The sequence below is a fragment of the Streptomyces sp. NPDC001709 genome, from assembly GCF_053596375.1.
On sequence record NZ_JBSFGB010000002.1, the window covers coordinates 1 to 115,343 of the forward strand.

Genomic DNA, 115,343 nt, shown 5'->3' on the forward strand with positions numbered 1-115,343 from the left:
CGGTTACATTCCGAACCCGGAAGCTAAGCCTCACAGCGCCGATGGTACTGCAGGGGGGACCCTGTGGGAGAGTAGGACGCCGCCGAACAATTCTTCAAAAAGGTCGGATCCTGAACTTCGGTTCGGGGTCCGGCCTTTTTACGTTCTTCTTAACGTGTCGTTCACGTTGCGCGCCGAGCATCCAGCACATGGGTACTGCTGCAATGCTCAGGGCCGCCGGCGTCGGAGTCGGTGACGAGGTCGTCGTACCAGCCTTCGGGAACGTCGAAGTCGCCGAGGCCGTGACCCTGGCCGGTGCGTTCCCGGTGTTCGCCGACATAGACCCGGTGACCTACTGCCTCGACCCCGGCGTTGTCGAGGCAGCCCTAACTCCACGCACGGCCGCGATCGTTGTCGTACACCGCTTTGGACGGTGGGCCGACCTCGGGCGGTTGCACGCGCTCGGGCAGCGGCATGAGCTGCTGGTGCTGGAGCAGGGCGAGTCCGAGGCGCCGTACGACGAGATAGCGCAGCGCAGGGAGCGAGCCGCTTACCTCGACGCCAAGCTCAAGGGCGTACGGACGCCGGACGGCGGTGACGGGCACACCTTTCAGCAGTACGTCGTGCGGGTGCCGGGGAATGGCCGGCCGGACCGGGATGCCTTTGCGATGGCCTTGCGGTCCAAGGGAGTTGACTGCAGGGTGCCGGTGAAGACGCCCGTGCACCGGCTGCCGGAGTTCCGCCGGTGTGTGTCCCTGCCGGAGACCGAGCTGGCCGCCGACGAGACGTTGACGCTGCCCGTGGACGCCTCGCTCACCAAGCGGGAGATGCAGCGGATCGTGTCCGCGTGCAACGCGCTCGGGGGACTGCTGCAGCCCGCCTACTGAGCGGGTTCCGAACGAATTTGGGAACTCGGGCCAGCTCGGGGTACAGTTTCTTTGTCGCCGGGAGGGAAACCTCGAAAGCGACAGGCCCCTATAGCTCAGTCGGCAGAGCGTCTCCATGGTAAGGAGAAGGTCAACGGTTCGATTCCGTTTGGGGGCTCCAGCAAAAAAGGCCTCACCCTTCCGGGTGGGGCCTTTTTCGTGCCTGACGCCGCCTCAGGCCTCCTTGTGGATTCCCGGGACGCGCATCGCGAGAATCGCCATGTCGTCCGAGGGGGCGTCCGAAGCGAAGCGTTCCACCGCGCGCATGATGCGTGCTGCGACCGCACCCGCCGTCAGGCCCGTGCAGGTGGTGAGGACGTCGGCGAGGCCGTCGTCGCCCAGCATGCGCGTGCCCTCACGGCGCTCGGTGACGCCGTCCGTGACGCACAGCAGCACATCGCCCGGGTCGAGGGTGACCGTCTCCTCGTGCAGCTCCAGGTCCTCGATCACGCCCAGCAGCGGCTGCGGTTCGGCGGCCGCCGTGACCGTGCCGTCCTGGCGCAGGCGCAGCGGGAGCGGATGGCCGGCGCAGACCACCTTCAGCTCGGCGCTGCCGTCCTCCTGCGGGCGCATCTCGCCGTACAGGAGGGTCAGGAAGCGGCTGCGGTCGCCCTCGTCGAGGATCGCGGAGTTCAGGCGCTGCAGGACCGCAGGTCCGGAGAGGCCCTCGCGGGCCAGCAGGCGCAGGGCGTGCCGGGCGAGGCCGGTGACCGCCGCCGCGTTCGGGCCCGTACCGCAGACGTCGCCGATGGCGAAGCCGTAGGCGCCGTTGCCGATGGGGAAGACGTCGTAGAAGTCGCCGCCGACCTCATTGCCCTCGCCGGCCGCGCGGTAGATGACCTCGACCTCGACGCCGTCGATGTGCGGCAGGCCGGGTGGGAGGAGGCTGCGCTGGAGGGACTGGCTGATGGCCGTGCGTTCCGAGTACAGGCGGGCGTTGTCCAGGGCGAGTGCGGCCCGGCGGGACAGGTCCTCGGCCAGTTCCAGGATTTCCTGGCGGAAGTGTTCGTCGGTGGGCTTGCCGAGGGTCAGCATGCCGATGACGCGGTTGCGGGCGACGAGCGGCAGGACGACGGTCTCGCCGCCGACCGCGGAGGCCGTGGCGAGGGTCGGGCCGATGCTCGCGGAGATCTGGCGCGTGGGCCCGCCGGACAGGCCGAGGCTGCGCATCGAGCTGCGCAGGGCCGCCTGGTGCGCGACCTCGGCCGGGGCGGTCCAGATGCGGGCGCCGGGGGTCGGGACCGGGTCCGGCGCCGGGACCTTCGACAGCAAGGACTTGATGCCGTCGATCAGTTCCTCGTCCTCGTGCAGCACGTACGACAGATACGGTTCGGAGGCCTGGTCGGCGATGGTGTAGACGGCGCACCAGGTGGCCAGGGTGGGGACCGTCATCTGGGCCATCAGAGCCAGCGTCTGGTCCCGGTCGAGGGTGCCGGCCAGCAGGTCGGAGGCCTCGACGAGGAAGCTCAGGGAGCCGCGGCGCAGCCGCTCCAGCTCGCCCAGGCGGGCCGATTCGACGGCCAGGGCGATGCGGTCGGCGGCGAACTGCAGGCGCAGTGCCTCCTCGTTGGAGTAGCGGCCCGGTGCCTCGGCTGCGACGCCGAGGGAGCCGGTGAGGCGGCCCTCGACCTTCAGCGGGACCGTGACGACCGAGCGCATGCCGGTGCCGGCGAGCAGCGGTACGGCTCCGGGTACGGCGGTGAGGTCGTCGTGGACGGCCGGCATGCGGGCGGAGCCGTAGCGGCCGGGACCGGCCTCGACGGGCACGCGTGCGAAGCGCTGGCGCGCGGAGGGCAGGCCGGTGGAGGCGCGGACCTCCAGCTCGGTCTCGTCGTCGGTGGCCAGCAGCAGGAAGGCGGAGTCGCCGTCGAGCATGTCGCGGGCGCGCTCCACCGTGCGCTGCAGCAGGCCGTCGAGGTCGTCCGGGGCGGGGGAGCCGATGAACACCTCGAAGGGGTCGGTGCTCTGGCCGTCGGAGGACGGGCTCTGGTCGCCGGCCGGCACGCGCGGCGGGGTCTGGAGTACGGCGCGCTCGTGGTCGCGGACCAGGAGGCAGACGGTGGAGGGCTCGCCGCCGGTGTCGCGGACCCGCAGGTGGGAGGCGTAGACCGAGGCGACCCGGCCGTCGGCGCCGCGGATGCCGTAGCTGCCCTCCCAGCGGGAGAGCTGGAGGGCCTCGGCCACGCCGGTGCCGGTGCCGGGGGTGTGCGGCCAGGCCGCCAGTTCGGTGAGTGGTCTGCCGACGACCTCGGCGGTCGCATAGCCGAACAGTTCTTCGGCGTCCTCGTTCCAGGAGGTGATGGCGCCCTTGCGGTCGACCTGGATGACCGCGACGCGGACCCGGCCGTCGGCCAGCGGGAGCAGGTCGGCGGGCAGGGACGGGCCGGCGGTGCGGGTGCCGACCGGACGTTCGGGGAGGGTGAGCTGGAACCAGACGTTCTTGTGGGTGGGCGTGTAGTCGACGCCCCAGCGGGTGGCCAGGGCCGCGCACAGCTGGAGGCCGCGGCCGCCCTCGCGGTCGGGGCTGCCCATCGTGGCGGCGGCGTTCTGGAGGGGGACCTCGCGCTCCGGGTAGCGGTCGGCGACCTCGATGCGCACGCCGTCCTCGGTGCGCAGGCACAGGACGTCCGCGTGGGTGCCCGCGTGGACCACCGCGTTGGTCACCAGTTCGCTGGTGAGGACGACGGCGTCGTCGACGATGTCGGCGAAGCCCCAGCCCTGGAGGGTGTCGCGAACGAAGGACCGGGCGGTCGCGACCGACCGCCCGACGGGCTCGAAGGTGGCGGCCGCGCGCGCGGTGATCACAGAACTCCTCGGCCGGTTGTCGACGTGCAGGGCTGGGTGGCCGGCCGGCGCGCGCCGCTGCTGCGGCATGAGTTCGCCCGTCGGCTGTGGCTCCGGGGGCTGTCCCCCGGGGATCACTCCGGTGGTCATGGTCTGCGGCCGCCCCTCCGATGCCCGCTCGTTCTGGTGCCACCGCCCAGGCCGGTCGCACCGGTGCGGCTGGACAGCCGCATGCAAGGTTACTTACCTTCGCCGTCCGAGCGGATGCCGGTCGCCGGTGTTTACCCCCAGGGTGTGCGGACGGTGTGCGAAGCTGCCGAACTGTTATGGCCTGGTTCGGGCAGGGTGAAACACTGGGCAAGCTTCTGGTGAAGGTCGGGTCGAGCTGCGTGTGTTCCGTGTACGGCGGGCAGCAGCCTCTGGTGTGGCCGGATTTCGTCTGGCAGAAATACGCAGCAGTAACCGGTACGCAGAAGTATCCGGTATGCCGATGACCGGCACGCCGGGTCGAAGTGGTCGAGCACAGCAGTAACGGTCTACCCCTCCGGGAGGGACACAGTGGAGTCTGGCGCGGGGACGCGTGGCACGAAGACGCGCGCGAAAGGCAGTCCGTCCCTGGGCAGGAGCGGCGGCACCACCGCCGTGGACACGGCTGCCCTGAACCGGCTGCTGGCGGCTCTCGTCGCCATGCGGGACGGGAATTTCCGCAAGCGGCTCACGGTCTCCGGCGACGGCGTGATGTCGGAGATCGCGGCGGTCTTCAACGAGGTGGCCGACCGGAATCTGCATCTCACCGGTGAGCTGTCCCGGGTGCGGCGCATGGTGGGACGTGAGGGAAAACTCACGGAACGGCTGGAGACGGGGGCCTGCGAGGGCTCGTGGGCGACCGCCATCGACGCCTCCAACGCGCTCGTCGACGACCTCGTGTGGCCGGTGTCGGAGGTCGGCCGGGTGCTCACGGCGGTCGCCGAGGGCGATCTGTCGCCGCGGATGGAGCTGCGGACGCAGGCACCGGACGACGGCACCGGGCACCCGCTGCGGGGCGAGTTCCTGAAGGTCGGCCGTACCGTCAACAATCTGGTCGACCAGCTGTCGACGTTCACGGACGAGGTCACGCGTGTGGCCAGCGAGGTCGGCACCGAGGGCAAGCTCGGCGGGCAGGCCCGGGTGCGCGGTATGTCGGGTTCGTGGAAGGACCTGACCGAGTCCGTCAACACCATGGCGAACCGGCTCACGGCGCAGGTGCGCGACATCGCGCTGGTGACGACGGCGGTCGCGCGCGGTGACCTGTCACGCAAGGTCACCGTCCATGTGGCCGGCGAGATGCTGGAGCTGAAGAACACCGTCAACACGATGGTGGAGCAGCTGTCGTCGTTCTCCGTCGAGGTGACCCGGGTCGCCCGTGAGGTGGGCACCGAGGGCATCCTGGGCGGTCAGGCGCAGGTGCCGGGTGTGGCCGGGGTGTGGAAGGAGCTGACCGACTCCGTCAACACGATGGCGGGCAACCTGACCGCACAGGTGCGGGGGATCTCGCAGGTCACGACCGCTGTCGCCAACGGTGACCTGTCGCAGAAGGTGACGGTTCCGGCGCGCGGCGAGGTGGCGCAGCTCGCCGAGACGATCAACCAGATGACCGAGACGCTGAGGATCTTCGCGGACGAGGTCACGCGCGTGGCGAACGAGGTCGGCGCGGAGGGCCGGCTCGGCGGGCAGGCGAATGTGCCGGGCGCCGCCGGTACGTGGAAGGACCTGACGGACTCCGTCAACACGGTCTTCCGGAACCTGACCACGCAGGTGCGTGACATCGCCACGGTGACGACCGCCGTGGCCAGCGGTGATCTGTCGCAGAAGGTCACCGTCGACGTGGCCGGCGAGATGCTGGAGCTGAAGAACACCGTCAACGGGATGGTGGACCAGCTGTCGGCGTTCGGTGCCGAGGTGACCCGGGTCGCGCGGGAGATCGGCGTCGAGGGTGAGCTGGGCGGCCAGGCGCAGGTGCCGGGAGCGGCCGGTGCATGGAAAGACTTGACCGACTCCGTCAACACTGCATTCCGCAACCTCACCGGCCAGGTGCGCAACATCGCCCAGGTGACGACGGCGGTGGCCAACGGCGACCTCTCGCAGAAGGTCACCGTGGACGTCTCCGGCGAGATGCTCCAGCTGAAGAACACCGTGAACACGATGGTGGACCAGCTGTCGAGCTTCGCCGACCAGGTCACGCGGATGGCCAGGGACGTGGGTACGGAGGGCCGGCTGGGCGGTCAGGCCCGGGTGGACGGCGTGTCCGGTACGTGGAAGGAGCTGACGGACTCCGTCAACTTCATGGCCGGCAACCTGACCTCCCAGGTGCGGCAGATCGCGCAGGTGACGACGGCCGTGGCGCGCGGTGACCTGTCGCAGAAGATCGATGTTGACGCGCGCGGCGAGATCCTCGAGCTGAAGAACACGATCAACACCATGGTTGATCAGCTGTCCGCCTTCGCCGACCAGGTGACCCGGGTGGCCAGGGACGTGGGTACGGAGGGCCGGCTCGGTGGTCAGGCGCAGGTGCCCGGTGTCGCCGGTGTGTGGCGGGACCTGACCGACTCCGTGAACGGCATGGCCGGCAACCTGACGGCCCAGGTGCGCAACATCGCGCAGGTCGCCACCGCGGTGGCCCGCGGTGACCTCTCCCAGAAGATCACCGTGGACGCGCGCGGGGAGATCCTGGAGCTGAAGAACACGCTGAACACGATGGTGGACCAGCTGTCGTCGTTCGCCCAGGAGGTCACGCGGGTGGCCCGTGAGGTGGGTACGGAGGGCATCCTCGGCGGTCAGGCCGAGGTGCAGGGTGTCTCCGGCACCTGGAAGGACCTCACGCAGTCCGTGAACTTCATGGCGAACAACCTGACCATCCAGGTGCGCAACATCGCCGAGGTCACGACCGCGGTCGCCAAGGGCGACCTGTCGAAGAAGATCACTGTTGACGCCAAGGGCGAGATCCTTGAACTCGTCACGACGGTCAACACCATGGTTGATCAACTGTCCAGCTTCGCCGAGCAGGTGACCCGGGTGGCCCGTGAGGTGGGTACCGAGGGCATCCTGGGCGGTCAGGCGCACGTGCCGGGCGTCACCGGTATCTGGAAGGACCTCAGCAACAACGTCAACCTGATGGCCAACAACCTGACCATGCAGGTGCGGAACATCTCCCAGGTCGCGTCGGCCGTCGCCAACGGTGACCTGACGCGGCAGGTGACGATCGAGGCGCGCGGTGAGGTCGCTCAGCTCGCCGACACCATCAACATCATGGTCAAGACGCTGAGTTCGTTCGCGGACCAGGTCACCAAGGTGGCCCGTGAGGTGGGTACGGACGGCATCCTGGGCGGCCAGGCGCACGTACCGGGTGTGGCCGGCACCTGGAAGGACCTGACCGAGTCCGTGAACCAGATGGCGTCCAACCTGACCGGCCAGGTGCGGAACATCGCCATGGTCACCACGGCCATCGCCAAGGGTGACCTGACGAAGAAGATCGACATTGACGCGCGCGGCGAGATCCTCGAGCTGAAGACGACGATCAACACGATGGTTGATCAGCTGTCCAGTTTCGCCGAGGAGGTCACGCGCGTGGCCCGCGAGGTGGGCACGGAGGGGCAGCTCGGCGGTCAGGCACGCGTGCGTGACGTCGACGGCACCTGGCGGGATCTGACCGAGTCGGTGAACGAGATGGCCGGGAACCTGACCCGGCAGGTGCGTGCCATCGCGCGCGTGGCGACCGCGGTGACCCGTGGCGACCTGAACCTGAAGATCGACGTCGACGCGTCCGGCGAGATCCAGGAACTGCAGGACTACATCAACAAGATGATCGCCAACCTGCGTGACACCACGATCGCCAACAAGGAGCAGGACTGGCTGAAGGGCAACCTGGCCCGTATCTCCGCCCTCATGCAGGGCCGGCGCGACCTGGAGGACGTGGCCTCGCTGATCATGAGCGAGCTGACGCCGGTGGTGTCGGCGCAGCACGGCGCGTTCTTCCTGACGATGCCGCTCATGGAGGGCAAGGACGCCGTCGCCGGCGAGGAGAGCTACGAGCTGCGGATGCTCGGTTCGTACGGCTACTCGATGGGCTCCATGCCGACGTCGTTCCGGCCCGGTGAGGCGCTGGTCGGTACGGCTGCCCAGGAGGGGCGCACGATTCTGGTGGAGAACGCGCCGAGCGGCTACCTGAAGATCTCCTCCGGCCTCGGCGAGGCTCCGCCGGCGCAGGTGATCGTGCTGCCGGTGCTCTTCGAGGGCAATGTGCTCGGTGTGATCGAGCTGGCCTCCTTCACACCGTTCACGCAGATCCAGAAGGACTTCCTCAACCAGATCGCCGAGATGATCGCGACGAGCGTCAACACCATCTCGGTCAACACCAAGACCGAACTGCTGCTGAAGCAGTCGCAGGAGCTGACCGAGCAATTGCGGGAGCGTTCGGCCGAGTTGGAGAACCGGCAGAAGGCGCTGCAGGCCTCCAACGCAGAACTGGAGGAGAAGGCCGAGCTGCTGGCCCGGCAGAACCGCGACATCGAGGTGAAGAACACCGAGATCGAGGAGGCGCGGCAGGTCCTGGAGGAGCGCGCCGAGCAGCTCGCGGTGTCGATGCGCTACAAGAGCGAGTTCCTCGCCAACATGTCGCACGAGCTGCGTACGCCGCTCAACTCGCTGCTGATTCTGGCCAAGTTGCTCGCCGACAACGCCGAGGGCAACCTCTCGCCGAAGCAGGTGGAGTTCGCCGAGACCATCCATGGGGCGGGCTCCGATCTGCTCCAGCTGATCAACGACATCCTCGACCTGTCGAAGGTGGAGGCGGGCAAGATGGACGTGTCGCCGACGCGTATCGCGCTCGTACAGCTCGTGGACTACGTGGAGGCCACCTTCCGGCCGCTGACCGCGGAGAAGGGCCTGGATCTGTCCGTGCGGGTCTCCCCGGAGCTGCCCGCGACCCTGCACACCGACGAGCAGCGGCTGCTGCAGGTGCTGCGCAACCTGCTGTCGAACGCGGTGAAGTTCACCGACTCCGGGTCGGTGGAGCTGGTGATCAGGCCGGCCGGCATGGACGTGCCGATGGGCATCCGGGAGCAGCTGCTGGAGGCCGGCTCGCTGACCGATCCGGAGGGACCGCTGATCGCGTTCTCGGTGACGGACACCGGCATCGGCATCGCGGCCAGCAAGATGCGGGTGATCTTCGAGGCGTTCAAGCAGGCGGACGGCACGACCAGCCGCAAGTACGGCGGCACCGGCCTCGGCCTGTCGATCTCCCGGGAGATCGCGCAGCTGCTCGGCGGTGAGATCCACGCGCAGAGCGAACCGGGCCGTGGCTCGACGTTCACGCTGTACCTGCCGCTGCACCCGAGTGAACTGCCGCCGCAGGGCTACCAGCAGTCCGTGCCCCCGCTGGAGGCCGGCGAACTGCTCGCCTCCGAGGCCGAGCAGTCCTCGGAGCTGTCCGCCGTGGAGATCGAGACTCCGGCCGAGGTGAAGTCGTACCGGGAGACGCAGAACGGTCCGGCGGCGCTCTTCCGGCGCCGGCGCCGGGGTCTGCCGCCGGGCGAGCAGCGGTCCGAGCACTGGGCGGCGCTGCCCGAGCAGGACGACGCGCCGCACCCCGCGCGCGGGGTGCGGTTCGGCGGCCAGAAGGTGCTGATCGTCGACGACGACATCCGCAACGTCTTCGCGCTGACCAGTGTCCTGGAGCAGCACGGCCTTTCGGTGCTGTACGCCGAGAACGGCCGCGAGGGCATCGAGGTGCTGGAGCAGCACGACGACGTGGCGGTCGTCCTCATGGACATCATGATGCCGGAGATGGACGGGTACGCGACGACCACGGCGATCCGCAGGATGCCGCAGTTCGCCGGGCTGCCGATCATCGCGCTGACCGCCAAGGCGATGAAGGGTGACCGGGAGAAGGCGATCGAGTCCGGTGCCTCCGACTACGTGACGAAGCCGGTCGACCCGGATCATCTGCTGGCCGTGATGCAGCAGTGGATGGGCGGGAAGTGACGAGATCCGTACGGCGGGATGTGAACAGCAGGGGAACCCTTGGCGTGGGTCGGGAGTTGCCTACTTGAGGTGACGGCGATCGTGCGGCTTAAGGTGGCTGCACACGTATGGGAATGCCGGATTCCGGGAACCATCCCGGCCTCTGCCGCGTTTCCGCTACGTGCACAGTGACATCGCGGTGACAGGGTGTGGCGACAGGCGGGGTGCGGCTACGATGACCGGCACAAGGACGGGCGGCGAAAGGGAGTCGTCCCCTGGGGCGGCGCCCGGTGTACCGCCGGGGCGAGGAGGGCGGGCCATGGTGCAGAAGGCCAAGATCCTCCTGGTCGATGACCGGCCGGAGAATCTGCTGGCGCTGGAGGCGATCCTCTCTGCGCTCGATCAGACGCTGGTGCGGGCATCGTCCGGGGAGGAAGCGCTCAAAGCACTGCTCACGGACGATTTCGCGGTCATTCTGCTGGACGTCCAGATGCCGGGCATGGACGGTTTCGAGACCGCCGCGCACATCAAGCGGCGCGAGCGGACCAGGGACATCCCGATCATCTTCCTCACGGCGATCAACCACGGCCCGCACCACACCTTCCGGGGCTATGCGGCGGGCGCGGTCGACTACATCTCCAAGCCCTTCGACCCGTGGGTGCTGCGTGCGAAGGTCTCGGTGTTCGTCGAGCTGTACATGAAGAACTGCCAGCTGCGTGAGCAGGCGGCACTGCTGCGGCTGCAGTTGGAGGGCGGCGGCAAGGGCGCGGTCGGCGGCAAGGAGTCCGCCGGGCTGCTCGCCGAGCTGTCCGCGCGGCTCGCGGCGGTCGAGGAGCAGGCCGAGGCGCTGTCCAAGCAGCTGGACGACGACTCGGCGGATGCGGCCGCGGTGGCCACGGCGGCCCATCTGGAGCGCAAACTCACCGGCTTGCGGCGCGCGCTCGACGCCCTGGAGCCGGGGGCCGGCCCGGGCAGCTCGTCGGTGCCGGCGCAGAACTGACGCAGGGCGAGACGGCGGTTGTCCATGAGTGTGCGTCAGCTCCGGTGTCCCGTAAGGGCGACACGAACGGGTGAAGCTGTGGGCACACGTGTCCGCTGTCGTCTCCCCCGGTAACCTCACACCTATGGCCTCACGTCCCTCCGCAGCCAAGAAGCAGCCCGCGAAGAAGGCCGCTCCCGCGAAGGCTCCGGCGAAGAAGGCCGCAGCAAAGAAGGCGGCGGCCAAGAAGGCGCCCGCCAAGAAGGCCCCGGCCAAGAAGGCCGCGCCGAAGCCGGCACCCAGCCCCACCGGGGGCGTGTACCGGCTTGTGCGCGCCGTCTGGCTCGGTCTCGCACACGCCGTCGGCGCCGTCTTCCGCGGCATAGGGCGGGGCGCGAAGAACCTCGACCCCGCCCACCGCAAGGACGGCATCGCGCTGCTGCTGTTCGGCATCGCGCTGATCGTCGCCGCCGGCACCTGGGCCGACCTGAAGGGCCCCGTCGGCGACCTGGTGGAGATCCTCGTCACCGGCGCCTTCGGCCGGCTCGACCTGCTGGTGCCGATACTGCTCGCGGTGATCGCCGTACGGTTCATCCGGCACCCGGAGAAGCCGGAGGCCAACGGCCGGATCGTGATCGGCCTGTCCGCGCTCGTCATCGGTGTGCTCGGGCAGGTGCACATCGCGTGCGGCTCGCCCGCCCGCAGCGACGGCATGCAGGCCATAAGGGACGCCGGCGGTCTCATCGGCTGGGCGGCGGCGACCCCGCTGACGTACACCATGACCGATGTCCTCGCCGTACCCCTGCTGGTGCTGCTGACGATCTTCGGCCTGCTCGTGGTGACCGCCACTCCGGTCAACGCCATCCCGCAGCGGCTGCGGGCGCTCGGCGTACGCCTGGGCGTGCTGCACGACCACGACGCGGAGGACTACACCGAGGACGACGAGCGCTACGACGAGCAGTGGCGCGAGGCGCTGCCCGCGCGCCCCCGTAAGCGCTCGTCCGCCCCCCGGTCGTACGACCCCGACGGCGCCGAGGAGGAGGCCCTCTCGCAGCGCCGTGGCCGCCCCAGGCGCTCCGCGGTGCCCCAGCCGGATCCGCAGCGCCAGATGGACGCCGTGGACGTCGCCGCGGCCGCCGCGGCGGCGCTCGACGGCGCGGTGCTGCACGGCATGCCGCCCTCCCCGCTGGTCGCCGACCTCACCCAGGGCGTCAGCGTCGGCGACCGCGAGGAGACGACTCCGGTACCGGCCCCCGCGCCCGCTCCGGCATCGGTCCCCGCCGCGCGCCCCAAGCAGGAGAAGCTCACGGCCGGGACCGTCCCCGACCTGACCAAGAAGGCCCCCGAGGAGCCCCGCGACCTGCCGCCGCGCGCGGAGCAGCTGCAGCTCTCGGGGGACATCACCTACTCGCTGCCGTCGCTGGACCTCCTCACCCGGGGCGGGCCCGGCAAGGCGCGCAGCGAGGCGAACGACGCGGTCGTCGCCTCGCTCACCCAGGTCTTCACCGAGTTCAAGGTCGACGCCGCCGTCACCGGCTTCACCCGCGGCCCGACGGTCACCCGCTACGAGGTGGAACTCGGGCCCGCCGTGAAGGTCGAGCGGATCACCGCGCTGACCAAGAACATCGCGTACGCCGTCGCCAGCCCTGACGTGCGGATCATCAGCCCCATCCCCGGCAAGTCCGCGGTCGGCATCGAGATCCCGAACACCGACCGGGAGATGGTCAACCTCGGCGACGTGCTGCGCCTCGCGGAGTCCGCCGAGGACGACGACCCGATGCTGGTCGCCTTCGGCAAGGACGTCGAGGGCGGGTACGTGATGCACTCGCTGGCGAAGATGCCGCACATGCTGGTCGCGGGCGCCACCGGCTCCGGCAAGTCGTCCTGCATCAACTGCCTGATCACCTCGGTCATGATCCGGGCGACCCCGGAGGACGTCCGGATGATCCTGGTCGACCCCAAGCGCGTCGAGCTGACCGCGTACGAGGGCATCCCGCACCTGATCACGCCGATCATCACCAACCCCAAGCGGGCCGCCGAGGCGCTGCAGTGGGTCGTACGCGAGATGGACCTGCGCTACGACGACCTCGCGGCCTATGGCTACCGGCACATCGACGACTTCAACCAGGCCGTCCGCGACGGCAAGGTCAAGCCGCCGGAGGGCAGCGAGCGCGAGCTGCAGCCGTACCCGTATCTGCTGGTGATCGTGGACGAGCTCGCCGACCTGATGATGGTCGCCCCGCGCGACGTCGAGGACTCGATCGTGCGCATCACCCAGCTCGCGCGTGCGGCCGGCATCCACCTGGTGCTCGCCACCCAGCGCCCTTCGGTCGACGTGGTCACCGGTCTGATCAAGGCCAATGTGCCCTCCCGGCTGGCCTTCGCCACCTCCTCGCTCGCCGACTCCCGGGTCATCCTCGACCAGCCCGGCGCCGAGAAGCTGATCGGCAAGGGTGACGGCCTGTTCCTGCCGATGGGCGCGAACAAGCCCACCCGAATGCAGGGCGCCTTCGTCACCGAGGCCGAGGTCGCGGCCGTCGTGCAGCACTGCAAGGACCAGATGGCGCCGGTCTTCCGGGACGACGTCACGGTCGGCACCAAGCAGAAGAAGGAGATCGACGAGGACATCGGCGACGACCTGGACCTGCTGTGCCAGGCGGCCGAGCTGGTCGTCTCCACCCAGTTCGGGTCGACCTCCATGCTCCAGCGCAAGCTGCGCGTCGGCTTCGCCAAGGCCGGACGGCTCATGGACCTCATGGAGTCCCGCAACATCGTGGGACCGAGCGAGGGATCCAAGGCACGTGACGTTCTGGTGAAACCCGATGATCTGGACGGCGTGCTCGCACTGATTCGCGGGGAATCTGAGGGATAGTACTAAGAGCCGCCCGGTCGACCTGGATTACGCCGGACGGCCCGTCGCCGTGACCCACCCGTTAGCGATCGGCGAGCAACCGTTTCCCTTTGCCGTACGTCAAGTTGAGCGAGAGGACAGTGAGGCGTCCCAGCATGGGGTGGCCGCCTGTCCAGCCATCGGATTGTCGGGCCATTCCGTTGGCGTACAAAGTTCGGCCGCCCGGTTGCCCCACCCTTTCGTACCCCCCCTAGACTGAGCTTCCAGCACAGGTGGCTACACGCTCGAAAGGCGCCCCCCGTGTCCATCGGCAACTCCCCTGAAGACGAGCGTCCGTTCCGAGACGAGTCCCAGGAAGCCCGTGCCTCCGTGGGCCGCGCCCTGCAGCAGGCGCGGCTCGCGACCGGGCTCACCGTGGACGACGTCAGTGCTGCCACTCGTGTCCGCATCGCCATCGTCCAGGCCATCGAGGCGGACGACTTCACCCCCTGCGGCGGTGACGTGTACGCGCGCGGGCACATCCGCACGCTGGCCAAGGCCGTGCACCTCGATCCCGGACCGCTGATCGCGCAGTACGACGCCGAGCACGGCGGCCGTCCCGCGCCCACCCCGGCCGCACCCCTGTTCGAGGCCGAGCGGATTCGCCCGGAGCGGCGCGGGCCGAACTGGACCGCGGCGATGGTCGCCGCCATCGTGGTCGTGATCGGCTTCGTCGGGTTCACCGCGGTCAAGGGCAGCGACGGCGGGAATGACGCGAAATCGCAGGTCGCCCAGGGCGCCACACCCGCCACCAGCAAGCCCGTCTCGCCCACACCCACGAAGAACAAGCCCGCCCCGCCGAGCACCGCGCCCTCCGACAGCGCCATCGCGGCCGCGCCCCAGGACAAGGTGACCGTCCAGGTCAGCGCGGCCACCGGGCGCAGCTGGATCTCGGCCAAGGACCACAACGGCCGGATGCTCTTCGACGGGCTGCTGAACAAGGGCCAGTCCAAGACCTTCCAGGACAGCTCCAAGATCAACCTGATCCTCGGCGACGCCGGCGCGATCGATCTGTACGTCAACGGCAAGAAGATCGACGACAACTTCCAGCCGGGCGCGGTGGAGCGCCTCACCTACACGAAGGGCGACCCGGTAGCGGGCTGACCGGCCCCTTCGGGAACGCTTGTGTGACGGGGTTGGCCAAGATCGGCCAACCCCGTCGACGTGGGCTGTCAGTGAGACGAAGTAGTCTTGAGCCCATGCCTGAACGCCGTACCGTCGCACTCGTCACTCTCGGCTGCGCCCGTAACGAGGTGGACTCGGAGGAGCTCGCAGGCCGTTTGGAGGCGGACGGCTGGCAGCTCGTCGAGGACGCCGCGGACGCCGACGTCGCCGTGGTCAACACCTGTGGCTTCGTCGAGGCCGCGAAGAAGGACTCCGTCGACGCCCTCCTGGAGGCCAACGACCTCAAGGATCATGGCAGAACCCAGGCCGTCGTGGCGGTGGGCTGCATGGCCGAGCGGTACGGCAAGGAGCTGGCCGAGGCGCTGCCCGAGGCAGACGGCGTACTCGGCTTCGACGACTACGCGGACATCTCCGACCGCCTGCAGACCATCCTGTCCGGCGGCATCCACGCCGCCCACACCCCGCGCGACCGCCGCAAGCTGCTGCCGATCAGCCCCGCCGAGCGCCAGGAGTCGGCCGCCTCCGTCGCGCTGCCCGGCCACGGCCCCGCCGACCTCCCGGAAGGGGTCGCGCCCGTCTCCGGCCCGCGCGCCCCCCTGCGCCGCCGCCTGGACGGCTCCCCGGTCGCCTCGGTCAAGCTGGCCTCGGGCTGCGACCGGCGCTGCTCCTTCTGCGCCATCCCGTCCTTCCGCGGCTCCTTCATCTCCCGTCGCCCGAGCGACGTGCTGAACGAGACGCGGTGGCTGGCCGAGCAGGGTGTGAAGGAGATCATGCTGGTCTCCGAGAACAACACCTCCTACGGCAAGGACCTGGGCGACATCCGCCTGCTGGAGTCCCTCCTGCCCGATCTGGCCGAGGTCGACGGCATCGAGCGGGTCCGCGTGAGCTACCTGCAGCCGGCCGAGATGCGCCCGGGCCTGATCGACGTGCTGACCTCCACCCCGAAGGTCACCCCGTACTTCGACCTGTCCTTCCAGCACTCGGCGCCCGCCGTGCTGCGCTCCATGCGCCGCTTCGGCGACACCGACCGCTTCCTGGAGCTGCTGGACACCATCCGCAGCAAGGCTCCCGAGGCCGGGGTGCGCTCCAACTTCATCGTCGGCTTCCCCGGCGAGAGCGAGGCGGACCTGGCCGAGCTGGAGCGCTTCCTGAACGGCGCCCGCCTGGACGCCATCGGTGTCTTCGGCTACTCCGACGAGGAGGGCACGGAGGCGGCGACGTACGACAACAAGCTCGACGAGGACCTCGTGGCCGAGCGCCTGGCGCGGGTGTCCCGGCTGGCCGAGGAACTCGTCTCGCAGCGCGCCGAGGAACGCGTCGGGGAAACGGTCCACGTCCTGGTCGAGTCCGTCGACGAGGAGGAGGGCGTGTACGGCCGCGCCGCGCACCAGGCGCCCGAGACCGACGGCCAGGTGCTGCTCACGAGCGGCGAAGGCCTCGCCGTCGGACGTATGGTCGAGGCGAAGGTGGTCGGTACGGAAGGTGTCGACCTGGTGGCCGAGCCGCTGGCCGGCTCGCTCGCGTGTAGTGAGGAGGCGGGCAGATGACCGGAGTCCCGGCATCCGCCGCGGGTGGCTCCTCCGGTGCGCAGGGCGCCCGAGGTTCCGCCGCCGCTGCCGACGGCGCGGCGTCCGAGGTCTCCGGTACTGCTTCAGGCCCCGAGAACGGCGGCAGGACACCGCGCGGCGGCAAGATCGCGGCCGCGGCCGTCAACCAGGCGAGCGTCTGGAACGTGGCCAATCTGCTGACCATGCTCCGGCTGGTCCTGGTGCCCGGCTTCGTGGCGCTGATGCTGGCGAACGGCGGCTATGACCCGGCCTGGCGCTCGCTGGCCTGGGCGGCCTTCGCCATCGCCATGATCACCGACCTGTTCGACGGGCATCTGGCGCGCACCTACAACCTCGTCACCGACTTCGGGAAGATCGCCGACCCCATCGCCGACAAGGCGATCATGGGGGCGGCGCTCATCTGTCTGTCGGCCCTGGGCGATCTTCCGTGGTGGGTGACGGCCGTGATCCTCGGCCGGGAACTGGGCATCACGCTGCTGCGTTTTCTGGTCATTCGCTACGGCGTGATCCCGGCCAGCCGTGGGGGCAAGCTCAAGACCCTCACCCAGGGAGTGGCGGTGGGGATGTATGTCCTGGCGCTGACGGGGTGGCTGGCGACGCTGAGGTTCTGGGTGATGGCCGTGGCGGTCGTCCTCACCGTTGTCACCGGCCTCGACTACGTAAGACAAGCCATTGTGCTGCGCAGGCAGGGAATCGCCGAGCGTGCGGCAGCGTTGGAGGAGAAGGAAGCGTGAGCTCACAGGCCACCGAACTGGTGCGACTACTGACAGTGAGGGGCGAGACCCTCGCAGTCGCCGAGTCGCTCACCGGTGGCCTGGTGGCGGCGGAGATCACCTCGGTTCCCGGGGCGTCCAGGGTGTTCCGGGGTTCTGTCACCGCCTACGCCACCGAACTGAAGCATGAGCTGCTGGGCGTCGACGCCACCTTGCTGGCGCAGCGAGGAGCGGTGGATCCGCAGGTCGCGGCCCAGATGGCAGCCGGAGTACGGAAGGCTCTGGGCGCCGACTGGGGCATCGCCACCACCGGAGTCGCCGGTCCCGAACCGCAGGACGGCCGCCCCGTCGGGACGGTGTTCGTGGCCGTCGACGGGCCGCTCACCGACCTCCCGGGTTCTGCCGGTGGCGGAAAAGTGGAGGCCCTGAGGTTGAACGGCAGCCGTGCGGAAATCCGTATGGAGAGTGTACGGAGCGTACTCGTAAGCCTCCTCGAGCAGCTTGCGGGCGAACAGGCCGGGAATGAGCGGGCACAGGATACGGAACGGAACGGGGGGTTTTGATGTTTGCAGCCCTGAGTGAACACGACATCGCTCCCCGCACGGCCGCGGCGCGAGGCGGTACGGTGGGGCGAGAAGGATGCGGCTACGCGGTCCGAGGAGGGAGCCACCGATGATTCTGCTCCGTCGCCTGCTGGGTGACGTGCTGCGTCGGCAGCGCCAACGCCAGGGCCGTACTCTGCGCGAAGTCTCCTCGTCCGCCCGAGTCTCACTCGGCTATCTCTCCGAGGTGGAGCGGGGGCAGAAGGAGGCTTCCTCCGAGCTGCTCGCCGCCATCTGCGACGCGCTGGACGTACGGATGTCGGAACTCATGCGAGAGGTGAGCGACGAGCTGGCGCTCGCCGAACTGGCCCAGTCCGCAGCGGCCACCGAGCCTGTGCCCACGCCGGTCCGTCCGATGCTGGGTTCGGTGTCGGTGACCGGTGTGCCACCGGAACGGGTGACCATCAAGGCGCCCGCGGAGGCGGTGGACGTGGTCGCCGCGTGACGTACGCGTGCGCGGCCTAACGAACGTGTGAGGCCCCGGCCGGGCTTCTCGGGATGAACCCGAGGAGTGCGGCCGGGGCTTTCGTTTTGCGCGGCCGCAGGTATGTCTTGTGTCACCCTTGCGTCCGTTTGCCCGGCTTGGGGGGTGCGGTCATGGTGGAGGGACGGGCCCCCGTCGGGCGCTGCATCCGTGAGCCCTTGGTGCGCCTCCCGCGCCGGGCAGGCGGCGGTCTAGCGTCCCGCAGGAGGTGATGTCGGCCATGGTGGCGCGGACAGTGCGCTGGGCGGTCGGGCTGGGGCTCGCAGCCGCGTGGTGGTGGGCTGTGCTGCGGATCGCCCTCGGGCAGGGGGTGGGCGTCCTGGAAGGCGCCGTCGCGGCCGGCGGGTGGGGGCTGAGTCTGCTGCCGGTGCACTGTGTGCCCAAGGGGCGCGCGGCAGGGGCCGTGCCGAGGGGGCGCTGGGTGGCCGCCTGGCGGGCGCAGGGCGCTACCAGGGCATCGCCACACCCCCGTTCGGGCGAAGTATCTGACCCGTCGTGAACGCCGAGGCGTCCGATGCCAGGTACAGCACCGCGTGCGCGACGTCGTCCGGCTCGCCGACCCGGCCCAGTGGCGCCATCCGGGCCATCATGCCCTCGGTGTGCGCCTGCGCCTCGCGGTCGTGGCGGTCGGTCATCGGGGTGCGGATCCAGCCCGGCGCGACCGCGTTGACCCGTATGCCGTGCCGGCCGACCTCGGTGGCCAGCGTCTTGGTGAGCTGGACCACGGCCGCCTTCGCCGCGCCGTAGCAGAGCAGTCCGGGGCCGCCGGTGTCGACCGCGCCGGACGCCATGGTGACGATGCTGCCCCGGATGTCATGGGCCAGCATCAGCCGGGCCGCCTCCTGGCAGGCGTACAGCACGCCCTTGAAGTTGACGCTCAGCACCCGGTCGAGATCCTCGTCGCGCGTCTCCAGCACGGGGCTGCTGTGCATGATCCCGGCGATCGCGGCCATCACGTCCAGGCGCCCGCAGGACCGGACCGCCTCGGTCAGCGCCGCCCGGTCGGCGACGTCCAGGACATGGGTACGGGCCGTACCGGCGCGCTTCTCGATCAGTTCCGCCGTGCCGTGCAGACCGTCCGCGTCCCGGTCGGCGCAGTGCACCGTCGCGCCCGCCTCGGCGAGCAGGACGGCGGAGGCCCGGCCGATGCCGCCGGCGGCTCCGGTGACGAATGCGGTGCGTCCGGTGAGGTCGTACGCCGTGAGGGGCATGAACCGACGGTACGAGCGTTTCTGACGGATCGTCAATCAGCATGAGCTGATTGGCTCGAGGCGCGCGGCTGGGGCCGGGGCGGCTGGGAACGCGGGGGGCTCGGGCGGCGCGCCAGATGCTGGCGGGGTGCGGGCGCCGGCGCGTCGTCAGGCGGTGCGGCGGGGATAGCGGTCTCGCCAGCGCTGTGGTGAACCAGGGGAGGGAGCGGGGCCCGTCTGACAGGCGGGACACCAGTAGGTGGGGCGTTCCTGGGAGCCGTCGCCCTGGTCGGCCACGCGGACCGGGGTGTGGCAGCGCAGGCAGGGGCGGGCCGCACGGCCGTAGACGAACAGGTCGTGCCGGTGCAGGCCCGTGGTCTGGCGGACCGGGCGGTCGCGGTTCGCCTCCAGGAGGTTCTGGGCGAGCACGGGCAGCTTCTCGGCGCGGTCCGTGGGCAGGGCGCCGGCCGGCAGCCACGGGGTGACGCCCAGCAGGAAGCACAGCTCGCTCTTGTAGACGTTGCCGATGCCGGCGAGATTGCGCTGGTCGAGCAGGGCCTCACCGAGCGGGCGGGTGGGATCGGCGAGGACGTTGGCGAGGGCGCGCTCGGGATCCCAGTCCGGGCCGAGCAGGTCCGGGCCCAGGTGTCCGACGACCCGCTCCTCCTCGCTCGTGCGCAGCAGCTCCAGGACCTGCAGGCGGTAGCCCACGGCCGTGCGGTCGGCGGTGCCGAGGACCGCCCGGATCTGGTGCGCCGGTCCGCCCCGCCAGCGCTCGCCCGCGTCGTACACCTTCCACGCGCCCTCCATCCGCAGATGCGTGTGCAGGGTCAGGCCGCCCTCGAACCGGGTGAGCAGGTGTTTGCCCCGCGGGATCGTGCTGAGCACCGTGCGGCCGGTGAGGTCGACCGTCGCGTACTTCGGCACCCGGAAGTCGCTTCGGGTCAGGGCTTTGCCCGCGAGGGCCCCGTGCAGCCGCCGCGCGGCCTGCCAGACCGTGTCACCTTCGGGCATGCGTCAAGGGTGCCACGATGGCGCCACGGTCGGGTGAAGCGGGCGCTCGGCGGCGGCGGTCACGCTCTCAGACGCAGGCCGCGCGGCGTGGCCACGAAGCCCGCTCCCTCCAGCAGGGCGCCTATGGAGGAGGTCAGGGCCTGGGCGCCGTTGATCCGCTCGACCGTGACCGTGCCGAGGGAGCCCGCGCGGGCCGCGGCGGCCAGGGCCTCGGCGGCCGTACGCAGGCGGGGGTCGTCCGGCGCCGCGGTGTCGGGGGCGACGGGCCAGGCCAGCAGCGTCTTGCCGCCACGCTCCATGTACAGCGTCAGTTCACCCCCCACCAGGACGACCAGTGAGCCCGCCTTGCGGCCCGGCTTGTGCCCGGCACCGGTGGGCGGCTCGGGCCAGGAGAGGGCCGCGCCGTAGGCGTTGGCGGGGTCGGCAGCGGCGAGGACCACGGCACGGGCGTCGGGGGAGGGCGTGCTCGTACGTCCGCTGCCGTACCCCTGGTACGACGGTGAGCCGTAGGCGCCGGCTCCGCCGCCTCGGGGGCCGCCGTAGCCGGGGGAGGCGAAGGGGTCGGCGAGGTCGCGCGGCGAGACGTACTCGCCGGGGGCGGGCCGGGGGTCCGCCGGTGGCCAGGTGAAGTCGCCGTCGAGGCCGGGGTGGGCGAACCCGCCGTCGCCTTCGTCGAAGGCGCCGGGCAGGGCGCGATCGTGCGGTGCGCCGTTGCCCGCGCCGAAGTCGTCCGGGAAGCCCGGCTCGGCAAAAACGCCGGGACTGCCCGGGAAACCGTTCTGGTGGGACGGGGTGGGCAGGCCCTCGCTGCGGTCGCGGGCGTTGGACACCGCGCGGAGCCGGTCCACCGCGCCGTCCATCGCGAACTGGGCCGCGCCCAGGCCCTCGACCACATAGCCGCGCCGCGCCTGACCGCTCTCCTCGAACGCGGACAGCACCCGGTACACCGCCGAGAAGCCGCCCTCGATCCCCTCCGCGGCGACCGCCCCACGGGTGACCACGCCGTGCCGGTCCAGGAGGGTGCGGGCCAGCGCGTGGGCGCGCACCGTGGCGTCCGGTTCGGACACGGGAAGCAGCGACCAGCGGCCGGCGACCGTCGGCGGGCCGGTACGAGAGGCGGGGCGCGCGGCGGCCGTCAGCGAGCCATAGCGTCCGCGCGGGACGCTGCGCTTGGCTCGGTGGGCGGTCGACCCCGCCGTACGGCCTGAGCCCAGCAGGGAGCGCATCGGCGCGAGGGTGTCGTTGGTGAGCCGGCCTGACCAGGCCAGGTCCCAGAGTGCGTCGGCCAGTTGAGGGTCGGTCACCTCGGGGTGGGTGGTGGCCCGCACCTGGTCGGCGATCTGGCGGAAGAACAGGCCGTAGCCGCCGGAGAGCGCGTCCAGGACGGACTGGTGGAGCGCGGTCAGCTCCAGGGGGTGGGGCGGCGGGAGCAACAGAGGCGCCGAGTCCGCCAGATAGAGGGAGACCCAGCCGTCCTTGCCGGGCAGGGCGCCCGCGCCGGCCCACACCACCTCGCCGGCCGAGGTCAGTTCATCGAGCATCGAGGGCGTGTAGTGCGCCACGCGGGAGGGCAGGACCAGTTTCTCCAGTGCGGAGGCGGGCACGGAGGCGCCCTGCAACTGCTCGATGGCGCGCACCAGTCCGTCGATGCCGCGCAGACCGTGCCCCTTGCCGATGTGCTGCCACTGCGGCAGGAACTGGGCGAGGGCGGCCGGCGGCACGGGCTCCAACTCGTGCCGCAGGGCCGCCAGGGAGCGGCGGCGCAGCCGGCGCAGTACGGCCGCGTCGCACCACTCCTGGCCGATGCCCGCCGGGTGGAACTCGCCCTGCACCACCCGGCCGCTCGCGGCGAGCCGCTGCAGGGCGCCCTCGGTGACCGCCACGCCGAGGCCGAAGCGGGCCGCCGCCGTGGCCGACGTGAACGGGCCGTGGGTGCGGGCGTAACGGGCGAGGAGATCGCCCAGCGGATCCTTGACCGGCTCGGTGAAGGCTTCGGGCACGCCGACCGGCAGTGCCGTGCCGAGCGCGTCGCGCAGCCTGCCCGCGTCCTCGACCGCCGCCCAGTGGTCGGCGCCGGCGATGCGGACCTTGATGGCCCGGCGGGCCCCGGACAGCTCGCGTGCCCACTGCGGGTCCGCGCCACGCGCGACCAGCTCGGCATCGCTCAGCGGGCCGAGCAGCCGGAGCACATCGGCCACGCCCTCCACATCCTTGACCCGGCGGTCCTCGGTGAGCCACTGAAGCTCGCGCTCCAGCTCGGTCAGCACCTCGGCGTCGAGCAGTTCGCGCAGCTCCGCCTGGCCCAGCAGCTCGGCCAGCAGCCGGGAGTCCAGCGACAGCGCGGCGGCCCGGCGCTCGGCCAGCGGGGAGTCACCCTCGTACAGGAACTGGGCGACGTACCCGAACAGGAGGGAGCGGGCGAACGGGGACGGCTCCGGGGTGGTGACCTCGACCAGGCGCACCTTGCGGGACTCGATGTCGCCCATCAGCTCCACGAGCCCGGGGACGTCGAAGACGTCCTGGAGGCACTCGCGGACCGCCTCCAGGACGATCGGGAAGGAGCCGAACTCGCTTGCCACCTGGAGCAGTTGGGCCGCGCGCTGGCGCTGCTGCCACAGCGGGGTGCGCTTGCCGGGATTGCGGCGCGGCAGCAGCAGCGCGCGGGCGGCGCACTCGCGGAACCGGGAGGCGAACAGGGCGGAGCCGCCGACCTGGTCCGTGACGACCTGGTCGACCTCGCCCTTGTCGAAGGCCACGTCCGCCGCGCCCACGGGTGCCTGCTCGCTGTCGTACTCCGTGCCGGCCTTCAGCGGTGCCTGGTCGAGCAGGTCCAGGCCCAGCAGGTCGGCGTCGGGCAGGCGCAGCACGATGCCGTCGTCGGCGTGCATGACCTGCGCGTCCATGCCGTACCGCTCGGACAGGCGGGCGCCGAGGGCGAGGGCCCAGGGGGCGTGCACCTGGGCGCCGAAGGGAGAGTGGACGACAACGCGCCAGTCGCCCAGCTCGTCCCGGAAGCGCTCCACGACGATGGTGCGGTCGTCCGGGACATGGCCGCAGGCCTCGCGCTGCTCGTCCAGGTACGACAGCACGTTGTCCGCCGCCCAGGCGTCCAGGCCCGCCGCCAGCAGCCGCAGCCGGGCGTCGTCCTTGGGCAGCGAGCCGACCTCGCGCAGGAACGCGCCCACCGCGCGGCCCAGTTCGAGCGGGCGGCCCAGCTGGTCGCCCTTCCAGAAGGGGAGCCGGCCCGGTACGCCCGGTGCGGGGGAGACCAGCACCCGGTCGCGGGTGATGTCCTCGATGCGCCAGGAGCTCGTGCCCAGCGTGAAGACGTCACCGACCCGGGACTCGTAGACCATCTCCTCGTCCAGCTCGCCGACCCGGCCGCCGCCCTTCTTGGGGTCGGAACCGGCGAGGAAGACCCCGAACAGGCCGCGGTCGGGGATCGTGCCGCCCGAGGTGACGGCGAGGCGCTGGGCGCCCGGGCGGCCGGTGATCGTGCCGGCCACGCGGTCCCACACCACGCGCGGGCGCAGCTCCGCGAACGCGTCGGACGGATAGCGGCCGGCGAGCATGTCCAGGACCGCCGTGAAGGCCGACTCGGGCAGCGACGCGAAGGGGGCGGCCCGGCGGACCATGGCGAGCAGGTCGTCGAACTGCCAGGTGTCCAGCGCCGTCATGGCGACCAGCTGCTGCGCGAGCACGTCCAGGGGGTTCGCGGGCACCTTCAGGGACTCGATCGAGCCCGAGCGCATCCGCTCGGTGACCACGGCGGCCTGGACGAGGTCACCGCGGTACTTGGGGAAGACGACACCGGTGGAGACGGCCCCCACCTGGTGTCCCGCGCGGCCGACGCGCTGGAGTCCGGAGGCGACCGAGGGCGGGGACTCGACCTGCACGACCAGGTCGACGGCGCCCATGTCGATGCCCAGCTCCAGGCTGGACGTGGCGACCACGGCGGGCAGCCGGCCCGCCTTCAGGTCCTCCTCGACCAGGGCGCGCTGCTCCTTGGAGACCGAGCCGTGGTGCGCGCGGGCGATCACCGGGGGCGCGCCCTGGGCCGCGCCCGAGCCGCCCATCAACTGGGCCGGGGAGTGATGCTCGTCCAGGGTCTCGCCGGTCGCCCGCTCGTAGGCGATCTCGTTGAGCCGGTTGCACAGCCGCTCGGCGAGGCGCCGGGAGTTGGCGAACACGATCGTGGAGCGGTGGGACTGGACCAGGTCGGCGATCCGCTCCTCCACATGCGGCCAGATCGACGGCCGCTCCGCGCCCTCGGCCGCGTCCGTAGCCGGGGAGCCCGCCAGCTCGCCCATGTCCTCGACCGGGACGACCACGGACAGGTCGAACTCCTTGCCGGACTCCGGCTGGACGATCTCCACCTTGCGGCGCGGCGAGAGATACCGGGCCACCTCGTCCACCGGGCGGACGGTCGCCGACAGGCCGATCCGGCGGGCCGGCCGCGGCAGCAGCTCGTCGAGCCGCTCCAGGGACAGCGCGAGATGGGCCCCGCGCTTGGTGCCCGCGACCGCGTGCACCTCGTCCAGGATCACCGTCTCCACGCCCGTCAGCGCGTCGCGCGTGGCCGAGGTCAGCATCAGGAACAGCGACTCGGGGGTGGTGATCAGGATGTCCGGCGGGCGGGTGGACAGGGCGCGCCGCTCGGCCGCCGGGGTGTCGCCGGAGCGGATGCCGACCCGGACCTCGGGCTCGGGCAGGCCCAGGCGCACGGACTCCTGGCGGATGCCGGTCAGCGGGCTGCGGAGGTTGCGCTCGACGTCGACGGCAAGCGCCTTCAGCGGGGACACGTACAGAACCCGGCAGCGCTTCCTCGGGTCGGCCGGGGGCGGCTTCGAGGCCAGCTGGTCCAGGGCGGCGAGGAACGCGGCCAGCGTCTTGCCCGAGCCGGTCGGCGCCACCACGAGCACGTCCGAGCCCGCGCCGATGGCTCGCCACGCGCCGGCCTGGGCCGCGGTGGGCGCGGAGAACGCCCCCGTGAACCAGCCGCGGGTCGCGGGTGAGAAGCCGTCGAGGGCCCGGTGTGCGGAGCTGACCATGCGTCCATCCTGCACCCGGCCACTGACAATCGCGCTGACCTGGGAAAACGTCGTGCGGCGGGGAGGAGGCGGGAGCCGGTCGCGGGGGAAGACGGAGAATGGGCGTATGGCGGGTGGAGCTCGGCGGGACGAGGAACGGGCGGCCGGGGAGAGGGGCTTGCAGACGGGCGGCGGGACGGGTGGGGAGGCAGGCGGGCGCCGGCCGGTGGAGCGTGCGCGGCACTGGCGGTACGACGACCTGCCGGGCGTGGACCTACTGCGGGCCCGGTACATCCGCAAGACCTTCGTCCGGCACACCCACGAGCACTTCGTGATCGCGGCCATAGCCGACGGGGCCGAGGTCTTCCACCACCGCGGCTCCGACGTGTACGTGCCCGCCGGAGCCCTCGCCCTGGTCAACCCCGACACCGCGCACACCGGTCGCGCCGGCGTCCCCGAGGGCTGGCGGTACGGCGCGGTCTACCCCTCGCCCGAGGTGGTCGCCGCGATCGCGGCCGAGACCACCACCATCCGGGGCACCCCGGGCTTCGTCAGCCCCGTCCTCGACGACCCCTACACCGTCCGCCTCGTCCACCAAGTGCTCCGCGCCGCCGACGAGGGCAACGCGCTGGCCGCCGACACGCTGCTGCGGGTCGCCGTCACCAGGCTGCTGCGGCTCAACGGCGGCCCGCTGCCCCAGCGGCCGATCCGCACGGCCGGAGCGGGTGTCGCGGCACGCGCGCGTGCCGTGCTGGACGAGCGGATGGCCAAGCCACCGACCCTGGAACGGCTCGCCGCGGACCTCGGCACCAGCCCGTTCGCCCTGCTGCGGGCGTTCCGTGACGCCTACGGCATGCCGCCGCACACGTGGCTGACCGATGCCCGAGTCCGCCGCGCGCGGCACCTGCTGGACGCGGGATCGCCGCCCGCCGAGGCGGCTGTGGCCGTCGGCTTCACCGACCAGCCCCATCTCAACCGGCACTTCACCCGCATCGTCGGTGTGCCCCCGGGGGCCTACCAGCGCGAGCGCAGAAGCGTGGACGAGCCGAAGAACGCGCGTGGGCGCAAGAACGTCCGTGGGCGCAAAAACGTACAAGACCCGGACTGAGGGACGCCCGTACCGTCACGGGCGTGGCGCAGCAGACAGCACTGGCGGACATGACCGCCGACGACGCGGAAAAGCCCGACAGGGCGGTCGTACGGGACGCCCTCGGCGTCGGCGTCGCCGTGGGACTGTCCGGATTCGCGTTCGGGGTGACCTCGGCCGGCAGCGGGCTCGGACTGCTCCAGACCTGCGCGCTCAGCCTCCTGGTCTTCACCGGCGCCTCCCAGTTCGCCCTGGTCGGAGCGCTCGCCGCCGGAGGCGGCCCGTTCACGGCGGCCGCCGGCGCCTTCTTCCTCGGCGTGCGCAACGCCTTCTACGGGCTGCGGTTGTCGCAGCTGCTTGCCCTCCCGCACGCGGTACGGCCGTTCGCCGCCCAGTGGGTGATCGACGAGACCACGGCGGTCACCCTGGCACAGCCGACCCGGCGTGCCCGGCGCATCGGCTTCGCCGTCACCGGGCTCACGCTGTACGTGCTCTGGAACCTCACCACGTTGCTCGGCGCGCTCGGTGCCAAGGCCATCGGCGACACGCGCGCGTGGGGCCTGGACGCCGCCGGGCCCGCCGTGTTCCTGGTCCTGCTCGCGCCGATGCTGAAGACGACCACCGAGCGCGCGGTCGCGGGCCTCGCGGTCCTGCTGGGTCTCGGCCTGCTGCCCTTCCTGCCGGCCGGCGTCCCGGTCCTGGTGGCGGCACTGGCCGCACCGATCGCCCTAGTCGCCGAGGGCCGCCGCGCGGGGCGGGACCGCCCGGACGTCGGCGGTACGGAGGAGCAGGGCGCACCACCGGAGCCCGGCGCACCACCGGTGTCCCGCGCGGTGGAGGGATCGACCGGTGGACCGACTGACGGATCGACGGAGTCGGAGGAGGGCCGGTGAACACCTGGATCGCGATCGGCTTGACCGCCCTCGGCTGCTACGCCGTCAAGCTCGCCGGACTGCTGGTGCCCGCGGGCGCCATGGAGCGGCCGTTCGTGCGGCGGCTCGCCGCCCTGCTGCCCGTCGCCCTCCTCGCCGCGCTCACGGCTCAGCAGACGTTCGCCGACGGGCACGCGCTCGTGCTGGACGCGCGGGTCGCCGGGCTCGGCGCGGCCGCCGTGGCACTGGTGCTGCGCGCGCCGTTCCTGTTGGTCGTGGCGTCTGCCGTGGTGGTGACGGCGGGCGTACGGGCTCTCGGAGGGTGATGCGGGACCGATGCGAGACCGCGGAGCCGGCCGCACCGTGTCCGGCTCCCGCTCAGCCCACGAAGCGGCCGTAGGCCCGCAGTGTGCGCAGTGCCTCGATCGTCACCAGGGGGCGTGATTCCAGTGCCGGGGCCGGTGCCCACCGGCGCTGGGGGTACCACCCACGCTTCAGGCCGTGGGGGAGGATCGGCCAGCCGCCGTCGTCCTGCTGCTCGGCGGTCAGGTGGTCCAGGGAGCGTGCCATCTCGTCGTCCGTGAACCACGCGCGCGCGAGTGACTCCGGGTTCCTGGCGAAGTCGTGCGGGAAGTGGTGCTCGCCCGGGGCGTAGCCGGACGCGACGGGCCAGGCGTCGAGCCGGTCCGGGTCCAGCGCCGCGAGCCGCTGCTCCCGCACCATACGGCCGAGCCGGTCCGCGGCGGCCTCCGCGCGCGGGCGGTCGGGAGCGGAGTCCAGAAAGGCCACGGCGGCCTCCACCTCGTACGGGTGGGACTTCTCCAGGGACTCCACGGCCTGCCAGCAGAAGTCGGTGGCCCGGAAGAGCCAGGCGTGCCACACCTCGTTGCGGTGCAGCAGCCCGACCACCGGACCGGTGACGAGCAGATCGCTGGGCGGATCGTCGACGACCGGGACGAACGGAGCCGCCGGATACCCGCGCTGGCTGGGATGGACGGCCGGCAGGGCGCCGTCCGGGGTGGAGATCGAGGTCAGATAGCGGCACACGCGCTCGACGCGCTGCCCGCCGCAGCGCCCGACGGCATCCAGGACGCGCAACGCGTGCGCGGTGTGCAGCGGCTGGCTCACCGGGCCGCGGAGATCGGGCTCCAGCGCGTGCCCGTACCCGCCGTCCTCGTTGCGGTAGGCGTCCAGCGCCGCTTCCACCGTGTCCGGAGTGCCGTGCAGGAAGAGGTACGCGAAGAGGCGCTGCTCCAGCACGCGCGCGGTGAGCCACACGAACTGCTCGGCGCGGAAGAGCGGGGAACGCGCCGGGGACGTGGAAGGGAGTGGGGGAGCTCCTGTTTCGGCCATGCGTCAGACCGTAGGACGGAAAGCGGTCTCGGCGAGCGGTCCCGGCCGGGGCCCACCCCCAGGGGCGGGATACTGGAGTCATGCGGTTGACGGTCTTCTGGCAGCGGATGGCGGAACACTTCGGTCCGGGGTACGCCGACACCTTCGCACGCGATCACGTCATGTCGGAGCTCGGCGGGCGCACGGTGCACGAGGCGCTGAACGCCGGCTGGGACGCGAAGGACGTGTGGCGCGTGGTCTGCACGGTGATGAACGTGCCCGGCGAGCGACACTGACGCGCCGCCCGGAACATCCCGATCCGTCCGTGAAGAGATCGGTCCTACGGCACCGATCGGTCACGAAGATCGCAGGTGGGCGCCGGTTGTCGGTGGCGTGGGCGAGACTTGGCGCGTGGCACCCACTGACGAGGACAACGAGCAGCTGACCCGGGCCGCGGCACCGACCGGCACGACAACGCCCGACCGGCCACCGGTCACCGGCGCCGTCGCTCCGGCCGCCCGCATGCCGCGCTGGCTGCCGCGCGCCATGGTGCTCGCGCTCGCGCTGATCGCCGCGTTCCAGCTCGGCAGCTGGGCCTTCCACCAGCTGACCGGGCTATTGATCAACATATTGATCGCGTTCTTCCTGGCCCTCGCGATCGAGCCCGCAGTGAGCCGGATGGCAGCGCGCGGCATGCGCCGGGGGCTCGCCACCTTCCTGGTCTTCCTCGGGTTGACGATCGCCGCCGCCGGATTCGTCACCCTGCTCGGCTCCATGCTGGCCGGCCAGATCATCAAGATGGTCGAGGGCTTCCCGGGCTACCTCGACTCGCTGATCAACTGGATCAATGAGACCTTCCACACGGACCTCCGGCCCGTGGACATCCAGGAGGGCCTGCTCCACTCCGACTGGCTGCGCAAGTACGCACAGAGCAGCGCCGCCGGTGTCCTCGACGTCTCCGCGCAGGTGCTCGGCGGACTGTTCCAGACGCTGACAGTGGGGCTGTTCTCGTTCTACTTCGCCGCCGACGGCCCCCGGCTGCGCCGCGCCCTGTGTTCCGTGCTGCCTCCCGCACGGCAGGCCGAGGTGCTGCGCGCCTGGGAGATCGCCGTCGACAAGACGGGCGGCTACCTCTACTCGCGCGGCCTGATGGCGCTCATCTCCGGCATCGCCCACTACATCCTGCTCCAGGCGCTGGGCGTGCCGTACGCGCCCGTGCTCGGCGTCTGGGTGGGCCTGGTCTCGCAGTTCATCCCGACCATCGGCACGTACCTCGCGGGCGCGCTGCCGATGCTGATCGCGTTCACCGTCAACCCCTGGTACGCGGTGTGGGTGCTGGTCTTCGTCGTGGTCTACCAGCAGTTCGAGAACTACATGCTCCAGCCCAAGCTGACCGCGAGGACCGTCGACATCCACCCCGCGGTCGCCTTCGGCTCGGTCATCGCGGGCACCGCGCTGCTGGGCGCCGTCGGCGCGCTGATCGCCATCCCGGCGGTCGCCACCCTCCAGGCCTTCCTCGGGGCGTATGTGAAGCGGTACGCCGTCACGGACGACCCGAGGGTGCACGGACACCGGAGCCGGAGCCCGGGCGGTCCCGGGATTCTGGCGCGCATACGCCGGGCGCGCGCAGGGCAGCCCGAGCCGGAGGAGTCCTAGGGCGTAGCGGGTGCGCCTCGAAGACGGCGCCGAGGGTGTCCCGTAGGCCGTGGTAGGACGGGCTCACTGCTCGCTGCTCGCGCCCCGTCGCCCTGTCAGCGGTACGTCAGCACGGCCCACGCCCCCGTCCCGGCGACCGCCGCCGCGTAGCAGCCGACCGCTGTGGCCACGATCCGTCGGCGGGTCCGCTCGGTCCAAGGCGAGCGGGACAAGAGCCAGGCCAGTGCGGGCAGGACGAGTACGGCGTGCAGGCTCACGCCGTGCAGGGGCTTGAGCGGGGCCGTCGAGTGGTAGGCGGCCTCCTGGTGGCCGGTCCTGGTCAGCACGATCCCGCGCGCGATCATCGCCGCCCCGGAGGCCAGTGCCACCAGCAGGATCGCGAACCCGGAGCGGACCGCGAGCGGCATGCCGGCGGGGCCCTGCGGCCGGTGCCGGAAGGATGCGACGGCGAAGACCGTGAGCAGGGCGACCAGGACGCCGCCGCCCACCGCGAGCGTCATGGACACCGCCGTGTCGAAGGGGGTCTCCATGTTCAGGTGCGAGGGCACCCGGCGCCACGCCTGGAGGGTGATCCCGCCGACCTCCACCACGCAGTCGGCGGCGAAGACGAGCAGCAGGGCCGAGCGCAGTCGCGGGCCGACACCCAGATACGACGTGACCCAGGTGATCGCGATCAGCGTCAGCCCGAAGGAGAGCCCGAAGGTGATGGGCTTGCGCCACGAGACGGGACCGTCCCAGGGGCCGCCGTCGACCGCGAACACCACCAGGTGCGCGAGACCGGACAGCACGAGGAGCAGCCCCGTCGCATGACAGAGGCGGTCGACGGCGCGCGGATTCTTCATGGGCCAAGGCTGCCGGGACCGATCCTTCGCGGTCGTCGTGCGGCAGAAGGCACCCGCCGTACGGCGCCGGGAGTAGCGCTTGACACCAAAATCGAACATCCATTCTCATGGAGGCTCAGGCGAGGTTGTGAGGAGTGGATTTCGTCCCGTTTTGCTGGAGGAAGTCCCGTAGTTATCCACAGGCTGGGCCTGCGTCGGGGCGCATTGTCAGTGGCAGGCGTTAGCGTCTTTGACGTGAAGCGATCGACTCAAGCAAACCGGGTGGAACCCATGGCAGGAACCGACCGCGAGAAGGCGCTCGACGCCGCGCTCGCGCAGATTGAACGGCAATTCGGCAAAGGCGCGGTCATGCGCATGGGCGAGCGGTCGAAGGAGCCCATCGAGGTCATCCCGACCGGGTCGACCGCACTGGACGTGGCTCTCGGCGTCGGCGGCCTGCCGCGCGGCCGTGTCGTGGAGATCTACGGACCGGAATCCTCCGGTAAGACCACACTGACCCTGCACGCCGTGGCCAACGCCCAGAAGGCCGGCGGCCAGGTCGCCTTCGTTGACGCGGAGCACGCCCTCGACCCCGAGTACGCGCGCAAGCTGGGCGTCGACATCGACAACCTGATCCTCTCCCAGCCCGACAACGGCGAGCAGGCCCTGGAGATCGTGGACATGCTGGTCCGCTCCGGCGCCCTCGACCTGATCGTCATCGACTCCGTCGCCGCGCTCGTCCCGCGCGCGGAGATCGAGGGCGAGATGGGCGACAGCCACGTCGGTCTGCAGGCCCGTCTGATGAGCCAGGCGCTTCGGAAGATCACCAGCGCGCTCAACCAGTCCAAGACCACCGCGATCTTCATCAACCAGCTCCGCGAGAAGATCGGCGTGATGTTCGGCTCCCCGGAGACCACGACCGGTGGCCGCGCGCTGAAGTTCTACGCCTCGGTGCGCATCGACATCCGCCGCATCGAGACCCTGAAGGACGGCACGGAGGCGGTCGGCAACCGCACCCGCTGCAAGGTCGTCAAGAACAAGGTCGCGCCGCCCTTCAAGCAGGCCGAGTTCGACATCCTCTACGGCCAGGGCATCAGCCGTGAGGGCGGCCTGATCGACATGGGCGTGGAGCACGGCTTCGTCCGCAAGGCCGGCGCCTGGTACACGTACGAGGGCGACCAGCTCGGCCAGGGCAAGGAGAACGCGCGCAACTTCCTCAAGGACAACCCCGACCTGGCCAACGAGATCGAGAAGAAGATCAAGGAGAAGCTGGGCGTCGGTGTCCGGCCGGAGGAGCCCGCCGCCGAGCCGGGCGCGGACGCGGCGGTCACCACCGCGGCCGCCGACGACGCCAAGACGGCGCCCGCCCCGGCAGCCGCCAAGGCCACCAAGCCCAAGGCCGCCGCAGCCAAGAGCTGACCCGTGACGCGACGAACCGACTGGGCCGAGTACGAGTACGCCACCCCCGGCGCCCCACGGGGGAGGGGCACCGGAGGCTGCCCGGACTCCACCCCGGCCGGTGACGGCGGATACCCGGACGACGGTCACGAGGGTCACGACGGGCACGGCGAGTACCGCGGAACCGGGGGATACGCGGACGACGGCGGTGCTCACCCGGGCGACACGGACGACGCGTACGGGGGTGGCGCGCCCGGCCGTGGCTCCGGCGGTGGCCTCGGCCCGCGGGGCGGCCGGGGGCGCGGCAGGAGACGGCGCGGCTTCGGGGACGCGCCCGGTGAGGACGAAGGCACCCCTTCCTCGTCGAGGGCCGAGCGGGGGGAGTCTTCAGGGGACCCGGCTGAGCGGGCACGGGCGATCTGCCTGCGCCTGCTCACCGGGACCCCGCGCACCCGCAAGCAACTCGCGGACGCCCTGCGCAAGCGGGAGATCCCCGAGGCCGTGGCCGAGGAGGTGCTGTCGCGGTTCGAGGAGGTCGGGCTGATCGACGACAGCGCGTTCGCGGACGCCTGGGTGGAGTCCCGGCACCATGGCCGGGGACTCGCGCGCCGGGCGCTCGCCCAGGAGCTGCGCACCAAGGGGGTCGACTCGGCGCTGATCGACGAGGCCGTCTCCCAGCTCGACTCCGAGCAGGAGGAGGCGACGGCCCGCGAGCTCGTCGCCCGCAAACTGCGCGCCACCCGTGGCCTCGACCGCGACAAGCGGCTCCGCCGCCTCGCCGGGATGCTCGCCCGCAAGGGCTACCCCGAGGGCATGGCCCTGCGTGTCGTCCGCCAGGCCCTGGAGGAAGAGGGCGAGGACACGGAGTTCCTCGGCGAAGGGGACTTCTGAGTCGGCGGCGCGCAGGACGGGGAGGCCGCCGGGTTCTGCGAACTCCCCGCGTCCGCAGTGGGGTTAACCCCCGCCGAAGACGCCGGGCCACCGCAGTGCTCTCCCCGCCGCGCGCGGGCGAGTCTGTACGCACGCTCCGGACCACGGCACGCCCAGCCGCCGAGGTCGACCGCGTACGACCCAGCCGATGCGTGCAACAGAAGAGAGCCCGCCCGATGATGCTGCGATACGCCCTCCAGACGGTCCGCGCCCGGAAGGCCGGCTTTCTCGGCGCCTTCCTCGCGCTCATGTGCGCCGCCGCCCTGATCACCGCGTGCGGCACCCTCCTCGACACCGGCCTGCGCGGCACCATCCGCACCGAGCGCTACGCCGCCGCTCCCGTCGTGGTCTCCGGCGACCAGTACGTCCACCAGACCACCGTCAAACACAAGAAGGGCAAGACCAAGGTCAAGCACAAGGCGAAACCCATCGCCGAACGCGCCTGGCTCTCCGAGCGGCTGCGCACCAGACTCGCCCACGTCCCCGGCGTGGCCCGGGTCGTGCCCGAACTCACCTTCCTCGCCCAGCCGTTGACGTCGGCCGGCACCGGCGGCCGTACCCCATACGGGCACGCCTGGGACTCCGCCGTGTTGACGCCGTACCGGCTGACCACGGGCAGCGCGCCCAGGTCCGACGGCGACCTGGTCATCGACAGCGACCTCGCCGCACGGGCCCGGCTGCGGCCCGGTGACCGGCTCACCGTGCAGTCCACGCAGGCTCCGCGCAGTTACCGCATCACCGGTATCGCCGCCCCGGCCACCGCCGTACGCCACCAGACGTCCCTGTTCTTCTCCGCCACCGAGGCCCGCCGGCTGGCCGCGCACCCGGGGCAGGTCAGCGCGTTCGGCGTGCTGCCCCTGAAGGGGACGGACCCCGAGCGGGTGCGCGAGGCCGTGGGGCAGGCGCTGCACGGCACCACCGCCCAGGTCAGCACCGGAGACGCCCGCGGGCCCGTCGAGTTCCTGGAGGCGGCTGCCGCCCGCATCCGGCTGGTCAGCATGGGCGGTGCCATGGGCGGGACCTCGCTGCTGGTGGCGGTGCTCGTGGTCGTCGGCACCTTCGCGCTCACCGTGCAACAGCGCCACCGCGAACTCGCCCTGCTCCGCGCCATCGCCGCCACATCCGGACAGATCCGCAAGCTGCTCGGCCGGGAGGCACTGATCGTCGGCGCGGCGGCAGGCACCGTGGGCGCGCTGCTCGGGCTGCCGCTGGGTGGCTGGCTGCACTCCAGGTTCGTCGCTCTCGGCGCCGTACCCGCCACGCTCGAGCCGACCGTCAGTGTCTTCCCGCCGCTCGCCGCCCTGGCCGCCACCCTGCTCGGCGCCTGGGCCGCGGCCCGGATCGCCTCCCGCAGGATCGCCCGGATCCGCCCGGCCGAGGCCCTGGCCGAGGCCAGGACCGAGCGAACCCGTCCCGCCTGGGGCCGGATCGTCGCCGGACTGCTGCTTCTCGCCGGCGGAGTCGTCCTCGTCGTCCTCCTCACCTCCCTGCGCACCGAGCCCGCCTCGACTCCCGTGACCTTCCTCGCCGTCGTCGTCCTGTCCACCTCCGTCGCCTTGCTCGGTCCCCTGCTGGTCAGGGCGGCCGCACTGCTGCTCGCCGGCCCGCTCCGGCTCACCGGTCACGGCGGCCGTCTCGCCACCGCCAACCTGCGCGGCAACGCCGCCCGTATGGCCTCCGTCGTCACCCCCCTCACCCTGCTCGTCGGCATGACCTGCACCGTCCTGTTCGTCCAGTCCACCCTCGGCGACGCCGCCCGCCGCCAGGCCCGTGACGGCGTACGGGCCGACTGGGTCGTCGCCGCACAGGGCCCCGGCGTCCCCGCTGAGGCGGCACAGCGGCTGCGCGCGCGGCACGACACCGTCACCGAAGTCGTCCGCACGACCGTCCGCGTCGGCCTCGACAAGTACCCCGCGCAGGGCGTCACCCCGGCAGGCCTGACCCGCACCTGGGACCCCCAGGTCACCGCCGGCTCCCTCGACCGGCTCGGCCCCCGCTCGATCGCCGTCAGTCAACTGGCCGCGGACCAGCATCACTTGAAGCCCGGCAGCACCCTGAAACTCACCCTTGGCGACGGGACGCCCGCCACATTCACCGTCGCCGCCGTCTATGCCCGGGGTCTCGGCTTCGGCGACCTCACCTTCGCCCACGACCTCATCGCCCGCCACGTCGACAACCCGCTCGCCTCCTCCGTCCTCGTCAGCTCAACCCGTACACAGACACAACTCGCGACTACACTCCGTGAGTTCCCGGGGCTGCGGATTCTTTCGCCGGCCGACGCCGACACCCTGCAGGCCGAGCGGCAGCAGACGAACGCCGAGGTCAACTATCTCGCCATGGGGCTGGTGCTGGCCTTCACCGCCATCGCGGTCGTCAACACGCTGGCCATGTCGGTCGCGGAGCGTGTCCGTGAGTTCGCCCTGCTCCGCCTCGCCGGCGCGACCCGCCGTCAGGTGCTGCGCATGCTGCGGACCGAGGCGCTGTCCGTCCTGTTCCTCGCCACCTCGCTCGGCAGCGGTATCGCACTCGCCGTGCTCACCGCGTTCAGCGTCGGGATGACGGGCCGGGCGGCACCCTCGGTCACGCCCCTGCTCTACGTCACCGTCGTCGGGATCGCCGGTCTCCTCGCGCTCGTGGCCAGCGCCGTTCCCGGGCGCGCGGCGCTGCGGGTGCGAGCGGTGACGGTGGCCACGGCGAAGGAGTAGCAACCACGAAAGGAACGCGGCTGAACCCCCGTGCCCGGCACGGGGGTTTCGTGCGCCCCCGTGCCGTATCGCCGCCCAGGCCTGCCGGGCCGTTCCGGGTCAGGGCGTCGCCGGCTCCACCGGGAAGCCCTCCGCCCGCCATGCCTGGAAGCCGCCCACGAGGTCCGTGGCCCGGTGCAGGCCCAGCTGACGGAGGGAGGCGACCGCGAGGCTGGAGGCGTAGCCCTCGTTGCAGATCACCACGACGCGCAGGTCGTGGCCGGTGGCCTCGGGGACACGGTGGCTGCCCTGGGGATCGAGGCGCCACTCCAGTTCGTTGCGCTCGACGACGAGAGCGCCGGGGATCAGCCCGTCCCGCTCGCGCAGGGCCGCATACCGGATGTCGACCAGCAGCGCCTCGCCGGTCCGCGCCGTCTCGTGCGCCTCGGGTGCCTCAATGCGCCGGTAGCCCGCGCGCACCCGCTCCAGCACCTCGTCGATGCCGACCGGCCCCTCACCCACGCCTGCCACACTCGGTGTGCTGCCTGCCGGCGTCTGCTCCGCGGCGCTCACTGCCAGTCCTCCGGGCGTTCAACCTGCTCCAGGCGCAGGACCTGACCGCTGCGACTGTAGCGGCGGATGCGCGGCAGCGGCGGGTAGTAGGCGTGCACGGAGATCGCGTGCTCGTCACGGGACTGGTTGAGGACCTCGTGGACATGGTGGCGGCCGAAGGCGCGGCCCTCGCCGACGGGCAGCCGGCGTTCGCGGTCCATGTCCTCGGTGAGTTCCAGGGTCTTCCAGCCGTCGGTCGGCAGCCGAGCGGCGAGCGAGTACTCCTTGAGGACACCGGAGGCCGTGAAGAAGGCGCCGACCGAGTCGGCATGGTCGTGCCAGCCGGTGCCGGTGCCGGGCGGCCAGCCGATCAGCCACGCCTCGCTGCCACCCGGACCTTCGATCCGCACCCAGGTGCGGCCCTGCGGGTCGAGCGGGAGTGAGGCGATCAGCCCGGCGTCGGCGGCCGTGCGCCGTACGAAATCGAGGAGGTCTGCCTGAGTGGGCGGCGAGCCGACGGCAGGGGACACGGGAGCAGGGGAGACAGACACGTACACCGTCCTGAAGCCTGAAGAGGGTTCGCGGAACGGGCGCACTGCGGCGCCCGGACAGGAAGAGGAATGCGAATTCAGCAGGACGGGCGACACACGCAGCCCGCATAGCGGACGAGGTCCATGTGGACCCTCCGCCATAGGCGTACGCAGGTGTCGGTCATGGTCCGGAGTACAGCACGCCGGTGTACTCAGGTCAACTCACCGTCACCATGTGGACGGAGGGTGACGGCCCCCGGGTCAGCGGGCGCCGGAGGCTGCCTGTGCCGCCTCCGCCTCCGCCTCCTCCTTCTTCACGGCGCCGCCCACCGTCGCCTCCGCCGCCGCGTACAGATCGGTCGGACGGACCCCGCTCAGCGCGGTGACCAGATGCCCGTCGGGGCGCACGAGCAGCACGCTGTGCGCCGGCGCACCCGGGTAGCTCTCGGCGACCAGCAGTTCGGCGGGGTACGGCAGCGCGCTCACGGCCGCCGCGAGCCGGGGCATGATCCCGGCGGACACCCAGTGCTTGCGGGCCCACACTCCCGTGCCCGGTGCGATCAGCAGGACGAGCAGGGCGCCGCGGCCGAGCCGATCGCGCAGTTGGACGAAGGAACCATCCTCCGCGGTGACCCGCACGTCCGTGACCGGTGCGCCGGACGGGGTGCCGACCGGGATCACGCCCTCCAGATGCCGGGGCGCGAGCGGCGAGTCGGCGTACGCCACCGGCGTGCCGAGCGGGCCCCGCCCCAGGTGACCGTCGGTGAGCAGCGCGTCATGGCCCCGTGCCGTGCCCGGGACCATCTGGCGCAGCCCGCCGGAGCCGCGCAGCAGCGGAAGCGCCTGGTCGGCGGCGCGCAGCCGGGCGGCGACCGCCGCGCGCCGCTCGGCCTGGTAGCTGTCCAGCAGCGCCTCGTGCGGGCCGTGATGCCAGGCAGGGCCCAGCTTCCAGGCGAGGTTGTCGGCGTCCCTGAGGCCCTCGTCCAGCCCCTGGGTGCCGAGCGCGCCGAGCAGATGGGCCGCGTCCCCGGCGAGGAAGACCCGGCCGGCGCGCCACCGGCGGGCCAGCCGGTGGTGCACCGTGTGGACACCGGTGTCGAGCAGCTCGTACGCCGGTGTGGCGCCGCCCGTCCAGCCCGCGAGCGTCTCGCGGATCCGGGCCACCAGGATCTCGGGCGTGACCAGATCCTTGCCCGGTGGCAGCAGCCAGTCCAGGCGCCACACGCCGTCCGGGAGGGGGCGGGCGGTCACCTCCACGGCCGAGGGCCCGGACTGCCGCCACGGCGGCATCCGATGGAGCAACGCACGGCCCTCCCAGGGAAGTTCCCCGCGCAGCGCGGCGACCGCGTGCCGCTCCACCGCCGTACGGCCCGGGAAGCGGATGTCCTGGAGTTTGCGCACGATGGAGCGCGGTCCGTCGCAGCCGACCAGATAACTGCCGCGCCACCAGGTGCCGTTCGCGCCCCGGGTGTGCGCGGCGACGCCGGAACGCTCCTGCTCGATCGAGTCCAGACGGCTGTTCGAGGCGATCCGCACCAGCGGCTCGTCGGCGATGGCCGCACGCAGGGCGCCCGTGACGACGTGCTGGGCGATGTGCAGCGGGGCGGCGGGATCGTCCTCGCCGAAGGTGATCTCGTTCATCACCTGCTTGCGCCTGACCGACCGCCAGCCGGCCCAGCGCACCCCCTGCTCACCGAGCGCCACTCCGGTCAGCCGTTCCAGCAGGGCGGCCGTGTCCTCGCGCAGGACGACGGTGCGCGCCGGGCGGGGTTCGTCCTTGCCGGGGCCCTCGTCCAGGACGACGGACGGCACCTCCTGGCGGGCCAGCGCCAGGGCGAGCGTGAGCCCGACGGGCCCCGCTCCGACGATGATCACCGGGTCCATGACGCGGCGCCCCCTGCCCGTGACGATGCCCTGACGGAGACAAGTGAACAGGAAGGGGGAGCGGGGTGCACGATCACAGAACGTATGCAACCCATTGGCAGAGTTTGCGTCAAGCGACCGGAGGCAGTGGCGATCAGGCCACTGCCTCCGCGAGCCATACAGGTGATGTGACGGTCTATCAGACGATGCGACCGGCGCCGACGCCGTCTCCGGTTGCCGCAGTACCCGCGATGTCCGGCACGTCCTGGGCCCCGAGCACCGCCCCGGTCGACTTCTTGCCGCGCCGCAGCCGGCCCTCCAGCCAGCTCGCGAACGAGGTCAGGGAGAAGTTGATGGCCACGAAGATCACGGCCACCACCGTGAAGGAGGCGATGGTGTTGGCGCCGTAGTAGCCGCTCATCGTGTTCGCCGAGGCGAGCAGCTCGGGGAAGGTGAGGACGGCGCCACCGAGCGCGGTGTCCTTCACGATGACCACCAGCTGGCTGACGATCGCCGGGAGCATCGCGGTGACCGCCTGCGGCAGCAGGATGAGCCGCATCACCTGACCCTTGCGCAGGCCGATGGCCATGGCCGCCTCGGACTGGCCCTTCGGCAGAGCGAGGATGCCCGCGCGGACGATCTCGGCGAGCACCGACGCGTTGTACAGCACCAGACCGGTCACGACCGCGTACAGCGGGCGGTCGTCGGACGTGACGTCGGTGTACTGGCTGTACAGCTCGTTGCCGAAGATCATCAGGACCAGTACCGGGATCGCGCGGAAGAACTCGACCACGATCGTGGCCGGGACGCGTACCCACACGTGGTCCGAGAGCCGGGCGATACCGAGGACGGCACCCAGCGGCAGCGCGATGAGCATCGCCAGTGCCGCCGCCTTCAGGGTGTTCTGCAGGCCGGGCCAGATGTACGTCGAGTACGCCTCGGTGCCGCTGAAGAACGGCTTCCACAGCACCCAGTCCAGCTGGCCCTTGTCGTCCAGGGCCTTGTACACCCACCACAGGACGGCCGCGAGGACGACGAGGAAGCCCGCCGTGTACAGGACGTTGCGCCGCTTGGCGCGGGGGCCCTGGGCGTCGTAGAGGATCGAACTCATCGCTTCACCGCCACCTTCTTGCTCACCCATCCGAGGATCAGACCCGTCGGCAGGGTCAGGCAGCAGAACCCGAAGGCGATGACCGCGGAGATCGGCAGCAGCTGCGCCTCGTTCTCCACCATCTTCTTCATCAGGAGCGCCGCTTCCGCCACGCCGATCGCGGCTGCCACCGTCGTGTTCTTCGTCAACGCGATCAGCACGTTGGTCAGCGGGAGGACGGCAGCGCGGAAGGCCTGCGGCAGCACGATCAGGAACAGCACCTGGGTAAAGCTCAGGCCGATGGCACGGGCGGCCTCCGCCTGGCCGACCGGCACCGTGTTGATGCCGGAGCGGATCGCTTCGCAGACGAAAGCCGACGTGTAGACGATCAGACCGAGGACGGCCAGCCGGAAGGTGAACACGTCGACGTTGTCCGAACCCAGGGAGACGCCCAGCGTGTCGTGCAGGCCGAGGGAGGCGAACAGGATGATCACCGTGAGCGGGATATTCCGCACGATGTTCACGTAGGCGGTGCCGAAACCGCGCATCAGCGGCACCGGGCCGACCCGCATGGCGGCCAGCAGAGTGCCCCAGACCAGGGAGCCGACGGCGGACAGCAGTGTCAGCTGCACTGTCGTCCAGAAGGCGCCCAGCACGTCGTACTTGTCAAGAAAGTCGAACACGATCTCCCGCGCTTCCGCGTGTTAGGGATGCCCGGGTGCGCCGCCCTCGCGCACGGCGCACCCGTGGGCGTTGCCTCAGCTCTTGATGTCGCCGATCTTCGGAGCGGGCTCGTTCTTGTAGTTGGCAGGACCGAAGTTCTTCTTCACAGCCGCCTCCCAGGAACCGTCGGAGACCATCTCCTCAAGAGCCTTGTTGATCTTGGCCTTGAGGTCGCTGCCCTTCTTGACGCCGATGCCGTAGTTCTCGTTGGTCATCTTGAAGCCACCCAGCTTGAACTTGCCCTTGAACTGGGCCTGGGAGGCGTAACCGGCGAGGATCGAGTCGTCCGTGGTCAGCGCGTCGATCGCCTTGCTCTGCAGACCGGTCAGACACGCCGAGTACGTCGGGTACTGCTGGAGCTGCGCCTTGGGGGCCAGCGTGTCGTGCACGTTCTGCGCTGAGGTCGAGCCGACCACCGAGCACAGCTTCTTGTGGTTCAGGTCCGCCGGCGACTTGATGGAGTTGTCGTTCGCGCGGACCAGCACGTCCTGGTGGGCCAGCAGGTACGGGCCCGCGAAGTCGACCTTCTGCTGGCGCGCCGGCGTGATCGAGTACGACGCGGCGATGAAGTCGACGTCACCGCGCTGCAGCATGGTCTCGCGGTCGGCGCTCTTCGACTCCTTCCACTCGATCTGGTCCGCGCTGTAACCGAGCTTCTTGGCGACGTAGGTGGCCACGTCGACGTCGAAGCCCGAGTAGCCCTGCGGGGTCTTCTGGCCGATGCCGGGCTGGTCGAACTTGATGCCGATGGCGATCGTCTTACCGCCGCCGGAGGAACCGCCGTCGTTCTTCTTGCCGCCGCCGCACGCGGTGGCGCCCACCGTGAGGGCGAGTACGACGGCCGAGGCGGCGGTGACCTTGCGGAGCTTCATGGTGAACATCCTTTGGGTGGTGAGGAACGAGGTCCGTTGGAAAAGGCAACCCGCGGGTTGGGAAAGCCAACCCAGGTGCGGGGCGGGCCGTCGCCGTCAGTGGTGCAGGATCTTGGACAGGAAGTCCTTGGCCCGGTCGCTGCGCGGGTTGCTGAAGAACTGGTCGGGCGCAGCCTGTTCGACGATCCGGCCGTCGGCCATGAAGACCACCCGGTTTGCAGCCGATCGTGCGAAGCCCATCTCATGGGTGACGACGACCATCGTCATGCCCTCACGGGCGAGCTGCTGCATGACCTCGAGGACCTCGTTGATCATCTCGGGGTCCAGGGCGGAGGTCGGCTCGTCGAAGAGCATGACCTTCGGGCCCATCGCCAGCGCCCGCGCGATGGCCACGCGCTGCTGCTGGCCGCCGGACAGCTGGGCGGGGTACTTGTCGGCCTGGGTGCCCACGCCGACCCGGTCGAGCAGGGACCGGGCCTTCTCCTCGGCCTGCTTCTTGTCCGCCTTGCGGACCTTGAGCTGCCCCAGCATCACGTTCTCGAGCACGGTCTTGTGCGCGAAGAGGTTGAAGGACTGGAAGACCATCCCGACGTCCGCCCGCAGCCGGGCCAGCTCCTTGCCCTCCTGGGGCAGGGGCTTCCCATCGATCGTGATGGTGCCCGAGTCGATCGTCTCCAGACGGTTGATGGTGCGGCACAGGGTCGACTTTCCGGACCCGGAGGGCCCGATGACCACGACGACCTCGCCGCGGGCGATCGTCAGGTCGATGTCCTGGAGCACGTGCAACGCGCCGAAGTGCTTGTTGACGCTCTTCAGGACGACCAGTTCGTCGGACGTGACCACGTCTTCCTTGGTCACCGATACATTGGTCATCGCTCTCGGGCTCCGTCCTCCTCGGTTTCGGTGGACAGTAGTGAGCCGCTGTGACCTGCGTCATCACATCTGAGGGAGATCTGAGCATCACGATCCGATAGCAATCGGACACGTGTCGTAGCACTTGCCACGCGTGTGCGTATCGGCCGGATAACGGAAGCGGCGGGCAACCGGAACGCTCTTGACGCCGTCCTTGTCCATCGGCGTCACTGCCATGGTGCACGCGCGCGCGTGGGCCTGGACGACGCGCGAGAACCCAGACCGTACGACCGCTGAACCGGAGGGGGCCGGGATGAGACTGCTGCTCGTCGAGGACGACAACCATGTCGCCGCGGCCCTTTCCGCCGTACTCGCGCGACACGGCTTCGACGTCACCCACGCGCGCAGCGGCGAGGAGGCCCTCCAGGCGCTCGTCCCCGAGGGCAACGGCTTCGGCGTGGTCCTGCTCGACCTCGGCCTGCCCGACCAGGACGGCTACGAGGTCTGCGGCAAGATACGCAAGCGCACCAGCACCCCGGTGATCATGGTCACCGCGCGCTCCGACGTCCGCTCCCGCATCCACGGGCTCAACCTGGGCGCCGACGACTACGTGGTGAAGCCGTACGACACCGGGGAACTGCTCGCCCGTATCCACGCCGTCAGCCGGCGCACCGTGCAGGAGGACCCGGCGACCGGCGGCGAGAGCGCCCTGCACCTCGGTCCCGTGCGGATCGAACTGCCCACGCGGCAGGTCACCGTGGACGGTTCGGTGATCCAACTGACCCGCAAGGAGTTCGATCTGCTCGCCCTGCTCGCGCAGCGGCCCGGCGTGGTCTTCCGGCGGGAACAGATCATCAGTGAGGTCTGGCGCACCAGTTGGGAGGGCACCGGCCGCACCCTGGAGGTGCACGTCGCCTCCCTGCGTGCCAAACTGCGCATGCCCGCGCTGATCGAGACCGTACGCGGCGTCGGCTACCGGCTCGTCGCCCCGGCCGCCTAGCGGGGACGGGTGCGCACACGCCTCCTGCCGCTGCTCATCGTCCTGATGGCGGCCGTCCTCCTGGCCCTCGGCCTTCCGCTCGCCGTCAGCCTGGCCGCCGCCCAGCAGCAGAAGGTCGTCGTCGACCGCATCGACGACACGGCGCGCTTCGCGGCGCTCGCCCAGTTCGTCACCGACGGTCCCCGCGGATCCCGGCCGACCCGCACCGACGAGCGGCTGGAGGCCCTGCGCAGCGAACTGGACAGCTACTACGGCGTCTACGGCATCCGGGCGGGCGTCTTCTACCGCAACGGCTCGGCGATGGCCAACGCCCCCGGCGACTGGTTCGTACCGCGGACGGGGGAGGTACGGGGCGCCTTCGAGGAGTCGCTGCTCAGCCGGCGCAGCCACGACCCCAAGCAGGTGTGGCCCTGGCAGCGCAGCCGGCTGATCGTCGCTTCTCCGGTGATCCGGGACGGGGACGTCGTCGCCGTCGTGGTCACCGACTCGCCCACCGGCGAGATGCGTTCGCGGACCCTGCGCGGCTGGCTGGTCATCGGGGCCGGCGAGATCGCGGCGATGCTGCTGGCCGTCGGCGCGGCACTGCGGCTGACCGGCTGGGTGCTCAAACCGGTACGGGTCCTGGACGCCACCACACACGACATCGCCACCGGACGGCTGAAGTCCCGGGTCGCGGCCGCGGGCGGGCCGCCGGAACTCAGGCGGCTGGCCCGGTCGTTCAACGAGATGGCGGACAACGTCGAGGACGTGCTGGAGCAGCAGCGCGCCTTCGTCGCGGACGCCTCGCACCAGCTGCGCAACCCGCTCGCGGCGCTGCTGCTGCGCATCGAACTGCTCGCACTCGAACTCCCGGAGGACAATGAGGAGATCGCCTCGGTCCGCACCGAGGGCAAGCGCCTCGCGCAGGTCCTGGACGATCTGCTCGACCTGGCGCTGGCCGAGCACGCCGAGGCGGACCTGAGGCTGACCGACATCGGCGCGCTCGCCGAGGAGCGCCTCGCCGCCTGGTCACCGGCCGCCGCGGCCAAGGGCGTACGGCTGACCGGGGACTGCCCGCCCACGACCGCCTGGGCGGACCCGATCACCCTGTCCAGCGCCCTGGACGCGCTGATCGACAACGCCGTGAAGTTCAGCCCCGAGGACGGCACGGTGGAGGTCACCGTCGCCGCCGACGGCGACACCTGCACGGTCGTCGTCACCGACACCGGGCCCGGCCTCACCGACGAGGAACTCGCGCGCGTGGGCGACCGGTTCTGGCGCAGTGGCCGCCATCAGAACATCAAGGGCTCGGGCCTCGGCCTCTCCATCGTGAGCGCGTTGCTCACGGCGGGCGGCGGCTCGATCGACTACGCCCACCATGAGCCGCGGGGGTTGCGGGTGACGGTGAGTGTGCCTCGGCACGGGGAATCCTGAGCCGGGGCTTCGGCTGGGGCTGGGGCCAGAGGGGGGCGGCTTGACCGGCCTGGGCGGGGCGGCTCGGGACGTGGTTGTGTCCTCGGGGCGCGAGATTGGGGATGGGAGCTGGTCGCGGCCTTGGTTCGGCGGCGCTTGGCGTGCGGCGAGGGGCGGGCCGTGGAATCGTACGCGGGCTTGGGGCGGCCGGTCCCGGCTCGTTCGTAACGGGGTTCGCCCGCCGGGGTTCCTCCGCCGCGTCGGCCCTACGGCTTCATCGACCGGTAATAGCGGCGGGCGCCCTCCTGGAGGGGCAGGGGGTCGGTGTAGATGGCGGTGCGGAGGTCCACCAGTTGGGCGGAGTGGACGTGGGCGCCGATGCCGTCACGGCTCTTGATGACCGTGCGGGTCACCCACTCGGTCAGCCGGGGATCCACGTCCGCGCGGGTCATCAGGAGGTTGGCCACGGCGATCGTCGGGACCTCGGTGCCCTGCTGCACGGTCGGATAGGTGGACTCGGGGATGTTGGTGGCCCGGTAGTAGCGCGCCCCCTGGCCCTCGTGGTGCAGCCGATCGACGAGGTCGTCCTCGATCGGCACGAACTTGAAGGCGGACTTCTTGGCCAGCGTGACAAGTCCCTTGGTGGGCAGGCCACCCGACCAGAAGAAGGCGTCGATCTTGCCCTGCTGCAGCCGGTCGGGCCCGGTGTCGATGCCGTCCGCGAACGGGGTGATGTCCTTGCCCGGATCGATGCCGGCGGTCTTGAGGACCCGGTCGGCGATGAGCCGCACCCCGGAGTGGGGCAGCCCGATCGCCACCCGCCTGTGCCGCAGGTCCGCGAGGTTTCTGATGTCCGAGTCGCTGCGCACGACGAGCTGCACGTAGTCGTCGTAGAGCCGGGCCACCCCGCGCAGCCGCCCGGCGCCGCTGCCGTGTCGCAGCTCGTACGCCTCCACCGCGTCGGCCGCCGCGATGGTGAAGTCGGCCTTGCCGGTCGCCACCCGCTCCACGTTCTCCTGTGAACCGGCGCTGTTGAGCAGCTTCACGTTCAGGTCGGGCATGTCCTTGGCGAACTCGGCGCGCAGCCGCTCGCCGTACTCCTGGTACACGCCCCGGGGCGTGCCCGTGCTGAAGACGATGGTCCCGCTCGGCGGCTTCTCGCCCAGCGGCAGCAGCCACCACAGCAGCAGCCCGAGCACCACGGCACCGGCCGCCGCGGCCGGCAGCGCCCGGCGTCTGCTGATACGGGGGAACACCTTGGACATGCGGCGATCCTGCCAGGCCGGGCGCGGCGCTGACCAGGGCCGAGGTCACTCCGGCCCCAGGAAGGGTGCGCTCCGGCTCCACGCAGGGCGCGCTCTGGGCCCCGTGAAGGGTGCCGCCCCGGCCCCGCGAAGGGTCCGCTCCAGGCCCGCGAAGAGAGCGCCCCGGGCTGCCCGGGAAGAGGAGCAGGGGCTCTGTCAGTGGTGGCCGATAGAGTCGTCGCATGAGCACTTCACCGTCCGACCTCGTGCGAGAGTTCCACCGTGCCTTCGGCCTCGACGCCCGCAGTACGCCGACGGAGGTGGACCCCGAACTGGCCGCGCACCGCGGGGAACTGCTCGCGGAGGAGGCCGCGGAGGTCGCCGAGGTCGCGGTCGATGGCCCGCTGGACAAGCTCGCGCACGAACTGGCCGACGTGGTCTACGTGGCGTACGGCACGGCACTGGTCCACGGCATCGACCTCGACCAGGTGATCGCCGAGATCCACCGCGCCAACATGAGCAAGCTCGGCCCGGACGGGCAGGTCGCCCGCCGGGCCGACGGCAAGGTCCTCAAGGGGGAGCACTACCGGGCACCGGACGTGTCGTCGGTACTGCGCCGCCAGGGCTGGATACCGGCGGCGCGGCACGGTGCGGCGGAGCCGAGCGTCCGGCCGGGCGCCTAGAGGGTGCCGCTCGCCAGCTTCCACTCGCGGTTCAGGGTGCCCAGCGGGATGCTCCGCTGGATGACCGGCGTACCGAAGACGGAGAGCTGGAGCCGCAGGGTCCCGGACAGGTCGACCCCGCCGTACACACCCCAGGAGCCCTCGGCCTTCGCCCCGCCGCCGTCGGAGGAGGCGGTGACCGTGCCGGAGGCCTCGCCGCGCAGATACGGCGCCAGGTCGGCGGTGACGCCGACGGTGCCGTAGAGGCCGACGGATGCCTCGGCGCCGAGCGCCGTCTTCATGGTGCCGGCGGTGGTGACGGAGGCGCGCACGGGCGTGCTCGTCATGTTCGAGGAGCTGACCGGCGTCCAGCCCTTGGCCGGGCCGAAGGTGCCGCCTGCCTTGAAGCCGCCCTTGACGTTCTGCTCGACGTCGACGGTGACGTGCCCGTCGCCGCTGATCTGGACGTAACAGGTCAGGTCGAGGTTGACGACGACGGGCACGGGGCCGACCTGGAGGACGGGGTCGGCATGCAGCTTGGCGAACGGGATCCGCAGCGGGGTGCCGGTGCTCGCGGCGGCCCGGCCCCTGACCGCCCAGCCGGAGGTCCAGTCGCCGGACACGCCGAGGTAGGCGGAGCCGGGCGGCGCGTCGGTACCGGCGCCGCCGTAGGCGAAGTCGACCTGCGGGGCGACCTGGACGAAGCCGTTCACCGAGGCGGCGGCCGAGACCGGGGCGCCCTGGGCCGTCGGTATCCCGGCGCTCACGTCGAGCCGGAGGCTGCCGAGCGGCACCGTCGCACCCTTCGGTCCGGCGTGCACGTCACCGGCCTTCGTCCAGGACACCTTCACATCGGGCAGCAGCTTGTCCACGGAGAACGACGACGGGTCGACCGGTACGGCGCCCTTGGCCGTCTCGTCGCCGAGCAGCGCGTTGAGGGTGGCCGGTTCCGTCTGCACCTCGGTGCCGCCGCCCGTCTCGCCGATCACCTTGGTGACCTTGGCGAGCAGCCCGTGCGGCGCGCCGGGCGCGGGCGCGCTGGCGATCACATCGCCGACGGCGGCCTTGTGCGGGGCGCGGGAGGGGGTGGGCGAGGCCGTCGGGGAGCCGGATGAACTCCCTTGGCGGGCAGGCCGGTCGGAGAGCACGGCCCGCCGGGAGTGGCTGTCGTACGAGCTGATGGCGAGCGCCGTTTTGTGGGCCCGCTGTCCGGAACCGGCCGGTCCCGCCGTGGCGGTCGCGGTGGTGGCGGGAGCGGCGGCGACGGCGAGCGGGCGGTCCGTGCCGTCGGCGGGCCGCCCGTCGGTCTCGGCCTGCCGGCCGTGCCCGGCGGTCGCCGACGGCTCGGCGTGCGGTGCGGCCGAGGAGCAGGCCGCGGTGAGGAAGAGGGCGGTCACGGCGAAGGCGGGCAGCAGGGCACGTCTGTGCCGCATGCGTCTGCGCATGGTGGGTCCTGTGTGAGGTGGGGGGTGGCAGAGAGGTACCGGGCGAGCGTCCTACTGGTGGGTAGAACCGACCGGTAACTCGTATTGAGCCATGAGCATGCCACCCCGCCCGCAGGGTTCCCTCACAATCCGGCCACATCTCAACGTGAGGTGTGACACGGCCGGTTGGAGCCGGCCAGGGCTCAGCGGCCGGCCAGGCCCGTGCCGCCCAGGCGGGTCAGCAGGGACGACAGCTGTGCGATGTCGTCGGCGCTCCATGCCGGTGCGGCGAAGAGTTCCGTGGCCGTCTCCTCGGCCGTGGTGAGCATCTCCTTCAGGCGCCGTCGGCCCGTGGTCGTCAGCGACGCGTAGGCCACGCGCGCGTCCCGGGCATCCGGCTCGCGGGTGACCAGCCCGATCCGCTCCAGCGGGGCCAGCCCGCGCGTGACCCCGGAGGCCGTCAGGCCCAGCGCCTCGGCGAGGTCGACCCGGCGCATACGGCCGCCGGGTGCCTGTCCCAGCCGTAGCAGCACGGTGAAGTCGGCCAGGCTGACCCCGTGCAAGCCGCTCAGCCGGGAGTCGAAGCGCCGGACGAGCGCCGCCTGGGCCCGCACCAGCCGCAGCGCCGCGTCCAGGGTGGCCTGCGGGTCACTCGTGCCTCTCATTTGCCACCTCCTTGAGTACTCAAGTTTATGAGCCGTACGAACGGGCCGCGCGTCGCTGCCGCTTGCCCATCGGCGCCTGGGAGAGGTCCTCGGCGGTGGAACGGAGGTTCTTGAAGCCGTAGCCGCGCTCGGTCAGCCAGGCCTTCGCCGCCTCCTCGGCCCGCTCGGTCGCTTCCAGGATGTCCTCCTCTTCCTCCCCGGTGTCGGAGAAACGGAAGACGAAGGCCGGCCGGGCGGCGATGTCGTAGCTCAGGTTGCCCTCGGGGGTGAACGCGGCGCGCAGCACGTCGTGTTCGGCGGCGTCCGCCAGCAGCGCGGCCCGCTGTGCGTCGGTGAGGCCGTCGAAGGCGCCGCGTACGGTGATCCGGAAAGTGCGTGTACTCATCCCGCGACCATAGGCACGGCGGACCCGCCGCCTCCACCGAGTTTCCGGAGGCCGCCCCGGCCCGCGGAGCCGGCGGGATCCCCCTGTTCCCGCCGGCCCGTCGTCCCCCGTGGCCTCATGATGACCCCGGACCGGTCGCCCGACCCCTCCGCTTGCGTCAACTCCCTCACGACAACCGGGATTCGACCAACCCGCGCCCGAACCCGCGCCGCGCGTCCCACCCCGTCAGGCGGCCTGTCACGAGATGTGCCCGCTCCCGTACAGTCCGGGGGTGCGCGTGCTCCGGCACGGCCACGTCCGGCGGCTCGACGTCGACCAGGAGAAGAGAACATGGACATCGAGGCAGGTCCCGGCTCCCCCGCGGACGTTCCCGGAGCGGGGCGGGCGGTGCCGGAGGCGGAGCCCGCGGTCGTCGAGCGGTGGCGGGCGGCGGGAGGTGAACTGGTCGAGCTGCTGTCCCAGGTGCGGGAGCGGTTCGGCGGGATCGCCGCGTTCCGTCTCGGACCGGCGCCCACCGTGCTCGTCACCGACCCGCAGGCCGTCCAGCACGTACTCGCCCGGCGCCCGGACCAGTACGTCAAGCGTTCGCACCGCGCCCGGCTACTGATCGGCGACGGTGTCGTCGCCGCCACCGGTCCGGCGTGGAAGCGGCAACGCCGCCTGCTCCAGGCCCAGTTCACCGGTACCGGGATGCGCCGCTACGAACACCGGATCACCGAGGCCGCCCGGACCACCGCCGGGCGCTGGGCGGCGTACGCCCGTACCGGGCAGACCCTCGACGTCGGCCGCGAGATGCGCCGCTTCGCGCTCGACGCCATCTGGCGCTCCCTCACCGGGCACGCCCTCGACGACGGGACCGAGCGCGAACTGGCCGCCGTGGCCGCCGTGGCGGCCGCCCTGCCGGCCCTGCCCGCGGATGCCACCGACGCACAGGGCGCCGTCGCCGCCGATCTCGCCCGGATCGACGCGGTCGCCCGGCACGCCGTCGAGGCCGCTCGTGACGGGGCGGCCGGCCCCGACGGCCCGGGCCTGCTGCAGGTGCTGATCGACGCCGCCGCCGAGCACCCGGAGTACACCGACCGGCTGATCCGCGACGAGCTGGTCACGCTGCTCGCGGCCGGGCACGAGACCACCGCCACCACGCTGACCTGGCTCCACCTGCTCCTCGACCGGTATCCCGGCGCCCGCGAGCAGGCGCTCGCCGCCGGCGGCGAAGGCTCGGCGCAGCGCCGACAGGCCATCCAGGCCCTGGTGCACGAGACGCTCCGGCTGTACCCGCCCGCGTGGATCCTGCCCCGCCACGCCGCCGAGGACGACACCCTGGCCGGGTACACCGTGGAGGCGGGCACCGACCTCCTGGTCTGCCCGTACCTCACGCACCGCGATCCCGGACTGTGGCCGGACCCGGAGCACTTCGACCCCCGGCGCTTCCTCACCCCGGACGGCCGGCCCGGCCACCCGGGCGCCTACCTTCCCTTCGGCATGGGCCCCCGAGCCTGCCTCGGGGCGCAGTTCGCGCTCCGGGAATCGACCATCCTCCTGGAGCGTCTGCTGCCGGTCCACACGCCGGTCTTCCACTCCACCCCCGCCAAGACCCGGTACGGCTTCATCGTCAGTCCCGACGGCCCCACCCCGGCATCCCTGGCCCCGCCGCTCACCTGAAACGGGCCGTCGGCGTGCGGCCGGCCGAGGGGGCGGAGGCGCCGTCGCGCGGCCGGCTCCCCGGGCGAGCGCCTACCCTGGAGCCGTACCGTTGCTGCGTGCCCGTACGGGAAGGCGGTGGCGTTCCATGCGGTACGTGGCGGTGAGCGCGCTCAGCCATCCCGGGCTGCTGCGCGAACGGAACGAGGACAGCCTCGTGATCGGGCCGTGGACCCTGTGCGCCACGGTGACGGAGAGTCCGCAGACCCTGCTCTTCCCGCTCGGGACGCCGCTGGTCGTCGCCGTCGCCGACGGGCTCGGCGGGCATCCCGGCGGTGAGGTGGCCAGCGCCCTGACCGTCCGCCGGATGGCGGCCGTCGGATCCGCCCTGGGCAGCGAGGACGCCGTCCGCGACGCCTTGAACGCCTGCAATCGCGCCGTGTACGAGGCCGCCGGCGGCGACCGGGGGAGCGAGCTGGCGGCCATGGGCACGACGGTCGCCGGCACCGTCGTGCAGCCGGGCTCGCTGCTGGTGTTCAACGTGGGCGACAGCCGGGTCTTCGAGGCTTCCCGTGACGGGCTGCGCCAGGTGAGCGTCGACGACAGCCCCCCGCCCGAACCCGGGCGGCGTACCACGTCCATCGTCACCCAGTGCCTGGGCGGCAGCCTCTCCTACCGCGCCGTCCACCCCCATGTGGCGGCCTCGTCCCTGGCTCCCGGCGACCGTTACCTCATCTGCACCGACGGCCTGACCGATCCGCTGCCGGAGGAGGTGCTCCACGAGGTGATGAGGGAGCACGACGACGGCCGGGCGGCGTTCGAGCTGTGGAAGGCCGCCATCGCGGCGGGCGGCCCCGACAACATCACGCTGGCGGTCGTACGCGTCGCGGACGACTAGACGACGAGGGGCCGCCTGGGGGCTCCCAGGGCTCCCAGGGCTCCCAGGGCTCCCAGGGCTCCCGGGGACTCCCAGGGGCTCCCGCGGGGGACATCTCAACGCGCCTCCGCGTCCTCCGGCGGGAAGCCGTACCGACCCTGCAACCGGACGAAGCAGGCCCAGGTCAGGACCCGCAGCCGCGCCAGCCCCGACGCGGTGCGCTCGAAGCACACCACCTGCTCGTGCCCGCCCGGACCGATCGGCTGCACCAGACGGCCGCGCGGCCCCAGCTGGGCGACGAGCGGCGCGGGCACCTCCGGGAACGCCGCCGACACGAGGACGGCGTCGTACGGCGCCCGGTCCGGCACACCGCCGCTGCCGTCGCCGACGCGCAGCTCCACGTTCCGCACGCCCTGACGTGCGAGGTTCACGCGCGCCTGGCGGGCTATGCCCGGCCGCATCTCGATGCTGACCACGTCCGCGGCCAGCCGGGCGAGCAGAGCGGTCTGGAAGCCCAGGCCCGTACCGATCTCCAGGACGTGCTCGCTCCCGCCCAGACCCAGGCTCTCGATCATCATGGCGGACAGCGAGGGCTGTGTGGTCACCTGCCCCTGCCCGATCGCAACGGGTACGTCCCGGTAGGCGTCGGCCTCCTCCCCGGGCGGGACGAATCCCGCCCGGGGAGTCGTCCGCACGGCTTCGAGCAGCCGCTCGTCCCCGACCCCGGCCGCGGTGAGGGCCCGTACGAGATCGTCCGGTGCTCCGGGTACGGAGTGCACGGGCCGGCTCACCACCTCGCGACCGCCTTCGGTGGAGGAGACGCCCTACCGTGGAGACATGACCGAGATCGTCGTCTACGAACTCGACAGGCCCGGGTCGACGCGCTCCTCCGCGGGATCGGCCAGTGGCGCGGAACGGCGGGTCCGCAAGGTGCACGCGGCACCGACGGCCCCGGGTTCGCGCACCGCCGCGGGACCGCGGACCCTGTGCGGCAGGGATACCTTCGCCATGGAGACGGCCGACTGGAAGCCCTCCGAACACCCCGGAGCGCCCTGGTACCCCACGGAACACGCGTCCGTGGTCTGCTCGGACTGCGCCGCCGTGATGGAGACCTGACCGGCGCACCGGCTGCCCGATGCCGCCGCGCCCACGGCGTTCCCGTCGCTCAGCCGCGTTCCACGTACTCCTTGAAGTGCTCCAGATCGCCGCGGACGAGGCGCTCGATCGCGTTCGTCTGGGCGAAGCCCTTCGGTCCGCCGAAGGTGACCCGGACCGTGTCGGGGTCGTACTCCAGGCGTGCCTGGATCCGGGTGTGGTTCCGGTCGATCGGCTGCACCGAGAAGGAGCCCATCAGCTCGGGGCCGCCTCTGGTGAGCCACTCCATCAGGTGCTCGCCGCGGTCGGTGACCTCGGCCTCGACCTCCCGGGCCCGGCCGCCCGCCTCGACCTCCAGATGCGCCCGGCCCCCGGCCTCCGTACGCGCACCTCGCACTCCGTCCATGAAGCGCGGATAGTTCTCCACCCGGTGCAGGGTCTCCCAGGCCCTGTCGACCGGCACCTCGACGTCGACGTGCAGTTCGAGGGTGCTCATGGCCCACCTCCACGTGCAGCTCATGACGCATGGCCTTCTTCTTACAGTGTGCGCCTTGCGGGGTGGGGACAGTATTGGAGTTTCGTATCCTGAATAAGGAATACTGTATACAAAGTCGCTCGCGCGAGAGGAGCCGCTCCATGCTGTTCCGCCTGACCCCGGAGGGCGAGCGACTCGTCGTCTGGTCCAAGCGGATCCTCGCCGAGCACGACGCGTTCAAGGCCGAGGTTGGCCGTCATGCGGTCGGGCAGCACCGGGACGCTAGGGCTGGGCACCACGTCCCGCCGGCCTCCGCACGGCGCTGATCGACCGTGACAGGACCGGCAAAGGATGCGGCCCGTGGTCAGCACTAGTGAGAATCGCGAGGTGGTGCGCTCGTCCGTCGGCACGTACGCGGTGACGACGAACCTGCCCCGCCGCGCGCGAACGCGTCGCCCAGGGCGGTGGCGATCTCGCAGACGATCTGCCACTCGTGCTTGCCCGTCTTCGGCTTCATCACCGCCCGCACCCGGTTGACCCGGCGCTCGGCGTTGGCGAAGGTGCCGTCCTTCTCCAGGAACGACGCGCCGGGCAGGAAGACGCGCGCGAACCCGGCCGTCTCGTTGAGGAACAGGTCCTGTACGACGACCAGGTCCATGGCCGCCAGCGCGGCGCTGACGTGCTGGAGGTTCGGGTCGGAGACATGGCGGTAGCCGGAGAGCTCGGGCGGGAAGGAGCCTGCCCATGTCGCAGGAGCCCTGCACGTTGTTCTGGCCGCGCAGCGGGTTCACGCCGACGCCGTCGCGGCCGATGTTGCCGCGCGCCATCGCGAGGTTCGCCATGCCCATGACCATCGTGGAGTCCTGGCTGTGCTCGGTGACGCAGAGGCCGTAGTAGATCGCCGCGTTGGGCGCCCCCGCGTACAGCCGTGCGGCGGCCCGCAGTTGAGCGGTCGGCACCCCGGTGATGGCCTCGGTGGCCTCCGGGCTGTTCTCCGGGAGGGCGACGAACTCGGCCCATTCGCCGAACCCCTCGCAGCGCTCGTCGACGAAGGACCGGTCGGTCAGGCCCTCGGTGGCCACCACGTGCGCCATGGCGTTGACGACGGCGACGTTGGTGCTCGGCTTGAGCCGCAGATGGTGCGCGGCCTCGATGTGCGGCGAGCGCACCAGGCCGATGCGGCGCGGGTCGACCACGACGAGCTGCGCGCCCTCCCGCAGGCGCCGCTTCATCCGCGAGGCGAACACCGGGTGGCCGTCGGTGGGGTTGGCGCCGATCACCATGATCGGCAGACCCGGGCACACGTGTCGACGTTGTTGTTGCCGAAGGCCGCGCGCACCGTCTTCTGGACGGCATACACCTCTTCGTTGGTGCACCGCGAGGAGCTGATGGCGCCGATCGAGCCCGGGCCGTACGTGTCCTGGATGGCGCGCATCTTCCGGGCGACGGTCCCGATGGCCTCGTCCCACTCGACCTCCCGCCACGGGTCCGTGATCCTCTCGCGGACCATGGGCTTGAGGATGCGGTCGGGATGGGGCGCGTACCCGAAGGCGAAGCGGCCCTTGACGCAGGAGTGGCCCTCGTCCGCCCCGCTGTCCTTGTCGGCGTCCACTGTCGTGCTCGTCGACCACTCCACGAGGTGCGGCTCGCCACAAAACGGATATACGAATTGCGAAATTCTGCAATTGCTTACATGCTGTGGAGATGGAACGTTTCCGGGCCCGAGCCCGTACGGGAGCCGCCCGGATCGCCTGCCTCCTGCCCGGCCGCAGCGACCTCGCGGAGATGCGGCGTGACCCCCGGCGGGATCTGCTGGCCGGCCTGACCGTCGCCATCGTCGCGCTGCCCCTCGCGCTCGGCTTCGGAGTCTCCTCCGGCCTCGGCGCCGAGGCGGGCCTGGCGACCGCCGTCGTCGCGGGCGCGCTGGCCGCGGTGTTCGGCGGCTCCAATCTGCAGGTGTCCGGGCCGACCGGCGCCATGACGGTGGTGCTCGTCCCGATCGTCGGCCGGTACGGGCCGACCGGTGTGCTGACCGTCGGACTGATGGCCGGCCTCATGCTCGTGGCGCTGGCCGCGCTGCGGGCCGGGAAGTACATGCAGTACGTGCCCGCCCCGGTCGTCGAGGGCTTCACCCTCGGCATCGCCTGCGTCATCGGTCTCCAGCAGATCCCGAACGCACTGGGTGTGCCCAAGCCCGAGGGCGAGCGCGTGCTCGTCGTCACCTGGCGGGCGTTCGCGGAGTTCGCCAAGGCGCCGAACTGGACCGCGGTCGGGTTCGCGGTCGCGGTGGCCGCGGTCATGCTGGCCGGTGCGCGGTGGCGGCCGACGATCCCGTTCTCCATCCTCGCCGTGATCGCCGCGACGATCGTCGCGCAGGTCGCGGACCTGGACGCGGCCAAGCCCATCGGTGACCTCCCCGCCGGGCTGCCGCTCCCCTCGCTGTCGTTCCTCGACCTCGGCTCACTGGGCACCCTGCTCGCCCCCGCGGTGGCCGTGGCGGCACTCGCCGCGCTGGAGTCCCTGCTGTCGGCGTCGGTGGCCGACGGCATGACGGTCGGGCAGAAACACGACCCGGACCGGGAGCTGTTCGGGCAGGGCCTGGCCAACATCGCCGCCCCCCTCTTCGGCGGCGTCCCGGCGACCGGCGCGATAGCCCGTACCGCGGTCAACGTCCGCACCGGCGCGAGCTCCCGCTCGGCCGCGCTCACGCACGCCGCGGTCCTCGCCCTGATCGTGTTCGCGGCCGCGCCCCTGGTGTCGAAGATCCCCCTGGCCGCCCTCGCGGGCGTGCTGCTGGCCACCGCGGTCCGCATGGTGGAGGTCGGCTCGCTGCGGGCCATGGCCAAGGCCACCCGCTCGGACGCGCTGATCCTCGTCCTGACCGCGGCCGCGACCCTGGCCCTCGACCTCGTCTACGCAGTGATCATCGGACTGATCGTGGCGGGCGCCCTCGCGCTGCGCGCCGTGGCCAGGCAGGCCCGCTTCGACCGGGTGCCCCTCGATCCCGCCGACCACAGCGTGGAGGAGCATGCCCTGCTCGCCGAGCACATCGTCGCGTACCGCATCGACGGCCCGCTGTTCTTCGCCGCCGCCCACCGCTTCCTGCTGGAGCTGACCGAGGTCGCCGACGTCCGCGTCGTGATCCTGCGGATGTCCCGGGTGTCGACCATGGACGCCACCGGCGCCCTCGTCCTGAAGGACGCGGTGGAGAAGCTGAACCGGCGCGGCATCGTCGTCATGACGTCCGGCATACGGCCCGGCCAGCGCCAGGTTCTCGACTCGGTGGGCGCGCTCGGCCTCCTCCGCCTGGACGGCCGGGAGTACGCCACCACCCCCGAGGCGATCCAGGGCGCGCGCGACCACCTGCAGATGGCCGGCGTCCTGCCCGCCGTCCCCGCGCAGCCGACCGGCCCGAAGACGACGGACAGCACCGAGGAGCCAGCCCGATGAGGCAGCAGCCTGGGCCGCCCGGTGTTCACCCAGCGCGACGTGACCGTCGTACGGCCCGCCCGGCCCGCCCGGCCCGCACGACACGATCCTGAGCATCCCCCCAGACGGTCACCGGCTTCCGCCTCGCCCGCGCCGCGGAGCGCTGAGGTGCACCCCACCCCCATGACGTACGTATCGGCTCACTGAGTGAAAGACACTGGTCCCATGAGTGAAACCCTTCCCCCCTGCCCCGAATGCTCCAGCGCGTACACGTACGAGATGGGCGCGCTCCTCGTCTGCCCGGAATGCGGCCATGAGTGGTCGCCGTCCGGCTCGTCGGCCGACGCGGGCGGGGACAAGGTGATCCGTGATGCGGTCGGCAACCCGCTCGCCGACGGCGACACCGTGACGGTGGTCAAGACGCTCAAGGTCAAGGGCAGCCCGACCGGGATCAAGGCGGGCACCAAGGTGCGCAACATCCGCCTCGTCGACGGGGTGGACGGCCACGACATCGACTGCAAGATCGACGGTTTCGGCGCCATGCAGCTGAAGTCCAGCGTGGTCAAGAAGGTCTGAACCGTGTGGATGCGATGCACCGACGTCCGGCCGGTGGAGCCGAGCCGGTGTGTCGGGGAGGGGACGGCACGATGAGTACGCCGCTGTACCAGCTGAAGGCCGAGTTCTTCAAGACGCTCGGCCATCCCGCCCGCATCCGGGTCCTGGAGCTGCTGAGCGAGCGCGAGCACGCGGTCGCCGAGATGCTGCCCGAGGTGGGCATCGAGCCCGCGCACCTGTCCCAGCAGCTGGCGGTGCTGCGGCGGGCGAACCTGGTGGTGACCCGCAAGGAGGGCTCCACCGTGTACTACTCGCTGACCAGCCCGCACGTGGCCGAGCTGCTCCGGGTCGCGCGGACCATCCTGTCGGGCGTGCTGGCCGGGCAGGCCGAACTGCTGGCCGACCTGCAGGCCGCGCAGGGAGAGGCACCGATAAATCCTCATAAAAACAGGTAAAGTGCGGGGAAAGTGCCGTAACTCCGGCCGCTGAACGCCGTTTTGACCGCCTGTGGACACGTCGTCACCGGGTCAAGGAGGGTTCATGGGCCTGTTGCGCAAGATCCGCGACAGCGGGCGGGTGGCCGAGCCCGCGCCGCCGCGCCCGGCGGGTGAGGCCCCGCCAGGGGCGCGGGAGCTCGGCGGTTCGGCGCAGGTGCGCTGCGTGGACGCGGGCTCCTGCAACGGCTGCGAGATCGAGATCGCCGCGGCCTTCAACCCGGTCTACGACGCCGAGCGGTACGGGGCCCGCCTGGTGGCCTCGCCCCGGCACGCGGACGTGGCGCTGGTGACGGGGCCGGTGACGCGGAACATGGCCGCGCCGCTGCGGCGCACGGTCGCCGCGATGGGAGAGCCGCGGCTGGTGGTCGCGGTCGGGGACTGCGCGATCGACCGCGGAGAGTTCGCGGGCGGGTACGGCGTCGAGGGCGCCGTCTCCGACGTCGTACCGGTCGATCTGGCCGTGCCCGGATGCCCGCCGGAGCCGGGCGAGATCGTGGCGGCGCTCAGGAGGGTGACCGGGCGGTGAGCGCGATCTCGGTCGCCCTCGCGACGGCCACCGCACTGGGCGGCGCGGGCGCGCCGGCCGGTCTCGGACTGCCGGACCGGGTCCGCGTCCCGGTCGTGGGAGTGCTGACGGCGGGTGTGGGGGTGGCGGGTGGCACAGCGGGTGTGGCCGCACTGGGCGGAGGCCGTTGGTCAGCCGGGTTCCCCGGGCTGCTGCCGCTGGCCGGGGCACAGCTGGCGGTGGATGCGTGGGCGGGCCTGTTCCTGGCGGTGGCGGGGGCCGTCTTGGCGGCGGTCGCGGTGTACGGGATCGGCTATGCGCACGGGCACGGCCCGCACGGACTCGGCTCCCGTACGGCGCAGGCGCTGCTGCCGCTGTTCGCGCTCACGCTGATCCTGGTTCCGGCGGCCGCGTCGGTGTCCACGTTCCTGGCGCTGTGGGAGCTGATGGCGCTCACCTCCCTGCTCCTGGTGGCGGCCGAGCACCGGGAGAGGACGACGGTGCGGCAGGCCGGCGTGTGGTACGCGGTGATGACGCATCTGGGGCTCGTACTCCTGCTGGCCGGGCTGGCCCTGTTCGCCGGGCAGGCGGGCGGGGAGTCCTTCGCGGCCCTGCGGGCAGGCGCGGACGGCATGTCGCCGACGGTGCGCGGTCTGGTCTTCGTCCTGGTGGCGGCCGGGTTCATGTCGAAGGCGGGTGCCGTGCCGCTGCACGCCTGGCTGCCGCGCGCACATCCGGAGGCGCCCAGTCCCGTCTCGGCGCTGATGAGCGCCGCCATGGTCAACCTCGGCGTCTACGGTCTGGTGCGGGTCGGCTTCGACCTGCTGCGCGGGGGACCGGCCTGGTGGTGGCTGACGGTGCTCGCGCTGGGCGGGCTGTCCGCGGTGTACGGCATCCTGCAGGCCGCGATGGCCTCGGACCTGAAGCGGCTGCTGGCCTACTCGACCTCGGAGAACATGGGCCTGGTGCTGATCGGTGTCGGCGCCGCGGGCCTGTTCGCGGCGTACGGGGACGCGGCACTGGCCGCGCTGGCGCTCGCGGCAGCGCTGCTGCACGTGGTCAACCACTCGGCGTTCAAGGCGCTGCTGTTCTGCGCGGCGGGCTCGGTGCTGCGGGCCACCGGGGAACGCGACCTGGACCGGCTGGGCGGGCTGCGCTCGCGGATGCCGTTCACGGCGGGCCTGTTCGCCGTCGCCGCGCTGGGCGCGGTGGCGCTGCCGCCGGGCAACGGCTTCATCAGCGAATGGCTGCTGCTGCAGTCCCTGATCCACGGCCTCCAGGTGCCGGGTGTGGCACCGGCTGTCGTCCTGCCCGTCGCCGTGGCGCTGATCGCGCTCTCGGCGGGGCTCGCGGCGGCGGTGTTCGCCAAGGCGCTCGGCGTGGGGTTCTTCGCCCGGCCGCGCGGTGACCGGGCCGCGGCGGCCAAGGAGGCGCCGTCGCTCATGCTCGCCGGGATGGCACTGCTCGCGATCCTGTGCGCGGCCCTCGCGCTGGCGCCCGGACTGCTGGGCGACGGCCTCGACCGGGCCGTGGGCACGGTCGGGCTGCCGGGAAGCGGAGCGGTGTCGGGCGGCGGGCTGAGGGTACGGCTCGCCGACATCTCCGCGTCGTTCTCACCGCTGTGGATCACCGCCGCCCTGACCGGCGTGCTCGTCCTGGCCACCGCGCTGCCCCGCCTCTACGGGCACCGGCGCCGACGCCGGAACGCGCGCCTGTGGGACTGCGGCGGAGGCGCGCCGACCCCGCGCATGGCCTATACCGCGACCTCGTTCGCCGAGCCGCTGCAACGGGTCTTCGACGACGTCCTCGCGCCCGAGCAGGACGTGAACGTCACGCCGGTACGGGAGTCGGCCTACCTGGTGGAGCGGGTGCGCTTCTCCCGCGCGGTGCCCGACCGGATCGAGCACCGGCTGTACGAACCGGTGCTGACCGCCCTCGCCCGTACCGGACGTGCGGCGCGCCGGCTGGCGGGCGGCAGCGTGCATCTCTACCTCGGCTACGGCTTTGCCGGCCTGGTCGTCCTGCTGTTGGCCTTGGCGGTGGGCTGGTGATGAACGGAATCGGATACGCGGCCGTGGTCGGCCAGGTCGTGGTCGTCGTGGCCGGGGCGCCACTCCTGGCCGGGTGGACGCGGCAGGTACGGGCCCGCCTGGAGGGCCGGGCCGGGGCCGGGGTGCTCCAGCCCTGGCGCGACACACGCAAGCTGCTGCGCAAGGAGCCGATCACGCCCGTGGGAACCGGGCCCGCCTTCCGGGCAGCCCCCGCGCTGCTGGTGGCCACCACCGTGGTCGCGGCCGGCCTGGTGCCGTTGCTGTCGACGGACACCCCGGTCAGCGGTCATGCGGACCTGATCGTGGTGGTGGCGCTGATCGCGCTGGGCACGCTGGCCCTCGCGCTGGCCGGGCTGGACACGGGCACGGCGTTCGGCGGGATGGGCGCCTCCCGGGAGATGACGGTGGCCGCGCTGGTCGAGCCGACCATCCTGCTGTCGGTGTTCGCGCTGTCGATACCGGCCGGGACGACCAACATCCCGGCCATCGTCTCCGGCGCCGCCCACGACCCGGCCCGACTCGCCTCCCCGGCCGGGCTGCTGGCCACGACCGCGCTCGCGGTGGCGGTGCTCGCGGAGACCGGCCGGATCCCGGTCGACAACCCCTCCACCCACCTCGAACTGACCATGATCCACGAGGCGATGGTGCTGGAGTACGCGGGCCCGGACCTGGCGCTGGTCGAACTCGGCGCCCAGATGCGGCTCACCCTGCTGCTCGGGCTGCTGTCCTCGCTGTTCGTGCCGTGGGGCATCGCCACGGGCGGCTCCTGGGCGGCCCTCGGGGTGGCCCTGGTGCTGTTCGCGGTGAAGGCGGCGGTGCTGGGTGCGGTGCTGGCGGCGGCCGAGGTGTGCTGGGCCAAGGTGCGGCTGTTCCGGGTGCCCGAGCTGCTCGCCGGTTCCTTCCTGCTGGCGCTGCTCGCGGTGACCGCCTCGTACTTCCTGAACGGAGCGTCATGAGCGACGGACTGTTCACCCAGCTCCTCGACCTGGCCTGCGGGGCCTTTCTGCTGGCCGCCGTGATCGTGCTGTGGCGGCGCGAACTCGCCGCGATCGTCCGGGACTTCGCCTTCCAGGGGGTTGCCCTCGCCGCGATCGCCGTGCTGCTCGGCGCGCACGAGGAGCGGTGGGACCTGGTCGCCGTGGGCCTCGGCGTCGGGGTGCTCAGGGCGGGCGTCCTGCCGTATCTGATGCGGCGCGCCCTGGCCGCGCTCACCGCGGACCGGCAGCGCTACGGCACCGGTGGCGCCGAGACCCGGGAGACCCAGCCGCTGGTCAACGTCGCGGCCTCGCTGCTCACGGCGGCGCTGCTGACCCTGCTGGCCTACGCGGTGGCCCGGCCCCTGACCGTGCTGGACCCGACACCGGCCACCCGGGCCCTGCCGGTGGGCCTGGCCGTCGTCCTGATCGGCTTCTTCGTGCTGGTGACCCGGCGCCGGGCGCTCGCGCAGGTGGTCGGCTTCCTGCTGCTGGACAACGGCATCACCGCCACCGCCTTCCTGGCCACCTCCGGTGTGCCGCTCATCGTGGAACTCGGCGTCTCCTTCGACGTCCTGCTGGCGGTGCTGGTGCTGCAGATCCTCACCACCCGGATGCGGGAGGCGTTCGGCACCACCGACATCGACGACCTGCGGGAGTTGCACGACTGATGCCCCTTACTGCTTCCGCGCTGCTGCTCACCGCGCCCGCCGCCGTGCCGCTGGCCATGGCCGGCGGGTACGCACTTGCCGCAGTGCGCACACGCGCCACCACCGCGGCATGCGCCCCGGCGCTCCCCGAGGCCCGGCAACGAGTGCCCGCACAGGGCTCCGCCCTGGTGACGGAGGTGCCTGAGTCCGGCATGGTGCCTGCGCGCGGCGTGGTGTCTGAGTCCGGAATGGTGCCCGAGCCCGGCACGGTGCCTGCGTCCGGCACGGTGCCCGAGCCCGCCACGATGCCCGAGCCCGGCATGGTGCCTGCGCCCGCCACGATGCCCGAGCCCGGCGTGGTGTCTGCGCCCGGCATGGCGCCCGAGCCCGCCACGGTGCCCGAGCCCGCCACGGTGCCTGCGCCCGCCACGGTGCCCGAGTGGCAAGTGGGGGACCGGGCCGGGCTCGTTTCGCCCGCCGTGATCCTCGCGTGCGGGAGCCTGCTCGCGACGGACGTGCTCGACGGCGGAACCCGGCACGCGTACTCGGGCCTGCTGCGCGCGGACGCGCTGACCGCGTGGATGCTGCTGGTGGTCGGCGCCGTCGCACTGATCGCCTGCGGCTCGGCCCCCGGGTACCTGAGGGGCGAGCGGCTCGCCGGGCGGGCGACGGACCGGACGGTGTGGCGCTACCACGTCCTCGTCCAGGCGTTCCTGGCCGCGATGTGCCTGGCCGTCGTCACCGCGAACCTGGGCGTGCTGTGGGTCGCGGTCGAGGCCACCACCATCGTCACCGCCTTCCTCGTCGGGCGCCGCCGCACCCGCGCATCCGTCGAGGCGGCCTGGAAGTACGTGGTGATCTGCTCGGCCGGGATCGCGCTCGCCTTCCTCGGCACGGTCCTGATCTACTACGCGGCCCGGCAGGCGGGCATCGCCGAGGCATGGGCGCTGGACTGGCCCACCCTGGTCGCCCGCGCAGACCGCCTCGACCCGGCGGTCACCCGGCTCGGCATCACGCTCGTCGTGCTCGGCTTCGGCGCCAAGGCCGGTCTGGTCCCGCTGCACGCCTGGCTGCCGGACGCCCACAGCCAGGCCCCGGCGCCGGTCTCCGCGCTGATGTCGGGGGTACTGCTCTCCGTCGCCCTCGCCGCGGTCCTGCGCTACCGGGTCATCGCGGACGCCGCTCTCGGCGCCGACTTCACCCGGGTCCTGCTGGCCGGGATCGCCCTGCTCACCCTCGCCCTCGCCGCCGGGCTGCTGCTCGCCCAGCGCGACTACAAACGGATGCTCGCCTACTCGTCCATGGAGCACATGAGCCTGATCGCCCTGGCCGCGGCGATCGGCAGCCCCCTCGCCCTGTCCGCCGCACTGCTGCACATCGCCGGCCACGGCCTGGCCAAGTCCGTCGCCTTCTGCGCCTCCGGCCGGATCCTGTGGTTGCGGGGCACCAGCCGGATCGGTCGGGTGCGCGGACTGATCGCCCAAGTGCCTTGGCTGGGCGGCGTTTTCGGGCTGGCCATGGCGGCACTGCTCGGCTTCCCGCCGTTCAGCCTCTTCGCCTCCGAACTCGGCATCGCCCGCGCCGGATTCGCCGCCGGAGGCGGTCTGGGGTGGGCCATGGCGGTGGCCCTCCTCCTGGTTCTGGTCGCCTTCGCGGCGCTCGCCGTGCGCACCGCGCGGATGCTGCTCGGCACCGCGCCCGCCGCGCCCGCCGCGCCCGAGGCGCCGGCCGCGCTGTGGCCCCTGGTGCTGGGGCTGATCGCCTGTGCCGTGCTGGGTGTGGCGACGGGCCCGCTCGGCGACCTGCTGTCCCAGGCCGCCGCCGTCCTCGAAAGGCCGTGACCGATGCGCACCGTCCACGACGTCCACACCACCCAACTGGCCGAGCGGGCAGAGGCGTTGCTGCGCGCGGGCCACCGCCTCGCCCTGGTCGCCGCCCACCACGACCCGGACGCCGTCCGCGTGGTGTACCTCTTCGTCGCCGGGCCGCCCGACACCCGCACCGAACTCCACGTCCGCCTCGACCCCGGCCGGCCCGAAGTGCCGACGCTCGCCCCTGTCTCCTTCCCCGCGGGCCGGTTCGAGCGGGAGATGCGCGACGTGCACGGCGTCGTCCCCCTGGACCACCCCCTCCCACGCCGCCTGGTACGCCATTTCCACTGGCCCCGCGGCTGGTACCCGATGCGCCCCGACGCCGGCCCGCCGCCGCCCTTCGGTGAGCAGGAAGGCCCGTACCCCTTCCTGGAAGTGGAGGGCGAGGGCGTGTACGAGATCCCCGTCGGCCCGGTGCACGCGGGGCTGATCGAGCCCGGCCACTTCCGCTTCTCGGTCGTCGGGGAGACCATCCTCAGGCTCAAGGCCCGCCTGTGGTTCGTCCACAAGGGCATCGAGGGACTCTTCCAGGGCCGTACGGTCGCCGCCGGGCTCCCGCTCGCCGAGCGCATCAGCGGCGACACGGCCGTCGGCCACGCCCTCGCGTACTGCCTGGCCGTCGAAGAGGCCACCGGCACCGAGGTCCCGGCCGAGGCCGGACGGGCCCGCGCCCTGCTTCTGGAACTGGAGCGGATCCACAACCACGTCGCCGACCTCGGCATGCTCTGCAACGACGTCGGCCACGGCATCCTCAACGCCCACGCCCAGCGCATCCGGGAACAACTCCTGCGCCTCAACAAGGAGGTCACCGGCCACCGGCTGCTGCGCGGCGGCGTCCTGCCCGGCGGCGCCTGCCTCCGGTCCGTGCCCGGCGTACGACGCCTGAAGGCGATCGGCGAGGACATCCGCGAGATCACCGACCTCGCCCTGGGCCACTCCACCGTTCGTGACCGCTTCACCGGGACCGCCGTCCTGAAGACCGACGCCGCCCGGGAGATCGGCTGCCTCGGCTACGTCGCCCGCGCCAGCGGACTGGCCGAGGACGCCCGCGCCGCACACCCCTTCACGGAGTACGGCACCCAGCTGGACGTACCCGCGCACGACAGCGGCGACGTCCTGGCCCGCTTCCTCGTCCGCGCCCAGGAGATCGAGACGTCCCTGCTCCTGATCGAACGGTTCGCCGAGGATCTCGGCACGCCTGGCGCCGTACCGCCGCCCTCACCCGCACCAGGCACCGGCACCGGTCCCGGCACGGGCGTGGGCCTGGTGGAGGGCTGGCGGGGCACCATCACCACCCGCGTCGAACTCGCCCCGGACGGGACGCTGGCCCGGGTGCGGCCGGTCGACCCGTCGTTCTTCAACTGGCCCGCGCTGCCGGTGGCGCTGGCGGACACGATCGTCCCGGACTTCCCCCTCACCAACAAGAGCTTCAACCTCTCCTACGCCGGCAACGACCTGTGACGCGGGCGGCCTCAAGCCGGTACCAGGGGACGCGGATCAGAAGGGCTTGGTCGGCAGGTACTTGCCGTCCAGGGTGATGACGGCGCGCTCGCCGCCCTCGGGGTCGGCGACCTTCTTCACGTCCAGCCTGAAGTTGATCGCGGAGATGATGCCGTCGCCGAACTGCTCGTGGACGAGGGCCTTGAGGGTGGTGCCGTAGACCTGGAGCATCTCGTGGAAGCGGTAGATCGTCGGGTCGGTGGGGATGCCGCCGGGGATCGAGCCACGGGTCGGGATGGTCCGCAGCACCATCGCCGCATCGTCGTCCAGGCCCAGCAGGCCGGCCACCGCCTTCGCGGAGTTCTCCGGCAGGGGGTGCTGGCCGAGCACGGCCGCGGTGGTGAAGGCGACCGACAGGCCGGCGGCGTCGGCGATCTGCTGCCAGGAGAGGTTCTTGCGGGTCTTGGCCTCCACGGCCTGAGCGGCCAGGGCCTGGCGGGCGGAGGGGTCGAACTGGGCGTGCGTCATGGGTGGGTTCCTTTCACTGTGTGCCCCGTGCGCGCATCGGGCGCGGCAGCGGGCGGGTTCGGGGGTGGCGGTCCCGGGACGCGCTGACAGGGCCGGCCCGGGAAGCCGGGGTCAGGCCGCGAGTGGGGCGGCGGGGCCGGTGGCCTTGATCTCCTCGACGCGGCCGGTGGCGATGTCGAAGACCCAGCCGCGCAGAGTGACCTTCTGCTCCGCCAGGGCGCGGGCGACCGACGGGTGGGTGGCCAGGTTCGCCAGCTGAGCCAGCACGTTCTGCCGTACCAGGGCCGGTACGTCCCCGGCGGTGGCGGTACGGGCCACCGAGGCGTCGGCGAGCCGCAGCCAGTCGGCGACGGCCGGGGCATCGCTCAGGTCGTGACCGTGGGCGAGCGTGGTCATCGCGCCGCACGCGGAGTGCCCGCAGACGACGATGTCCGCCACACCGAGCACGGCGACGGCGTACTCGACGCTCGCCGCGATCCCGTCGGCGCCGGGGGTGTAGGCGGGGACGAGGTTGCCGGCGGTGCGGACGACGAACAGCTCGCCGGGCCGGCACCCGGTGATCAGTTCGGGGACGACGCGGGCGTCGGAGCAGCCGATGTACAGCGTGTGGGGCCTGTGGTGGTCGGCCAGGTGGGCGAAGAGCTCCTTCTTGGCCGGGAAGACGTCCCGCTGGAAGCGCGCGACGCCCTCGGCGAGGTCATGCATGGGTCACTCCTTTCGTGGCGGCCCGGCCCGTGCGGCCCGGCGAGATCCACCATGCATGACCTCGATGTATAGCGTCCAAGACGCATTAATCATGGCTGCTATTGGTCTCATCTATAGTCGGGTCCATGGCCCTGGAACTGCGTCACCTTCGCTATCTGCTCGCCGTGGCGGATCACGGCAACTTCACCCGCGCCGCCGAGGACCTGCACATCTCCCAGCCCACGCTGTCCCAGCAGATCAAGCAGCTCGAACGGACCCTGGGCACGCAGCTGCTGGACCGCACCGGCCGCACCGTACGCCTCACCGACGCCGGCGAGGCCTACGCCCACCACGCCCGGAGCGCGCTGCGGGACCTGGCCGCCGCCGAGCGTGCCGTCCACGACGTGCAGGACCTCTCCCGCGGGCAGCTGCGGCTGGCGGTCACGCCCACCTTCACGGCCTACCTCGTCGGCCCGCTCACCGCGGAACTCCACACCCGCCATCCCGGCATCACCCTCACCGTGCGCGAGACGGCCCAGGACCTCATCGAAACCGGCCTGCTCGCCGACGAGTTCGATCTCGGCATTGCCTTCCAGGGCTCCCACCTGCCCGGCATCACCGCCACCGCCCTGTTCACCGAGACGCTCACCCTGGTCGCCGGCACCCACCACCCTGCCGCCGGCCGGCCCGGCCCGCTACCGGTGCGAGACCTCGCCGACCGCCAACTGGCCCTGCTCAGCACCGACTTCGCCACCCGCGGCCACATCGACGCCTACCTCGAACAACACCACGTCAGCCCCCGCATCGGCGTCGAGGCCAATTCCATCCAGGCCCTCATCGAAGTCGTCCAGCACACCCCGCTCGCCACCGTCCTCCCCGACGCCGTCACCCACGACCACCCCCGCCTCACCCCCATCCCGCTCGACCCCACCCTCCCCACCCGCACCGTCACCCTCCTCCGCCGCACCGACGCCTACCAAAGCGCCGCCACCCGCGCCTTCACCCACCTCACCCACGACCTCGTACGCACACGCGGATACACCCCAGCCCCTTGAAAATGGCCTGGCTCTCGCTCGATCGGGTGAGAAACCGGCAGCACCGCACGTGCGCCGAGCCCATCGCATAGGTTCAAGGACGAAGTCACCGAGTGAGCAGGTAGCACTGAAGGGGCGCTGTGGGCACTCGTCACTTCCTACCGAGGGATTGCCCACCGGAATTCGACAGCGCGGCTTCCACGCCGCGTCCAGATCCAGAGGCTCCCGGCAGCGGAATGCAGCGGTACGCACTGCGCGTCCTCGTCCTGCTGTGCGCCGGATACTCCGTCGGTTCGGCACTCGGCTGGGGCTCGAGCGGAGTCGCCCTATTCATGGGGGATTTCGGCCTGAGCGCCGCGGCGGGCACCGCCGCCGTGTCGTGCTTCCTCTATGCGCGCAGCCCCGGTGTCCGCTTGCGCCCCGCCTGGCTGCTGTTCGCCCTCTCCTCGGCGATGGCGGCCCTCGGCTACCTGGTCTGGGGATGGTACGAGGTCGTGCTCGAGCGGCCCGTGCCCAACGCCGGCTACGCCGATCTGTTCTTCCTGTGCTTCGCGGCGCCCGCCGTCGTCGGAATCCTGGTGTTCGCCAAACGGCCCGTGACGAAGACCGGCTGGGTCTGCCTGGCGCTGGACGCCTTGCTGATCGGCGGCTCGCTGCTCACGCTGTCGTGGAGCCTCGCGCTCGCCCAGGCGGCCCGGTCGGGCGGACCGAGCGTGGCGCACACCGCGCTGTCGCTGGCGTACCCGCTGCTGGACATCGCCCTGGTCAGCGTGGTGCTCACCCTGCACTTCCGGCGCTCCGCGGTGAACCGCACGGCGGTCGGCACCGCCATCGGCGCGCTGGCGCTGACGGTGATGTGCGACGCCCTGTTCACCTCGCCGCTGCTGCACAACCGCTATCACTCGGGCCAGTTGCTCGACGCGGGTTGGTTCGCCGGCTCCCTGCTCCTCGCATACGCCCCCTGGGCCGCGTCCCGGAACGGGCATCAGGAGACCGCCGATGGTCGCGGTTGGTATCCGGCCACGGAGCCGATGCGGAAGTCGCCGGCAGCTCAAACGCCCTATCTGTCCGCCGCTGTCTGCACGTTGGGGATCCTCTACAACGTCCTCAACGGCCGCAGTGTCGACCGGGTGGTGCTTCTCACCGGCGCCACGGTCGTGCTCGCCCTCGTGGTGCGCCAGGGCGTCATGCTGCTGGACAACATCACCCTCACCCAGGAACTGGCGCAGAAGGAGAACCACTTCCGCTCCCTGGCGCGGGACTCCGGCGACGTCATCATGATCGCCGCGCCCAACGGCATCCTCCAGTACGTCTCCCCGGCCGTCAGCCATGTTCTCGGTCGCGAGGCCGATGAGCTGATCGGCTCCGAACTCGCCGCGCTCATTCACCCCGACGATCTCGGCCGTGTCCTCTACGAGGTGCGCCGCTTCCTCGCCGTCGGCTCCCGGAAAGTACCCACCACCTGCTTCGAGTGCCGCTTCCGGTCCGGCGACGGCAGCTGGCTCAACGTCGAGTCCACCGTCAGCCGCCACCACGGCGGCCTCATCTTCAACAGCCGGGACGTGACCGAAAGGGTGCGCCTGCAGGCGCAGCTGCTGCACAACGCCGAACACGATCCGCTCACCGACCTGCCCAACCGCGCCCTGTTCACCAAGCGCGTCGAACAGACCCTGTCCGGCCACCGCGACGACGACCACGTCATCGCCGTGCTCTTTGTCGACCTCGACGACTTCAAGTCCGTGAACGATCGCTTCGGTCACCAGGCGGGCGACGAACTCCTCGTCCAGGCCGCCCACAGACTCAAGGAGATCGTAGGGAACGAGGACACCGCGGCCCGCCTCGGCGGCGACGAGTTCGCGGCTCTCATCGTGGACGACAGCGGCCGCGACCACTCAGCCGGCGAACAGCACGTCCTGGAGCTCGCCCACCGGGTGAGAATCACCCTGTCCCAGCCTTGCACCATCGACGGCAACGACATCGAGGTCACCGCCTCCATCGGCGTCGCCTTCGCCGAACCGGCCCTTGGGGCGGGCGAGTTGCTGCTCAACGCCGACCTGGCCGCGTACCGCGCCAAGGCTTGGGGGAAGGACCGGGTCGAGCTGTACGCGCCGCATATGCAGGACGAGACCCCTGCGGTGGCCCGAACGGCCGGCGAGACGCTGGAGCACACCCTCGCCAGGCTCCTTGTCCGTCTCGGGCCGCCTCCCGAGCCCATCGAACTCGAATACGCCCCAGCAGGAAACGGCGACGGAGGCGCCCGGCAGTGAGTACGGAAGAAAGCAGCAGTGCTCTGCCCCTCCCGCACGACGACCCCGTCGTCTCGGCGGGTCTGGACGTCGCCATGAAATGGGGTGCCGCACTTGGTGGGCCGGAGAAACTCAAAATTGCCTTCGAAGCCCTGGAACCCCAGCTCAAACGGGAGCATCAAATCCGGCTCAAACAGCTGGACATGCAGCGGGAGGCCACCGCACGCGCTGAAGAGAACGCCAGGGCCACCGCGGAACGCATGGTGCGACTGGCGCGGGAAAAACGCCAGGCCGCACTCCGGATGACCGGCTTGTACCTGAGTGCCGTGATCAGTGTCGCCATGCTTCTTGCCGGCGCATACGTGGCCAAGGAGAAATGGTGGCTTTCGCCCCTTCTGTGGGGCCCCAGCCTGGTGGCCATGGGCAAGTTGTACGCACTGGGCCGTAGCGACGCTGATGACATGAAGGCCGTGTCTTTGGGCGCCAGGGCCGCGACGACGAGCGCAGCCCAGCAGGCGCAGCCCCCACCCGTCCCTTGACGTCATCCACGGTGATGTGGCGCGAGGCATGCCGCGCCACTGAAGCCGGGGGCAATTGGAATGATCCGCCTATAAGGTCGCCACTCTGCCCCTACCATGTGGTTCGTTGCGCGGCACAGGAGGCAGAGGGGGAGCCATGTCGCAGCTCGTGCGCTTGCAGATGCCGGATGATCAGGTCATGTGGGCAACGGTCGATGAGGTTGACGGACCGAGCGACTCCGGTCTCGGCGAACGGATCACGGAAAAGCTTGAGGGCTTCCATGAGTCCCTCCAGACCATCGCCGGCAATGTGCGCAGCGCCGTGGCGTCAGCCCGCCCTGACGAGATCAGTGTCGAGTTCGGTCTGGAACTGGCCGCCGGCGAAAACGGCATTGTCGCCGCCCTGGTCGGCGGTAGCGGCAAGGCGGCGTTCAAGGTGACCTTGACCTGGACCGGCCAGGGGCTGCCCGTTACACCCGCCGCACCCGTGGTGCCACCGCAGCCGGCACAGCCCCCGACCGTACCTCCGGTGCCACAGGCTCAGGACTGAGGCCATCCGCCGTGCGCAGGCCCTTGCCACTGTCACTCCTTCAGGAACACCTGGGCGCCTGCCGCGTGCGCGTCCTCGGAGTGACGCAGGGGACGGGCTTCTTCGTCGCCCCGGGCTATGTGGTGACCTGCGCCCATGTGGCCGGGGCACAGCCCGGCACGGGGTTACCCGTGTTCTGGAACGACATCGAGTTCGAAGGAACCGTGCTGACCGCGTCGGCCCCGGCCAAGGGCCGGGAGTTGTGGCCGTATCCGGATCTGGCCGTCGTACGGCTCCTCGACGCACCCGCGGATCACCCGTGTGTCTGGCTGGATACCGTCCCTCCTTCGCGCGACGCCCGCCTGACCGCGGTCGGCTTCTCCGGCATCTACGAGTCCGGCAGCGCAGCCGAGCGTTCCGCCGCCCTCATCCGCGGGGGCACGACGAAGCTGCATGGCGGCCCGATGCTGGAGTTGGTGGGCGGCGAGGTCAACCAGGGGCTGTCCGGCGGCCCGGTGTTGAACCATGAGTCCGGCGGCGTCTGCGCGATCGTCAAGGCCACCAGACTGCGGAACACCTCCATGGGAGGTCTGGGTACCCCCGTAAGCGCGCTGAGGCTGCTGGACGCGGAGGTCTACCGCACCCTCATACGGGCACACGATGCCTTCCACGGGAAGGACGACCGGTGGGCCCGCCTGTCCGACCACGTCATCGGGTGCGACATGGGAGGGGCCGACGTGGGACCCGACCCGGTGCTCAGCCCCACCGAGGGACGGCAACTGCTGGCGATCTTCTCCCAGCTGCCGACGGGACCGAGTACGAGCAGCCATCTCGCCGCGTTCTTCGCGGCTGCCGTCGAAGGTGCCCTCCCGCCCGCGACGTTCCCCCTCCTGGACCACCGTGACGTCTTCACCGAGCTGGCCGCCCAGATGCCACCCGAGGGTGGTCGACTTCCCTACGAGCTGGCTTTCGCCGCTGATCTCGCCCGTAAGGCCGCGACGGCTGGTCCGGCCTGTCAGGGCGCCGCGCAGCAGCTGCGCGACCGGGTGCTGATCACGGCGGGCAGGCTCGGGCTCGGGGGGATGGTCCAGCGGCGCCTGGCCGAGGGGCCCGTGTCGGCCGTCCAGTCATCGATCATCGGCCGGATCCGCCATTCCATGCGCGATCGGCGGCTGTACCACGTCATGGTGTGGCGTTACCGCTCAGAGAGCGATATTGATCCGGCTGCCCCGGAGTCGGACGCGCTTCCCCTGAACCAGGCGATCGAGCATCTGGCGGCGCTGCTGCCCGAACAGATCGAGATCATGGGCGGGGTCACCCGCCCCGGTCTGATCGAGTTGATCCTCCCGAAAGAGGCACTCGACGAAGGATTTGCCGATCTGTCGCTCTGGCCGCAGTTTCCCTGGTTCTCACTGGGCCGCAAACAGCATGTGGTGGTCCGCCCGCTCGAGCGACACGAGGCGCCGTCGTTGCACGCGGCATGGGCTGAGCGCTGGCACCAACTGGATGGCAAGGCGGTCAGCGAGATGATGGTGTGCGTATGCGGACAGGGCGATCAGCATCAGGCCGCGCTGGACGCCACGTTCGACAGCGACCCGACATTGGCCGCGCTCGCGCTCGCCGGCTCGCCGCAGTCGCCGCCGGTCTCGGATGCCTACCAGGTGGCCGTCGCATCCGGAGTCCCGATGATGATGTGGCGGCGGGGCAGCCCGGCCTGCGAGCGGGATGACGGCAGCCGGTGCGGGGCGCCGGGGCGTCTGACCTGCCCCGGCAACGGGTTCTTCGCCGAACTGTGCGCCGCCCTGGACGACACGCGGCGAGACGAACTGCCCGAGAGGATCCGCCGGTTGCGCATCGACGCGCGGAAGCCCCCGACGAGGGAGGGGCATCTCGGCGACGACATCGTTCTGCTGTGGGACGACCCTCGACGCCAGATACCCCGATCTCCCTTGGCCCCGGCTCAGGAAGGACGCCCCTGATGAGCGAGTGGCGGATTTACCAAGGCGTGCGCGAACCGCACGACGGCATCGACCGCCTGCCGGACCCGCCGCCCTGGCGGGACTTCGAGCACGCTGGTGAAGTTACCCCGTTCGACCGGAACGCCGAGGCCCACGGGGACCGACGGCTCCCCAGGGCTGACGCGTACAAGGCCGAGGAAGGCACCATCGAGGCGGTCAACACCGCCCTGTACCTACGCCGCCCCCTGTTGGTGACGGGCGATCCCGGCGTCGGCAAGTCCACGCTGGCGTACGCGGTCGCCCGTGAACTGAAGCTGGGCACGGTGCTGCGCTGGCCGATCAACAGCAAAACCGGATTGCGCGACGGTCTGTACCAGTACGACTCTCTGGGCCGCCTGGAGGACGCCGGAGTCGACCGTGCGGTCGGCGCCTCCGCAAGTGGTGCCGCAGAAGCGAGCGGGCAGGGCGACGAGACCGGAAAACGTGACGTGGATCCTGCCACAGAGGCGGCACGAGGTACGGACGTCGGTCGCTTTCTGCGGCTCGGGCCGCTCGGTACCGCTCTGGCGCCGTACGCACTACCACGCGTCCTGCTCATCGACGAGATCGACAAGAGCGACATCGACCTGCCCAACGATCTCCTCGACGTCTTCGAGGAAGGCATGTTCGAGATCCCGGAGCTCTCCAGGGTCACCGACAAGCAGCCGAGGGTCCGGGTCCGCCCTGCCGATGACGGCGAACCGGTCACGGTCGTGCGTGGCAAGGTGCGCTGCCGCACCTTCCCCTTCGTCATCCTCACCAGCAATGGCGAGCGTGAGTTCCCGCCCGCCTTCCTGCGACGCTGCATCCGGCTCAATCTTCCGGCTGTCGACAACGACGAACGGCTGCGGACGATCGTGCGGGCGCATCTCCCGACAGCGGCAGAGGACGCCGACGAAGTCATCAGCAGGTTTCTCCGACACGCCGAATCGGGCGAGCTGGCCACCGACCAGCTGCTCAACGCCGTCTATCTGGTGAGCCGTACGACAAGTGACGGTGCGCCGAGCCTCGACCGGCTCACCGAATTGGTGTTCCAGCATCTCAACGTGACGGTACCGGCGGAGTCGTGATCGAGCGATTCGGCTCGTTGCTCGCTGGAATCACTCCGGTGGAGCAGCCGCCCACACCTCGTGAAGTTGCCGAACTGATCTGGCTGGCACGGAATTTGCCTGAAGAAACCGGGCAGGACGGGCCGGTCACATTGCCGCCGGAGGGCCGAGCAACGCCGTCCCCCACGGGGAGCGCCCCGGTCTCAGAGCCATCGGAGGCCAGTGCCGCCGACCGAGGCGATGCCGAGGCCACGAGGTTGTATCTGCCCTGGCCCGGCTGCCCGAACGAGGGGGCGGAAACACAGGCAGAGCAGGCGGCACCGGTTCGCGTGGGCGGGTCGGCGGCGCTGCCCCGCCGTCGGGAACTGGCGCGCGCCCTGCGCCCGCTCAAACGCCGTGTCCCCTCCACGGTGAACACGGTTCTCGACGAGGATGCCACTGCGAGCCGAATCGCCGACCATCACCACTGGATCCCGGTGTTCACACCGGCCGAGGACCGATGGCTCGACCTCTTGATCGTCCTGGACGCGTACAGCGAGAGTGGCATTTTCTGGGAGCCACTCGCACGCGAATTGCGCACCCTGTGTCAACAGCTCGGGGCCTTCCGTGATGTACGCCTGTGCCGTCTCCTGGCACGGAGCGACGGCTCTCCAGGGCTCGGAGCCGGTGCCGTGACCCCGCCGCATCGGCTGCGCTCGACGAGTTCAGCCGTCGATTCCACCGGTCGCACGGTCACCCTCCTCCTCACGGACGGCGTGGCACCGGCTTGGCGCTCCGAGGTACTGCGGGGGGTGCTGCGAAAGTGGGCAGCCAGTGGCCCGACGGCGATACTCCAGGCACTGCCTGAGCATGCGTGGGAGCGGACCGCCCTGGCGCCCGAGCCGGTCCGCCTTCGCAGCACGGAAGCGGGCGGGACCAACTCCACCCTGCTGTACACCGGTTATGGCTTGCGCCCGGATGGTCCGAAGCGGGGCGCTCTTCCCGTACCGGTGTTGGGAGTCAGCCCCGAGTGGCTTGCCCCGTGGGCGCACGCAATCGCGGAACCTGCCGCGTTCGACGCCGCCGCGGTACTGCTGCCTGCATCTGCGGCACGCTCGCGGCCCCACTCCGGCGTGCTCGACATGAGCGAAGTGCCCGGACAGGGCGTCACGTTCGAGGATTTCCGGGCCCAAGCGCAGCCCGGTGTCCTCCGTCTCGCTGCGTACCTCGCGGCCGCCCCGCTCAATCTGGCGGTCATGCGTACGGTGCAGTCCGCGATGCTGCCGGACAGTCCCCTGTCCGACCTGGCGGAGATCGTCTACAGCGGGCTCCTGCGGAGAGTGCGCGGCGGCAACCGCACCGACGATGCACTGGGCCAGGTCTACGAGTTCGTTCCGGGCGTACGTGAGCGCCTGCTGAGCGGCCTCCGCCGGGACGAGGCCGACGAAGTGATCGCCACCGTCTCCGCGTACGTGGACCGTAACGCCCCGACGGTCAGCGCCCGCTTCACGGCCACTGTGCCCGACCCCGACGGAACGCTCACCCTCCCGGCCGGCGCGCGTCACTGGGCAGAGGTCCACAACCTGGTACGCCGGCGACAAGGCAGACGTCCGGCGTCGGCAACACTACGCGAGCAGGCGACGCCGGACGTGGCAACGAAGCCCACGCCAGAACCCGCTGAACCGGCAACACGATCCACTGTTCTCGTCCTGACCGCCCTCGGTCTCGAGTACAACGCCATCCGCGCGCACGTCGAGGAGCGACGGAAGTTCGTGCACCCGAGGAACGGGACCTTGGTCGAGATGGGCCAACTGCCAGGTACTTCCTGGCATGTTGCCATCGCCGAACTGGGCATGGGCGCCGCGCAGTCCGCCGCTCTCACCACAGCTCTCATCGACTGGCTGCAGCCCGAAGCCGTGTTCTTCATCGGTGTCGCCGGCAGTCTGAAGGACGACGTCGGGATCGGGGACGTCGTCGTGGGCACGCGGGTGTACGAGATACACGGCGGCAAGCAGACACCCGAGGGTCTGCTCGTCCGGCCGAGGGCCCTGCCGACCTCGCTCGCGCTCCAACAGGCGGCGCGTTCCGCCGTGCGAGACGTGCCCGACGTACGGGTGCACTTCATGCCGATCGCCACCGGGGACGTGGTCCTGGCGGAAGCCGGGTCCGAGATCGCCCAGCTCCTCCGCAGGAGCTACGACGACGTCGGCGCGATCGAGATGGGGGGCTCCGGGGCAGCCCACGTGGCCCATCTGAACGGCCAGTTGGACACCCTGGTGATCCGGGGCATCAGCGACCGGGCAGACGGGGGCAAGAGCGGAGCCCACGCCCCGGGTGCACAGCAGCTCGCCGTCAGTCATGCGGCCGCAGTGACGGCGGCGGTGCTGCGTAAACACCAGCCTCGCAAGGGATCCTCCCTTTCCTCCGACTCCGAGCAGGGGTCCCATCGGCTTGGGGACGACGGAGCCACGTACGACGGAGATCACATTGACTTCCGGGATGGCACCTTCCATGGCCCCGTCATCGGAAAGGCAACCGGACGCAGTAGCGGCGAGAGCACCGCTCACGGCCCGGTCCCGCGAGCGGCCACCACGCTGCCGCCCCGCCCCCCGGGCTTCACCGGCCGATCGGCGGAGTTGGACCGCCTGCTCCCGCAGCTCTCACCCGACGAGGACGCATTGGCTGCGCTCCCGGCCCACATCCTCGCCGTCACGGGTATGGGCGGCATCGGCAAGACGGCGCTGGCGGTGGAGGCGGCGCACCGGGCTCGTGCGCGGGGTTGGTTCCCGGGCGGGACGCTCTTGGTGGACTTGCGCGGGTCTGACGAGGATCCGGTCAAGGCTGATCAGGCGGTTGTGGCCCTGCTCGGCGCACTCGGCGTGCGGGACCGGGATCTGCCGCCGACGACGGAGCGCCGGTACGACGCATACCGCGCGCTCCTCGCCGACCGACGGGACCGGATGCTGCTGATCCTGGACAACGCGTTGGACCCGACCGAGTGCCTGCCGCTCCTGCCCGGCACGGACCGGCACCGGGTGCTCATCACCTCCCGGGACCGTCGCGATCGCCTTCCGATACGCCTCATCCACCTGGAGACACTCGCCCCGGACGACTCCGTCGCCCTCGTGACCCGTGCCCTGCACGACACCGACGAACGCGACGACCGCCCGGCCCGCGAATTGGACGCGCTGCGTGAACTGACCGATCTGTGCGGCCACTTGCCCCTTGTCCTCCTGATCGCCGCGGGGATGCTGCACCGGCGACGCTATCGGGCCATTGCCTCTCTGGTGGCCGAGATCCGGGATGCCGGGGCTGCCGCCGGCGCTGACAGTGCCGGCCCCGGAACGGACCCGTACGGAAGCTCACTCACCGTGCGTCCCGTGCTGGAGACCTCGTACCGTCAATTGCCGCCCGACCAGGCCCGGCTGCTGCGCCTGCTCTGCCTCGCTCCGGGTCCGGAGACCGGTACCGAGGCGCTCGCCGCTCTGACCGACACAGATGCGGTGACCGTGTTGTCCCGGCTGGAGGAACTGGCCGCCCGATATCTCGTCACACCGGTGCGGGACGTCGACGGGACGGCCTCCGCCACGCGTTGGCGGGTGCATGACGTGGTGCGGGCGTTCGGGGCAGGTGTCGTGACGGGAGCACAATCCCGACCGGCGGGGTCTGCGCATGCCGGCGGCCGTGACAACAGCGATACATCACTGCCCTCGCCGCCTCCAGTGCGAACTACCGTCAGCGACCACGTGCCACGTACCGACCTTTTCTGGGAGTTGGCGGGACTGATCGCGCGCGTTCCGGGGCTGGATCGCCGACTCCCTCTGCGGCGGGCTGCCGAGGCGTTCGCCGAGCGGTTCGGGCCGCTCGACGTCGATCACTCGGGGATGACCAGGGAGGATCTCTACGCGACGTTGCGTGAGTGTGACGCCTATCCGGACGGGCTGCGGTTCTATCTCGACACGCTCGGCAGTGGCCGTGCCGGAACCCTGGCCTGGCAAGCGGTCGAGCAGGTGTATCTGCGGCTGTACCCGGCTGAGCCTGAGGAGACACCCGGACCGGAGGCGACGCAAGACGAGCTGTCCAACCTGGTAACTCGCGCGCGTGTCGTGTTGTTCGACTTCGATGGACCGATCTGCCGTCTCTTTGCGAGCCACTCAGCCGAGCGGATCGCCGGGGAACTCGTCGACTGGCTGGAGGGGCGTGGACTGCGTGGGTTGCTGACGGAGGAAGAGAGCATCACGCCGGACCCGCACGTCGTGATGCGCGCGGTCGGACGGCGCCATCCAGGGAGCGACCTGGTCGCGGAACTGGAAGAGCGGCTGACGGCCGAGGAGCTGAGAGCCGTCACCAGCGCCATGCCGACCCCCTTCGCCGACCCTCTGATCCGAAGCTGGACGGCGATGGGAGTGCGGCTCGCGATCACGACCAACAACTCTCCCAGAGCCGTCATGACCTATCTGAGGTCCCGTGGCCTCCATGACGCTTTCACGCCGCACATCTATGGGCGCACGACGGATCTGGCCCATCTCAAGCCGGCCCCCTCTGTCCTCAACAGAGCCCTCAGAGCCATGGGCGTGGAGCCGGAGGACGCGTTGTCGATCGGGGACAGCCCGTCCGACCTCGAGGCCAGTCGACGTGCCGACGTTCCCTTCCTGGGCTATGCGCGTAACGAGCGAAAAGAGGAACTGCTGCGAACAGCAGGCGCCCAGGTGATCGTGCATTCCCTCGAGTCTGTTCTGCGCGTCATCATGAGCGCGAGCGCCTCCTGACGGCTTCGCAAACCGAACGTGGGTCGCTGGGCAGCGGGCTCTAGCTTGATGCGTCAACGGCGCAGATGCGCGTGATGGTGTCAGCCTGGGAGTGCACCTTGGTGTGGTTACGGGACTCCGCGAGCATGGCCAGTAGCCCTCGTGGGCCGTAGAACGCCGACAGCTTGGCATGGAAGACGCCGTGTCGTGTCTCGCCGGTTTCGGGGTCCACCCAGCTGGCCGCCTCACGCTGGGTGTGCTCGGGCTGAATGATCCATGGGCAGCCCGCGGCCGTTTGACCGGCTGCTCGCTCCAGGGCGGCCAGCGTGGATGTACTGCTGCCGTGGAGACGGGTGACCGCCTGGCTGCCCCAGTTCCAGGCGGGGTCGGAACCGGCGTACTTCAGATAGTGGTGGCGGCGGCTTTTGGGGAGGGCGGCGAATTGCTTGAGTGTGATGTGGGCGCCGTCCGGCATGTCGAATCCTTCCGGTGTCACGAGCTGTGTGTGCGGGAACAGAGCGCGGACGCTGTCAGGAAAGCTGTCGCGTGTCACAGACCAGAACGGCAGCACCATGGGGGCCTTCTCCTCGAAGGCGACGTGAGGTGGCAGGTCGTAGACCGGGGCGCCGGTGTCTGCGGCGGCCTTGAGCCGGCGGGGGGCGAGGTTCTCCGCCATGGCGCCGAGGAAGGAATGGGATCTGATCAGGCCGCAGTCCAGGGACTTGATACCCGCGTCCCATCCGAAGTAGCGCAGGCCCGGCCGGGTCCTGTTGATGAAGTAACGGACGCCGGCCGGCGCGGAGGCGTTGTCGGTGAGGTGCAGGAGCGGCGCGTCGGCCAACCCCAGCGCGGTCACCTCTTCCACGAATCCGTGGGCGAGGCTCGGAAGGGAGACATGGCTTCCCGGCAACCCGTACTGTGCGTACAGATCGCGCATGAGCTCGTACTCGCCCCAGCCGGACCCGGGACACTGAATCTCGTACAAGGTCCCGTCCGATGCCTCGTCGGTACGGAAGAACAAGGGTGTCGTGAAGAGCGAAGCCGCCAGTTTTCGGTGGTGCTCGAATCCGTAGGTCTCTGAGCAGTCGTTGATCAGTAATCCGGCGATTCGCGGATCCGCCTCACCCCGCAGGGAGGCGACGAAGAGGTCGCGCGTCACCTGGAAGAAGATCTCGATGGCCGCGAAACGGCGTTGTCGCAGCTGCCATGCCGCCGGGGAGAGAATCAGCGGGGCCGGGGCCAATAACTGTCCCAGACTGGGCGAACCCCCAGCCCCTTCCCGGAACAACTGGTCCGCATCACGATAGAAGCCCACCGGATGCTGCGGTCGCCGTCCATTGCCGTCGGGCGCGGGACCGGAGGGCTGCATCGGACGCGTGGCCGAGTTGTGCACGCGGCCTCCTTATCGATCTGACATCGGCCTTGGCAGGCTTCCCTGGAGCGCCGTGCTGCAAGCGAGCGTGTGGGAAAACGGCCGACGGGCACTGTGCCGCACTTCTGTGCGATCGCTGCCGCATTGGAGTGAGAGCGAGAAACAAGCTCTCTACGTCGCTCCGGAACCGGCAACCATCAAGGCACGGTGATCACAACAAAGCCGGCCATGTCCGCCGGCCGCATCCCCCAAGGAGCTTCTCGACAGGTATGACACCTACACCCTCCGCCCCGTCCGTGCATCCCACCGTGGCATTGGAGAGGTTCGCCCGCTACCCGGACCGCGTCGCGTTCGTTCACCAGGACCGCACAACCACGTACAGCGAGGCTCTGCAGCAGGTCTACCGGCTGGCGCGAGCATTGCGCGACGCCGGCCTGGGCCGCGGTGACGGTGTGGCTCTGCTGGCCGACAACCAGCCGGGTACGGTCCTGGTGTCCTTGGCCGCCGCGTTGTCGGGCTGCAGGCTGATCCCGGTGGAGCCGGGACTGCCCGTCCAGCAGGCCGCCATGCTGCGCGAGGCTCGGGCTGCCGCTCTGGTCTTTTCCCCACAGACGTACCAGGGCGCCGCTGCTCAACTCGCGCGAGAAACGGGGCTCCTGCTCCTGAGCATGGGGCCTTCCACGGAGGCCGAGGACCTCGTGGAGCGCGCCCGGCCTCTGCCCGCGACGCCGCTGGCTGCCGGTGGCCGGCTCGGTGACATCGCGCGCCTGGCCTATACGAGCGGAAGTACGGGGCGTTCCAAGGGCTGTTGCCACACCTTCGGCGCGCTGAGCGATCATTGGGCGTGGCAACCGCGTCGCTGGTCCAGGCACATCTCGGCCGTGGCCGCCGCTGCGGAGCGATACCTCGTCCCCAAGCCCGGCAACTCGCCGGTGCGCACGGACTTCATGGCCCTGCCCTTGCTGAGCGGCGGCACAGTGCACTTGCTCGATGCCTTCGAGCCGGGGCTGGTGCTGGAAACCCTCGACCAGCGCCGCATCACCGCGATGCTGCTCAACAGCGCCCAGTTGAACGAACTTCTCGACCACCCGGATGCGACCGACGCGGACCTGAGCGGTCTGCGTGCCGTTGTCGTCGCCGGTTCGGCCCTCACCACCGCCCGTACACGGCAGGCACTGGAGCGGTTCGGGCCAGTGCTGTACCAGGCATACGGAATGAGCGAGGCCGGGCTGATCTCCATCATCGGCCCCGACGAATTGCTGGAAAGCCCCGGAGAACGCCTGCTGTCCGCCGGCCGTCCACAGCCGGGAGTCGCCGTTCAGGTCCGCTCCGACGAGGAAGAGCGGCTTCCCGTGGGGGAGGCCGGCCACATCTGGGTCCGTACCCCGCAGCTCATGATCGGTTACTGGCAGCACCCTGAACCCGATGCCGGCGCGCTGCGGGAAGGCTGGCTGCGCACGGGGGACATCGGCCGCCTGGACGAGGACGGTTACCTGTACCTGCTCGACCGGGACAAGGACGTGATCAACTTCCGGGGGTTCATCTGCTACTCCCGCGACATCGAAGAGATCCTCAGCCGTCACCCGGCGGTCCGCGCCGTAGCTGTCGTCGGCGTGCCGCACGATCGAGACGGCGAGGCCGTCCACGCGGTCGTCGTGCCCGCCGAAGGCGCTGCCCCAGGCATCGCGGCTCAAGAAGCGGAGTTGCGCGAGCTGGTCGAGAGGGAACTCGGTCCCCCCTACGCTCCGTCGTCCATGACCTTCACACAGTCCTTGCCCTTCACCGCGACGGGGAAGGTGGACAAGAGGAGGCTGCGGGCATCCTTCTGGACAGAACGGGAACGGCCCATTCAGTGACATTCACTCGGAGGGGTTGAACACCATGGAACCCCAAGGCTGGTGCCGTGACGCCGCTGCCACAATGCCCAGGTGATCACAGAACGCCACACAACTCGCTGTTCAGGTGATTTGGTACGGCCGGTCCTCCGGCTCCGGCGTCAAGGAGGCCGTCGATGAGCCCGTACGGCAGGGCGGAGCAGCCCGTGACGGTGGGTGTGGTGGTGGCGCGCACGGGCCGGTTGGCCGGGTTGGGTGATCCGCTGGCGTTCGCCATGGAGACCGTGGCGCCGAAGTTGCGCCCGGTCGGCGGGGGCGCCTTGCGCCACCCCGTGCGTGTGGTGGCTCGTGACAGCTGCTCCACCGCCACCGGCGGACGGGAGGCGGTGCGGGCGCTGGTGGACGAGGAGGACGCGCGGATCGTTCTGACGCTGGCCGGTACCGAGGTACTGCCGGCCGTGGCGGATGCCTGCGAGGAAGCGGGCGTCCCGTGCGTGTCGAGCACGTTTCCCTGGCAGGTGTACTACTACGGGCGCGGCGCGAGCGACGCATGCGGCTTTCGCTGGACGTACCACTTCTGCTGGGGCCTGGACGACATCGCGGAGACCTTCGCGGACCTGTGGGAGCGGGTCGGCGGCGGTCGGCGCAGCGTTGGGTGCTTGTGGAACGACGGTCCGCAGGGCACCTGGTCCCGTGACCCGGACCGGGGGTTCGCCCCGGCAGCGTCGGCACGTGGCCATCGCCTGGTGGACCCCGGTGGCTACCGCGAGCAGTCTGCCGACTTCGCCGGGCACCTGGCGGTGTTCCGGGCGGCGGACGTGGACATCGTCACCAGCGCGGCGACCGGGCGGGACCTCGCCCTGTTCCGAGCGGCCGCCGCCGAGCACGGGCGCCCGCCACGATTGATCACGTGCTCGCGCTGGCTCGCCTACCCGCCGACCACCCGGGCCCGGGGGACCAGGCCCGCCCATGCGGGTGTGGCGACCCTGGTCTACTGGACGCCATCACACCCCTACCGCTCGTCCATCGACGGCACTACGGCCGCGGAACTGGCCGAGGCCTACGAGCAGCGAACCGGCCGCCAATGGCTGCAGCCTCTCGGACTCGCGTATGCGCTCTTCGAGGTCGCCTGGCACGCCCTGCGTACCGCCGCCGACCCCACCGACCGCGCAGCCCTCGCCGAGGCGATTGCCGGAACGCGCCTGGACACGATCGCGGGCCCGCTGGACTGGACTGCCGGACCCGTGCCCAGCGTGGCCACGATCCGGCTGGCCGGGGGGCAGTGGCAGCCCGGCCGCCGCCACGACTACGAACTGGCCGTCGTGACCGACGGCCGCCGAACAGGCGTTACCGCCCGCGCCGACCTCTTGTAGTGAAGATCCACCGTTGCTCCGATCGGCAGAGCCGCCCTGTGCTGGGGAGCGTGGGCAGGACGGTCCGCGGACCGCCTACCCTTGAACCCATGACCAGCAGCAGCGACCGGAGCCCGGCAGTGGACGTTCGATCATCTAAGACGTACGAAATTCGCACCTACGGGTGCCAGATGAACGTCCATGATTCCGAGCGGCTGGCCGGGCTGCTCGAGGACGCCGGGTACGTGCGGGCCCCGGAGGGCGCGGACGGGGACGCGGACGTGGTCGTGTTCAACACCTGCGCCGTGCGGGAGAACGCCGACAACCGGCTCTACGGCAACCTCGGCCGCCTCGCGCCCAGGAAGGCGAGCCGCCCCGGTATGCAGATCGCGGTCGGCGGCTGCCTCGCGCAGAAGGACCGCGACACCATCGTGAAGAAGGCGCCCTGGGTGGACGTCGTCTTCGGCACGCACAACATCGGCAAGCTGCCCGTCCTGCTGGAGCGCGCCCGCGTCCAGGAGGAGGCGCAGGTCGAGATCGCCGAGTCGCTGGAGGCCTTCCCGTCCACCCTGCCGACCCGCCGCGAGAGCGCCTACGCGGCCTGGGTGTCGATCTCCGTCGGCTGCAACAACACCTGCACCTTCTGTATCGTCCCGGCCCTGCGCGGCAAGGAGAAGGACCGCCGCCCCGGAGACATCCTCGCCGAGGTCGAGGCACTGGTCGCCGAGGGCGTCTCCGAGATCACGCTGCTCGGCCAGAACGTCAACGCCTACGGCTCCGACATCGGCGACCGCGAGGCCTTCAGCAAGCTGCTGCGCGCCTGCGGCAAGGTCGAGGGGCTGGAGCGGATCCGCTTCACCTCCCCGCACCCGCGCGACTTCACCGACGACGTCATCGCCGCCATGGCCGAGACGCCGAACGTCATGCCGCAGCTGCACATGCCGCTCCAGTCCGGCTCGGACACCGTCCTGAAGGCGATGCGCCGCTCCTACCGGCAGGACCGCTACCTCGGGATCATCGAGAAGGTCCGCGCCGCCATCCCGCACGCCGCGATCACCACCGACATCATCGTGGGCTTCCCCGGCGAGACGGAGGAGGACTTCGAGCAGACCCTCCACGTCGTCCGCGAGGCGCGCTTCACGCAGGCCTTCACCTTCCAGTACTCCAAGCGGCCCGGCACCCCCGCCGCCACCATGGAGGACCAGATCCCCAAGGAGGTCGTCCAGGCGCGCTACGAGCGGCTCGTCGCCCTCCAGGAGGAGATCTCCTGGGAGGAGAACAAGAAGCAGGTGGGCCGCACGCTGGAGCTGATGGTCGCCGAGGGCGAGGGCCGCAAGGACGGCGCCACGCACCGGCTCTCCGGCCGTGCCCCCGACAACCGGCTCGTCCACTTCACCAAGCCGGACCAGGAGGTCCGCCCCGGTGACGTCGTCACCGTCGAGGTGACGTACGCCGCCCCGCACCACCTCCTCGCCGAGGGCCCCGCCCTCTCCGTGCGCCGCACGCGCGCGGGAGACGCCTGGGAGAAGCGCAACGCCGCCGAGGCCGCCAAGCCGGCCGGCGTCATGCTGGGCCTGCCGAAGATCGGGGTGCCGGAGCCGCTGCCGGTCGCGTCGGGAAGCGGCTGCGGCTGCGACTGAGGATCGGCCGACGGCCGCTGTACGGCGTACTCTGCCGATCATGCTCGTCGCCGCCGCAGTCTGCCTCTGCCCCCCGCTGCTCGTGCCCGAGGTCGCCGCGGGCGCCGCGCCCGAGATGGACGCCGCGCGCGCGGCCTGCTCGGACGCGCTCGGTGTGCTCGCCGCCGCCCGCCCGGACCTCCTGGTGGTCGTCGGGCCCGCCGGGCAGAGCGGACGCGGATCGTTTCCGCAGGGCACCCCGGGATCCTTCCGCGGATTCGGCGTCGAGGTGGACGTACACCTCGGCCCCGCCACGGCCACCCCTCCCGGGCGCGAGCTGCCGCCGTCGCTGGCCGTCGGCGCCTGGCTGCTGGAGCGGACCGGCTGGGCGGATGCCCCGATCGAGGGACTCGGCGTCGGGGAGACGCTCGCGCCCGAGCGGTGCATCGCGGCCGGAAGGGAGCTCGGTGCCCGGGCCGGTCGGGTGGCGCTGCTGGTGATGGGAGACGCCAGCGCGTGCCGCACGGTCAAGGCGCCGGGCTACCTCGACGAGCGGGCGGCACCCTTCGACGCGGAGGTCGCGCGGGCGCTGGGCGCGGCGGACGTGGCTGCCGTCGAGGCACTGGACGCCGAGCTGGCCCATGAGCTGAAGGCCTCCGGCCGAGCCCCCTGGCAGATCCTGGCCGGCGCAGCCGAGGCCGCGAACCTCCGCGGCACGCTGCTGTACGAGGACGCGCCGTACGGGGTGGGGTACGTGGTCGCGACCTGGTCCTAGCCGGCACAACCTGATGGCGCCACCTGGTCACGGCGGCCGGTCACGTCACCCGGGTCACGGCAGCCGGTCACGCCATCCGGGTCACTGCGCCCGGTCACGGCGCTCGGTCACGCCATCTGGGTCACGCCATCCGGGGTCACGGCACCCGGGTCACGGCAGCTGGTCACGGCGCCCCGGTCACGGCGGCCGGTTGTGCCATCCGGGTCACGGCGGCACGGTCACGGCGGTCGGTGTGCCACCTGGGTCACGGCGCCCGGGTCACGGCGGCCGGTTGTGCCATCCGGGTCACGGCGCCCGGGTCACAGCGGCCGGTCATGCCACCGGGTCACGGCAGCCGGTCACGCCATCCGGTTGCGGCGCTCGGTCACGTCACCCGAGTCACGCCACCCGAGTCACGCCATCCGGGTCACGGCAGCTGGTCGTGCCACCCGGTCACGGCAGCCGGTCCCAGACGCCCGTAGTTCATGCGCACGTGCGACCGGCGGGCGGCCGGGAGCCGTTGGGCTCCGGGGCCGTCCGTCGGTCCGCATGCCGTTGGGGAGACTCAGGAAGCCGGTGGCGGCCCCTCCGGCCTGGTGGGGGGCGTCGGACCGCCGGTGGCCTTGTGCGGGCCGGGACCTTCCTTGTGGGCGAGGCGGTCCATCGCCTCCTTGGCCTTGCCGGTGCCGGCGTGGATCCTGTCGCTGTACTTGTGCTTGGTCCGGTCGTCCACGACCTTCGCGGCCTTGTCGAGACCGTGCTGGACCTTGTCCCCGTGCTGCCGCGCGAGGTCCGACACCTTGTCCCTGGCCGGGCCGAGCTTGGCCTTCATGTTGTCCAACACACCCATGGTCCACCTTCCCTCGCGGGGCAGTTACCTGCGGGCGCCCTCGCCGGCCTCGTTGTCGGCGGCCTCCTCGGCGGACTGCTGCTTGGGGATGCCGGAACCGTCGGACGCGTCGTCCGTACCGGCGTCCGATCGCGCCGCCACGTCCTCGCTCCCGTCCTCGGCCGAACCCTTCGCCTCAGCCGATTCGGCCGCCTTCGCCTCCGCCGACTCCGCTTCCTCCGCCTCGGCCGCTCCCGGCTCCGTGCCGGCCTGCGCCTCGGCGGCCGACGCCTCCGCAGTCGCCTTCGACCTGCCGAGGAGTCGTGCAAAAACGCCCATATCCACTCCATACGGTACTCGTGCGGGCGAATTCCCGCGTTACCCGGTGCGTACGGTTGCACCGCCCGGGTCACCGCCCTCCGGCGCGCCGGAGGGCGGTATCTCGCCACGGGCAACGACCCGGGAGCCCGCCTGTCACGTAACTCGTTCGGGGGAGGGCCAGGAGGTTTGCGAGACTGGTGCGGTGAGCAGCGCACCCTCCACCCCCCGCGTCATCGCCGTCGTCGGACCCACCGCGGCCGGAAAGTCCGATCTCGGCGTCTTCCTTGCCCAACAGCTCGGCGGGGAGGTCGTCAACGCCGACTCCATGCAGCTGTACCGGGGGATGGACATCGGCACCGCCAAGCTGACGCCCGAGGAGCGCGGCGGCATCGAGCACCACCTGCTCGACATCTGGGACGTGACGGTCACCGCCTCCGTCGCCGAGTACCAGAAACTGGCCCGCGCCCGGATCGACGCACTGCTCGCCGAGGGCCGCTGGCCGATCCTGGTCGGCGGCTCCGGCCTGTACGTCCGCGGGGCCGTCGACAACCTGGAGTTCCCCGGCACCGACCCCCAGGTCAGGGCCCGGCTGGAGGAGGAGCTGGGGCTGCGCGGCTCCGGCGCCCTGCACGCCCGGCTGGCCGCGGCCGACCCCGACGCCGCCCGCGCGATCCTGCCGAGCAACGGCCGCCGTATCGTCCGGGCGCTGGAAGTGATCGAGATCACCGGCCGGCCCTTCACCGCGAACCTGCCGGGCCACGACTCCGTCTACGACACCGTCCAGATCGGTGTCGACGTGGCTCGCCCGGAACTGGACGAGCGCATCGCGCGCCGCGTCGACCGGATGTGGGAGGCGGGCCTCGTGGACGAGGTGCGCGCACTGGAGGCGCAGGGGCTGCGCGAGGGGCGCACGGCGTCGCGCGCGCTGGGTTACCAGCAGGTCCTCGCGGCGCTCGCCGGGGAGTGCACGCAAGCGGAAGCGCGGGCCGAGACCGTACGTGCGACCAAGCGCTTCGCGCGCCGTCAGGATTCGTGGTTCAGGCGCGATCCCCGGGTGCACTGGTTGAGTGGGGCCGTGGCGGATCGCGGAGAACTTCCGCACCAGGCCCTGGCGTTGGTCGAACGACCGGTCACAGCCTGATCACGTCATGGCATCGGGATGCTCCGCCGGTCATCGCGGCCTTCGGTGCCGTGCCATCATCGAGCTTCGATCGACCAAGTGGAGCCTAGTTGGGAGGGCGCGTGGCGATGGAGGCCGGCCCTCGCGACACCGCACAAAGTGCCGAGCATGTCACCACCGACAGTGACGAACAGGTCCCGGCGCAGGCCCGCCCGGCGGACGACTGCCTGGGCGCGGCCCGCGTGCCCGAAGGGCGCCCGAGCGGAGACCTCCTGGCCGGGGACCGGCTGGGCGGCGAGTGGCCGGCCGAGGACCCGCTCACCGAGGACCCGCTCACCGAAGCCCGGCTGACCGACGACGGCCCCGACGAGACCCCGGACGGCGTGACCGACGACGGGCCGGAGCCGGAGGAGATGTACCAGAGCGGCCCGGAGGTCGAGGTCGAGCTGCGTCCGCAGCGCCGGCTGCGCATCTGGCAGCTCGCCCCGATCGTGGGACTGTCCGCCGTCGGCTCCCTGATGTTCGCCTTCCCGCTCGCCTTCGACTTCGGCGACAGCGGCGCCGTCATCGCCATGCTCGGCCTGCTGATCTGCTCCTGCGCCGCCGGCTGGGGCATGATGGCCGCCCGCCGGGTGGGCTACACCTGGCCGGGCCTGCCGGTGCGGGGTTCGGGCCGCCGGCCGGACTGGCGGGTCGTACTCGGCTACGTCCTGCTGGTGGCCGTGGTGGTGGTCCTCGCCGTCTGGCGAGTGGCAAGGCTCCGCTGAGGCGCGCCCCTCCCCGCCCCTCAGGGGTGAGTTCCACCGTCGCTTACGATCGAAGTATGAGCACGCGCACGCGCATCCCCTTCCTCAAGGGCCACGGCACCGAGAACGACTTCGTGATCGTCCCGGACCCGGAGAACGCCCTCGACCTGTCCCCGGCCGCCGTCGCCGCCCTGTGCGACCGCCGGGCCGGTATCGGCGGCGACGGGGTGCTGCACGTGGTGCGCTCCGCCACGCACCCGGAGGCCGAGCCGATGGCGGCCGAGGCCGAGTGGTTCATGGACTACCGCAACGGCGACGGATCGGTCGCCGAGATGTGCGGCAACGGAGTCCGTGTGTTCGCGCGCTACCTCCAGCACGCCGGATATGTGGGCGAAGGCGACCTCGCGATCGCCACGCGCGCGGGCGTGAAGACCGTCCACATCGCGAAGGACGGTGACGTCACCGTCGGTATGGGCCGTGCCCGCCTGCCGGAGGGCGAGGTCACGGTGAGCGTCGGAGAGCACAGCTGGCCCGCGCGGAACGTCAACATGGGCAACCCGCACGCGGTCGCCTTCGTCGACGACCTCGCGCAGGCCGGCAACCTGTACGACCCGCCGCCGTTCAGCCCGGCCGCCGCCTACCCCGACGGCGTCAACGTCGAGTTCGTCGTCGACCGCGGTCCGCGCCATGTCGCCATGCGCGTGCACGAGCGCGGCTCCGGCGAGACCCGCTCGTGCGGCACGGGCGCGTGTGCCGTCGCCGTGGCGGCCGCCCGGCGGGACGGCGCCGACCCGGCCGTCACCGGCACCCCGGCCACGTACACCGTCGACCTGCCCGGCGGACGCCTCGTCATCACCGAACGGCCCGACGGCGGGATCGAGATGACCGGACCGGCCGTGATCGTCGCCGAGGGCGAGATCGACGGCGAATGGCTGGAAAACGCGCTCGGCTGACGTCGCGAAACTACGAGGGGGCTGTTCTCCGGACGCCGGATCAGCAGTTTCTGCGTACGCGGGCGTTCGAAACCGCGGACGACGCCAGGGCATGTGGCGCAAAAGCTAAACCTCCTTTGCGTCGCTCGAATGGGTGATCCGTTTCACGCTCGGCGAGAGGCGGTCGGTCGCACGTGGTGGGCTCGGTAGCATCAAGCACCGGCACGGACGGGGGAACGCCGCCATCCCTGAGCCGCGTACGCCCTGGGGCCCCGTCCGCCGGTTCACGAGCCGGAGGTGCCCATGAGTGCGGAGGCCACGAACCCTGCGACCCCTGGCCCGGTAGCGCCCGCGGCGTCCGCTGCGGCCACCGCCCCCACGGCGCCCCGGGCGGACCGCAGGAAGTCCCGTCCCCGGATCGACCTGCGCAGGCTCGGCCGGGCCGCGCTGCTCGGCCCCACGGTCCGCGGCAAACTCCCCGACGCCATCGGTCATGTCGTGGAGGCGCACCGCGCCCACCACCCCGAAGCGGACCTCGACCCGCTGCGCCGCGCCTACGTCCTCGCGGAGTCCTCGCACCGCGGCCAGATGCGCAAGAGCGGCGAGCCGTACATCACCCACCCGCTCGCTGTGACCCTGATCCTTGCCGAACTGGGCGCCGAGACCACGACCTTGACGGCCTCTCTGCTCCACGACACCGTCGAGGACACCGATGTGACGCTCGATCAGGTGCGGGAACAGTTCGGCGAGGAGGTTCGTTATCTCGTCGACGGCGTGACGAAACTGGAGAAGGTCGACTACGGAGCCGCGGCCGAGCCCGAGACCTTCCGCAAGATGCTCGTTGCCACCGGCAGTGACGTGCGCGTGATGTCGATCAAACTCGCCGACCGCCTGCACAACATGCGCACCCTCGGTGTCATGCGCCCGGAGAAACAGGCGCGGATCGCCAAGGTCACCCGCGACGTCCTCATCCCGCTCGCCGAACGCCTGGGCGTGCAGGCCCTGAAGACCGAGATGGAGGACCTGGTCTTCGCCATCCTGCACCCCGAGGAGTACGAGCACACCCGCGAGCTCATCGCCCAGAACGCCGCCCGCCAGGGCGACCCGCTCGCCGAGGTCTCCGACGAGATGCGCGGGGTGCTGCGCGAGGCCGGCATCCCGGCCGAAGTCCTCATCCGCCCCCGGCACTTCGTCTCCGTCCACCGCGTGGCGCGCAAACGCGGCCGGCTGCGCGGCACCGACTTCGGCCGTCTGCTCGTGCTGGTGAACGAGGACGCCGACTGTTACGGCGTCCTCGGCGAACTGCACACCTGTATGACGCCGGTCGTCTCGGAGTTCAAGGACTTCATCGCCGTACCGAAGTTCAACCTGTACCAGTCGCTGCACACCGCCGTCGCCCGCCCGGACGGCCAGGTCGTCGAAGTCCTCATCCGCACCCACCAGATGCACAAGGTCGCCGAGGCCGGCGTCGTCGCCCTCGGCAACCCGTACGCCCCCGCGTCCGACGCCCCGGCCACCGATGGCACCGCCTCCGACGCCCCGGCCGACGGCGAGCGCGCGGACCCCACCCGCCCCGGCTGGCTCTCCCGCCTCCTCGACTGGCAGCAGGCCGCGCCCGACCCCGACACCTTCTGGTCCACCCTGCGCGAGGACCTCGCCCAGGACCGCGAGATCACCGTCTTCCGCCCCGACGGCGGCAGGCTCGGCCTGCCCGAGGGCGCCACCTGCGTGGACGCCGCCTACGCCCAGTACGGAGAGGACGCCCACGCCTGCATCGGCGCGCGTGTCAACGGCCGTCTGGCCACCCTCAGCACCGTCCTGAAGGACGGCGACACCGTCCAGCTCCTCATGGGCCAGGACCCCGCCTCCGAGCCTTCCCGCGAATGGCTGGAGCACGCCCACACCCCGGCCGCCCGCATCGCCATCCAGCGCTGGCTGGCGACGCATCCCGGCGGCGGCACCGCCACGGAGGAGATGACCGGCCCACGCACCGAAGCCGCCGAGGGCAGCGCCCCGGCGCGGCGCGCCGAAGCCACCGAGGGGACCGCCTCCGCGAGTCGTGTCGACATCGCCGAGGGCGCCCCCGCGGCCCGCCAACGGGGCGGCGAGGTGCTGGTGGACCGGCCGGGGGCCGCCGTACGGCTCGCCCGCTGCTGCACGCCCGTGCCGCCGGACGAGATCACCGGCTTCGCGGTACGCGGGGGCGTGGTGACCGTGCACCGGGCGGAGTGCGCCGCGGTGGCGCACATGAAGAGCAGGGGGCGTGCGGAGATCGGTGTGCGCTGGGGGGACACCACCGAGTGCCGGGTCACACTGGTCGCTGAATCGTTCGGTCGCCCCCATCTGCTCGCCGACCTCACCGAGGCGATCTCCTCGGCGGGAGCGGACATCGTCTCGGCGACCGTGGAACCGCCCAGCCAGCAGCGGGTACGGCACACGTACACCCTCCAGCTCCCCGACGCGGCCCACCTCCCGGCCCTGATGCGCGCCATGCGGGACGTCCCCGGGGTGTACGACGTCTCCCGCGCCCAGCACCAGGCTCCGGCCTCCTGAGGGACGCGCGGCGTGAGCGAGGGGCCTTGATTCAGAAGGCCCCCGGACCCAACCCGTTCGGGTGGGCCGGGCGCGCGTCGCCGTCCTGGCGCGGAAGCGCACTGGTAGCGGTGATGCATGCTGCTCACCCCCCGCGTCGACCCCGGCGTCCGCACCCCGTCCCGCGTCCGCTCCCAGTCCCGCTTCCGGTCCTGGACCCGGCCCGGGAGCCGGCTCCGGATCTCCTGGCACCGGAAGGCGGCCCTCCTCGCCTCCGCCATCTCCGTCTGCCTGCTCGCGGCCTCGGCCCCGCCCGAGCCCCTCGGCATCGGCGACCGGCTCTTCCCGTACCTGGGCAACCCGGGCTACGACGTGGCGTCGTACGACGTGTCCCTCACCTATTCGGGCGCCAACGACAAGCCGCTCCAGGGCGTCACCACCATCGACGCCTGGACCACCGCCGACCTGGACCGGATCAACCTCGACTTCGCGCACGGCACCGTGCAGTCCGTCGAGGTGGACGGGCGTCCCGCGGACTTCGCCGGGGCCGGCGAGGACCTGGTCGTCACCCCGGAGCAGCCCCTGTCCGCGGGCAGCTGGACCAGGATCACGGTGAAGCACACCAGCGATCCCGTCGCCGCCAAGGGCCAGGACGGCGGCTGGCTGCGCACCTCCGACGGCCTCGCCATGGCGAATCAGGCCGACGCCGCCCACCTGGTCTTCCCGTGCAACGACCACCCGTCCGACAAGGCGCTGTTCACCTTCCACGTCACCGCCCCGAACGGCTACACCGTCGTCGCGGGCGGTCTGCCCGCCGGAGCGGTGCGGGTCGGCCGCAACACCACCTGGACCTACCGCACCCAGCACTCCATGGCCACCGAACTCGCCCAGGTCTCCATCGGCCGCTCCGCCGTGCCGCGCCGCGAGGGCCCGCACGGACTGGGAGTGCGCGACGTCGTGCCCAGCTCCGAAGCCAAGGCCCTCGAACCGTGGCTGGCCAAGACGCCCGGCCAGATCGCCTGGATGGAGAGCAAGGTCGGCCGGTACCCGTTCGAGACCTATGGCGTGCTCATGGCACAGGCCTCCACGGGATTCGAGCTGGAGACCCAGACCCTCTCGCTCTTCGAGAAGAACCTGTTCACCGAGCCGGTCTACCCCAAGTGGTACGTCGAGTCGATCATGGTGCACGAGCTGTCCCACCAGTGGTTCGGCGACAGCGTCAGCCCCCGCACCTGGTCCGACGTCTGGCTGAACGAGGGGCATGCCACCTGGTACGAGGCGCTGTACGCCGACGAGCACGCGAACCGGCCCATCGAGAACCGCATGAAGTCCGCGTACGGCTCCTCCGACCGCTGGCGCGAGGCCGGCGGCCCACCCGGCCTGCCCAAAGCGCCCGCCCCCGGCCAGAAGATCGACATCTTCCGGCCCAACGTGTACGACGGCGCCGCGCTCGTCCTCTACGCCCTGCGGCAGGAGATCGGCCGGCCGGCCTTCGAGCGGCTGGAGCGGGAATGGGTCCGCGTGCACCGGGACTCCAGCGCCTCCACCGCCGACTTCATCAAGCTGGCCTCCACGGTCTCGGGCCGCGACCTGAGCGGCTTCCTCAAGGCCTGGCTGTACGGCGAGAAGACCCCGCCGATGCCCGGCCATCCGGACTGGAAGCAGCAGGCACCGGCCAAGTCCGCCGGCACCGGGGGACCCCGGGGCGGGCGCAAGTCCGGGGCCGCGCGGTCACGCGGCACCCGATGACGCCGGGGCCGGGGGCCAGGGAGCGCGCGATGACGAGGTCCGCGAGCGCGCGATAACACGATGACGAGACGTGCCGCCTCGTGCGACCATCTTCGGGTCGGCGCTCCGGGGCGGCGCGCGACGGGACACGGGAATCTCCCGGGGTACTCGCGCGTTGACCTCATGAGCGGTCCCGCAGGACCGCGTCACCGACGCCGAAACGGCATCCCATCGACGTAAGGATCCAATGACCTCCTCTTCTTCCCCTTCCCAGGACACCAAGCGCCTCGCGCACGCCCATCCCGAGGGTCTTCGGGCCGATGCCCTGATGGAAGAGGACGTCGCCTGGAGCTACGAGATCGACGGCGAGCGGGACGGCGACCAGTTCGACCGCTCCGAGCGCGCGGCCCTGCGCCGTGTGGCGGGCCTGTCCACCGAGCTGGAGGACGTCACCGAGGTCGAGTACCGACAGCTCCGCCTGGAGCGGGTCGTGCTCGTCGGGGTGTGGACCACCGGCACCGTGCAGGACGCCGACAACTCCCTCGCGGAGCTGGCCGCCCTCGCCGAGACCGCGGGCGCGCTCGTGCTCGACGGCGTCATCCAGCGCCGCGACAAGCCCGACGCGGCCACCTACATCGGCTCCGGCAAGGCCCAGGAGCTGCGCGACATCGTCCTCGAAACGGGCGCCGACACGGTCATCTGCGACGGTGAGCTGAGCCCGGGCCAGCTGATCCAGCTGGAGGACGTGGTCAAGGTCAAGGTCATCGACCGTACGGCCCTGATCCTGGACATCTTCGCCCAGCACGCCAAGTCCCGCGAGGGCAAGGCGCAGGTCGCGCTCGCGCAGATGCAGTACATGCTGCCGAGGCTGCGGGGCTGGGGTCAGTCGCTGTCCCGCCAGATGGGCGGCGGCAAGGGCGGCGGCCTCGCCACCCGTGGTCCCGGTGAGACCAAGATCGAGACGGACCGGCGCCGGATCCGCGAGAAGATGGCGAAGATGCGCCGGGAGATCGCGGAGATGAAGACCGGCCGCGAGATCAAGCGCCAGGAGCGCCGACGCAACAAGGTGCCGTCCGTCGCCATCGCGGGCTACACCAACGCCGGCAAGTCCTCCCTGCTCAACCGCCTCACCGGCGCCGGCGTCCTGGTCGAGAACGCCCTGTTCGCGACCCTGGACCCGACCGTCCGCCGCGCGGAGACCCCGAGCGGTCGCCTCTACACCCTGGCGGACACGGTCGGCTTCGTCCGTCATCTGCCGCACCACCTGGTCGAGGCGTTCCGCTCCACCATGGAGGAGGTCGGCGACTCCGACCTGATCCTGCACGTGGTGGACGGCGCGCACCCGAACCCGGAGGAGCAGCTCGCCGCCGTGCGCGAGGTGATCCGGGACGTCGGCGCCACCGACGTGCCCGAGATCGTCGTGATCAACAAGGCGGACGCGGCCGACCCGCTGGTCCTCCAGCGGCTGCTCAGGGTCGAGAAGCGCTCGATCGCCGTCTCGGCCCGCACCGGCCGGGGCATCGAGGAACTGCTCGCCCTGATCGACAACGACCTGCCGCGCCCGTCGGTCGAGATCGAGGCACTCGTGCCGTACACACACGGCAAGCTCGTCGCCCGCGCCCACACCGAGGGCGAGGTGATCTCCGAGGAACACACCGCGGAGGGCACCCTGCTCAAGGTCCGGGTACACGAGGAACTGGCATCGGACCTGGCACCGTACGCCCCGGTCTCGGCGTCCTGAGCCAAAGGCCACACGAAAGGCCCGCTCCCTCTTCGAGGGGGCGGGCCTTCGGCGCCCCTTCAGGGGCGCGGTGAACTGCGTGAGCAACCCACGAGGGCCGTCAGTCGCTCACGCACGCTCACCCCTGCGGCGAAACGGCGAAGTCTCCCGTGCTCATCGCCCGGCAAACTTCTTGCTGACCGACTCGTACACACCCTTGGCCACGGGACCCAGCCGAGGACCGGCGAGCCAGCCCGAAGTCACCGGACCGATCGACGTGTTGGAAACGAGCGCCGGCTTGCCGTCGGACCCCGCCTCCACCCAGCCACCGCCGGAGGAGCCGGCCGTCATCGTGCACCCGATCCGGTACATCGTCGGGTCCGCCTTGTTGATGGACAGCCGGCCCGGCTTGTCCTTGCACTGGTACAGCAGCTGACCGTCGAACGGAGCCGCCTCCGGGTAACCGGACGCGGTGATGCTGCTGACCTTCGGCACCGCCGGGGCGTTGAAGTTGACCGGCAGCGCCCCGCCGACCGTCTCCTCCAGCGACTTGCCGCTGTTGCCCTGCTCCGGCGTCACATGGATCACCGCGTAGTCGTACGAGGCACCGTTGCCGCCGGTCTCACCGCCCTGGTCGATCCACTGCTGCGAGGTCTGCGCGGCGTCGGCCCACCAGACGCCGTATGGGGCGATCTCGGACCTGCTGGCGTTCTGCAACTGGTCGACCGACTTGGCCGAGTTGTTGTACGACGGCACGAAGGCCATGTTGCGGTACCAGCCGCCGCTCTTGCCGGCGTGCACACAGTGACCCGCCGTCCAGACCAGGTTGGACTTGCCCGGGTGCGCCGGGTCCTTCACCACGGTGCCCGAGCACACCATGTGGCCCTCGGGGGAGTCGAAGAACACCTTGCCGGAGGCGGCCGCGTTGGTGTGGTAAGGCGACGCCACCGCCTGCGCCTTCACCGGCTGCGGGGTCGGGTCCGTCACGCCCTGGTCACCGGAGATGTCGTTGTCGTTGACGCCCTTGTTCGGGTCGTTGGCGTGACGCATCCGGTTCGGGTCCCACAGGCCCTTGATGATCGGGTTGATGAAGTCGTCGGCCTCGCGCAGCCAGTCCTGCTTGTTCCAGTTCTGCCAGGCGCCGTGCTTCCACTTGTCGATGTCGATCCCGTGCTGCTTGAGTTTCTGCTTGAGGTCGTCCGGGATCCTGATCTTTCCGTCGCCGCCGGCCACGGTCGCGGAGGCGGTCGGCTGGCTGTCGGCCTTGTCGTCGCCGTTGCAGGCGGTGGCGGTCAGCGCCACCGCCGAGGCGAGGGCGACCGCCGCCACTGCGGGGGAGGTACGACGGGGGCCCCTCCCGCGCCGAACGCTGAACGACGGCCGTATGGATCGCATGCTCGTGACTCCCCCTGAGGTGAAGGTACTCGGCGCTTCGGCCGTGTCACCGGCCACGAACTCATGGGGAGTTCATGCCGGTCTCACGACCGTGTAGGAACGGCATCACACACTATGCGCTCGCTGTGTGGGACTTCCGATGGAACGGCAACGGTTCGGCTACAAGCCATCTGACCTGGCCAATCATCCATAGATTGCCCGATTTGGCGTCAACTCACCGCTACCGCCGCCATCGCCCGGCCCCGCGGCACCGAACGTGCCACCTTCCCCTTCCGGCAATGATCTCGCGTCAACCCGTAACCCGTCGAACGGCCGGCGGTTGTAGCGGTGGGGGGCCAGCTGCCTGTATCCGGTCCCCGCGGATCAACTCGCCTCTGGACAGCGGGGAGGACAGCGAGCCGTGGCCGTTACGGAGTCGATGGCTGGAGGCATGCACGGGGAAGCGCGTGCTGTGCACGAGGGGATCCTCAGACGCCAGTCGGCGCGTGAGTCCTCCGCCCGCACCTATGCCCGGGCCCTGCCCATCGTCCCGGTGCGGGCGCGCGGGCTCACCATCGAGGGCGCCGACGGCCGCCGCTATCTGGACTGCCTCTCCGGCGCCGGCACTCTCGCCCTCGGGCACAACCATCCGGTCGTACTGGAAGCCATCCGCAGCGTCCTCGACTCCGGCGCACCGCTCTCCGTCCTCGACCTGGCGACCCCCGTCAAGGACGCCTTCATCACCGAGCTGTTCCGCACCCTCCCGCCCGCGCTCGCCGAGCGGGCGCGTGTCCAGTTCTGCGGACCGGCCGGTACCGACGCCGTCGAGGCGGCCCTGAAACTGGTCCGGGCCGCGACCGGCCGCACCGGCATCCTGGCCTTCACCGGCGCCTACCACGGCATGACCGCCGGCGCCCTGGCCGCCTCCGGCGGTGCCCGTGACGTCCAGGTCGCCCGCCTGCCCTATCCGCAGGACTACCGCTGCCCCTTCGGCGTCGGCGGTCCGCGTGGCGCCGAACTCGCCGCCCGCTGGACCGAGTCCCTCCTCGACGATCCCAAGTCCGGCGTGCCCCTGCCCGCCGGGATGATCGTCGAACCCGTCCAGGGCGAGGGCGGGGTGATTCCGGGGCCGGACGACTGGCTGCGCCGCATGCGGCAGCTCACCGCGGACCGCTCCATCCCGCTGATCGCCGACGAGATCCAGACCGGAGTCGGCAGGACGGGCACCTTCTGGGCCGTCGATCACAGCGGCATCACCCCCGACGTCATGGTCCTGTCCAAGGCCATCGGCGGCAGCCTCCCGCTGGCCGTGATCGTCTACCACGACGATCTCGACGTCTGGCAACCCGGCGCCCACGCGGGAACCTTCCGGGGCAACCAACTCGCCATGGCCGCGGGCACCGCGACCCTCACCTACGTCCGCGAAAACGGCCTCGCCGAACGAGCCGCCGCCCTCGGCGCCCGCATGCTGCACCAACTCGGGGAGCTGGCCGACACGTTCGCATGCGTGGGGGAGGTGCGGGGGCGTGGGCTGATGATCGGGGTCGAGCTGGTGAACCCGGAAGGCGCGTGCGCCGACCCCGACGACCACGGCTCCGCCGCCACCGGTCCGGAGCCCACCCGCACTCCGCACCCCGCCGCCCCCGAACTCGCCGTGGCCGTCCAGCGGGAGTGCCTCCAGCGTGGGCTGATCGTCGAACTCGGCGGTCGGCACTCGGCCGTGGTCCGGCTGCTTCCGCCGCTCACGATCAGCGACGAGCAGGCGGCGGCCGTTCTGGACCGGCTGGCGGACGCGGTGGCAGCGGTGGCCCGCACTCACGAGGAGCCCGGCCCACACCGCGGCCGGCACCACGGCCCTGCCCAGCGCGCGGGTTGAAACCGGCACCCGCATCGCCGGATCCGCCTGCACCGCCGGGCCCATCCGCGCCCCCGGCTCCGCCCGCACCACCGGGCCACGCGCACGCAGGGCCCGCACCCGCCGACGGCGCTGCCGCGCGGGCAGGGCAGGCACCCGCCACCGGGCGCCCTGCCCGCACGCGCCATGCGGGCGAGAGGCGGGAGACCGCACCCGGCAGGAGGCCGCCGGGTGCGTGCCCCCCGAGGCGCCCGCACCCGTACCCGCACTCGCACCTGCACCACCCCAGCCAGCCACAAGGAGTCGTCATGAACGCCACCCCCACTCCCGACGGCAGCTCCGGCGCTCCCGAAGAGCAGGGAGACCCCTGCACCCCAGCCCCTCCCGTGCCGCTCGCCGAGTCGGTCCCCCAGCAGAAGAGGCGCAGCGCGGATCTCACCCGAGTGACCGAGCCCGGCGCCGACCCGCTGGAACATCCCGACCCGCGCACCGCGGCCCAGGGCGCCGCCGTGGAGAACCTGCTGCGGTGCTGGGTACGCGAGACCGGCCTCGCCGCCCCCACCGGCGGCACCCTTCGCCTGCCGCTTCCGGCCAGCGGCACGACCCTGCTCGTGCCGGTCCGCCACTGGTCACCGACGGGTCTGCACCGCTTCGGTCCACCACGCCTGGTCAACACCCCCGAGACCGCTCCTGCCGTCGACGCCGTCACCTTGGCAGCGCTGCTCGCCCGGGAGACTGCGGGCGACACGGACCGCGCCTGCCGGGCCCCGGCCCCCAGCGACGCCGGCCACGGCGACGACGGGGATCTCGTGGCCAGGGTGGCCGACTCCCTGCGGCGCACGGTCACCTTCATCCGGGACCGGCGCGAGCGCCCCGCCGACGGGGCGGACCTGTTCCTCTCCGCCGAGCAGGCTCTCCTCCTCGGGCACCCCCTGCATCCGGCTCCCAAGAGCCGGGAGGGCCTGACCGAGGCCGAAACCCTGCTGTACTCACCCGAGTTGCGCGGCTCCTTTCCCCTGCATTGGATGGCTGTCGCCCCCTCCCTCCTCGCAACCGACTCCGCCTGGACCGAGCGCGGCCGTCCCGTCCCCGCCGATCACCTCACCCGGCGCCTGGCCGAAGCCGACCTCCCGTTGTCCGACGGCTACGCCGCCCTCCCCCTGCACCCGTGGCAGGCCCGCGAGCTGCGGCTCCGCGAACCGGTCGCCGCCCTCCTCGATTCGGGCCTCCTCCGTGACCTCGGCCCTCTCGGTACCGGCTGGCACCCCACCTCCTCCGTACGCACCGTTCACCGATCCGGCGCCCCCGCGATGCTCAAGCTGTCGCTGGGCCTGCGCATCACCAACTCCCGCCGCGAGAACCTGCGCAAGGAACTCCACCGCGGAGTCGAGGTGCACCGGCTGCTGCGCACCGGCCTGTCCAAGCAATGGCAGGCCGTACACCCCTGCTTCGACATCGTCCGCGACCCGGCCTGGCTCGCCGTCGACGACACGGACGGACGACCCGTGCCCGGACTCGGCGTGGTGATCAGGCACAACCCGTTCGCCCCGAACGACGACGTCGCCTGCGTCGCCGGACTCGTCTCGCCCCGGCCCGTTCCCGAACCCGATGGCAACTCCTCTCCCCAGCAGTCCGCCTGGCCCATGCGCTCCCGCCTGGCCCAGCTCGTGGCGCGGCTCGCCGAACGCACCGGCCGGCCCGTCGCAGCCGTCGCCACGGAGTGGTTCCTCCGGTACCTGGAGCAGGTCGTCCGTCCCGTGCTCTGGCTGGACAGCGAGGCCGGCATCGCCCTCGAAGCCCACCAGCAGAACACCCTGCTCCTGCTCGACGGCGACGGCTGGCCCGCAGGTGGCCGCTACCGCGACAACCAGGGTTACTACTTCCGTGAGTCCCGGCGAGCCGAACTGGATGCCCGGCTGCCCGGTATCGGTGAGCGCAGCGACACCTTCGTCTCCGACGAGGTGACCGACGAACGCTTCGCCTACTACCTCGCCATCAACAACGTGCTCGGGCTGATCGGTGCGTTCGGCTCCCAGCACCTCGCCGACGAGCGCCTCCTCCTCGCGGCCTTCCGTCGCTTCCTCACCGATGTCGCCGCCGGGCCCACCGCGCTGCGCACCTCCCTGCCCCGCCGTCTGCTCGACTCACCCGTCCTGCGCTGCAAGGCCAACCTGCTGACCCGGCTGCACGGCCTTGACGAGCTCGTCGGTCCGGTCGACACCCAGTCCGTCTACGTCACCATCACCAACCCCCTTCATTCCTGAGCGAATTACCCCGTCTCCCCGCACTTCCGAGGAGCATGACCCACCTCGTCTCCCGAGAGGAGCGCACCATGCCTCCCACCGACGCGCACCCCGGCCCCGGCTTCAGCCCTGATCATCCGGGCGCCACCATCCACACCGGAGCCCCTGCCCACCGGGGCTCCGCGGACCTCCGAGCGGACAGCGCGGGCACCCGGGGCACCCCGTTCACCGGGTTCCGCGTCGAGGACGACGACGCGGACTGCGAGGACACACTGGACCTGCATCTGCCCGCCGACTTCCTCGCGCTCTTCGCCGCGGGCACGGCCTATCTCCTGGATCAACTCCCCACCTGGGGTTCCGTGGTCACACCCGTCGGCTCCTTCCAGCTCCTGCCCGTGCGTATCGATGAAGACCTGCCGCTCATCCATCGCTGGATGAACGACCCCGCCGTCGCGGAGTTCTGGGAGCTGGCCGGGCCCCGGAAGCGGACGGAGGGTCATCTGCGCGCTCAACTCGACGGCGACGGCCGCAGCGTGCCGTGTCTCGGCGCACTGGACGGCACACCGATGAGCTACTGGGAGATCTACCGGGCAGACCTGGATCCGCTGGCCTGCCACTACCCGGCCCGTCCGCATGACACCGGGATCCACCTCCTCGTGGGTGGAGCCGCGGATCGAAGGCGGGGGCTGGGATCCGCCCTGCTCCGAGCCGTGGCCGACCTGATCCTCGACAGGCGCCCCACGTGCGCACGGGTCGTAGCGGAACCCGATCTTCGCAACACCCCCTCCGTCGCAGCGTTCCTGAGCGCCGGCTTCCGGTTCGCGGACGAGGTCGACCTGCCCGGCAAGCGGGCCGCCCTCATGATCCGGGACCGGGTCCTGCGCGATGTGCTGTAGCGCCATGTGACGGCGCGTGCACATTTGGTGAACGGATCGGGCCGGCCGGGGGTTCCCACCCGAGCCAAAGAATTTTCGAGCCGGTCCGGACGAGCCGGCAGTGTCCCCGGTCACCTCGCCTTCCATCCATCCCCCTCAACCCTCCCGTCTCCGTCAGCCCTCCCGCCTCCGCCCAAGCGCTCAGCCACCACCCCGCTTCCGCCACCCACCGCACCCAGGAGTCCGGCCGTGCCCCCGTGCCCCACCCCCGCCGTGATCGCCCGTTTGTCAGTGCCGGGCCGTAGGGTGGTCGGGCTATGACGAAGCCCTCACTCCCCGAACTCCTGCATGCCGCCGTCACCGCTGTCGGCGGCTCGGAGCGCCCTGGCCAGGTGACCATGGCCGAAGCGGTCGCCGAGGCGATCGACGACGGATCCCACCTGCTGGTCCAGGCCGGCACCGGCACCGGTAAGTCGCTGGGCTATCTGGTGCCGGCGCTCGCGCACGGGGAACGGGTCGTCGTCGCGACGGCCACCCTCGCGCTCCAGCGCCAGCTGGTGGAACGCGATCTGCCGCGCACGGTCGACGCCCTGCACCCGCTGCTGCGCCGCCGTCCGGAGTTCGCGATGCTCAAGGGCCGGTCGAACTATCTGTGCCTGCACCGTCTGCACGAGGGCATTCCACAGGACGAGGAGGACGGTCTCTTCGACCAGTTCGAGGCCGCCGCGCCCACCAGCAAGCTGGGCCAGGACCTCCTGCGGCTGCGGGACTGGTCGGACGAGACGGAGACCGGCGACCGGGACGATCTCACCCCGGGCGTGTCGGACCGCGCCTGGGCGCAGGTGTCGGTGTCGTCACGGGAGTGCCTGGGCGCGTCCAAGTGCGCGTACGGAGCCGAGTGCTTCGCGGAGATGGCCCGCGAGCGTGCCAAGCTGGCCGAAGTCGTGGTCACGAACCACGCACTGCTCGCCATCGACGCCATCGAGGGCGCGCCGGTGCTGCCCCAGCACGAGGTGCTGATCGTGGACGAGGCCCACGAGCTGGTCTCCAGGGTCACCGGCGTCGCGACCGGCGAACTCACTCCTGGCCAGGTCAATCGCGCGGTGCGCCGCGCCGCCAAGCTCGTCGACGAAAAGGCCGCCGACCAGCTCCAGACCGCCGCCGAGGGCTTCGAGCGGCTCATGGAGCTGGCCCTGCCGGGCCGCCTGGAGGAGATTCCGGAGGACCTCGGCTACGCCCTGATGGCGCTGCGGGACGCCGCCCGCACGGTCATCTCCGCGATCGGCGCGACACGCGACAAGTCGGTGCAGGACGAGGACGCGGTGCGCAAGCAGGCGCTGGCCTCGGTGGAGACGGTGCACGACGTGGCGGAGCGGGTGCTGAACGGCTCGGAGTGGGACGTCGTCTGGTACGAGCGGCACGATCGCTTCGGCGCGTCCCTGCGGGTCGCTCCCATGTCCGTCTCCGGGCTGCTCAGGGAGAAGCTGTTCGCGGACCGCGCCGTCGTCCTCACCTCCGCGACCCTCAAGCTGGGCGGTGACTTCAACGGCGTCGGTGCCTCCCTGGGCCTCTGCCCCGAGGGCACGCAGGGCGAGGACCTGCCGAAGTGGAAGGGCGTCGATGTCGGCTCGCCCTTCGACTACCGACGGCAGGGCATCCTCTACGTCGCCAAGCATCTCTCCCGCCCCGCGCGTGACGGTGAGCGTTCCGACATGCTCGACGAGTTGACCGAGCTCATCCAGGCGGCCGGTGGCCGCACGCTCGGGCTGTTCTCGTCCATGCGGGCCGCGCAGCTCGCGGCGGAGGAGTTGCGCTCCCGGATCCCCGAGTTCCCGATCCTGCTCCAGGGCGAGGAGACCCTCGGCGAGCTGATCAAGAACTTCGCGGCCGACCCGAAGACCTGCCTCTTCGGCACCCTGTCCCTGTGGCAGGGCGTCGACGTCCCCGGCCCCAGCTGTCAGCTGGTCGTCATGGACAAGATCCCGTTCCCGCGTCCCGACGATCCCTTGATGAGCGCCCGGCAGAAGGCGGTGGAGGATGCCGGCGGCAACGGCTTCATGGCGGTGGCCGCCACCCACGCGGCCCTGCTCATGGCCCAGGGCGCCGGCCGGCTCGTCCGCGCGTCGGGGGACCGGGGTGTGGTGGCCGTACTGGATCAGAGGCTGGCTACGGCGCGGTACGGCGGCTACCTCAAGGCGTCACTGCCCGACTTCTGGTACACCACGGACCGTAACCAGGTCCGCAAGTCCCTCGCCGCGATCGACGCGGCGCAGGCGCAGCAGGCCGAGGAAGAGTGATCGCGGGCGGGCCTGACCAGTGCCGATCAGGCCAGCCCGCGATGCCGAAGCGCCGGGGAGCAGCCCCTGGACACGGCGGGGCCCCGGAACCGGCGCAGGGGTTCCGGGGCCCGGTCAGGGAGCGAGCAGCCGTGGGGTCCGCCCGCCGCAGGCGTCACACGCGCCGCAGCACCGCGACGACCTTGCCCAGGATGGTTGCGTCGTCGCCGGGGATCGGCTCGTAGGCGGCGTTGTGCGGGAGGAGCCAGACATGGCCGTCCTCGCGCTTGAAGCGCTTGACGGTGGCTTCGCCGTCGAGCATGGCCGCCACGATGTCGCCGTTCTCGGCGACCGGCTGGCGGCGCACGGTGACCCAGTCGCCGTCGCAGATCGCGGCCTCGATCATGGAGTCGCCGACGACCTTGAGGACGAACAGTTCACCGTCGCCGACGAGCTGGCGGGGGAGGGGGAAGACGTCCTCGACGGACTCCTCCGCGAGGATGGGGCCACCGGCGGCGATACGGCCGACCAGCGGGACGTACGATGCGGCGGGCTTGCCGGCGGTGTCGGTGGGCTGCACGGTCACGGCCTGGTCCGAGCCGCGTACCTCGTACGCGCGCGGGCGGTGCGGGTCGCGGCGCAGGAAGCCCTTGCGCTCCAGAGCCATCAGCTGGTGTGCGACGGAGGACGTGCTGGAGAGGCCGACGGCCTGGCCGATCTCCCGCATCGACGGCGGGTAGCCCCGTCGCTGTACGGAGTCCCTGATGACCTCGATCACCCGGCGCTGCCGGTCGGTGAGTCCGGAGCTGTCCGCCCGGATTCCTGGAGGTCGGCCCGGCAGGGAGCGCTTGTGCCCCTCGGGATTCATGGCTTCGTTCATCACGTGTACCGGCTCGACTCGGCCCTGGGAGCGGTCCTGGGCGGTGATGGTGGCACTGTCTGCGGTGGTGGTCACGTCGGCCCCTCTCGATGGTCTCCCTGCTGCACAACGGTAGTTGCTTTCGAAAGGTTGCGCCAAACACACGTTCGAGTGAAAAAGTGCGATTCGCCTGACGCGATCATGTGTCTGGGTGTATAGCTAACGCGCCACCTGGCGGACAAAAGCGCCCATTGCTGTACTCTTCACCGCCGGGGTTCCCGGCCTCGTGGGCCGTCACCCCAGTCTGCCATCCGGAACCCGCTCATCCGGGATCCGGGTCCCTTCTGTGCCGGAGTCCCACGCGTCCTCCGTGCGGCGCCCACGGTATCTCCGTAAGCGTCACAGCGATACGGCTCTGCGCCCGCGTGTCCCGGGTGGGCCGCCAGGTGGGTGGGTCGCCTGTGTGCCGGGGGTTCGTCGCCGTTTCTCGGTGCGACACGCGAGTCCGCCTCCGTGTATGAGCCAATCCCCACATCTAGTGGTTGGATGGCTACAGCAGCCCACAAGTTGTGGTCCCCCGGGTCTGAACCGGCTTCGCGATCGCCTATGCTTAGGGCTGCTTCTCGGGGCCCATGGGCCCGGTGGGGCTATTGAGTCTGCTGTGAGGAGGGTTGGAGATCATGCACTGCCCCTTCTGCAGGCACCCCGACAGCCGCGTGGTCGACAGTCGTACGACCGACGACGGCACGTCGATCCGCAGGCGCCGCCAGTGTCCCGACTGCTCCCGTCGTTTCACGACCGTGGAGACGTGCTCGCTCATGGTGGTCAAGCGGTCCGGAGTCACCGAGCCTTTCAGTCGCACCAAGGTCATCAACGGCGTGCGCAAGGCATGCCAGGGACGGCCTGTCACCGAGGACGCACTCGCCCAGCTCGGCCAACGGGTCGAGGAGGCGGTGCGGGCCACCGGAAGCGCCGAGCTGACCACCCACGACGTGGGGCTGGCCATACTCGGCCCGTTGCAGGAGCTCGACCTCGTCGCCTTTCTGCGATTCGCCTCCGTCTACCGGGCGTTCGACTCGCTCGAGGACTTCGAGGCCGCCATCGCGGAGCTGAGGGAGGCGCCGCGAGGCCCCGTCGCGGACGAGGAAGAAGCGGGAGCGGGGAGCCAGGAAGACGATCGCGGGCCCGGCGGGACCAGTGAGGTCCCCGTGCCCGCCCACGCCGCCGACTGACCGGCGGGCCGGAAACCGGGAGGAGAGCCGGGTTCCGGCCGGGAGGCGGCGACTCAAGACCTGTTGCGGGTGGTAGCTGAGGGTGCCCGCAACACAAGACAGAACACCGTGCCACGGGAACAAACGGGGCACTTCAGGGCGTTTTTGCCCGTACAGGGAGGCGGCATGACAGAGACGGCGAGCGGTCCGGCACGAGGTTCCCGAGCCAAGGGCGGCAAGGCGGGAAGCAAGGGACTGCACATCGAGCGCATCCACACCACCCCCGGCGTACATCCGTACGACGAGGTGAGCTGGGAGCGCCGTGACGTCGTCATGACCAACTGGCGCGACGGCTCGGTCAACTTCGAGCAGCGTGGCGTCGAGTTCCCCGACTTCTGGTCGGTGAACGCGGTCAACATCGTCACCAGCAAGTACTTCCGCGGTGCCGTCGGCACCCCGCAGCGCGAGACCAGCCTGAAGCAGCTGATCGACCGCATCGTGAAGACGTACCGGAAGGCCGGCGAGGACCACAAGTACTTCGCCTCGCCCGCCGACGCCGAGATCTTCGAGCACGAGCTGGCCTACGCCCTCCTGCACCAGATCTTCAGCTTCAACAGCCCCGTCTGGTTCAACGTGGGCACCTCGCAGCCCCAGCAGGTCTCGGCCTGCTTCATCCTGTCCGTCGACGACTCCATGGAGTCGATCCTCGACTGGTACAAGGAAGAGGGCATGATCTTCAAGGGCGGCTCCGGAGCCGGCCTGAACCTCTCCCGCATCCGCTCCTCCAAGGAGCTGCTGTCCTCCGGCGGCAACGCCTCCGGTCCGGTCTCCTTCATGCGCGGCGCCGACGCCTCCGCCGGCACCATCAAGTCCGGTGGTGCCACCCGCCGCGCCGCCAAGATGGTCGTGCTCGACGTCGACCACCCCGACATCGAGGACTTCATCGAGACCAAGGTCAAGGAGGAGGAGAAGATCCGCGTCCTGCGCGACGCGGGCTTCGACATGGACCTGGGCGGCGACGACATCACGTCCGTCCAGTACCAGAACGCCAACAACTCCGTCCGTGTGAACGACGAGTTCATGGAGGCCGTCGAGGCGGGCGGCAAGTTCGGCCTGCGCGCCCGGATGACCGGCGAGGTGATCGAGGAGGTCGACGCCAAGGCGCTCTTCCGCAAGATCGCCGAGGCCGCCTGGGCCTGCGCCGACCCCGGCATCCAGTACGACGGCGTCATCAACAACTGGCACACCTGCCCCGAGTCCGGCCGGATCACCGCGTCGAACCCGTGCAGCGAGTACATGCACCTGGACAACACGTCCTGCAACCTGGCCTCGCTGAACCTGATGAAGTTCCTCAAGGACGACGGCAAGGGCACCCAGTCCTTCGAGGCCGAGCGCTTCCAGAAGGTCGTCGAGCTGGTCATCACCGCGATGGACATCTCCATCTGCTTCGCTGACTTCCCGACCCAGAAGATCGGCGAGAACACGCGCGCGTTCCGCCAGCTGGGCATCGGCTACGCCAACCTCGGCGCCCTGCTGATGGCCACCGGCCACGCCTACGACTCCGACGGCGGCCGCGCCCTCGCCGGCGCCATCACCTCCCTGATGACGGGTACGGCCTACCGCCGCTCCGCCGAGCTGGCCGCGGTCGTCGGCACGTACGACGGCTACGCCCGCAACGCCGACGCCCACAAGCGCGTCATGGCGCAGCACGCCGACGCCAACGGCACGGCCGTCCGCATGGACGACCTGGACACCCCGGTGTGGGCGGCTGCGACGGAGGCCTGGCAGGACGTCGTCCGTCTCGGTGAGAAGAACGGTTTCCGTAACTCCCAGGCGTCCGTCCTCGCCCCGACCGGCACCATCGGCCTCGCGATGTCCTGCGACACCACCGGTGTCGAGCCCGACCTCGCGCTCGTGAAGTTCAAGAAGCTGGTCGGCGGCGGCTCGATGCAGATCGTCAACGGCACCGTCCCGCAGGCCCTGCGCCGCCTGGGCTACCAGGAGGAGCAGATCGAGGCGATCGTCGCCCACATCGCCGAGCACGGCAATGTGATCGACGCCCCCGGCCTGAAGCACGAGCACTACGAGGTGTTCGACTGCGCCATGGGCGAGCGCGCCATCTCCCCGATGGGCCACGTCCGCATGATGGCCGCGATCCAGCCGTGGATCTCCGGCGCCATCTCCAAGACGGTCAACATGCCGGAGACGGCGACCGTCGAGGAGGTCGAGGAGATCTACTTCGAGGCCTGGAAGCTGGGCGTCAAGGCGCTCGCGATCTACCGCGACAACTGCAAGGTCGGCCAGCCGCTCTCCGCCAAGACCAAGGAGAAGGAGAAGGCCGAGGTCACGGAGAAGGCCGAGGCCACCATCCGTGAGACGGTCGAGAAGATCGTCGAGTATCGCCCGGTCCGCAAGCGCCTCCCCAAGGGCCGCCCGGGGATCACCACCTCCTTCACGGTCGGTGGCGCCGAGGGTTACATGACCGCCAACTCCTACCCGGACGACGGTCTCGGCGAGGTCTTCCTGAAGATGTCGAAGCAGGGCTCGACCCTCGCGGGCATGATGGACGCCTTCTCCATCGCGGTCTCCGTCGGTCTCCAGTACGGCGTGCCGCTGGAGACGTACGTCTCGAAGTTCACCAACATGCGCTTCGAGCCGGCCGGCATGACGGACGATCCGGACGTGCGGATGGCGCAGTCGATCGTCGACTACATCTTCCGCCGCCTGGCGCTGGACTTCCTGCCCTTCGAGACCCGCTCCGCGCTCGGCATCCACTCCGCCGAGGAGCGTCAGCGGCACCTGGAGACCGGTTCCTACGAGCCGTCCGAGGACGAGGTCGACGTCGAGGGCCTGGCCCAGTCGGCGCCGCGCGCCCAGGAGCTGAAGGCGGTCGCCACGCCGAAGCCCGAGTCCGAGGCGGCCAAGCCCGCCCCGAAGCAGGCGCACACCAGCGCCGAGCTGGTGGAGATGCAGCTGGGCATCCAGGCCGATGCCCCGCTGTGCTTCTCCTGCGGCACGAAGATGCAGCGGGCCGGTTCCTGCTACATCTGCGAGGGCTGCGGTTCGACCAGCGGCTGCAGCTGACGACACGCGGTTCCTGAAGTGAAGTAAGGGGCGCCGGCCATTGCCGGCGCCCCTTACCGTTACTGGGCCCTGCCCATGACCCGGGTGAAGGTGGCCGGATCCTCGTCGAAGCCGTGCACGCCGGGACGGAAGGTCCACTCCCCGGAGTCGTCGCGGACGAAGTCGGCGATCGTGGCCGCCGTCGCCCCGAGGACCGAGCCGAAGTCGTCCGCGGCGAGCACGGTGTAGCGGCCCTCCCGGATGCGCATGGCCGGATTCAGTACGTTGACGAACGTCCTGTGGCCGAACCGCTGTTGGATGACGACACCGACCACCACGCGTGCGTACCGGTCGTCGAGCCGGTCCAGTTCCAGCGTCATGACCTCGTCCCAGCCGAAGCCCCGGCCGTCCGTGCTGTCCCGGTTGAGGAAGATCGTGCCGTCCGGTGAGCGGCTGTCGAAGTGCACCAAGTAAGCCGGCGTCCCGTACGGGTCGCCCGACAGGAACGTCGCGGCGACGAGGTCCAGATCGGTGGGCGGCCGGCCCGCGGGACTGGGGTCCCACTTGAGCCCGACCTCGACCTTGCCGATTCCCTTGCTGAAGCCGGTCAACAGGCCTCCCCTTCCCCCCTGGTGGTTGCCCCGCCGCCCCAACTCCCGTGGAGCCAGGGTGTCTTCTCCATCGTGCCACGCGCGCGGGGGCGTACGCGCGGGTGATCTCCGCCGGAGCGTGACCGACGCCACGCCCGGTGGCCTTACGATGGCGCGGTGCTGGTCAAGTGGATTCGCTGCACCGTGGTGGACCGCCGCGGCTTCGAGCGGGGGCAGCGGAAATGGGCGGGGCTTCTGGGGGAGCCGGGTTTTCGGGGGCAGGGTGGAGGCTGGAGCCGGCAGCGGCCGGGCGTGGCGCACATCTTCGCCTTCTGGGAGAGCCGCGCCTTCTACGACTCCTTCATGGCCCGCTCGCACGACCGCCTGGCGTCCGCCCAGTCCGGCACGTTCAAGCACGCCCAGGTCAAGCTCTTCGAGTACCGCTTCGATGTGAAGACGGGCTTCGAGCCGCGGTTCACCGACACCGATCTGATCCGCGTGGCCCTGTGCCGGGTCCACGAGGAGCGCGTCGAGCACTTCACCCTCATGCAGGAGAAGGTCTGGAACCCCGCGATGGCCGGTTCGCCCGGCATGATCCGCGGCATGTTCGCCGAGGCTCCCGAGCAGGAGTTCCTGATCCTGTCGATGTGGCGCTCGGCGGCCGAGCACGGCAAGTACCGCACCGAGCGCGTGGAGCGACTCGCGCTGCGCGCCCAGACCGAGGCGGACATCGCGGCGCTCTCCGGTGACATCGTCGAGCTGGAGCCGTCCTGGACGGCCTGAACCAGTGCATTTGAAAATCAAACTCACCCCCTGAAGAAGTCGCACAACGCGCTCGGCAACGGCCCGGGACACGGAATTCATGTGACCTACGCCGTATGGGGCCCGTACGAGTGCTCGACTTCGCCTCGCTCGATCTAGGGTTTTGGCATGGCACGACCACGGCGCATCGTCCTTGTCCGGCACGGCGAGTCCACGGGCAACGTCGACGACTCCGTGTACGAGCGCGAGCCCGATCACGCTCTCGCGCTGACCGAACGCGGCTGGCGGCAGGCCGAGGAGACCGGAAAGGCGCTCCGGGAAGTCTTCGGCCGGGAACGCGTGAGCGTGTACGTCTCCCCGTACCGCCGGACGCACGAGACACTCCGCGCCTTCCATCTCGCCCCCGACCTCATACGCGTCCGGGAGGAGCCCCGCCTTCGCGAACAGGACTGGGGCAACTGGCAGGACCGCGACGACGTGCGCCTGCAGAAGGCCTACCGCGACGCGTACGGCCACTTCTTCTTCCGGTTCCCGCAGGGTGAGTCCGGCGCCGACGTGTACGACCGGGTCGGCGGCTTCCTGGAGAGCCTGTTCCGCAGCTTCGAGGCGCCGGACCACCCGCCGAACGTCCTGCTGGTGACACACGGACTCGCGATGCGGCTGTTCTGTATGCGCTGGTTCCACTGGACGGTCGCGGAATTCGAGTCGCTGTCGAACCCCGGGAACGCCGAGATGCGGATGCTCGTTCTCGCAGAGGACGGCAAGTACACCCTCGACCGGCCCTTCGAGCGCTGGCGGGAACCGGTCCCCTACTGGGCGAACGGATAGAGTGGCAGAGCAATGACCGCTGACTCCTCTTCTGCCGGGCGCCTGGAGCGCGCCTTGGCGAGCCTGCGCGGACTGGCCGTGGGGGACGCCCTGGGCTCCCAGTTCTTCGTTCCGGCGCACTACCCCCTGCTGAAGCGGCGCGAGCTACCCGCGGGGCCCTGGCAGTGGACGGACGACACCGAGATGGCCTGCTCCGTGGTCGCCGTCCTTGCCGCGCACCAGCGCATCGACCAGGACGCCCTGGCCCGTTCCTTCGCCGAGCACCACGACTTCGACCGGGGCTACGGCCCCGCGGTCAACCGCCTGCTGAGACTCGTCCGTGAGGGTGAGGACTGGCGCGAGCTGGCCGCAGGGCTGTTCAACGGACAGGGGTCCTGGGGCAACGGAGCGGCGATGCGGATCGCGCCCCTGGGCGCCTGGTACGCGGACGATCCGGAGCAGGCGACGCACCAGGCCGAAATCTCGGCCTATCCCACCCACCAGCACCGTGAGGCCGTCGTCGGTGCCATGGCCGTGGCCGCCGCGGCGGCGCTGGCCGGCTCTCCGGACGGGCCGCCCGGCCCCGAGGCACTCCTCGACGGTGTCATCGCCCTGGTACCGAAGAGCGCCGTCGGCCAGGGACTCCGGCGCGCCCGGGACATGCTCGACTACGGCGACGCGGGCACCGTCGCGGCGGTCCTCGGATGCGGCCGCCGTACGACCGCCCACGACACCGTTCCCTTCGCCCTCTGGTCCGCGGCACGGAGCCTCGGTGACTACGAGACCGCCTTCTGGACGACGGCCGGGGTGGGCGGCGACGTGGACACGACCTGCGCGATCGTGGGCGGTGTGCTCGCCTCCGGCAAGGCGGGCACCCCGCCCGCCGAGTGGGCGGAACGCGTCGAGGCACTGCCGGACTGGGTGCCGACGGGGCTCTGACGGCTCCGACGGCCCCGAGCCGCAGATCGTGAAACTCTCCGTGTCCGCCGGGAACTCTCCGTGACCGCAGCCCGTTCTCCCCGTATCCGTCGCGCGCAGCGGCCTACGGCGGCAGGGCCGACGGGCCGGTCCGAGAGCGACGGTCGGAGGAGGTGCGGAGATGGCGTGCGCAGTGCTGGTTGTGATGCTGGCCGCTGTTCTGGTTGTCACGTGGGCGCCGGCAGCCGTGGTGCAGCCGACCGGACCGTCGCCTCTGCCGTCCATCCCCGGGCGGCGGTCCGGCCGACCGCGGCTTCGCGCGGCTCGGGCCGGGTCAGCCGATGCCCGGCCCCGCCACACCGCCGAGGGAATCGAGATCGCTCTTGCGGACCCTGATCACCAGCCAGGCGGTGACGAACGCGGCCCCGGCCATCGCGGCAGCCGGCACGAAGGCGGTGGAGATGCCGTGGGCGAGGACCTCGTGCCCCCAGGGAGCGGGCAGCTGGTGCGTCTTGGCGAAGTGAGCCTGCTGCTCCGGCGAGCTGTTGGCGAGGAACTTCGGCAACTGCTTCTTGACCTCGTCCTTGGCGGCCGAGCCGAACACGGTCGTCAGGATGGACAGTCCGAGCGAACCGCCCACCTGCTGCATGGCGTTGAGGAGCCCGGAAGCCGCGCCGGCCTCGTGCTGGGCGACACCGGACACCGCCGTGACCGTGACCGTTACGAAGTTCAGGCCCATGCCGAAGCCGAACACCAGCATCGGCCCGAGTACGCCGCCGACGTAGGAGCTGTCCGGCCGGATGAAGGTCTGCCAGACCAGCCCGATCGTCACGAGCGCCGAGCCGGCCATCATGAACGGCCGCGGGCCGAGCGCCGGAAGGAAGCGCTGGGACAGGCCCGCACCGACCGCGATCGCGACCGTCACGGGGAGGAAGGCCAGACCGGCCTTGATGGCGCTGTAGCCGAGTACGTCCTGCACGAACAGCACGATGTAGAAGAACATGCCGAACATCGCCGCGGCGAGGCTCAGCATGATCACGTACGTGCCCCAGCGATTGCGGTCCGCGAACATCCTGAGCGGCGTGATCGGCTCCTTCGCCCGCATCTCGGTGAGGACGAAGGCGAGCAGCAGCACCACGGCCGCACCGAACGAGCCGAGGGTGAGGCCGTCCCGCCAGCCGTTCTCCGACGCGCGGATGAACCCGTAGACCAGCGAGGCCATGCCCGCCGTCGAGGTCAGTGCGCCCGTGATGTCGAAGCGCCCCGGATGCCGCTGGGATTCGTTGATGTAGAGCGGCGCGAGCGACGCGATCAGCACGCCGATCGGCACATTGACGAACAGCACCCACCGCCAGTCGAGCCAGTCCGTGAGCATGCCGCCCGCCAGCAGGCCGATGGCGCCACCGCCCGCGGACACGGCGGCGAACACGCCGAAGGCCCGGTTGCGTTCCGGGCCTTCGGGGAACGTCGTGGTGATCAGAGCCAGCGACGTGGGCGAGGCGATCGCGCCGCCCACGCCCTGCAGGGCCCGTGCGGCCAACAGCTGCCAGGGCTCCTGGGCGAGACCGCCCAGCAGCGAAGCGAACGTGAACAACAGGATGCCGGCCATGAACACCCGGCGACGGCCGAGGATGTCACCGGCCCGCGCGCCGAGCAGCAGCAGGCCGCCGAAGGTGAGCGTGTAGGCGCTGATCACCCAAGTCAGGTCCGTGGTGCTGAACTTGAGTGCGTCTTGAATGTGCGGGAGCGCGATGTTCACAATCGTCGCGTCGAGTACCACCATGAGTTGGCAGGCCGCGATGACGGTGAGTGCGATGCCGGGATGCCCCTCCCGGCGGGCCACGCCCGGTTTCGGTTCCTGAAGCAGCTGAGAGGTCGTCACTATGGGTCCCCCATAAAGGCGTTAGTGAACGCTCGCGTTCACTGTCGCGTCCACGGTAGTGAGTCCCCAACAGTGAACGCAAGCGTTCACTTAATCCTGCGCCCCGTCTCGCGTCCCCCTGTTGCTGCGGCGCGGCGCACCCTGCCCCGGAACCCCCGCTTCCCTTGCTTGTTGGAGAGACATAGATGGTTATCTCGCGCTGGACGGCCGCTCCCACCCGAGCGGCTTCCCCTCGTCGGCGCGGCGTGGTGCTGGAGCGAGCGATCCTGGATGCCGCGCTGGAACAGCTCGGCGAGGTCGGCTGGAAGGGGCTGACCATGGAAGGAGTCGCGGCAGGCGCCCAGACCGGCAAGGCCGCGGTGTACCGTCGGTGGCCCTCCAAGGAGGACCTCGTCGCGGACGCGCTGGCGGCCGGACTGCCTCGGGTGGAGACGGCCCCGGATCTGGGCAGCGTGCGCGAGGACCTCCTCACCCTGTGCCGGCAGGTGCGGCAGATCATGTTCTCGCCCCCAGGTGTCGCGCTGCGCTCGGTTATTCACGAGTGTGATCAGGTTCAGGCGAAGCGCTTCCAGGATGTGATCGTCGGGGGCGTGGTGGAGCCGACCGTCATGCTCCTCGGTGAGGTCATCACCCGTGGAATAGGGCGGGGAGAGGTTCGTCCGGACGCGGCCAATAGCTACGTCCTGGATGCCATCCCCGCCATGATGATGTACCGCTCGAAGATGTGCGCAAGCGAATGGAGCGATCAGGATCTCGAAGAGATGATCGATCAGCTGATGCTCCCGCTGCTGCGCCCCTGACGGGAGCCGAGCCCGCACGCCGGCGATCTGTGCGGCGGTCGGGCGACCGGGGTGTCGGGTGACGATCCCGGCGGCGTACGCTAAGGGCGCCATGCCGTACGAACCACCTACCCACACCGTCGAGCGCTCCCTGCGCGCCACGACCGGAGCGAAGATCATTGCCGGTATCGACGAGGTGGGGCGCGGCGCCTGGGCCGGACCTGTCACCGTCTGCGCCGCGATCACCGGACTCCGCCGCCCGCCCGAGGGGCTGACCGACTCCAAGCTGCTGACGATCAAGC

General features: G+C 71.0%; 89 protein-coding genes, 1 tRNA gene, 1 rRNA gene and 4 pseudogenes (1 of these 95 running past the window's edge). 65 read left to right on the forward strand and 30 right to left on the reverse strand.

Translation table 11 applies throughout. The annotated features are described in order from the left end of the window. The 3 genes from rrf to ACWC0C_RS02965 form a co-directional block, all read left to right on the forward strand. Window positions 1-88, forward strand: a 5S ribosomal RNA gene (rrf, locus tag ACWC0C_RS02955); the annotation flags it as partial. Between the two features lie 115 nt (window positions 89-203). Further along, window positions 204-866 carry a DegT/DnrJ/EryC1/StrS family aminotransferase gene (locus ACWC0C_RS02960; RefSeq protein ID WP_449200763.1) on the forward strand — a complete coding sequence of 221 codons (663 nt, stop codon included), beginning with the start codon at window positions 204-206 and terminating at the stop codon, window positions 864-866. 84 nt (window positions 867-950) lie between these two features. Next, a tRNA-Thr gene (locus tag ACWC0C_RS02965) sits at window positions 951-1,026 on the forward strand. Window positions 1,027-1,079: 53 nt separating this feature from the next. On the opposite strand, the gene ACWC0C_RS02970 is transcribed toward ACWC0C_RS02965, so the two are convergent. Beyond that, on the reverse strand, window positions 1,080-3,839 hold the full coding sequence (locus ACWC0C_RS02970; protein ID WP_449200760.1) for a SpoIIE family protein phosphatase: 2,760 nt from the start codon (window positions 3,837-3,839) through the stop codon (window positions 1,080-1,082). Between the two features lie 408 nt (window positions 3,840-4,247). On the opposite strand from ACWC0C_RS02970, the gene ACWC0C_RS02975 reads away from it, so the two are divergent. The 8 genes from ACWC0C_RS02975 to ACWC0C_RS03010 all read left to right on the forward strand — a co-directional run bounded on the left by ACWC0C_RS02975 (window position 4,248) and on the right by ACWC0C_RS03010 (window position 18,008). Then, a complete protein-coding gene (locus ACWC0C_RS02975; protein WP_450861153.1) occupies window positions 4,248-9,707 on the forward strand; it encodes a HAMP domain-containing protein in 5,460 nt (1,819 codons plus the stop codon). 298 nt (window positions 9,708-10,005) lie between these two features. After that, entirely contained in the window at window positions 10,006-10,686 is a 681-nt protein-coding gene (locus ACWC0C_RS02980; protein ID WP_351805785.1) for a response regulator, read from the forward strand. A 124-nt stretch (window positions 10,687-10,810) separates the two neighbouring features. Beyond that, window positions 10,811-13,537 carry a DNA translocase FtsK gene (locus ACWC0C_RS02985; protein WP_449200758.1) on the forward strand — a complete coding sequence of 909 codons (2,727 nt, stop codon included), beginning with the start codon at window positions 10,811-10,813 and terminating at the stop codon, window positions 13,535-13,537. Between the two features lie 279 nt (window positions 13,538-13,816). Next, the gene (locus tag ACWC0C_RS02990) at window positions 13,817-14,659 is read left to right on the forward strand and encodes a helix-turn-helix domain-containing protein (RefSeq protein ID WP_449200757.1); all 843 of its coding nucleotides are present in this window, start codon (window positions 13,817-13,819) and stop codon (window positions 14,657-14,659) included. Between the two features lie 95 nt (window positions 14,660-14,754). After that, window positions 14,755-16,227: a 30S ribosomal protein S12 methylthiotransferase RimO gene (rimO, locus tag ACWC0C_RS02995; RefSeq protein ID WP_449200756.1), complete on the forward strand. Its 1,473-nt coding sequence runs from the start codon at window positions 14,755-14,757 to the stop codon at window positions 16,225-16,227. Further along, complete coding sequence (pgsA, locus tag ACWC0C_RS03000; RefSeq protein WP_450861156.1) at window positions 16,224-16,982, forward strand: CDP-diacylglycerol--glycerol-3-phosphate 3-phosphatidyltransferase; 759 nt, start codon at window positions 16,224-16,226, stop codon at window positions 16,980-16,982. The genes rimO and pgsA overlap by 4 nt, the downstream gene beginning before the upstream one ends. Beyond that, the gene (locus tag ACWC0C_RS03005; RefSeq protein WP_450861158.1) at window positions 16,979-17,524 is read left to right on the forward strand and encodes a CinA family protein; all 546 of its coding nucleotides are present in this window, start codon (window positions 16,979-16,981) and stop codon (window positions 17,522-17,524) included. Before pgsA ends, ACWC0C_RS03005 begins: the two co-directional genes overlap by 4 nt. A 109-nt stretch (window positions 17,525-17,633) precedes the next feature. Further along, the gene (locus ACWC0C_RS03010; protein WP_053666341.1) at window positions 17,634-18,008 is read left to right on the forward strand and encodes a helix-turn-helix domain-containing protein; all 375 of its coding nucleotides are present in this window, start codon (window positions 17,634-17,636) and stop codon (window positions 18,006-18,008) included. A 485-nt stretch (window positions 18,009-18,493) separates the two neighbouring features. On the opposite strand, the gene ACWC0C_RS03015 is transcribed toward ACWC0C_RS03010, so the two are convergent. From ACWC0C_RS03015 to ACWC0C_RS03025, 3 genes are all read right to left on the reverse strand, one after another. Further along, window positions 18,494-19,258: an SDR family NAD(P)-dependent oxidoreductase gene (locus ACWC0C_RS03015; RefSeq protein ID WP_450861160.1), complete on the reverse strand. Its 765-nt coding sequence runs from the start codon at window positions 19,256-19,258 to the stop codon at window positions 18,494-18,496. A gap of 147 nt (window positions 19,259-19,405) precedes the next feature. Continuing rightward, entirely contained in the window at window positions 19,406-20,251 is an 846-nt protein-coding gene (locus ACWC0C_RS03020) for an Fpg/Nei family DNA glycosylase (protein ID WP_450861162.1), read from the reverse strand. A gap of 59 nt (window positions 20,252-20,310) precedes the next feature. Further along, window positions 20,311-25,302, reverse strand: a complete 4,992-nt coding sequence (locus ACWC0C_RS03025; protein WP_450861164.1) for an ATP-dependent helicase — start codon at window positions 25,300-25,302, stop codon at window positions 20,311-20,313. Window positions 25,303-25,408: 106 nt separating this feature from the next. Here ACWC0C_RS03025 and ACWC0C_RS03030 point away from each other — a divergent pair, with 106 nt between their 5' ends. From ACWC0C_RS03030 to ACWC0C_RS03040, 3 genes are read left to right on the forward strand one after another with little or no spacing between them, the layout of a single operon-like run. After that, a complete protein-coding gene (locus tag ACWC0C_RS03030; protein ID WP_450861166.1) occupies window positions 25,409-26,389 on the forward strand; it encodes an AraC family transcriptional regulator in 981 nt (326 codons plus the stop codon). A 23-nt stretch (window positions 26,390-26,412) separates the two neighbouring features. After that, window positions 26,413-27,261 carry an AzlC family ABC transporter permease gene (locus tag ACWC0C_RS03035; RefSeq protein WP_450861168.1) on the forward strand — a complete coding sequence of 283 codons (849 nt, stop codon included), beginning with the start codon at window positions 26,413-26,415 and terminating at the stop codon, window positions 27,259-27,261. After that, the gene (locus ACWC0C_RS03040; protein WP_450861170.1) at window positions 27,258-27,566 is read left to right on the forward strand and encodes an AzlD domain-containing protein; all 309 of its coding nucleotides are present in this window, start codon (window positions 27,258-27,260) and stop codon (window positions 27,564-27,566) included. The genes ACWC0C_RS03035 and ACWC0C_RS03040 overlap by 4 nt, the downstream gene beginning before the upstream one ends. A gap of 52 nt (window positions 27,567-27,618) precedes the next feature. Here ACWC0C_RS03040 and ACWC0C_RS03045 read toward each other — a convergent pair whose 3' ends face one another. Beyond that, the gene (locus tag ACWC0C_RS03045; RefSeq protein ID WP_450861172.1) at window positions 27,619-28,593 is read right to left on the reverse strand and encodes a hypothetical protein; all 975 of its coding nucleotides are present in this window, start codon (window positions 28,591-28,593) and stop codon (window positions 27,619-27,621) included. An 80-nt stretch (window positions 28,594-28,673) separates the two neighbouring features. Between ACWC0C_RS03045 and ACWC0C_RS03050 the strand changes: the two genes are divergently transcribed. Next, window positions 28,674-28,868: a DUF3046 domain-containing protein gene (locus ACWC0C_RS03050; protein WP_449200747.1), complete on the forward strand. Its 195-nt coding sequence runs from the start codon at window positions 28,674-28,676 to the stop codon at window positions 28,866-28,868. Between the two features lie 115 nt (window positions 28,869-28,983). Beyond that, the gene (locus ACWC0C_RS03055; protein ID WP_450861174.1) at window positions 28,984-30,228 is read left to right on the forward strand and encodes an AI-2E family transporter; all 1,245 of its coding nucleotides are present in this window, start codon (window positions 28,984-28,986) and stop codon (window positions 30,226-30,228) included. A 95-nt stretch (window positions 30,229-30,323) separates the two neighbouring features. Here the strand turns inward: ACWC0C_RS03055 and ACWC0C_RS03060 are convergent, their stop codons facing one another. Continuing rightward, complete coding sequence (locus ACWC0C_RS03060; protein ID WP_450861176.1) at window positions 30,324-31,070, reverse strand: hypothetical protein; 747 nt, start codon at window positions 31,068-31,070, stop codon at window positions 30,324-30,326. 270 nt (window positions 31,071-31,340) lie between these two features. On the opposite strand from ACWC0C_RS03060, the gene recA reads away from it, so the two are divergent. From recA to ACWC0C_RS03075, 3 genes are all read left to right on the forward strand, one after another. Next, window positions 31,341-32,468 carry a recombinase RecA gene (gene recA, locus ACWC0C_RS03065; RefSeq protein ID WP_069778386.1) on the forward strand — a complete coding sequence of 376 codons (1,128 nt, stop codon included), beginning with the start codon at window positions 31,341-31,343 and terminating at the stop codon, window positions 32,466-32,468. Between the two features lie 3 nt (window positions 32,469-32,471). Then, window positions 32,472-33,338 carry a recombination regulator RecX gene (gene recX, locus ACWC0C_RS03070; RefSeq protein ID WP_450861178.1) on the forward strand — a complete coding sequence of 289 codons (867 nt, stop codon included), beginning with the start codon at window positions 32,472-32,474 and terminating at the stop codon, window positions 33,336-33,338. Window positions 33,339-33,553: 215 nt separating this feature from the next. Beyond that, window positions 33,554-36,082, forward strand: coding sequence for an ABC transporter permease (locus ACWC0C_RS03075; protein ID WP_450861180.1), 2,529 nt, complete (start codon window positions 33,554-33,556; stop codon window positions 36,080-36,082). Between the two features lie 99 nt (window positions 36,083-36,181). On the opposite strand, the gene ACWC0C_RS03080 is transcribed toward ACWC0C_RS03075, so the two are convergent. The 8 genes from ACWC0C_RS03080 to ACWC0C_RS03115 form a co-directional block, all read right to left on the reverse strand. Then, the gene (locus tag ACWC0C_RS03080; protein WP_450861706.1) at window positions 36,182-36,592 is read right to left on the reverse strand and encodes a rhodanese-like domain-containing protein; all 411 of its coding nucleotides are present in this window, start codon (window positions 36,590-36,592) and stop codon (window positions 36,182-36,184) included. Window positions 36,593-36,630: 38 nt separating this feature from the next. Further along, window positions 36,631-37,164, reverse strand: a complete 534-nt coding sequence (locus ACWC0C_RS03085; protein WP_450861182.1) for a cysteine dioxygenase — start codon at window positions 37,162-37,164, stop codon at window positions 36,631-36,633. A 77-nt stretch (window positions 37,165-37,241) separates the two neighbouring features. After that, complete coding sequence (locus ACWC0C_RS03090) at window positions 37,242-37,328, reverse strand: putative leader peptide (protein ID WP_313960178.1); 87 nt, start codon at window positions 37,326-37,328, stop codon at window positions 37,242-37,244. 76 nt (window positions 37,329-37,404) lie between these two features. Next, window positions 37,405-39,027, reverse strand: coding sequence for an FAD-dependent monooxygenase (locus ACWC0C_RS03095; protein WP_450861184.1), 1,623 nt, complete (start codon window positions 39,025-39,027; stop codon window positions 37,405-37,407). A gap of 178 nt (window positions 39,028-39,205) precedes the next feature. Further along, window positions 39,206-40,117: an amino acid ABC transporter permease gene (locus ACWC0C_RS03100; RefSeq protein ID WP_450861186.1), complete on the reverse strand. Its 912-nt coding sequence runs from the start codon at window positions 40,115-40,117 to the stop codon at window positions 39,206-39,208. Beyond that, the gene (locus tag ACWC0C_RS03105; protein ID WP_449200738.1) at window positions 40,114-40,779 is read right to left on the reverse strand and encodes an amino acid ABC transporter permease; all 666 of its coding nucleotides are present in this window, start codon (window positions 40,777-40,779) and stop codon (window positions 40,114-40,116) included. The genes ACWC0C_RS03100 and ACWC0C_RS03105 overlap by 4 nt, the downstream gene beginning before the upstream one ends. Window positions 40,780-40,854: 75 nt before the next feature. Continuing rightward, complete coding sequence (locus ACWC0C_RS03110) at window positions 40,855-41,691, reverse strand: glutamate ABC transporter substrate-binding protein (RefSeq protein WP_450861188.1); 837 nt, start codon at window positions 41,689-41,691, stop codon at window positions 40,855-40,857. Between the two features lie 96 nt (window positions 41,692-41,787). Then, window positions 41,788-42,564, reverse strand: a complete 777-nt coding sequence (locus ACWC0C_RS03115; protein WP_449200736.1) for an amino acid ABC transporter ATP-binding protein — start codon at window positions 42,562-42,564, stop codon at window positions 41,788-41,790. A gap of 292 nt (window positions 42,565-42,856) precedes the next feature. Between ACWC0C_RS03115 and ACWC0C_RS03120 the strand changes: the two genes are divergently transcribed. After that, window positions 42,857-43,543, forward strand: a complete 687-nt coding sequence (locus ACWC0C_RS03120) for a response regulator transcription factor (RefSeq protein WP_450861190.1) — start codon at window positions 42,857-42,859, stop codon at window positions 43,541-43,543. A gap of 9 nt (window positions 43,544-43,552) precedes the next feature. Further along, complete coding sequence (locus ACWC0C_RS03125) at window positions 43,553-44,956, forward strand: ATP-binding protein (protein WP_449200734.1); 1,404 nt, start codon at window positions 43,553-43,555, stop codon at window positions 44,954-44,956. A 245-nt stretch (window positions 44,957-45,201) separates the two neighbouring features. Here ACWC0C_RS03125 and ACWC0C_RS03130 read toward each other — a convergent pair whose 3' ends face one another. Further along, on the reverse strand, window positions 45,202-46,200 hold the full coding sequence (locus ACWC0C_RS03130) for a TAXI family TRAP transporter solute-binding subunit (protein WP_449200733.1): 999 nt from the start codon (window positions 46,198-46,200) through the stop codon (window positions 45,202-45,204). A gap of 221 nt (window positions 46,201-46,421) precedes the next feature. On the opposite strand from ACWC0C_RS03130, the gene ACWC0C_RS03135 reads away from it, so the two are divergent. Then, window positions 46,422-46,862 carry a pyrophosphohydrolase domain-containing protein gene (locus tag ACWC0C_RS03135; RefSeq protein WP_450861193.1) on the forward strand — a complete coding sequence of 147 codons (441 nt, stop codon included), beginning with the start codon at window positions 46,422-46,424 and terminating at the stop codon, window positions 46,860-46,862. On the opposite strand, the gene ACWC0C_RS03140 is transcribed toward ACWC0C_RS03135, so the two are convergent. The 3 genes from ACWC0C_RS03140 to ACWC0C_RS03150 all read right to left on the reverse strand — a co-directional run bounded on the left by ACWC0C_RS03140 (window position 46,859) and on the right by ACWC0C_RS03150 (window position 49,315). Next, complete coding sequence (locus ACWC0C_RS03140; RefSeq protein ID WP_450861194.1) at window positions 46,859-48,286, reverse strand: hypothetical protein; 1,428 nt, start codon at window positions 48,284-48,286, stop codon at window positions 46,859-46,861. The two genes, ACWC0C_RS03135 and ACWC0C_RS03140, sit on opposite strands and share 4 nt — an antisense overlap. Window positions 48,287-48,468: 182 nt before the next feature. Then, window positions 48,469-48,930: a MarR family winged helix-turn-helix transcriptional regulator gene (locus tag ACWC0C_RS03145; RefSeq protein WP_449200730.1), complete on the reverse strand. Its 462-nt coding sequence runs from the start codon at window positions 48,928-48,930 to the stop codon at window positions 48,469-48,471. 25 nt (window positions 48,931-48,955) lie between these two features. Then, the gene (locus ACWC0C_RS03150) at window positions 48,956-49,315 is read right to left on the reverse strand and encodes a DUF6204 family protein (protein WP_450861197.1); all 360 of its coding nucleotides are present in this window, start codon (window positions 49,313-49,315) and stop codon (window positions 48,956-48,958) included. A gap of 330 nt (window positions 49,316-49,645) precedes the next feature. Here ACWC0C_RS03150 and ACWC0C_RS03155 point away from each other — a divergent pair, with 330 nt between their 5' ends. Next, the gene (locus tag ACWC0C_RS03155; protein WP_450861198.1) at window positions 49,646-50,977 is read left to right on the forward strand and encodes a cytochrome P450; all 1,332 of its coding nucleotides are present in this window, start codon (window positions 49,646-49,648) and stop codon (window positions 50,975-50,977) included. Window positions 50,978-51,104: 127 nt separating this feature from the next. After that, window positions 51,105-51,854, forward strand: a complete 750-nt coding sequence (locus tag ACWC0C_RS03160; protein ID WP_450861200.1) for a PP2C family protein-serine/threonine phosphatase — start codon at window positions 51,105-51,107, stop codon at window positions 51,852-51,854. A gap of 95 nt (window positions 51,855-51,949) precedes the next feature. On the opposite strand, the gene ACWC0C_RS03165 is transcribed toward ACWC0C_RS03160, so the two are convergent. After that, window positions 51,950-52,612: a protein-L-isoaspartate O-methyltransferase family protein gene (locus ACWC0C_RS03165; protein WP_449200726.1), complete on the reverse strand. Its 663-nt coding sequence runs from the start codon at window positions 52,610-52,612 to the stop codon at window positions 51,950-51,952. Between the two features lie 58 nt (window positions 52,613-52,670). Between ACWC0C_RS03165 and ACWC0C_RS03170 the strand changes: the two genes are divergently transcribed. Further along, a complete protein-coding gene (locus tag ACWC0C_RS03170; protein ID WP_449200725.1) occupies window positions 52,671-52,949 on the forward strand; it encodes a hypothetical protein in 279 nt (92 codons plus the stop codon). 49 nt (window positions 52,950-52,998) lie between these two features. On the opposite strand, the gene ACWC0C_RS03175 is transcribed toward ACWC0C_RS03170, so the two are convergent. Continuing rightward, complete coding sequence (locus tag ACWC0C_RS03175; RefSeq protein ID WP_450861202.1) at window positions 52,999-53,424, reverse strand: SRPBCC family protein; 426 nt, start codon at window positions 53,422-53,424, stop codon at window positions 52,999-53,001. 140 nt (window positions 53,425-53,564) lie between these two features. Between ACWC0C_RS03175 and ACWC0C_RS03180 the strand changes: the two genes are divergently transcribed. Next, window positions 53,565-53,729 (forward strand): hypothetical protein, encoded by a 165-nt coding sequence (locus tag ACWC0C_RS03180; RefSeq protein WP_450861734.1) that lies wholly within the window; start codon window positions 53,565-53,567, stop codon window positions 53,727-53,729. Between the two features lie 21 nt (window positions 53,730-53,750). On the opposite strand, the pseudogene ACWC0C_RS03185 reads toward ACWC0C_RS03180, so the two are convergent. Continuing rightward, window positions 53,751-55,003 (reverse strand): annotated as a pseudogene (locus ACWC0C_RS03185) (molybdopterin-dependent oxidoreductase); the annotation flags it as partial. 104 nt (window positions 55,004-55,107) lie between these two features. Between ACWC0C_RS03185 and ACWC0C_RS03190 the strand changes: the two are divergent. The 9 genes from ACWC0C_RS03190 to ACWC0C_RS03230 all read left to right on the forward strand — a co-directional run bounded on the left by ACWC0C_RS03190 (window position 55,108) and on the right by ACWC0C_RS03230 (window position 65,396). After that, window positions 55,108-56,853, forward strand: coding sequence for a SulP family inorganic anion transporter (locus ACWC0C_RS03190; protein ID WP_450861204.1), 1,746 nt, complete (start codon window positions 55,108-55,110; stop codon window positions 56,851-56,853). Between the two features lie 204 nt (window positions 56,854-57,057). After that, a complete protein-coding gene (locus ACWC0C_RS03195) occupies window positions 57,058-57,408 on the forward strand; it encodes a zinc ribbon domain-containing protein YjdM (RefSeq protein ID WP_449200722.1) in 351 nt (116 codons plus the stop codon). Window positions 57,409-57,479: 71 nt separating this feature from the next. Beyond that, entirely contained in the window at window positions 57,480-57,842 is a 363-nt protein-coding gene (locus ACWC0C_RS03200; protein ID WP_450861206.1) for an ArsR/SmtB family transcription factor, read from the forward strand. 85 nt (window positions 57,843-57,927) lie between these two features. Further along, entirely contained in the window at window positions 57,928-58,410 is a 483-nt protein-coding gene (locus ACWC0C_RS03205) for an NADH-quinone oxidoreductase subunit B family protein (RefSeq protein WP_450861208.1), read from the forward strand. After that, a complete protein-coding gene (locus ACWC0C_RS03210; RefSeq protein ID WP_450861210.1) occupies window positions 58,407-60,440 on the forward strand; it encodes a proton-conducting transporter transmembrane domain-containing protein in 2,034 nt (677 codons plus the stop codon). The genes ACWC0C_RS03205 and ACWC0C_RS03210 overlap by 4 nt, the downstream gene beginning before the upstream one ends. Next, the gene (locus ACWC0C_RS03215) at window positions 60,440-61,396 is read left to right on the forward strand and encodes a respiratory chain complex I subunit 1 family protein (RefSeq protein ID WP_449200718.1); all 957 of its coding nucleotides are present in this window, start codon (window positions 60,440-60,442) and stop codon (window positions 61,394-61,396) included. The genes ACWC0C_RS03210 and ACWC0C_RS03215 overlap by 1 nt, the downstream gene beginning before the upstream one ends. Continuing rightward, window positions 61,393-62,085, forward strand: a complete 693-nt coding sequence (locus ACWC0C_RS03220) for a hypothetical protein (protein WP_449200717.1) — start codon at window positions 61,393-61,395, stop codon at window positions 62,083-62,085. The genes ACWC0C_RS03215 and ACWC0C_RS03220 overlap by 4 nt, the downstream gene beginning before the upstream one ends. Further along, entirely contained in the window at window positions 62,085-63,905 is a 1,821-nt protein-coding gene (locus ACWC0C_RS03225; protein WP_450861212.1) for a proton-conducting transporter transmembrane domain-containing protein, read from the forward strand. Before ACWC0C_RS03220 ends, ACWC0C_RS03225 begins: the two co-directional genes overlap by 1 nt. A 3-nt stretch (window positions 63,906-63,908) precedes the next feature. After that, a complete protein-coding gene (locus ACWC0C_RS03230; protein ID WP_450861213.1) occupies window positions 63,909-65,396 on the forward strand; it encodes a hydrogenase large subunit in 1,488 nt (495 codons plus the stop codon). Between the two features lie 36 nt (window positions 65,397-65,432). Here ACWC0C_RS03230 and cynS read toward each other — a convergent pair whose 3' ends face one another. Together cynS and ACWC0C_RS03240 are read right to left on the reverse strand one after the other, a co-directional pair. Further along, a complete protein-coding gene (gene cynS, locus ACWC0C_RS03235; RefSeq protein ID WP_449200714.1) occupies window positions 65,433-65,903 on the reverse strand; it encodes a cyanase in 471 nt (156 codons plus the stop codon). 111 nt (window positions 65,904-66,014) lie between these two features. Next, complete coding sequence (locus ACWC0C_RS03240; RefSeq protein ID WP_450861215.1) at window positions 66,015-66,608, reverse strand: carbonic anhydrase; 594 nt, start codon at window positions 66,606-66,608, stop codon at window positions 66,015-66,017. A gap of 125 nt (window positions 66,609-66,733) precedes the next feature. On the opposite strand from ACWC0C_RS03240, the gene cynR reads away from it, so the two are divergent. The 9 genes and pseudogenes from cynR (at window position 66,734) to ACWC0C_RS03285 (ending at window position 78,708) form a co-directional block, all read left to right on the forward strand. Continuing rightward, entirely contained in the window at window positions 66,734-67,642 is a 909-nt protein-coding gene (cynR, locus tag ACWC0C_RS03245) for a transcriptional regulator CynR (RefSeq protein ID WP_450861217.1), read from the forward strand. Window positions 67,643-67,857: 215 nt separating this feature from the next. Beyond that, a pseudogene (locus ACWC0C_RS03250) lies at window positions 67,858-69,771 on the forward strand (diguanylate cyclase domain-containing protein); the annotation flags it as partial. A gap of 113 nt (window positions 69,772-69,884) precedes the next feature. After that, window positions 69,885-70,406: a hypothetical protein gene (locus ACWC0C_RS03255; protein ID WP_449200711.1), complete on the forward strand. Its 522-nt coding sequence runs from the start codon at window positions 69,885-69,887 to the stop codon at window positions 70,404-70,406. Between the two features lie 136 nt (window positions 70,407-70,542). Continuing rightward, window positions 70,543-70,935 (forward strand): CU044_2847 family protein, encoded by a 393-nt coding sequence (locus tag ACWC0C_RS03260; RefSeq protein ID WP_450861219.1) that lies wholly within the window; start codon window positions 70,543-70,545, stop codon window positions 70,933-70,935. An 80-nt stretch (window positions 70,936-71,015) separates the two neighbouring features. Beyond that, window positions 71,016-72,893 (forward strand): VMAP-C domain-containing protein, encoded by a 1,878-nt coding sequence (locus ACWC0C_RS03265; protein WP_450861221.1) that lies wholly within the window; start codon window positions 71,016-71,018, stop codon window positions 72,891-72,893. Further along, window positions 72,893-73,981: an AAA family ATPase gene (locus ACWC0C_RS03270; protein WP_449200708.1), complete on the forward strand. Its 1,089-nt coding sequence runs from the start codon at window positions 72,893-72,895 to the stop codon at window positions 73,979-73,981. Before ACWC0C_RS03265 ends, ACWC0C_RS03270 begins: the two co-directional genes overlap by 1 nt. A 38-nt stretch (window positions 73,982-74,019) precedes the next feature. Then, window positions 74,020-76,314, forward strand: a pseudogene (locus ACWC0C_RS03275) (SAV_2336 N-terminal domain-related protein); the annotation flags it as partial. Window positions 76,315-76,617: 303 nt separating this feature from the next. Then, a pseudogene (locus ACWC0C_RS03280) lies at window positions 76,618-77,583 on the forward strand (NB-ARC domain-containing protein); the annotation flags it as partial. Window positions 77,584-78,015: 432 nt separating this feature from the next. Next, window positions 78,016-78,708 (forward strand): HAD family hydrolase, encoded by a 693-nt coding sequence (locus tag ACWC0C_RS03285; protein WP_450861708.1) that lies wholly within the window; start codon window positions 78,016-78,018, stop codon window positions 78,706-78,708. A gap of 40 nt (window positions 78,709-78,748) precedes the next feature. Here the strand turns inward: ACWC0C_RS03285 and ACWC0C_RS03290 are convergent, their stop codons facing one another. Next, window positions 78,749-80,080, reverse strand: a complete 1,332-nt coding sequence (locus ACWC0C_RS03290) for a hypothetical protein (protein ID WP_450861224.1) — start codon at window positions 80,078-80,080, stop codon at window positions 78,749-78,751. Window positions 80,081-80,328: 248 nt separating this feature from the next. On the opposite strand from ACWC0C_RS03290, the gene ACWC0C_RS03295 reads away from it, so the two are divergent. The 4 genes from ACWC0C_RS03295 to ACWC0C_RS03310 all read left to right on the forward strand — a co-directional run bounded on the left by ACWC0C_RS03295 (window position 80,329) and on the right by ACWC0C_RS03310 (window position 85,640). Then, a complete protein-coding gene (locus ACWC0C_RS03295) occupies window positions 80,329-81,915 on the forward strand; it encodes an AMP-binding protein (protein ID WP_450861225.1) in 1,587 nt (528 codons plus the stop codon). A gap of 155 nt (window positions 81,916-82,070) precedes the next feature. Then, window positions 82,071-83,267, forward strand: coding sequence for an ABC transporter substrate-binding protein (locus ACWC0C_RS03300; RefSeq protein WP_450861226.1), 1,197 nt, complete (start codon window positions 82,071-82,073; stop codon window positions 83,265-83,267). A gap of 89 nt (window positions 83,268-83,356) precedes the next feature. Further along, window positions 83,357-84,886: a tRNA (N6-isopentenyl adenosine(37)-C2)-methylthiotransferase MiaB gene (gene miaB / locus ACWC0C_RS03305; protein ID WP_449200704.1), complete on the forward strand. Its 1,530-nt coding sequence runs from the start codon at window positions 83,357-83,359 to the stop codon at window positions 84,884-84,886. A 40-nt stretch (window positions 84,887-84,926) separates the two neighbouring features. Continuing rightward, on the forward strand, window positions 84,927-85,640 hold the full coding sequence (locus tag ACWC0C_RS03310; RefSeq protein WP_450861227.1) for a class III extradiol dioxygenase subunit B-like domain-containing protein: 714 nt from the start codon (window positions 84,927-84,929) through the stop codon (window positions 85,638-85,640). A 544-nt stretch (window positions 85,641-86,184) separates the two neighbouring features. On the opposite strand, the gene ACWC0C_RS03315 is transcribed toward ACWC0C_RS03310, so the two are convergent. Continuing rightward, entirely contained in the window at window positions 86,185-86,469 is a 285-nt protein-coding gene (locus ACWC0C_RS03315) for an antitoxin (protein ID WP_449200400.1), read from the reverse strand. 24 nt (window positions 86,470-86,493) lie between these two features. Continuing rightward, complete coding sequence (locus tag ACWC0C_RS03320) at window positions 86,494-86,787, reverse strand: hypothetical protein (protein WP_450861229.1); 294 nt, start codon at window positions 86,785-86,787, stop codon at window positions 86,494-86,496. A 184-nt stretch (window positions 86,788-86,971) separates the two neighbouring features. Here ACWC0C_RS03320 and miaA point away from each other — a divergent pair, with 184 nt between their 5' ends. The 6 genes from miaA (at window position 86,972) to hflX (ending at window position 95,568) form a co-directional block, all read left to right on the forward strand. Further along, on the forward strand, window positions 86,972-87,910 hold the full coding sequence (gene miaA / locus ACWC0C_RS03325; protein ID WP_449200402.1) for a tRNA (adenosine(37)-N6)-dimethylallyltransferase MiaA: 939 nt from the start codon (window positions 86,972-86,974) through the stop codon (window positions 87,908-87,910). 107 nt (window positions 87,911-88,017) lie between these two features. Then, window positions 88,018-88,656, forward strand: coding sequence for a hypothetical protein (locus ACWC0C_RS03330; protein WP_449200473.1), 639 nt, complete (start codon window positions 88,018-88,020; stop codon window positions 88,654-88,656). Window positions 88,657-88,712: 56 nt separating this feature from the next. Next, entirely contained in the window at window positions 88,713-89,588 is an 876-nt protein-coding gene (dapF, locus tag ACWC0C_RS03335) for a diaminopimelate epimerase (RefSeq protein WP_449200403.1), read from the forward strand. A gap of 282 nt (window positions 89,589-89,870) precedes the next feature. Then, window positions 89,871-92,120: a RelA/SpoT family protein gene (locus ACWC0C_RS03340; RefSeq protein ID WP_450861232.1), complete on the forward strand. Its 2,250-nt coding sequence runs from the start codon at window positions 89,871-89,873 to the stop codon at window positions 92,118-92,120. Between the two features lie 117 nt (window positions 92,121-92,237). Further along, on the forward strand, window positions 92,238-93,848 hold the full coding sequence (locus ACWC0C_RS03345; RefSeq protein WP_450861234.1) for a M1 family metallopeptidase: 1,611 nt from the start codon (window positions 92,238-92,240) through the stop codon (window positions 93,846-93,848). Window positions 93,849-94,074: 226 nt separating this feature from the next. After that, window positions 94,075-95,568: a GTPase HflX gene (hflX, locus tag ACWC0C_RS03350; RefSeq protein WP_449200406.1), complete on the forward strand. Its 1,494-nt coding sequence runs from the start codon at window positions 94,075-94,077 to the stop codon at window positions 95,566-95,568. Between the two features lie 153 nt (window positions 95,569-95,721). Here hflX and ACWC0C_RS03355 read toward each other — a convergent pair whose 3' ends face one another. Continuing rightward, complete coding sequence (locus ACWC0C_RS03355; protein ID WP_449200407.1) at window positions 95,722-96,942, reverse strand: trypsin-like serine peptidase; 1,221 nt, start codon at window positions 96,940-96,942, stop codon at window positions 95,722-95,724. Between the two features lie 418 nt (window positions 96,943-97,360). Here ACWC0C_RS03355 and ACWC0C_RS03360 point away from each other — a divergent pair, with 418 nt between their 5' ends. The 4 genes from ACWC0C_RS03360 to ACWC0C_RS03375 all read left to right on the forward strand — a co-directional run bounded on the left by ACWC0C_RS03360 (window position 97,361) and on the right by ACWC0C_RS03375 (window position 104,191). Beyond that, complete coding sequence (locus ACWC0C_RS03360; RefSeq protein ID WP_450861236.1) at window positions 97,361-98,797, forward strand: diaminobutyrate--2-oxoglutarate transaminase family protein; 1,437 nt, start codon at window positions 97,361-97,363, stop codon at window positions 98,795-98,797. A gap of 287 nt (window positions 98,798-99,084) precedes the next feature. Continuing rightward, window positions 99,085-101,040: an IucA/IucC family protein gene (locus tag ACWC0C_RS03365; RefSeq protein WP_450861238.1), complete on the forward strand. Its 1,956-nt coding sequence runs from the start codon at window positions 99,085-99,087 to the stop codon at window positions 101,038-101,040. Between the two features lie 68 nt (window positions 101,041-101,108). After that, window positions 101,109-101,915: a GNAT family N-acetyltransferase gene (locus tag ACWC0C_RS03370; RefSeq protein WP_450861240.1), complete on the forward strand. Its 807-nt coding sequence runs from the start codon at window positions 101,109-101,111 to the stop codon at window positions 101,913-101,915. 296 nt (window positions 101,916-102,211) lie between these two features. Beyond that, complete coding sequence (locus tag ACWC0C_RS03375) at window positions 102,212-104,191, forward strand: ATP-dependent DNA helicase (RefSeq protein WP_450861242.1); 1,980 nt, start codon at window positions 102,212-102,214, stop codon at window positions 104,189-104,191. A 154-nt stretch (window positions 104,192-104,345) separates the two neighbouring features. On the opposite strand, the gene lexA is transcribed toward ACWC0C_RS03375, so the two are convergent. Beyond that, window positions 104,346-105,125, reverse strand: coding sequence for a transcriptional repressor LexA (gene lexA / locus ACWC0C_RS03380; RefSeq protein ID WP_450861244.1), 780 nt, complete (start codon window positions 105,123-105,125; stop codon window positions 104,346-104,348). A gap of 584 nt (window positions 105,126-105,709) precedes the next feature. Here lexA and nrdR point away from each other — a divergent pair. Continuing rightward, window positions 105,710-106,261, forward strand: a complete 552-nt coding sequence (gene nrdR / locus ACWC0C_RS03385; RefSeq protein ID WP_450861246.1) for a transcriptional regulator NrdR — start codon at window positions 105,710-105,712, stop codon at window positions 106,259-106,261. A gap of 165 nt (window positions 106,262-106,426) precedes the next feature. After that, a complete protein-coding gene (locus tag ACWC0C_RS03390) occupies window positions 106,427-109,324 on the forward strand; it encodes a vitamin B12-dependent ribonucleotide reductase (protein ID WP_449200412.1) in 2,898 nt (965 codons plus the stop codon). A gap of 59 nt (window positions 109,325-109,383) precedes the next feature. On the opposite strand, the gene ACWC0C_RS03395 is transcribed toward ACWC0C_RS03390, so the two are convergent. Further along, complete coding sequence (locus tag ACWC0C_RS03395; protein ID WP_449200413.1) at window positions 109,384-109,914, reverse strand: TerD family protein; 531 nt, start codon at window positions 109,912-109,914, stop codon at window positions 109,384-109,386. A 156-nt stretch (window positions 109,915-110,070) separates the two neighbouring features. Between ACWC0C_RS03395 and ACWC0C_RS03400 the strand changes: the two genes are divergently transcribed. The 3 genes from ACWC0C_RS03400 to ACWC0C_RS03410 all read left to right on the forward strand — a co-directional run bounded on the left by ACWC0C_RS03400 (window position 110,071) and on the right by ACWC0C_RS03410 (window position 112,401). Further along, window positions 110,071-110,676 carry a YdbC family protein gene (locus tag ACWC0C_RS03400; protein ID WP_449200414.1) on the forward strand — a complete coding sequence of 202 codons (606 nt, stop codon included), beginning with the start codon at window positions 110,071-110,073 and terminating at the stop codon, window positions 110,674-110,676. Between the two features lie 147 nt (window positions 110,677-110,823). Continuing rightward, the gene (locus ACWC0C_RS03405; RefSeq protein WP_449200415.1) at window positions 110,824-111,483 is read left to right on the forward strand and encodes a histidine phosphatase family protein; all 660 of its coding nucleotides are present in this window, start codon (window positions 110,824-110,826) and stop codon (window positions 111,481-111,483) included. Window positions 111,484-111,495: 12 nt separating this feature from the next. Beyond that, window positions 111,496-112,401, forward strand: a complete 906-nt coding sequence (locus tag ACWC0C_RS03410; RefSeq protein WP_449200416.1) for an ADP-ribosylglycohydrolase family protein — start codon at window positions 111,496-111,498, stop codon at window positions 112,399-112,401. 313 nt (window positions 112,402-112,714) lie between these two features. Here ACWC0C_RS03410 and ACWC0C_RS03415 read toward each other — a convergent pair whose 3' ends face one another. Continuing rightward, window positions 112,715-114,262: an MFS transporter gene (locus ACWC0C_RS03415; RefSeq protein ID WP_450861249.1), complete on the reverse strand. Its 1,548-nt coding sequence runs from the start codon at window positions 114,260-114,262 to the stop codon at window positions 112,715-112,717. A gap of 185 nt (window positions 114,263-114,447) precedes the next feature. Here ACWC0C_RS03415 and ACWC0C_RS03420 point away from each other — a divergent pair, with 185 nt between their 5' ends. Further along, complete coding sequence (locus tag ACWC0C_RS03420) at window positions 114,448-115,062, forward strand: TetR/AcrR family transcriptional regulator (RefSeq protein WP_450861250.1); 615 nt, start codon at window positions 114,448-114,450, stop codon at window positions 115,060-115,062. Between the two features lie 91 nt (window positions 115,063-115,153). Then, on the forward strand, window positions 115,154-115,343 hold the start of the coding sequence (locus ACWC0C_RS03425; protein ID WP_450861251.1) for a ribonuclease HII. 512 nt of this gene lie beyond the right edge of the window; the window shows 190 of its 702 coding nt (coding positions 1-190); its start codon is at window positions 115,154-115,156; its stop codon lies beyond the right edge, outside the window.

Bases quoted from the DNA above. Each gene is read 5' to 3' on its own strand.
- ACWC0C_RS02960 (WP_449200763.1), top strand. From the start codon at position 204: ATGCTCAGGGCCGCCGGCGTCGGAGTCGGTGACGAGGTCGTCGTACCA.
- ACWC0C_RS02970 (WP_449200760.1), bottom strand. From the start codon at position 3,839: ATGACCACCGGAGTGATCCCCGGGGGACAGCCCCCGGAGCCACAGCCG.
- ACWC0C_RS02980 (WP_351805785.1), top strand. From the start codon at position 10,006: ATGGTGCAGAAGGCCAAGATCCTCCTGGTCGATGACCGGCCGGAGAAT.
- ACWC0C_RS02985 (WP_449200758.1), top strand. From the start codon at position 10,811: ATGGCCTCACGTCCCTCCGCAGCCAAGAAGCAGCCCGCGAAGAAGGCC.
- rimO (WP_449200756.1), top strand. From the start codon at position 14,755: ATGCCTGAACGCCGTACCGTCGCACTCGTCACTCTCGGCTGCGCCCGT.
- pgsA (WP_450861156.1), top strand. From the start codon at position 16,224: ATGACCGGAGTCCCGGCATCCGCCGCGGGTGGCTCCTCCGGTGCGCAG.
- ACWC0C_RS03010 (WP_053666341.1), top strand. From the start codon at position 17,634: ATGATTCTGCTCCGTCGCCTGCTGGGTGACGTGCTGCGTCGGCAGCGC.
- ACWC0C_RS03015 (WP_450861160.1), bottom strand. From the start codon at position 19,258: ATGCCCCTCACGGCGTACGACCTCACCGGACGCACCGCATTCGTCACC.
- ACWC0C_RS03020 (WP_450861162.1), bottom strand. From the start codon at position 20,251: ATGCCCGAAGGTGACACGGTCTGGCAGGCCGCGCGGCGGCTGCACGGG.
- ACWC0C_RS03025 (WP_450861164.1), bottom strand. From the start codon at position 25,302: ATGGTCAGCTCCGCACACCGGGCCCTCGACGGCTTCTCACCCGCGACC.
- ACWC0C_RS03030 (WP_450861166.1), top strand. From the start codon at position 25,409: ATGGCGGGTGGAGCTCGGCGGGACGAGGAACGGGCGGCCGGGGAGAGG.
- ACWC0C_RS03045 (WP_450861172.1), bottom strand. From the start codon at position 28,593: ATGGCCGAAACAGGAGCTCCCCCACTCCCTTCCACGTCCCCGGCGCGT.
- ACWC0C_RS03050 (WP_449200747.1), top strand. From the start codon at position 28,674: ATGCGGTTGACGGTCTTCTGGCAGCGGATGGCGGAACACTTCGGTCCG.
- ACWC0C_RS03060 (WP_450861176.1), bottom strand. From the start codon at position 31,070: ATGAAGAATCCGCGCGCCGTCGACCGCCTCTGTCATGCGACGGGGCTG.
- recA (WP_069778386.1), top strand. From the start codon at position 31,341: ATGGCAGGAACCGACCGCGAGAAGGCGCTCGACGCCGCGCTCGCGCAG.
- ACWC0C_RS03075 (WP_450861180.1), top strand. From the start codon at position 33,554: ATGATGCTGCGATACGCCCTCCAGACGGTCCGCGCCCGGAAGGCCGGC.
- ACWC0C_RS03090 (WP_313960178.1), bottom strand. From the start codon at position 37,328: ATGACCGACACCTGCGTACGCCTATGGCGGAGGGTCCACATGGACCTC.
- ACWC0C_RS03095 (WP_450861184.1), bottom strand. From the start codon at position 39,027: ATGGACCCGGTGATCATCGTCGGAGCGGGGCCCGTCGGGCTCACGCTC.
- ACWC0C_RS03100 (WP_450861186.1), bottom strand. From the start codon at position 40,117: ATGAGTTCGATCCTCTACGACGCCCAGGGCCCCCGCGCCAAGCGGCGC.
- ACWC0C_RS03110 (WP_450861188.1), bottom strand. From the start codon at position 41,691: ATGAAGCTCCGCAAGGTCACCGCCGCCTCGGCCGTCGTACTCGCCCTC.
- ACWC0C_RS03115 (WP_449200736.1), bottom strand. From the start codon at position 42,564: ATGACCAATGTATCGGTGACCAAGGAAGACGTGGTCACGTCCGACGAA.
- ACWC0C_RS03120 (WP_450861190.1), top strand. From the start codon at position 42,857: ATGAGACTGCTGCTCGTCGAGGACGACAACCATGTCGCCGCGGCCCTT.
- ACWC0C_RS03130 (WP_449200733.1), bottom strand. From the start codon at position 46,200: ATGTCCAAGGTGTTCCCCCGTATCAGCAGACGCCGGGCGCTGCCGGCC.
- ACWC0C_RS03135 (WP_450861193.1), top strand. From the start codon at position 46,422: ATGAGCACTTCACCGTCCGACCTCGTGCGAGAGTTCCACCGTGCCTTC.
- ACWC0C_RS03140 (WP_450861194.1), bottom strand. From the start codon at position 48,286: ATGCGCAGACGCATGCGGCACAGACGTGCCCTGCTGCCCGCCTTCGCC.
- ACWC0C_RS03145 (WP_449200730.1), bottom strand. From the start codon at position 48,930: ATGAGAGGCACGAGTGACCCGCAGGCCACCCTGGACGCGGCGCTGCGG.
- ACWC0C_RS03150 (WP_450861197.1), bottom strand. From the start codon at position 49,315: ATGAGTACACGCACTTTCCGGATCACCGTACGCGGCGCCTTCGACGGC.
- ACWC0C_RS03155 (WP_450861198.1), top strand. From the start codon at position 49,646: ATGGACATCGAGGCAGGTCCCGGCTCCCCCGCGGACGTTCCCGGAGCG.
- ACWC0C_RS03160 (WP_450861200.1), top strand. From the start codon at position 51,105: ATGCGGTACGTGGCGGTGAGCGCGCTCAGCCATCCCGGGCTGCTGCGC.
- ACWC0C_RS03170 (WP_449200725.1), top strand. From the start codon at position 52,671: ATGACCGAGATCGTCGTCTACGAACTCGACAGGCCCGGGTCGACGCGC.
- ACWC0C_RS03175 (WP_450861202.1), bottom strand. From the start codon at position 53,424: ATGAGCACCCTCGAACTGCACGTCGACGTCGAGGTGCCGGTCGACAGG.
- ACWC0C_RS03180 (WP_450861734.1), top strand. From the start codon at position 53,565: ATGCTGTTCCGCCTGACCCCGGAGGGCGAGCGACTCGTCGTCTGGTCC.
- ACWC0C_RS03190 (WP_450861204.1), top strand. From the start codon at position 55,108: ATGGAACGTTTCCGGGCCCGAGCCCGTACGGGAGCCGCCCGGATCGCC.
- ACWC0C_RS03195 (WP_449200722.1), top strand. From the start codon at position 57,058: ATGAGTGAAACCCTTCCCCCCTGCCCCGAATGCTCCAGCGCGTACACG.
- ACWC0C_RS03200 (WP_450861206.1), top strand. From the start codon at position 57,480: ATGAGTACGCCGCTGTACCAGCTGAAGGCCGAGTTCTTCAAGACGCTC.
- ACWC0C_RS03205 (WP_450861208.1), top strand. From the start codon at position 57,928: ATGGGCCTGTTGCGCAAGATCCGCGACAGCGGGCGGGTGGCCGAGCCC.
- ACWC0C_RS03215 (WP_449200718.1), top strand. From the start codon at position 60,440: ATGAACGGAATCGGATACGCGGCCGTGGTCGGCCAGGTCGTGGTCGTC.
- ACWC0C_RS03220 (WP_449200717.1), top strand. From the start codon at position 61,393: ATGAGCGACGGACTGTTCACCCAGCTCCTCGACCTGGCCTGCGGGGCC.
- ACWC0C_RS03225 (WP_450861212.1), top strand. From the start codon at position 62,085: ATGCCCCTTACTGCTTCCGCGCTGCTGCTCACCGCGCCCGCCGCCGTG.
- ACWC0C_RS03230 (WP_450861213.1), top strand. From the start codon at position 63,909: ATGCGCACCGTCCACGACGTCCACACCACCCAACTGGCCGAGCGGGCA.
- cynS (WP_449200714.1), bottom strand. From the start codon at position 65,903: ATGACGCACGCCCAGTTCGACCCCTCCGCCCGCCAGGCCCTGGCCGCT.
- ACWC0C_RS03240 (WP_450861215.1), bottom strand. From the start codon at position 66,608: ATGCATGACCTCGCCGAGGGCGTCGCGCGCTTCCAGCGGGACGTCTTC.
- cynR (WP_450861217.1), top strand. From the start codon at position 66,734: ATGGCCCTGGAACTGCGTCACCTTCGCTATCTGCTCGCCGTGGCGGAT.
- ACWC0C_RS03260 (WP_450861219.1), top strand. From the start codon at position 70,543: ATGTCGCAGCTCGTGCGCTTGCAGATGCCGGATGATCAGGTCATGTGG.
- ACWC0C_RS03270 (WP_449200708.1), top strand. From the start codon at position 72,893: ATGAGCGAGTGGCGGATTTACCAAGGCGTGCGCGAACCGCACGACGGC.
- ACWC0C_RS03295 (WP_450861225.1), top strand. From the start codon at position 80,329: ATGACACCTACACCCTCCGCCCCGTCCGTGCATCCCACCGTGGCATTG.
- ACWC0C_RS03300 (WP_450861226.1), top strand. From the start codon at position 82,071: ATGAGCCCGTACGGCAGGGCGGAGCAGCCCGTGACGGTGGGTGTGGTG.
- miaB (WP_449200704.1), top strand. From the start codon at position 83,357: ATGACCAGCAGCAGCGACCGGAGCCCGGCAGTGGACGTTCGATCATCT.
- ACWC0C_RS03310 (WP_450861227.1), top strand. From the start codon at position 84,927: ATGCTCGTCGCCGCCGCAGTCTGCCTCTGCCCCCCGCTGCTCGTGCCC.
- ACWC0C_RS03315 (WP_449200400.1), bottom strand. From the start codon at position 86,469: ATGGGTGTGTTGGACAACATGAAGGCCAAGCTCGGCCCGGCCAGGGAC.
- ACWC0C_RS03320 (WP_450861229.1), bottom strand. From the start codon at position 86,787: ATGGGCGTTTTTGCACGACTCCTCGGCAGGTCGAAGGCGACTGCGGAG.
- ACWC0C_RS03330 (WP_449200473.1), top strand. From the start codon at position 88,018: ATGGAGGCCGGCCCTCGCGACACCGCACAAAGTGCCGAGCATGTCACC.
- dapF (WP_449200403.1), top strand. From the start codon at position 88,713: ATGAGCACGCGCACGCGCATCCCCTTCCTCAAGGGCCACGGCACCGAG.
- ACWC0C_RS03340 (WP_450861232.1), top strand. From the start codon at position 89,871: ATGAGTGCGGAGGCCACGAACCCTGCGACCCCTGGCCCGGTAGCGCCC.
- ACWC0C_RS03345 (WP_450861234.1), top strand. From the start codon at position 92,238: ATGCTGCTCACCCCCCGCGTCGACCCCGGCGTCCGCACCCCGTCCCGC.
- hflX (WP_449200406.1), top strand. From the start codon at position 94,075: ATGACCTCCTCTTCTTCCCCTTCCCAGGACACCAAGCGCCTCGCGCAC.
- ACWC0C_RS03355 (WP_449200407.1), bottom strand. From the start codon at position 96,942: ATGCGATCCATACGGCCGTCGTTCAGCGTTCGGCGCGGGAGGGGCCCC.
- ACWC0C_RS03360 (WP_450861236.1), top strand. From the start codon at position 97,361: ATGGCTGGAGGCATGCACGGGGAAGCGCGTGCTGTGCACGAGGGGATC.
- ACWC0C_RS03365 (WP_450861238.1), top strand. From the start codon at position 99,085: ATGAACGCCACCCCCACTCCCGACGGCAGCTCCGGCGCTCCCGAAGAG.
- ACWC0C_RS03370 (WP_450861240.1), top strand. From the start codon at position 101,109: ATGCCTCCCACCGACGCGCACCCCGGCCCCGGCTTCAGCCCTGATCAT.
- ACWC0C_RS03375 (WP_450861242.1), top strand. From the start codon at position 102,212: ATGACGAAGCCCTCACTCCCCGAACTCCTGCATGCCGCCGTCACCGCT.
- nrdR (WP_450861246.1), top strand. From the start codon at position 105,710: ATGCACTGCCCCTTCTGCAGGCACCCCGACAGCCGCGTGGTCGACAGT.
- ACWC0C_RS03390 (WP_449200412.1), top strand. From the start codon at position 106,427: ATGACAGAGACGGCGAGCGGTCCGGCACGAGGTTCCCGAGCCAAGGGC.
- ACWC0C_RS03405 (WP_449200415.1), top strand. From the start codon at position 110,824: ATGGCACGACCACGGCGCATCGTCCTTGTCCGGCACGGCGAGTCCACG.
- ACWC0C_RS03410 (WP_449200416.1), top strand. From the start codon at position 111,496: ATGACCGCTGACTCCTCTTCTGCCGGGCGCCTGGAGCGCGCCTTGGCG.
- ACWC0C_RS03420 (WP_450861250.1), top strand. From the start codon at position 114,448: ATGGTTATCTCGCGCTGGACGGCCGCTCCCACCCGAGCGGCTTCCCCT.